The sequence below is a fragment of the Roseobacter sp. FCG-D35 genome, from assembly GCF_033436665.1.
Lineage (GTDB): Bacteria > Pseudomonadota > Alphaproteobacteria > Rhodobacterales > Rhodobacteraceae > JAWQFO01.
Map to the genome: position 1 here is coordinate 275,974 of NZ_JAWQFO010000004.1, position 115,343 is coordinate 391,316.

Here is a 115,343-nt window from a genome sequence, read left to right on the forward strand (position 1 = left end):
GAGGAGGTGGGCAAGCTCACGCTGGGCGAAACGATGCTGCATGTGGCGGCTTTGCGCGGACGCGGAGGCTGACGGGACATGGACGTTGGGGTGACGCCGATGAAAGTGGAGGTCCGCAGGGCGCTCGCGACGTTGCGGCGACTGTCGCTGCCCGCGCAGGACCTCTTCGGCGCGCTCGACGCCATCGAGAAACGTCTCTCCACAGACAGTCCGGCCGACGCCCTGCTCGCCCCCCCGGATGCCTCCGACACCCTGGCGCGGCTGCTCTCCTCCAAGGGCACATCGCCTGCAAAAGCGCAGAAACCGAAGGTCGTTGCGCCGGACCTGTCGCGGTTAAAGACGTCTGCCGGAGGCAATGACGGACTCGGACCGAAAAAGATCAATAGAGCAGACGCGTCCGCGACGCCGACGCAGGCGCGAGAGGACAACAAGCCTGCCGCCCGTTTGCCAAAGGCGACCGCAGACCGAACCGCAGACGAGACAGCGGAAAAGACGCGCCCGAAACCGCCCGCCCGAAAGGCGGACACGCTAAAGCCGCGTCCGAAGACGCTCAAGGACATTGCCGAGATCCGCAAGGCACAGCGACGCGACGCACGCTCGAAGCCCGCGATCTCGCAAGCCTCCAAGCAGAGCGCCGAGCGCGTCACCGCCGCGGCGGGCGACAAGCAGAAGCAGACGGCATCGGGCGAGTTGCCGGTCGGAAGCGGCAAGGAAAAACCCCACGCACTTGTACGTGTCGCGCAGGATCGCGCCAACGCCGGTCTCATCCTGCCGCTGCGGTCGTTGCCCAGCACCGAGACACCGCAGGTCCCCGCCATCGCCACCTTCGCGTCGCGGGAAGCCGCCGAACCCGGAACCTCCCCGGCGCCAGGCCGGCAGACCTTCGCATTGCCGGCCGAAGCGCCAGCCCCCGCGCGCGCCGACGCGACGCCGCGCGAAACACCAATCCGATCCGGTATCCCCGAACTTCCCCCCCGCGACACCCGGCCGAGCGAAGCATCCCTGCCTGCGGGCCGTGAAAGGCATCCCGACTCCGACGATCACGCGCGCAGCCTCGCCGATCTCGCTTGGCGCAACGGGGTAGAACCGCCATGACCGTGACGCCGATGCTCGGAGACTGGGAGATCCCGCGCATCTCGATGATGCGCACGCAGGAGCACCGCAAGCTGCAGGAGCACCGCATCCCGGGCCGCGCGGGCAGCCTGTTCCAGGATCTCGGCACGGACCCGACGGAAATCCAGATCGCGGGATCAGTGTTCCAGGAGGAAGAGCGCACCGGGTTTCTCGAGGACGCGCGCCAGCGCTTTGCAGATGCCGAGCCGATGACCTTCGTCGCCGACATCGTCGCCGCCACCGAGATCCAATACGTTCTGATCGAAAGCCTCGTGGTCGAGGAACATGCCGCGCGCCCGGAGGAACTGGCCTATCGCATGGTGCTGCGCGAAAGCCCGCCGCCGCCGCCGCCCAACGATCCGTTCGGTGCGCTCGACAGCGACCTGCTGGACCAGGCTGCGGGGTTCGTCGACGGCGTGACCGACGCGCTCGATGCCGTCGCGGCGCTTGGCGACATACCGGATTTCTCCGATCCATCCTCGCTTGTCGGTGGCGCCACCGACGAGGCGACGGCGCTGCTCGACGGCATTGGAAGCATCGGCCCCTCCGTCCAGTCCCTGTTCGGGAGCGGCTAGATGGCGAACCTGCTGCAGCGGCTCAACGACGGAATCGACGGCGCCTCCTTCGACGCCTCGCTCGGCGGCGAGATCGGCAAGCTGGTCGAGATCGCGCAACTCGCTGCCACCCTCAACGACAATCCCGACGGGCTGGCAGCCTTCATCGCGGCACTGGCCGGGTTGATCGCGCCCGCGCTGCCCGACGGCGGCGACGTGCAGGCGGGGCTCGGCGAGGCGCGCGGCGCGATCCCTGCGATCACCGGCGGCGCGGCCCCTGACGCGCTTGCGGACCTGTCGCGGTTCTCTGTGCTGGTGACCGAGGATCTGCTGCCGCTTCTGGGCCGCACGCTCGACGCCGCGCGTGCCATCGAAGGCGTCGCCAAGGCCGAGTTCCGCTGTCCCGCCGAGCCCGACTCGATGGTGCCGCCCGGCTCCGAACCGCCACCTCCCTCGGGGGCCAGCCGCGCAGCGGTCGTCGAGGCGCGCGCGCTCGACATGTCGGCCCGCGTCGACCAGCTGCCCGACCCGCTGACCCCGGAAGCGCTGATTGAGTTTCTTGTCGGCATCGCGCGCGGGCCCGAGCGCCCGTTCTTCCTGCCGGTCAGCGTCCCGCTGCTCGACGACATCCTGCTGCCGGTCCAGACCCTCGGACGCTGGTCGCTGGACAGCCCGGCGCAGGTCGGCACGGAAATCGCTTCGACGCTCACGGCTCTGCGCGACCGCCTGCTGGCGGCGACCGGCGAGATCGAGATCTCCGCGGCCCCGGCGCTGGGGCTCCAGGCGGCGCTGCGCGTCGGCGACTTGTCGACCTTCGCCGCCGATTACGACGCGGCCGCTACCGCCATGGCCGAGGCGCTCGAAACGGACGATCCGGCCGGAGCCGCAACGCAGGCCGCGACGCTCGACGGGCACATCGCGGCCTTCGAGACCGTGCGCGGATCACAGGCGGCCGACTTCACTCCTTTGGTTCCCGCTGCCGTCCTTGCCCTCTCCGAACTACCGCGGCAGGTGCATGACCGCCTCCTGCATCTTGCGACCCAGCTCGAGCCCGTCGACCCCGGCCCGTTTTTCACCGCGCTTGAAAGCGACACACCGGCCACACCCGAGGATCAGCAGGAGCTGCAGGATCACCTCGCGCCGCTGATCGACTTCATGGAGGATCTCGGCGAAAAGCTGGACCTGTCGGCCATCGAGGGCGGGGTCGGCACCGTGGCCACCGAAGCCCAGCAGATCGCCGACCAGATCAGCGGCGCACTTTCCACCGTGGCGCTCGAGACACGCTCGGCCTTCGCCGAGGTCGAGGCCGCGGTGCAGAACCTGCCGCTCGACGATCTGGCCGACGAAATCCGGGCCGTGATCACCGAGATCGGCAACACGCTCGAGCGCGAGATCACCGACGCCTTCGCCCCCCTGCGCGACGCGCTGGCCGAGGCGATCCAGGCGATCTCCGATGCCATCGACACGCTCGATCCGCAGGCGATCTCCGACGCGGTCACGCAGGCGGTGGCCGAGATCACGTCGATCCTGCAGGACCCCGCCGTGGTGTCTGCCGCCGAGGACATCCGCGCCGCCCTCGACGAGGCCGCGCAGGCCGCAAGCACGCTCTCTTTCGCGCCGGTCACCGACGAGGTCGTCAAGCTCATCGAGCAGATGGAGGCGGGGCTGCGCGCGCTCGACGATACCGAGCTCAACGACGCGCTTCTGGGCTTGCTGAACATCGCCTTGCGGGTGTTGCCGCCGGACCTGCGCCCGGTGACCCAGCCGTTGATCGACGATCTTGGGGTGAAGATCGAACAGGGGCCGGTCGAACTGCTCGAGGAAATCCGGGAGAAGCCGCAGGAGGTCGTGGACCGCATCCGTTCCTTCGACCCCGGCACGCTGGTCACCCAGACCCTCGGCGGCCCCTTCGCCGAGGCAAAGGGCGCGTTGCAGGCGGTCCAGCCCAGCGCCCTGCTCGACCCGCTCGAGGCCGCACTCGCCGCCGAGAAGGTCAGGCTCAAGCAGGTCGCGTCGCCCTCGCGTGTGCTGGCGCCGGTGTCCGAGGCTTTCGACGGGCTGCTCTCGGAGTTCGACCAACTGTCGCCGGACGCGCTGCTGGCCCCGATCGAGGCGGCGATCGAACAGGCCGTGCAGGATGTGATCGAGGCCGCCCCCATCGACGAGATCTTCGACCAGATCGACGAGGTCTTCGACACGATCCAGGCGGTGCTCGACACGGTGAACTCGGTCGAGGAAGCCTTGTCCAAGGTCGCGACGGCGCTTTCGGCGCTGGAAGACCCCGACGCGGCCATCGACGGCTGGCGCGACGCCACGCTTGCCAAGCTCGACGGCCTGCCCAACGCCGCGGCGCTCAATACGCTTTTGTCCGAGATCGCGTCGGCCATCGACGGCGCGCGCGGTCAGGACCTGCTGCCGCGCTACAACACCGCGGTCGATCCGCTGATGACGGCGCTCGACGGGCTCGACCCCGAGGCGGCCCTGTCGCGGATGGTCGCCCTGCGCCAGCGCCTTTTGCCACTGATGCGCGCCCTGCCCGCCGGGCCGGAGCGCACCGCTATCGAGGACGTGCTGGGCCGGTTCGACCCGCTCGACGCCGCGCACACCGGCGGGCTGCGCGCGGCCTCGGTCCTGCACGAGGGCCTGCGCGACGCCCGTGACGGGCTCGAGTCGATGGCCGCAGATTTCGAGGATGCGTTGCACGGACCCGACGGCATGTTGACCGACCTGCGCAACGGGGCCGCCGATGCGTCGCTCTTGCGCGGCGCGGTCGAGGCCGAGGTCGAAAAGGCGTTGGTCCCGGTGCGCTACCTGATCGCCCGGCTCGGTGGCGCGGCGGTCCCGGTCGGGGTCGTCGCCGGCGGGTTCGCCGATCTCAGTTCACGGCTGACCTCCGCCGTCGGAAACATCCTGACCGGTCCCGCCTCGCTCCAGACGATAACGGACGCCGTGCAGCAGGTCGTGGACACGGTACGCAACATCGACCTCGCCTTCCTACGCGAGTCAATCGAGGGCGTCTTCCAGTCGGTCCGCGCCGAGATCGAGGCGGCGGGACCGGGACCGCTGATAGTGACGCTCGACCGTGAGTTCGGCGAGGTGATCGATGCGCTCGATCTTTCACTGATCCTGCCGCAGCCCGAGATCGACGCGCTCGACCAGAGCGTCGCGGACGCCGTCGCCGTCTTGCAGGGGTTCGATCCGGCCACGCTGATCGGTGCGTCGGTGCGCGACAGGTACGAGGCGGACGTGCTGCCCCTGGTCGAGGCGCTCGACATCACGCCGGTCTTCGACGCGCTGATCGAGGCCCTGCGCGGGCTCGAGGTCGAACTCGAGGGCGAGATGGAGCGCATCAACACCGCCTACGGCGCATTGCTGGCGGCACGCCCCGGCGGCGCGGGCGGCGGCGCAAGCATCGGAACGGGATAGGTCGCGGATGGCACTTGGAACCGCATTGCTGCAACCTTTCGGCGTCGGTCGCGACGCCGAAGACCCGATGATGGCGCTTGCCGAGGATATCGCGCGGCTGGCGGCGATCTTCGCCGAGGACACGCTGGCCGAGGGACCGCTTGCCGCCGAGACGCAGGCGGCGGCCGAAGAGGTCGGCCAGACGGTCATCGCCTGGTTCACCGCCGAGGACGCGGGCGGCCAGACCCGGCAGGACCGCGCGCTGGCCCGGATCGAGGCCCGGCTGCCGTCGGTGCGCGGGTTCCTTGACGGACTGGTCGGCGACGCAGGGGAGATCGCGGACGATCCGTCGAAGATCATCGGGCTGATCCGGACCTTCCTCGACCTCGCCCGCAGCGCCGCCGACGCGCTGACCCTGCCGGCCATCCGCGCCGAGATGGAATTCCTCAAGTCGCTGGTCGAAGACGACCTCGGTCTCGCGCCGCACTTCCTGTCGGACCGCATCGTCGAATACACCGATGTGCTGCGGCGACGCCTGCGCGACCTGCCCGCGCCGATCGACGCCGACCAGCGCCGACGCGTCAACCTCGCGCGGGTCACGCTGGCGCGGTTCGGTCTGCGCGCGCACCTGCTGATCCCGCCCGGCATCGACACCGAGGCGCTGGCGCGGATGCTGCACGAGGCGCTGCGCGGCTCGCCGCTCGACGAAGCGCTGCGGCAGGTGAACTGCGCGCTCGACGGCATCGAGGCCTCGCTGAACGCCGCGGTCGCCGCCAGCGCGGCGGTATCCACCGATCCCCAGCCGATCAACGCCGGTGTCGCCTCGAAACCGGATCACGCAGAGTATTCGTACTTTGCCAGCTACCTGCTGCGTGAAGAGGACCTGCCGCTCGTCGGGCTCGACGATTTCGACGGGGCCGATGATTTCCTGACCACGTTCAGGGATTCCGACAACCCGGTCATCCGCGAAATCCGCGACGCGCTGACCCCGGTCGAAAGCGCTCCGCTCGACGCCTTCTCCGGCGGCGACCCGGAGCGCGAGGACCTGCTGCCGATCGTGGCCGGGCTCAACCGCATCCTGCAGTCGGGACCGGTGCTGGAGCTTGGCGACGGCGACCTGATCCCGGACGAAGACCTGACCGACGAGATCAGGAAGCTGCGTCAGAACTACCGCGACGATCAGGATCTCTTCCTGCTGAACCGCCGCGTCGTCGAACATGCCTTCGACGGCGACATCAAGAGGATCAAGATCGACTCCACGCGCGCCTTCGCGCGCTGGGTGGCCAGCACCTTCAAGTGGCCGCACCACCAGGTCTACGTGACCGGCGACCGCAAGTACGTGATGTGCGACGACATGCCGATCCACATCGGCGAGGACGTCAAGTGGAATGACGCGCCGATCTTCGCCGGCGAGATCCCGAACGCGCTGTGGTTCAAGTTTGCGCATGCGGAACCCGGAACCTGCGAGATCTATGCTCAGGTGGTCAGCCTCGCCGCCGAGGCCGCCAAGGCGATCTGGCACACGATCGAGATCCAGCCCGGGCACGAGGCGCAGAACGCCACCGTCTGCGCCTGGGAGTACGCCGACCTGATTCAGCAGGTCCTCTGGGGCCGGCCGCTGTCGGGCCACCTGCTGCAGGGCGGTCCGCACCTGCGGCGGTTCGGCAAATACCTCGAAAGCTTTGTCGGGGTGAAAGGTATCTTCACCTTCGGATCGAGCTTCCAGAACCTCCAGTCCGACGCCCCGACCGAGAAATTCCTGCATTGGCTGACTGTGCAAGCGGGTGACATTTTCAGGACACTGACGCCGATCTTCCTCTGCAACCTCGCCCGCGACGGGCTGATCAGCTTCGTGGCCCTGCTCAACTTCGGCGGTCATCGGGACGGCGAACGCGGTCTGGGGTCCAACCCCGCGGCCAACCACCGCAAGCAGAAATCCTTCGTCATTGCCACCGAGGTCGGGCTGGCGGCAGCGCTGATCGCCGCCTTCCCGCGCGACAACTACTCGATCATGCTGTTCAACGCCGGCCGCAACGACCTCAGGCCGCAGCGCACCAACGCGATGGCGGTGATGTGGCTGGCCGGAGGGCTCGGCATGGGCCTCGGCGCGGGGCTGGTCGGCTCGTTCCTCGCGCAGGTGATCTCGGCCGGCTGGGACTACAAGCGCCTTCTGACCACCGCGGGGATCACCGCGGGCCGGATGTTCGGCCTCTTCTGGTTCTACCTCTACATCTTCCGCGAGAACGCGACGGCGCGCGGCACCTACCGCGTCGGCGGCGGCAGCTTCCGCGGCTATCCCGACCGCGCCACCTCGCCCTACCTGCTGCCCTACCCGGCGGGCGTCGAGCGCTACTGCGGCCAGGCCAACCTGGGGCTTTTCAGCCACAACCGGATCACCAACTCGAACTTTGCCAACCCGGCCCTGAACGCCGTCCAGCAGGCCTATGCCTACGATTTCGATCACGATTTCGGCGAACCCATCGCCTGCTGCCGCGGCGGCGTGGTCTGGGCCTTCACCGAGAACATCGCCGACAGCGTCGACAACATGGGCTGGAACTTCATCACCATACGGCACGGCGGCACACCGGATGCCGAGCATGACGATTTCGACGGCACGGGCGCAGTGCAGACCTATTCGGTCTACGGTCACCTCGCCACCAACGGGGTCACCAACGCGCCGCTCTTCGGCGGCGTGACGCCAACTGCCGAAAGCGTGACGCCAGGCTCCGGCACGCCGGTGTCGCAAGGTGACCTGATCGCCCTGGCCGGCGATACAGGGGTGAGTTTCCACAATCACCTGCACATGCACGTGCTGCCCGACGACGGCACCGGCAACCCGTCCACGGTGATCACCATTCCCTTCGTCTTCCGTGACATGCGGGTCGGGCAACTGCCCGAGAACAGCCCGCTCAACAACGGCATCCTGAAAAGCCTGACCTGGTACAGATCGAGGAACGGCGCATGACCTTCGGATTACTCGACCGCGACACCGAGACGACCCCCGGCGTCACCGCGCCGCGGGTCACGCTGTCCTTCGGCGGCGGGGGCGGCGGCGCGCTGGGCGGGCTGGCCCCGGACATCGGACCCTTCGGCGCCTCCGCCGGGCTCGAGACCGGTGTGCTGTCGCTCGGAATCGCGCGCGGCTTCGCGCCCTTCGTGGACTGGGCCGAGGTCCATCTCAGGCCGCCAGAAGGTGCCGGCCCCCTGCCGACGCTCGGCGAGGCGGGAACCGTGGGCATCTCCCTCGGTGACCGGGCCACGAGTTTTGCCGGCACCCTCGACAGTCTCGAACATCTGTCCGACGGCAGCGTCCGCTTGGGCATCGGCAACGGCGCGCGCGCGCTGGCACAAGCCCGGACCAGCACGGCCTTCGCCGAGATGAGCACAGGCGACATCATCGCCGAGCTTTGTTCCGAGGCCGGGGTCGATGCCGACGCCTCGGGCGGTCCGTCGCTGCCGCGCTACTTCGCCGATGGCGGCGCATCGGTGCTCGATCACGTCGCGCGGCTCGCCGCCTCCATGGGGCGGCTCGCACGGTTCGCCGACGACGGTAAACTGGAGCTTGTCGACGACGCCGGATCGGGCGAGGAAATCCCCGTCGCCGCCGGCGACGCGATACTGTCCGCCCGTCTCGGCGAACGCGTCGCGGCCGGCAAGGTCCGCGTCACCGGCGCCGGCGGGCAGGACTGGGCCTGGCTCAGCAAGGACGCGGCCCCGCTGCAGGCCGAGGGCGGAAGCGGGCCGACGATCCGGGATGTCTCTGCCCCCTGGCTGCGCGGCCCCGACGGCATTGAGGGCCTGGCCGCCGCGCGCGGACGCGCGCTGGCCCGCGACGCGGCCCCGGGCGAGCTGCACCTCGCCGCCTATCCGGACGCCCAGCCGGGCATGATCCTCGCCCTCAGCGGCACCGCGCTCGACGGACCCTGGCGGGTGATGACCTCGACCCTGCGGCTCGACACGGGCCGCGGCTTTTCCAACCACGTCACCCTGGCCCGCGCGGATGCTGACGCCGGCGCCCTGGGCCTGCTGGGAGGACTGCTATGAACCTCGATGCCTACCAGGATCTGCGCCGGATCATCCGCGAGGAATTGCGCGGGCTGCGCCTGCCCGAGCTCGCCGTGGTGCAGGAGCTTCACCCGCACGAAAGCGCCTCGGACAGCGACAATTACGCCTGCACCGTGCGCCTGCGCGACAGCGAGACGGTGCTCGAACGCGTGCCGGTGATGACCCCGCGCAAGGGGCTGGTGTCGATCCCGGACGTGGGCGACCTGGTCCTCGTGCAGTTCCTCGGCGGCTCCGCCAACGCCCCGGTGATCCTCGGCAGCCTCTACAACGCAGAGGACCGCCCACCCGAGAACGCCGAGGGCGAGGCGCGCCTGCGCCTGCCGGCCGACGGCGGTGACGGCGAGGGCGTCGACCTGCACGTCTCCTCGGCGGACACGGCCTCGGCCACGGTCAAGCTCGGATCCTCGCTCGAGTTGGTGCTGAAGGACGACGACCCCGTCGTGTCCATCGACGTCGGCGGCGGGCAGGCCCAGCTCAGCATCGACAGCGACGGGACGCTGACGCTCAAGTCGAACAAGGCGGTGGTGCTCGACGGCACCGAACTGACCTTCAAGGGTACCACCGTCGCCGTCGAGGCGCAGGGCGAACTGACCCTCAAGGGCGCGATCATCAACCTGAACTAGGACTTTAAGACATGGGAAATCCGGCAGCGAAACAGGGCGACATGATCGTGGCGACGGACATCCATATCGTGATGATCCCCTCGCCCGGCGGACCGATCCCGACGCCGCTGCCGCATCCCTTCACCGGCCAGCTCGACGGGCAGCTCTCGACCGACGTGATGATCGAGGGCAAGCCCGCCGCGACCCAGGGCTCGACCGCGACCAACAGCCCGGCGCATATCCCGCAGGGCGGCCCGTTCCAGAGCCCGCCCAAGAACCGGGGCGAGATCATGCTGGGCTCGGCCACGGTGATGGTCAACGGCAAGCCCCTGGCGCGGGCGGGCGACACCGCGCTGACCTGCAACGATCCGGCCGATCTGCCCTCGGGCACCGTGATCGCGGTCGGCACCGTGCTGGCGGGAGGATAGACGATGGATCCGCAAGCCAACCTCGGCCATGACATCGCGCTCGAGTTGCTCGACAACCGCCTGTTGCGCGTCTACCGGACGGGCGAGACCGCCACGCGCCGCGTCGAGGGCGGTCGCGGGATCACGATCCGCGATTTCGCGACGTTGCGCGGGCGTGACAACCTCGGGCAGGCGCTGGTGATGCGGCTGCTGACCCCGCAGGGCGAATTGGCGGCACTCGGACATCCGACCTATGGCGCGCGGCTCTACGAGATCATCGGGTCGCGCAACACCGAGACGATCCGCAACCTCGCAAAGCTGCATGTGCTGGCCGCGCTCAATGCCGAGCGGCGCATCGAAAAGGTCGTCTCGGTCGAGGTGACGCCGCACCAAGTGCTGCGCGACGTGATCCGCATCGCCGTCGAGGTCCTGCCCGTCGGGGCGGATGCGCCGCTGGCGATCTCGTTTGCACTGGAACTGGATACGGGAGGACAGGGATGAGCTTTCGCAGGCGCGACTACCCGGAAGTCCTTGAAACCATGCTCACCGGGCTGGCGGGTGGCACCTCGGCCGAGGCGCACCCGTTCCCGCCGCCGGGCGACGGCACGCGCACGATGCTCGACGCACCGCCCGCGCGACGCCTCGTCTCGGTCCACGGGGCGCGCAACGGGCTGTCGCACCGCTTCCGCGCCGGCACCGACGTCGAGCTTTCGGGCGACGGCACGGCGCTGATCTGGAAGGAGGCCGGGAACCAACCCGACGCCGGAACACTCTTCGAGGTCAACTATCTGCGCCGCGACGGCGCCACGCAGCTCACCGATTTCGAGGTTGGCAGCGTCACCCGGACACTGGTCGAATCCATCGCGCGCGAGACCGCGCGGGTTCATGCCGAGCTCGAAGGCGTCTACCGTGCCGGCTTCCTCGACACCGCGACGGGCCGGGCACTCGACAACGTGGTGGCGCTGCTCGGGGTCACGCGGGTTCCGGGCGGTCGCGCGGTCACCGAAGTCCGGTTCCAGCGCGACGACGCCGCGACCGGAGCGATCACCATCCCGCAAGGCACGCGGATCATCGACGCCGAGGTCACGGTCGAATACGAAACCGTCGAACCGGTGACGATGACCCCGGCGCAGAAACGCATCTCGGTCGAGGCGCGCGACGTCGAACCCGGCAACTCGCCGGTCGGCGCGGAAGTGCTGACCCTGCTGCCGATCCCCATCGCCGGAATCGTGTCGGTGACCAACCCCGCCCCCGCCGCGCGCGGCGCCGAGGCCGAAAGAGATGCGGAACTGCGCGACCGCGCCCGTGCTTTCCTGCAAGGCTCCGAACGTGGGACGCTGGGCGCACTGCGTGCGGCGCTGGCACGGCAGGGGCTTCAGGGCGAGATCGAGGAGCCCTCCGACCGGCCCGGCGTCGTCGTGGTGCGCCCGGTCGCCGAGGCGCTGTCGCCCGAGCGCCACGCCCAGCTGCTGCGTGCGCTCGACGAGGCGCGGCCCGCCGGAGTCCGGCTCGAGCTTGCCGGGGTGGAGGTTCCCGTGGGCGTCGATCTGTCGGTCCGCGTGACCACCCGCACGGGTCTGGCCGAGCCGGACCGGCGCGCCGCCCACGAGGCGGTGCGCGCGGCGGTCACCGGCTACTTCGGCACCCTGCCGGTCAAGGACAACGCCAGCATCAACCGCATCGTCGGCGACGTGCTGGCCGTGCCCGGGGTCGAGGACGTCACCCTGCTGTCCGCCGACCTCTTGCTGGGGTCCGGGCCGGAGAACCGGCTCGACGCCGCGGGCGGGGTCATCGACCTTGCCGGCGTGGCCACGGCACTTTCGGACGTGTCGATCTCGGACCCGCTGCTGCCGACGCGCAGCGATCTGGCCGTCTCCTTCCCCGCCGCCGAAGCCGTGCCGGACGTCAACGCCGTCACCGCGGCGCTCGACGCCGCATTTTCGCATCTGTCGGACCGCGCCGCGGACGGCGGCAGCGAGGCCGAGCGCACGCTGAGTTTCGGCAAGCTGCTGCACGTCCTGCCCGCGCCCGTTGGCGACGGCGCGACCCTTGCCGCCTTCGACGCCGCCAGCCCGCAACCGGCGCTGCCCGTCGATGCCGGGGTCTATTCCGTCAGCCTCTTCCTCGAACAGGCCAACGGTCTGACCCGGGTGCTTTCGGCGGACGGCGATGCCTATGTGCTGAGCGAGGGCGAGCGCCTGTCGCTCGGCGCCGTGTCCATCGAGGCGGAGGGCTGACGCGATGGCCGCACGCGACGCCATCCGCGAATTGCTGCCGTCGCTCTGGCGGCCCGAGCCGGATGCGACGGGCCTGCTGCCGGATCTCATCACGGCGACGGGCGGCGGTCTGAGCCGGGCGCGGATCGATGCCGGCAACACCATGCAGGCGCATTGGTCGCAGTTCGCCGACTACGCCCCGATTTCGCCCTTCGTCGGGGCCTTCCGGCGCGAGGCGGGCCTGCCGGTGCTGCTGCCGCAGGACCCGGAGGTCGAGGAGCACCCGTATCTCGACGATCTCGCGCGGCTGGCCGGGCTTTTGGGGCTGGCGCCCTACACGGATCCCGCCTCCTCGCGCGAGACGGTCGAGGATTTCCGGCGTCGCGTACTCGGGACCGTGGCACTGTGGCGCAACGGGGTCTCGACCCGTGCCGCGATCCTGCAGGCGGCGCGCCTCGCGCTATCGGGGACCGCCGAACGCGCCGTGGCGGTCGAGGAATTCGCCCCGGCCGCGCCCCGCAACCTGCCTGTCAGTGCGCGCGGCGCGCCGAAAGGGCTGGTCGGGCCGCTGATGCGCTGGCAGATCGCCGCACATTCGCTGACGCCGGCGCCGCCGGAGATCCTTATCGAGGGCGCAACCCCCGAGCCGGGACGGATCGACGCCGCCGACCATCCGCTCATCGAGCGGTTCTCGCCCAAGACCGGGACCGGCATCGGCATCCTTTACGACGGCAGCCTCGATCCGGGCCAGGTCCTGTCCCTGCGGCCGACCTTCTCAAGCTGGCTCGGCGGCGAAAGCGGCGTGCGCGTCGCCACCGCCCTGCCGGGCGAGGATACTCCCGCCAATCCCACGGCACCCGGTCCCTGGGCGGCAGCACCGGCGGCACCCGGCGGCCGGATCACGGCGCTGACCACGGGTGCCGACGGCGCGCTCTGGGCCGCGACCGACGATGCCGGCGACGGGCAACTCTGGCGTCTGGACGGCACGGGCTGGAGCCAGGTCTTCGCCGGCCTGCCGGTGCCGCGCTGTCTGCTCGTGGATGGCACCGACATGCTCGTCGGCCACGACGCGGGCCTCGCCCGGCTCGATCCCTTCGCCGCGCCGCCGACGCTTCTGCCCGACCCCGCCGGGGCCAGCGACCCGGCGGTCAACGCGATGGCCCGCGCCGCGGACGGCAGCATCTGGGCCGCCACCGCCACCGGGGCCGCCACGCTCGGCGGCGGGGACGTGCTGGCACCCACAGGACCCGGGTCGCGCACGGAGACCGAGACCACGCTGGCGGCGCTCATCGCCGAACCCGACGGTCTGGTGACACTGGGCGGCGCTGCGGGCCTCTTCCGGCACGACCTGAAATCGGGGCTCTGGCACGTCTACTCCGGCGACAGCATCGACGAGACCGTGCCCGACTGGCTGTCCTGGGATCCCGACACCGACGACCTGCCTGGCGACGACGCGGTGTTCCTGCCGCCGGTCACCGCGCTGATGCGCGGGCCGGACACCCTGCTCTGGATCGGCACGGAAAGTGGGCTTGCGTCCTGGGGGGCGCACCGCGTGCGCAACACCTACGCCACGCGCCTGCGCGCCTTCCCCGCGCTTGGCACCGAGCCGATCCACGCGCTTGCGCGCGATGAACGCGGTCGGATCTGGACCGGGACCGGGCGCGGGCTTCTGGTGCATGACGGCTTCGACTGGTCCGAGCAGAACGACGGGCTGGCCCGGCTGCCCCGGCTCGATCCCGAGGACCCGGCCAGCGGCTGGCGCTTCGACAGAGGCGCGGGCGCCTGGCAGTTCACCGATGCCAGCGGCACGGGCTTTGCCGCCCAAAGTCCCGCGGTCATCTCTGCCGACACCGATGCGGTGACGGCCATTCACTGGACCGACGGGGCCGAGGCCCGGCTCGGCAGCCTGGCCGACGGCGTCTTCACCGAAGACGGCGGCGCAACGCCCGCCGCCCTGCGCCTGCGCGTGAAACCGACGCCCGACCGCATCGTCGAGGGCGGTCTGCCGGCGATCCCCCGGCTCGAGCCTGGAACGACGCACTGGCGCTACCTGCAGGAAGAAGAGCCCAGCCCGCCCGGTCCCACCGACTTCCCGGCCTGGACCCGCGAAGGCCGGTTGCTGACACCGCCCGGAGAACGCGCCGCGCCCTGGGAAGGGCGGTACCTCTCCAAGGGCGAACGCGCGGCACTCGACCAGGTCTTCGCTTTCAACCCGGCCGCGCGCGTGACCTTCCGCTGGCACCCCAGCGCGCCATTCTCGATCACCGTCCGGCTCGACCGGCCGGACCCCGACGAAACCCTGCCCGGCGCGGTGCTCGACCGCGTCCACGGCGCCGCCGAACGCGTGCGCCCTGCCGCCGCGCGCCTGCGCGTGGCCTTCGGCGAAACCATCGTGAGAGGAGACCAGGATGCCTGAACTTGCTGAGAATTTCGGGGGAAAAGTCGACGGCGAACTGATCCGCGCCAGCGACTGGAACGGTCTCATCGACGCCATCGAGGCGCGGTTCGGCGACCTGCAGGTCGAGCTCGCCGCCGCCGAGGCCCGCATCGACGCCAACGAGGCCGCGCTCGAGACGGCCGAAGGCCAGATCGCCGATCTCGAGGCGCTCGCGACCCTCGTGCGCTCGCGCTACCGGCAATTGCAGCTGTCCACGCCGCGCAGCAGCTTCGCCATCGGCGAACGCGCCGAGATCGTGGCACGGGTGACGGACTTCGACGGCAACCCGCTGGATCTGTCGAACCCCTCTTCGCGCCCTTGGGTCGATTTCGTGACCGTCTGGGGCAGCCTCAAGGCCGCGCCCGGCTTCACCTCGCGCGCGGGCACCGGCGGCAAGACCGTGACGGTGCGCGTCGATGCCAACGGCGAGGCCCGCGCCCTTCTGCGCGAGGAAACCGGTCTCGCGCTTGCCGAGGAAGAGGAACTGGAGGTCGCGGCGGTGCTTGGAACGAGCGTCGGCAGCCAGACCGTCGCCGAGATGTTCATGGGCGCGACAACGCCCGCCGCCACCCAGATCGCGCAGGCCTACTCGGTCGTGACCGACGCCTACGAGCGCACCGACACGTTCGTGATGCGCGACTATCTCGACGGCATCTACCTCAACAACCCGACCCGGACCTACGTGCCGCTGGCACCGGCCTTCACGCTGAACTGGCACGACGAATTCGCCACCGTCATGGCCTTCGTTAAACCCGACGACAGCCCCGGGACCGCCGACAGTGCCATGGCGGCCGGCTCGATCCGGGTCACCTTCCGCGACTGGGTCTACCCTTGGATCGTCACGCAATACCTGCCGCCGCCGCCGCCGCTGATCGACGTCTATGTCACCAATTTCACGCCGCTGCTGCTGCAGGGGTTCGAGTTTGCCTTCGACGGCATCTTCGATGCCATCCAGGCCGAGGTGCAGCCGCTGGGAATCCTCGGGCAGCAGCGCCAGTACGCCGCGGCACAGGAGGCGATCACGACCCTGCCCGCGACCGGCCAGCCTGACTATTTCCAGCCCCTGATCGAGAACGTCCGCGGCGGGCTCGCCGTGCAGCAGAGCATGGTCTACTCGGCAGCACTCACCCCCGGGGCGCGCGAGGCCACCGCACCGGCGCGTGCGGTCGGCGGCGCGGGCGTGCGCGGCGCGGTCGCGGCGCAGGCCGCGGCGAGCCAGGTGCTGGCCGAGACCGCCACCAACGCCCAGGCCTCCGAAACCCGCATCCTCGACCAGGTGCGGGCGGAGAACGCCAAGCTCTCGAACGACCTGCTGGGCGACACCGGGCCGGTGCGCCGCGCCGAGTCGCTGGCGCTCGACGCCGCCAACAAGGTCGAGTTGGTCAACGTGGAACTGGGCCGCAAGGCGGGCGTCGATCTCGTCAGCCAGCTGCTGGCCGCGCGGGACCTCGGCTGAGCCATGGCCGCGAGCCTCCTGCGTCCGGGCGATATCGCCCCCGTCGATGCCCGCCGCATCCTCGGCTTTCTGAACGCGGTGGCCGATGCCGATGCGCTGGCGGAAACCGTGGGCCTCTCCGACGGTCTTGCGGTCGGACGGCGGGTCGGTGCGGAACTGATCGCGGCGCGACCGTTCCGAACGCTCGACGCGGTGCTTGCGGTCACCGGTGTCACCCTGCCGCGCTTCACCGAAATCGCCGCCGCCCTGTCGGGCGCGCAACCGCCGCTGCGCCCCGATGTGCTACGGTTCCTGCCGGTGGATGCCACCCCGTGGATCGGGCGGCAAGTGCAGATCGCCGCCCAGCTCACCGACGCCGAAGGCCGCGGCGTCGGCGGCCGGATGGTGACCTGCGTTGCCAGCGATGGCGTCGTCTCGGCGCGCTCCGGGTTGCAGGTCCAGACCGGCTCGGCCATCCGTCTGACCCCCGAACCCGGCGGGGTGATCCGGTTCTCCTACGGACCGCGCCTCTGGCCGGCACTCGACGAGGCCAGCCGCGCCGCACTTTCCGCCGAACTCTCGCGGCTCGGCGACACGCCGCAGACCCCTGACGAGGCCGCCGACCGGATCGACGCGCTGGCCGCGCGCTACCGCGCCCAGGGCGCGAGCGCTTTGCGCACCGCGATCGACCGGCTGTTCGAGACCTACGACGCGCAAGTGACCTCGTCCGTCGCCCCCTGGCCGGTGCAGCCTGTCACCCTGTTGGCCCTGACCCACGACGCCGGCGGCACGATCCTGCAGGCGGCCTCGGTCACGCTTTCGCTGCGCAACTGGCTCGGCGCCTTCTACGCGGCCCTGCGACGCCAGATCGAGGGGGACAGCCTGCTGCCGGACGCGCTGAAGATCCTGCAGCGCGACGCCGAGCGCGGCCGTGACCTGTCGCGCCAGCTGATCCAGGCCACGCAAGGGTATTCGGCGCTCGAACGCGGCGTTCTGGGCCGGCGCCTGCGGGATGCCGCCACCGGGCGCACCGTGACCGGTTTCCTGAACGACGCGGCGCAGACCTTGCAGGGCAATGCCATCGTCAACACCGTGCGCGCGGCCGGCGCATCGGACGCCGCCATCGCCGCCGGCGGGTTCGCGGTCTTCGAGGCGATCCGGACCGTGCAGGAGGTCGAGGACACGATCAAGCTGCCATCCAAGACCGACGGCCTCTCGCGCGACGACCTGTTCGGCTTCGACCAGCGCCTCGCGACGCTGGAAGGCAGCGCCGTGACGCGGACCGACCTCGACCGGTTCCGAACAACGCTTGATGCCGACGTCGACCAGCGCCTCGATGCCTTCCGAAACGACGCCGTGACCACGGCTGACCTCGACAGCCTGCGCAGCGGGATAACGGCGGATTTTGACGCCAAGCTCGCAGGCTTCGATGATCGCGTCACGACCGATACCCGGTTCGACGGGCTCGATGCCCGGGTGAGCGGGCTGGCGGAAGACATGCTGGTGCAGACGGATCTCGACACGATGCGCGACTCGATCACCGCCACCGTCGACACGCGCCTGCAGCAGACCGAGAGACAGGCCGCCAGCGCGGACGACCTCGCCGCGATCACCGACCGGGTCGCGGGGCTCGAGGACGGTCGCCTCACCCAACGCGATCTCGACGCAGTCCGAGACGCGATGACCGAGGATCTCGACTCCCGCTTTGCGGCGGCACAGGCCCGGTTCGCCAGCGCCGACGGGTTGGCGGCGATGCAGGACCGCCTTGCCGGGATCGAGGAAGGTTCGGTCACGCGCGCCGATCTCGGCGGGCTGCAAAGTACCATGACCCGCGATTTCGACGCCAAGCTCGCCGCCGCCGACGACAGCGCGGCGACCGCCGATCGCTTCCGCACGCTCGAGGCGCGGCTGAGAGGGGTCGAGAGCGGTGCAATCGGCCGCGACGATCTCGACGCGTTGCGCCGGGACATCACCTCGGATTTCGATGCCAAGCTCGCCGCGGTCGACGACCGCGACAACGTCGCGGGACGTTTCGCAAGCATCGACGCGCGCCTTGCGGGGATCGAGGAAACCGCTGTGACACAGAACGATCTGGGCAAGCTGACCGCGGATATGACGGCAAGTTTCGACGACCGGCTGACAACGCTCGAAAAGTCCTCGGTCACCAATGACGACCTTGTGGCCGTCCGGCAGGACATCGCGGAAAGCGTCGCGGCGCAGACCGGAGACTTCGTTCTGAAATCCGACGTCGACGCGCAATTCGCCACGATCGAATCCGATTTCGAGAGCAGGCTGCGCACCAAGGCCAATGCCAGCACGGTCGGCCAGATCCAGACCTCGCTCGGCAAGGTGACCGAGGAGCAGACCGCGCTGCGCACCGACCTCACCAAGATCGACACCACCCGCACCGGAGGGGTGCGGTTCGATCCCACGCGCCGATGAGCCGGGTCACCAAATCAGACCTCGGGTCCGCCGCGAACCCCGCGCCGCTCGACACTGCGGTCGCCGGGCGGTTCAGCCGCAGCATCCGGCTCACGCTCGCCACCGGCGGCGTCGCCGACAGCGCAGAGGTCGCTCCGGGCACCGTACTCGAGACACGGTTTCAGAACCGCGACGCGGACGCGCTCGCCCCCGGCGCCGTGGAGGAAGCCGACCTTTCGACCTCGGGTGGCCAGCTTGTCCTGTCGCTGCCCGTGGCGCGGCGGGTGCGCCGCGTCCGGCTTGCCGCGCCGGTAGATGGCGACCGGATCGCGGCCTTTCGTTTCGACGGTTCGGCGGTCTCGGAAGATGCGGTGAAATCGGCGTCGCACGGTGGCAGCGGGGCTTTGCTGAACGTCACCGACTCGGCGCTGATCCTCAAGCGCCGCAACGGCGGAGACAGCGCACTGACCCCCGGTGCGATCGAGGCCGTGACCCTGCGCTATGCGCCGCTGAACCCGCGCCTTGCCCTGCGCCTGGCGGGCGAGACCGGACCCGGCATTCCCTTCCCGGTCCAGACCGACGCCGAGGGCACGCCGGTCTTTCCCGCCGATGGCAGCCACGGCGCTGACCTCGCCGCAGCGATGCGCGCCCTTTTGGCCAGCCTGCCGCCCCCCCTGCCCGATCCGCTCGAGATCGACCTCGTGCTGTCGGCGGACGAGCCCTGCCAGGCCCGCATCGACGCGCTGGACCTGACGCTGGTGCTGCAAAGCCGCGCCTTTCCCGAGAAAGAAGTGCTGCGCTTTCCCGGCGGCCGGCGCGTGACCCAAAGCCTCGAGATCACGCTACCGATCGGCGCGGTGATCTCTGGCGGCGCGCTGGGTGTCACGGTATCCGGCACGCCGCCCGCTGCGGCCAAAGGCGGTGCGCCAAGTGCGGCCCTGCCGCCGTCGAGCGGCGACGGCCTGCGCGTTTCGGGCGAGCGTCGCGTGGCCACCCGGCTTCAGCAAGACGCAGCACTGGTGATCGTCGGGGCCGCAGTGCTGCTGGCGGCGCCCGACGGGCCGACCGAACTGCGCGCGACGCTTCATGCCGACGCAAACGGGCTGCCCGGCCCGTCTCTTGCCGAATCCGCACCCGCCGGACTTGCCCGCGCCGGGCCGACCGAGGTCGCATTCACCTTTTCTCCCACGGCACTGCCTGCCGGGCCGGTCTGGCTCGGCCTCGTCGCGTTGTCGGGCACAGCGATCGCCCTTCTCGGCGGCACCGGCAGCTTCGCGCATACCGAAGAACCGGGGTTCGTGCTGATAGAGGACGACCTGTCGCGCGGTCTCGTGGCGTCTCTGGTCCCGATTGCCGCGGCCGTGGCTGCGACCCCCTCCGGCGGACCGGTGATCGCACTTGGAGAGACCGTGCTCCAGGGGACGCCGGCGCAAGGCGCGGTCAGCCTCGACCTTGCCGCGGCGCTGTCCGCAGGCCCCGCGCCGGCCGCGCTGCATGTCTCGAGCAGCGCGCGCAGTGTGGTCACGCTCGACCCGCCGCTGCTGCGCTACGAACTTCCCTGAAGCGTCAGGTCGGGTCGACCACGCCCATCGCCAGCTGGCGCAGCGCGCTGAGCGAGGGCAGGAAGAAGTAATCCCCGCCCCGGCATTCCACGAAGGTCTTGAGTCCGCTCATCACGTAGGGCGCCTTGCCGCTTTTCGGATCGGACTGGATCGTGAAGCGCTTGTGAACCTCGTGGTTGCCGAGCATCGGGCAGGTGTCGTTGCCCTGGTTGAAATCCAGCCCGTACTGGATCCACTGCTGCTGCACGAACTCGAACTGGCGGAAAAGGCTGGCCGCCACGACCATCATCGCCACGCCCTGTTCGGTGTCGTCGGTCTTCTCCACCCCGTGCGGCGGCCCGTAAGGCAGACCGCGCCGCAGGATGCGCCGGCGCTTGTTGAGCTGCGTCGTGGCCTTTTCGTTGCGGTGCGGGATGCCATCCGCGTCGACGCCATGCGTGTTGAGCGGATCGAGGTAGTCGCGCGTGTTCACCCGCCGCAGGTGCGCGCCCGACGGCGTCTTGTAGCCCGGCATGTCATCGGCATAGCGAAAATCCGACGAGGCTGGCGACTTGAGATAATCGATCTGGTTCTTGAAGGCTTGCAACGGATCCTCAACGTCGAAGCCCAGTTCGCCGCGCAGCTTCGTCCAGCTTTCGAAGTCCGGGGCGACCGCCAGAGGGATGCCGTCGACCCAGCGCCCACAGAGCTTGGCGCAAAGCGTCGCCTCGGCCTCTCCCTGCGAGACGCCGCGCACCCGGGCGAACCGCTCGCCCTCGGTGCGTATCACTTCGGAGAAGGAGCCGACCTTCTCGTGCAGCTTGCGGTAGGCCATGAAGCTGCCGTTTCGCATGAACTTCGCCGGGGCGGCGGTCGGCGGCAATTCCTGGCTCTCGTCGGGATGGCCGAGCACGAATTCGCCCGTGGCAAGCGGCACCCAGCCGTGGCCCAGCCGCTTGCCACGGCCGATCACGGCGGTCTTTTCCTCTTCGGGCGGATACTGCCCAGCAAAGACCGGATCGCCGATCCCGTCGGCAAAACCGAAATGCTCGGTCGGGGTCGGCACCATGACGCCGCCAATCTCGTTGAAGACCGCCGAGGCAGGCTGGTGATCCATGCTGCCGTCGCGCCCGTGTCCGCCGAGGATCTTCACGCCGCCGCCGCTTTCGTCGCAAAGCCGCTTGAGCCACTCGGCGGTCTCTTCCAGCGCCGCCACCGGCTCGGCCACGCCCGGCTCTTTCTGCTGGGCGTTCATCGAGATCCAGATGTGCACGTTGTCGTCGTCGTAGCCGTCGCCGCGCCGGTTGCCCTGCCAGATCGGATCCCAGTGCGCATCCCAGGCCGCGGCCTCGGCCTCGGTCTTGGTCTGGTCGCGGTCGCCGAGCAGGAAAGCCCGGTCCTTCATCCCGGCGATGAATTCCTCGGGCATGCTGCGCAACGTGCGCTGCGAGAGATTCAGCCGGTAGAGACCGAAGAAGGTGAAGCCGATGTTGACCGTGCATTGCGGGCGCGCGGCCTCGTTCGGCCAGCGCACCGCGGTCGTGACGCGTTCGGCTACCTGGCCCACGAAGGCGCGGCCCTTGGCCGGGTCGGAAATGTTCAGGAAGTAGTAGCGCGCGAAGGGATAGGAATAGCGTCCATAGGCGCGAATGATGTTGCCCTGGATATCGTCGAGGTCGAGCCGGTAGGTCATTGGATTGGTGCCGTGCTTGAGATTACGCCCGGAGGCTGGGTCGGCGCGCCGCGGTCGGCGGGCCGGTGCTGTTCGAGAAATTCCCCGAAAGCCTTGTGGATCGCCGCCGGAGGCTCGCCCTGCATGTCGATGGCAAGCTGCGAAAATTTCTGCTGAACGTAGAGGGCCTTCAGCACCGAGGGCAGGTCGTCGTATTTCGCCGGGGCGAGCGGCTTGTTTCCGTTGGCATAGGCGTACTGGATCGCGCCATAGGCGGCGGCCAGCGTCAGGATCAGCCCGATGACGAAGACCCACATCGGGTTGCCGCCGATCAGCGGCATCTCGGTCGCACCAAATAGCCGCAGCACAAGCGCCAGCAGCGCTACCACCAGGGGCAGCGCAACCGCGGCGATCAGCGGCTTGACCGGCAGATCGTTGAATTTCGGCAGGTCGAGGTAATAGTCGTGGAACGGCATCGTCGTCTCGACGTGGCACTTCTCGAGGTAGTCGGCAAACCCGTCCGCCGTGCTCACCCCGTCAAAGCCGACGCAGTTGCCGTAGATATCGGCCAATTCCTCGCCCATCGTTTCCCAGAGCTTCTTTGCATAGGCGCGGCGGACGCGCTTCTGCTGCTCGGCCGAGAGGTTGGCAGGCAGCGGGTCGCCGTCCTCTTCGACGGCGTCGATGTCGGCGCAGAACACCAGGTAGGCCGAATTCAGTCGGTCCAGTTCCTGCGGGTTGATCGGGTCGCGCCCGCGCAGTCCCGCGATCAGCGTGTTCTCCGGCACGCGCCCGTTGAAGATCACGTCGTCGAGCAGGAACATCCGCGCCAGATGCGTGCGCGTGTTGCGCGCGAAGGGGCTGTTCATGCCGGTTTTCTGCGTCGCGGGCGATTGCTGGGCGGTCGGCAGTTCCGACAGCGCACGGCTGAGGCGCTGGCGATGCGAGATGCCGGTGCCGCCCTCGACGGTGCCGCCTTTGACCGGGGCCAGCGTGGTCAGGAAGATGTGACCGGAATCGAGATCGGGCATCTTACTTGGCCTCCCGTTCGTGTTCGAAACCGGCCTGGGCCTGGCGAACGTACTCGAACCGATTGAGATCCGCCCGCTCGGTGTCGAGGCTGGCCACCGGGCCGAAGCCGGGCTCGCCCAGATCATTCTGGACCCTCAGCATCGCCTCCTGCCATTTCTCGTCGAAGGCGTCGGGATCGCTTTCGCCATGCGCCTTTTCCAGCGCCAGCACCGTGTCATAGACCCGCAAGGCCCCCTTGACGTCGCGCTGCGCCGAGCCGGGCGTGGCGTTGTAATAGTAATCCGTCGGGACCTGGTTATGGGTGATGTAGGTCTTGAACTCGGTGATCGGGATCGATTGCGGATACTTCGTGGCCGAATACCAGAAGGCGTCGAGCCCCGAGGGAATGCCGTCGGAAAAGGCGTCGATGTACTGGTCCCAGGTGCCGTTGAAATTGGAACAGAACAGCACGTAGTCGTTCTTGAGCGCGTCCTGCTTGCCCTGCCCGAGGTCCGGCCAGTCCTTGGGACGGATGATGACCCAGCGGGCGAAATGGATGATCGAAAGCCCGAGAAGGCCGCCAAGCCGCACGGGCAATCCGCGCGCGGCGAGAAACAAGAGCCGGTTGATCCAGGTCACCCGTGGGTTACTCGGCGTGACCACGTTCATCGCATAAGCTTTTCCTGCAATGTTCGACATGAGCCGGCCTTTCAAATCTTTCCAAATGCGGTCAGGCTACCACGGAACTGGCGCATTCCCAGAAAAGTTTTCACCCCAAAGTTGCAGATACAAGCACCTGCTTTCCCTGGGGTTTTCGATGCGTCCGCATGGGGGAACCTGACCTTAACATCCGCGCGCCGCGGTCAGGCTCGCGCCAGCGGCAAATGCGCCGGATAGGGTCCATCGAACTGCAGGTTCTCGCCGGGAATGCGGCGATAGCCCGCGTGCAAAAGCTCTGACAGCAGGATGAAGACGTTCGAGTCGTTGATATAGCGCCCGAAGCAGGCATGCAGGCCGAGCCCGTTGTTGAGGTAGACCGAGCCGGGCCGGTCGGTGCGGATCTCCTCGGGGTCTTCGACGTAATCCGGATCTCGCATCGCCGCCGAGGTCGCCACGAAGACGATCATGCCGCCATCGATCTCTTCGCGCGCATGGCCCGGAACGGTCACGGTCCGGTTGGCCTTTCGCAGCAGACCGGGGTTGATCGGGTTGAGACGCATGCCCTCGCGGATCACCGCCAGCAGCCGGTCTGGATCGTCCAGCGCCCCGTGCAGGATGTCGGCGCGCTCGTCTCGGACGGTCAGGTAGTCATAGCCCATCGCCGCCGCCTTGGGCGTCGTCGGCACCAGCCCGATCAGCAGTCCCAGCAGGTTGTTGCGCAGTGACACGGGGTCGAGCGGCACCCGCCCGTCCTCGATCAGCGCCAGTCCGCGCGAGATCACGGTATCCTCGCCGGCGCGGTCGGTATCGGCGATCTCGCGGTCGAGCAACTCGCGCAGCCGCGCACCGGCGGCATCCGCGCGGGTGGCGATGTCGGGCGTGTTCTCGAGGTCGATGAAGAGGTACTCGAAGAGGATCTCGGTGATCGCGTAGAGGTCGTCGGGCGTCGTGGTCCTGAGCCCGAAATACTCCATCGCGAAGCGCGCGGCGACCGGGCGCAGATAGTCCTGCACGGCGTCGATCTTCGGCCCCGCTTCGTTCAGCGCCTCCTGCGCGAGACGCCGGACCGTCTTCGGGATCCGGTCGGAGGCATCGGTGCGCCGGAACACCAGTGTCGTCACCGCGCGGTTGTCGAAAGCGGCGACCGAGTCGTCGTCCTCTCCGAGAAAGAAGTTCGCGCCCTCGGTCAGTTTCTTCATCTTTTCGCCGTAGGTCACGGCGAAATCGCGGTGATTGGCGAGGATGCCGGTGACACCCTCGAAGGACCCCACGATGGCGAGGTTCTTCTTCTTGACCGTCAGCACCGGGTTGAGCTTACGCAGCACGTTGAGGATCGGGCCGGGGTGTTCCTTGGCCCAGACGCCGACGCGACTCACGAAGCTTTCCACCCCGTCGGGGTCTTCCTCGGCACCGCGCACGACTTCATGACCCAGACGCAGCGTCTCGTCGTCATCCTCCTCGCCGGTCAGGTGGTCCGCGATGCGCCGCAGCACTCCGTCGAAATTCATATCACGCGTCCTCCTCGGGTCAGGAAACCATGCCGTCGCAAGGCGCGGCGTTCACCAGCGCTTGGCGATCTGGATCATGAAGATGTCGGCATCGACGTCGATGTCGCCCTTCAGCGTGTTCCCGTTGCCGTTGTCCAGATCGATTTTCGCGGTGTCGAAGAAGGTGTGCGCCCAGGAAAAGTCGATCTGCAGGTCTTCGCGGGCCTGCCACGAGACGCCCGCACCGATATAGAGCCGGTCGGCGTTGGGCGCGCGCGGGTTGCGCACGTCGTCCGGCGTCGGTGTCGGGTCGTAGGCGAAACCGCCGCGGAATTTAATATCGCTGTTGTACTGGTAGCCGAGACCCAGCGCGACGTAGGTCTTGTCGTCCCAGCCGTTGCGCACCGTCGTGGTCGGCAGGCCGTTGTCGTAGGATACTACCGTGTCGCCGAAGGCGCTCCAGCCCACCAGCATGGCAGAGCCGTAAAGCTCGAGCTTGGGCGTCGCCTGGTGCGCGATACCCAGCGTTGCGATCCAGGGCGTGGCGATGGTGAAATCCGCCGAGCCGTTGCGCACCACCGCATTGCCGAGGATGCCCTCGAGCCCGGAGACGTCGCCGCCGCTCATCTCGATATCACCGTCGAAATCATGCTCGATCTTCGAGCGGTACGAGAGGCCGATCCGGGTCGGCCCGCGCTCCCACTCGACGCCCAGCGTGTAACCCAGCGCGAAATCGGTGCCGGTGACCTCGCTGAGAATGTCGCCGCCGGTGCCGCCGCTGGGGACGTTGCTGTCGGTCATGACCGAGAAATCGGCGCTGTAGTGCTGGATGTTGAGCGCCGCGGCGACCGACAGTTCTGGCGTCGCCTGCCAGGATACCATCGGCGCGATGTTCAGTGCACGCAGGTCGGTGTCGGTGGCGATGTAGCGCGAGGCGGCGGTGTTGGGATAGTCCGAGACCGTGGCCCAGGGCGCGGTGAAGGCGACGCCGAAGGTCAGCTGGTCGTTGACCTGCCAGCCGAGATAGGTGGCGGCGCTGAAGCTTGTGTCGAGCACCTGCTCGGGCGTGTCCGGCGCGCCGTCGACGGCCGTGCCATAAGACAGCGCCTCGATATCCGACATCTCCGAGCGCGGCGCGATCACGGTCGCGTTGAACGCGGCGTTGATGCCGGGAAAGCGCGACAGCGACGCCGGATTCGAGAAGATCGCGGAGATATCGTCGCCGCCCGCGCCGTTGGTGGCATAGGCGGTGGCCATGCCGTCGGCGCTCTGGTGCAGGTTCTGGTAACCGTTGGCGGAGGCGGTTTGCGGCAGCGCCACCGTGATCGCAAGCAGGGTTGTCCAACGAAGTTGGCTGGAATCGAACATGAGTGGCCCCCGTCGCAGTAGACCGCAGACAATCTGCGATTTGTATTTTGTGATTTTATTCTACCGACACTTGAAATGACCGATCAAGCTTTTTGCTTGACGTTGCGGCATCCGCGTTTCGGGCGATGCGAAAAAGGCGCAGGCTTTGAGATCCCTTCAGGTCTCGCGCAGCGCGTCCTGCTCGGCCCGCAGCGCGAAGATGTCGAGATCGTCGCGGACGTCGACATCGTCGAGCGTGATCACCTGGTCGCGCCGTACCGCGCGCTTGAGCCTGATGTCATGGGCCAGCCCGATCGGCAGCGCCTGGGCCGGCGCGGCGATCCGCGCCGGGATCGCCTTGGCCCAGACCTTGTAACCGCCCTCTCCGTCGAGCCTGTCTCCGGCCCCGAAATCACCTTTCGCCGTGGCCACGGCATCCGCCCGGTAGCGTGTGGAGGATCCCGTGGGCTCGCCGCGCAGGACCGCCGAAAGCACCGAGACGCTGGTCTCGAGCCCGATCAGGTGGAACGGCCGCCACATCGACGCGTACCAGCCGGAGCTGTCGGTCTGCAGCCCGTACTGGGCGAAGCAGTCGCGGGTATAGCGGTCGGGGGCGCGGAAGGTGACGAACATCCCGTACTGGATGTTGTTGAGCACCACGCGCCCGTCCGGTTCGCGGCTGGCCGCGATGTCGACCAGACCGGCACACGCCAGACGGCCCCCGTCCGCCTCGGGTTTGAAGACGCCTGCAAGATCCTGCAGCCCGGCGGGGTGAAAGCCCAGCCCGTCCTCGGGGCAATCGAGGCCGGTGGCATTGGCGACCGCGGCCATTTCGATCGCGGCCTTGGTGCCGTCGGTGAAGGAATTGTACATCTTCGGGTTGAAATCCCCCGCCGCGACCTCTTCGTCGCTCCAGCCGAAGAAGTCCCAGACCGTGTCGGGGGTCGAGTAGCGGTAAGGTGGCGCGAAATTCATCCCCTTGCCGGCCGCCACGAGCTCGAATCCACAGCTGCGGACCCAGTCGACCAGCTCGCAGATCGCCGCCGGCTGATCGCCGTAGGCCATCGAGTAGACGACGCCCTGCTTGGCGGCCCGGTGTGCCAGCAGGGGGCCGCAGAGCACGTCGGCCTCGACATTGACCATGACCACGTGCTTGCCGGCCTCGATCGCCGCCAGCGCATGGCGCGTTCCGGCCAGCGGATGCCCGGTCGCCTCGATGATGCAGTCGATGCCCTCGAAGGCGAAAAGATCGGCGGCGTCTTCGGTCAGGCAGGTGGTGCCGTCGCTCGACGCCTGTGACAGCGACGAAGCGGCGAACCGCTCCGGTTCCCAGTGCACGCGTTCGAGCGCCGCGCGGGCCCCGGCGATATTCAGGTCGGCGATCCCGACGACGTGCAGCCCCGCGATGTGCCTGGCCTGCGCGAGGATCATCGAGCCGAACTTGCCGGCCCCGATCAGCCCGACCCGGACCGGCCTGCCCTCGGCGGCGCGCCGCGCCAGCATGGATGACAGGTTCATCTCAGGACTCCCGCCCGTTGCGGCCGTTGACGCCGCCGGAGTGCGTCTCGCGCTCGATCACGCGCCTGATGTCGGCGGCGAGATCGCGCAGATGGATCTCGATGGCGCCGCGCACCGCCTCGGGATCGCGACGCCGCAGCGCCTCGACGATGTCGCGGTGCTGTGACACGAGCCGTTCGCGGTTGCGCCGCTGGACCGCGGCGAGGTAGCGCGCGCGCCACAGCCGCTCGAGGAAACTGCGATGCGTCTCGGCCAGAGAGGCGTTGTGCGAAGCGGCCGCGATGGCGGTGTGAAAACCCATGTCGATCTCGAAGATGTCGACCGGATCGGCGCGGTCGAAGCGTCGCGCCATCTCGTCGACCATCGCCTGAAGCCCGTCGATATCCGCGTCCGTCGCATGCTCGCAGGCAAGTTCGGCGGAAAGTTTCTCGAGCGCGATCAGCACCGCCGTCTGGTCCGCGGCTTCGCGCGCGTCGAGTTGCGTGACCACCGGGCTGCGGGAGGCGCGCAGTTGCAGCAGGCCTTCCTTGGCAAGGATCCGAATCGCCTCGCGCATCGGTGTGCGGCTGACGCCGAGCTCGGCGGCATTGTCCCGTTCCTTGACGAAGGTGCCCGGCGGGAGTTTCCCGCGCAGGATATCGCGGCGCAGTTCGTTGGCGATCTGATCGGCCAGAATCTTCTGCGGCATGGCGCCCTTTCCCACCATTTTTCGGTTGGCGCGCAGAAGTTTGGGACGTGGCGCCTCAACAATCTCCGAAATCATCGATTTGGTATACCAAAATCTGTTGCGAGTCGAGCCGCCAGTCAGTAGCCTTCCGCTGATGGTATACCATCTAAGGGCGCGCTGAGGAGACGCGCGCGGAACCAAACGGCGGGGAAGACACCGCCCAGGGAGGAGAAAATGACGATGAAATCCGTTCTGACGGGTGCCGCGGGCGCAGCGCTCTTGGCCACCACGGCACTGGCCGAGCCGGTCACACTGCGCGTGCAGACCCACTATGCCACCGAGCACCCCACCGGGCAGATGCTGGCGCAATGGTCCGATGACGTGAGCGTCATGTCCGGCGGCGACATTACGGTCGAGATGTTCTACTCGTCGTCCGTCGTGGCGACCACCGAGACCTTCGACGCCGCGATCAACGGCATCGTCGATTGCGACGCCACCGGCGGCGCCTACCAGACCGGCAAGAACCCCGCGTTCCAGTTCGTCGGCGACATCATGGGCGGTTACGACACGCCCTGGCAGCAGTATTCCTGGCTCTACTACGGCGGCGGTTACGACGCGGCCCAGGAACTCTACAACGCCCAGAACATGCAGCTGATCGGCTGGTCTATCTACGGGCAGGAATCGCTGTCCTCCTCGAAGCCGATCGCGGGCTTCGAAGATCTCAAGGGCTGGAAGTTCCGTTCGCCCCCGGGCATGGAAACCGAGATCTTCGAAAAGCTCGGCGCCTCGCCGATCGTGATGGACTTCACCGAGATCTTCACCGCGCTTGAGACCGGCATCATCGACGGCGCGGACGCCTCGGGCCTCTACAACAACGTGGGTCTGGGTCTCTACGACATTGTCAAGCACGCCACCTACCCCGGCTTCCACTCGATGCCGTCGGACCACCTGGCGTGCAATCTCGACGTCTGGAACGGTCTGACCGACCAGCAGCGCCGGATCATCGACACGGCCTGGCAGAAGGTCTCGTTCCAGATCGCGCTGTCGAACGAGCTCAACAACGCGCAGGCGGCCGCCGAACTGACCGAGCAGGGCGTGACGCTTTACGACTGGTCGTCCGAGGACCGCGCCGAATTCCGCAAGGCCGCGCAGGCCGCCTGGGATGACTGGGGCACCCGCTCGCCCGAGGCCGGCAAGATCCTCGAAAGCCACAAGGTCTACCTGCGACAGCTGGGCCTGATCGAGTAAGACCCGGCCGGCATCTGACCGGTTGACACCATCGCCGCGGGACCCTCACCGGACCCGCGGCCACGGCGCGGAAAACGCCAAGAAAATCGGGGGAGGACGGGCATGGAATCCGATAGCCTGTGGCTGGGAGCGCTGCGCAAGCCGGTGAAACTGCTGATGTTCGGCTTCATCGGGCTGACGACGCTGATCTACATGTGGCTGGTCTTCAACCGCATCCTGTCCGCCGACGCCATCGGCATGCACGAGATGATCCGGCCCGAAGGGCGCCCGCTGGTCACCGTCATGCTCTTGTCCTTCTCCGCCGCAGTCCTCTTCGCGGGGCTCTACTTTTCCGATTTCCAGGGCGCGATCGAGCCTGCGCCCACCGGGCCGATGGACATCTTCTCGCTGGTGATCGCGCGCATCGCGATGATCATGGTGGCCTTCATCGTGCTGGTGATGTTCTACGAGGTCGTCTCGCGCTACGTCTTCTCGAGGCCGACGCTCTGGGCCAATGAACTGTCGCTGTGGATCGCCGCCTTCGTGTTCCTGATGGCCGGGCAGTATGCCATGCAGCAGCGCAGCCATATCCGGATCTACGTGATCTACGACATGATGCCGCGCTGGCTGCAGAAGACATCGGACGTGCTGTCGCTGGCGCTGCTGCTGTTCTTCACCTTCGCGCTGGTCTGGGGCGGCTACGGCGATGCCGAGACCCGTTTTTTGCGGATGGAGACCTTCGGCACCGCCTGGGACCCGCCGATCCCCGGCATCGTGAAGCCCGCGATCCTGATCCTCATCGTCCTCGTGGCGATCCAGGCGATATCCAACCTGATCGCCGACTGGCACAAGCTGCCCGAGCATCACGGCCCCGACGAGATCGACGAGGTCGAGATCGAAAACATCCGCAAGACGCTGGAGAAGTAACGTGGAATTTCTCGAATACTTCGCCTGGATGAAGGTGTCCGACGTCGGCACGCTCAGCGTCTACCTGCTGATCGGCATGTTCATCCTGCTCGCCATCGGGATGCCGCTCGGCTTCGCTTCGGCCTTCCTGGCGGTGGCGGTGCTGATCATGAAGTTCGGGCCCGAGCTTCTGTTCGGCAACTTCGGCAAGGGACCAATGTCCGTCTTGGCGCAGGCCGTTTACCGGCAGATGACGAACTACGTGCTTATATCGGTGCCGCTCTTCATCTTCATGGCGGCGCTGCTGGAGCGGTCGGGCATCGCGCGCGACATGTACAGCTCGCTCAACCTGTGGCTCAGCCGGGCGCGCGGCGGCATCGCCATCGTGACCTCGATCATGGCCGTCATCATGGCCGCGATGTCCGGTATCATCGGCGGCGAGGTGGTGCTTCTGGGCCTGATCGCCCTGCCCCAGATGCTGCGGTTGGGATACAACCAGAACCTCGCCATCGGCACGATCTGCGCCAGCGGCAGCCTCGGGACGATGATCCCGCCCTCGATCGTGCTGATCTTCTACGGGCTGGTCACCGAGACCTCGATCAAGGCGTTGTTCACCGCGTCCTTCCTGCCCGGCTTCATGCTGGCCACGTTCTTCATCATCTACATCATCATCCGCACGCGAGTTAACCCGTCGCTGGCCCCGCTGCCGCCCGAGAACCCGGGCGACCCCAAGGGCCGGGAAAAGTGGCTGATGTTCCTCGGCTTCATCTGCAAGTTCGGGCTCTGGATTACCGGCGTGCTGATCCTGCGCGCGGTCTTTTTCACCGTGACCGGCGAGAACCAGGTCATCGAGGGTGTCGACCCGATCGCACTCGGCATGGTGTCGGACATTCCCTGGCTGGTCGGCTTCTTCGTCGTCGCACTGTTGCTGATGCTTTTCGTCGCCGGGCGCGAGCGCACCGCGAAAGGCTGGGAGATGGGCAAGGGCCTGATCGCGCCGACCATCGTGATCGGTGTCGTGCTGGGCTCGATCTACATGGGCATCACCGGCATCACCGAGGCCGCGGGGATGGGTGTCATGGCCGTCTTCACCATCGGCCTCGTCCGGCGCGAGATGACCTTCGAGATCGTCTGGGACAGCCTGATGCGCACGCTCAAGTCCACGGGAACGATCATCTGGGTGACCATCGGCGCGGCCTCTCTCGCGGCGGCCTACACGCTGGCCGGCGGGCCGACCTACGTTGCCAACATGATCGTCTCGGCGGATCTGCCGACGATGGGGATCATCCTGGTGATGATGTTCATCTTCCTGATCATGGGCATGTTCATGGACTGGGTCGGCATCGTGCTGCTGATCATGCCGGTGTTCCTGCCCATCGTGCTGAAGCTGCCGGTCGAGGAACTGGGGTTCCTCGGCGACCTCGATCCGCGCCATGTCGCGGTCTGGTTCGGCGTGGTCTTCTGTATGAACATGCAGGTCAGCTTCCTGTCGCCGCCCTTCGGTCCGGCCGCCTTCTATCTCAAGTCCGTGGCGCCGCCGCATATCTCGCTGACGGCGATCTTCCGGGGCTTCCTGCCGTTCATCTGCCTGCAGCTGCTGGCCCTGTCGGTGCTTCTGATCTGGCCCAATATCGTCACGGTCTTCCTCTAGGGCGGGGCTTGGCCGCGGCCCGGTTGCAATTCCGGGCCGCCGCGCCACGTGGTGTGCGGGAGGCGGAAGATGAATGACGAAACCACCACGCCTGCGGTCGAGGAGGTCCCGAAGCTGATGATCGCGCTGGGGGTCTATGCGATCACCGGCTGCATACTGTTCATCTGCTCGATCCTGATCGCCGATTTCGTCGTCCCCGACCACGACTGGGTCGCCGACACGATCAGCGACCTCGGAGCCGGACGCTACGAGTTCATCGTCGATACCGGCATCTACGCGTTTTCCGCCTCGCTGATCGCGATCGCCCTGCTGGCCGCCCATGTGCATCTGGGCGGCTTGGGCTGGAGCCTCGGCACGGTCGGGTTCGCGCTGGCGGGCCTGATCGTGTTCCTGGTCGGGGCCCGCAACGAATACGGCGACAACGACAGCGAAGGCGTCGTCATCCACGTCTACCTCGTCTACGCCCTCGGGGTTCTGTTCGCCGCCGCACCTGCGCTGATGTCGCGTGGAGCCGGCCGTGCCGGTCCCGGGTACCGTCGCGCTCTGATCGGGCTCGCGGTGCTCTGGACGGTGTCTGCTCCCATCTTCTTCGTGCTGCCGACGGAAATCGACGGGATCTACGAGCGCTACCTCGGCCTTGTCGCCATGGCCGTCGTCGTGACCTTCGCCCGGCTCTTCATCGCCCGGGGACGCAAGCTCGGATAGCCGGGTCCGGCGCGGAGTCTTTTTGCGATTGCGGTTCCCCCCCGGGTCATGGGTAAATGCACCTGCCCCGACGGCACGCCAGAGGCGCGCCGGCAAGGCGATCCGGACACGGGTCGCGTGCGGCAGCATTTGAACACACGGCAGGAACGGCAGGCGCGCGTGCCCATCGAAACGAGGACGATCCGGGACACGCAGGAGGACGCGCGCACCCGAGTTGCGAACACCGGCGGAGCGTCATGCGCGGCGTGATCCCGCGCCAGGAGCGCACGGCCTCGGGCGTCTTCACGATGCTCTTGGCGGTCGTCTTTTTCACCTGCATCGACACGTCGGCGAAATGGCTCAATATCGCCGGCATCCCGGTGATGCAGATCGTCTTTGCCCGCTATGCCGGACACCTCGTCTATGCCGGGCTCTTCTACCTGCCGCAGGAGCGGCTTGCCGCGTTCCGGTCCAACGCCCCGGCCAAGCAGGTGCTGCGCTCGTTCTTCCTGTTCGGCAGCACGATCCTGAACTTCTGGGCTTTGAAATTCCTGCCGATCACCGTCACCACCACGATCGCGTTCGCCCAGCCCATCGCGATCACCGTGCTGGCCATCCCGATCCTCGGAGAGCAGGTCGGCCTGCGCCGCTTTCTTGCGGTCTGCGTGGGGTTCATCGGCGTGCTGGTCGTCGTCCAGCCGTGGAGCGCCGCCTTCCACCCGGCGATGTTCCTCAGCCTCACGACGCTCGGCCTTGCGGCGATGTATTTCGTGATGACGCGCATGCTGGCGGGCGTCGAGACCGACGCCACCCAGCAGATGTGGCCCAGCCTGCTGGCCACGCTGGTGCTTGCCCCCTTCGCCTGGCAGGTCTGGACCTGGCCCGAAACCGCGACGCAGTGGGCGGTCCTGTTCGCCATCGGCGGCTTCGGCGCGATCGGCCACATCCTGACCAACGTCGCGCACCGCTGGGCCGATGCCTCGATCCTCGCGCCGATGATCTACAGCCAGCTGTTTCTGGCCGCCGTCGCCGGCATCCTCGTCTTCGATACCTGGCCCACGGTCTGGACGCTCGGCGGCGGGCTGATCATCATCGGCTCAGGCCTCTACATCTGGCAGCGCGAGAAGGCGAAGGCTGGCAGCCCCGACTAACCGCGACCGATGTAGGGCATCGCCGAGGCCATCACGGTCATGAACTGCACGTTGGCCTCGAGCGGCAGCGAGGCCATGTGCAGCACCGAATCCGACACGTTGCTCACGTCCATCACCGGCTCGACCGCGATCGACCCGTCGGCCTGCGGCACGCCGGCGGTCATCTTCGAGGCCATGTCGGTCAGCGCATTGCCGATGTCGATCTGACCGCAGGCGATGTTGAAGGGACGGCCGTCGAGGCTGATGGTCTTGGTGAGGCCGGTGATCGCGTGCTTGGAGGCGGTGTAGGCCACCGAGCCCCAACGCGGAACGTAGGCCGAGACCGAACCGTTGTTGATGATACGCCCGCCCTGCGGATCCTGGTGGCGCATGATGCGGAACGCCGCGCGCGCCGCGATGAAGCTGCCGGTGAGGTTGATCTCGATCAGCTTGCGCCAGTCGCCGACGTCGATCTCGTCGATCGGCGCGCCGCCGAGGCTGACGCCCGCGTTGTTGAACAGCGCGTCGAGATGGCCCCATTCGCCCGTCGCCTTGTCGAAGGCGGCATCGACCTCCGCCTCGTCGGTCACATCGCAGGGCAGCACCAGCGCGTGTTCGTTGCCTGCCGCCGTTTCCTGCAGCGGGCCTTCGCGGCGTCCGACGAGGCCGACGCGCCAGCCCGCGTCCAGGAAGGCGTTCGCGGTGGCGCGCCCCACGCCGCTGCCGGCACCGGTGATCAGGATCGATTTCATGAGTGTCTCCTTGGATGTCTCGCGACGTGGGGCCCTGGGCCTCAGGTCGCCTTCGCGAAGGCGCTCTTCGCCCCCGCAGATTCCTGTGTCTTGAAGATGGAACTGCTGTCCGGCGCCGGCGGCAGCGGCATGACGACGGGCACCTGTTCGACCCGGGGCGTCAGGCAGGGTTTGCCGGTGATCGTGCGGTCCTGCAGATCCTCCCAGAACCTGCGCTGGCCCAGCGCGTGGAAATAGCTGTTCGAGCCGAGGATCGGCCAGGCGTCAGCCCTGGCGATCTCGTAGAACAGGATGCGCCGCGCGCGGTCGCTGACGTTCGGGGCCGAGCCGTGCAGGATGCGGGTGTGATGCACGGTCATGCTGCCGGCCTTGCCGGTCAGGGTGACGATCCTGTCCTTCTTGAACTGCGGATCGTCGGGGTCGATGGCCCCGGCGAACACGCCGTTGACATGATGGCTGAGGATCGGCCCGCGATGGCTGCCCGGCACCACCATCAGCGGGCCGTTGTCGGCGTCGACATCCTCGAGCATCAGGCCGAAAGCCAGCAGATCGTCGTTGGTGTGCGGGTAGAAATGCCAGTCCTGGTGCCATTCCACGGCCGCCCCGCCGCCGGGTGCCTTGGTGTTGAGCTTCGAGGTCAGCAGCGTCGTGTCCGGCCCGAGCAGGTCATGCAGCACCTCGGTCATGCGCAAGTTGCGCAGAACCTCCCAGTAGAACGGATCGCGCTTGTGCGGCAGCTTGATGCGCGTGAGGCGCGGAGTGTCCGGCCCGTGGCCCGCGTCGAGATCGTAGACCTCGTTGCTTTCGCGCACGTCCCGCGAGGCGTCGATCAACCCGTTGGTGATCTCGCGCAGCCGCGCAAGCTCGTCCGGCGTCACCACGTCCTCGACCAGCAGGTAGCCGTTCTCGGCGTAAAACTCCTTGTCGGCCTCGCTCAGCATGTCCGGTCCTCCCTCCCTAGCGGCCCTTCTTCGCCTCTTCCTCCATGTCGACCCCGCACAGCCGCGCGACGTGATCCGAGATCATCGGCACGTAATCCTGGCCCTTCCCGATCGCCTCGACATGGGCAAAATACTGCAACGCGGCCGAGGACATGACGTTGACCATGCCCGCCTCCATCGCCATCGCGTTGACATAGCGCAGGTCCTTGGCGGCATTGGCGACCGCGAACTTGTGCGCGTCGCGGTCCCGGTCGACGGTATAGCGCATGAACGTGTCGAAAAACCCGTTTGCCAGACGGCTCGACCCGATCACGTCGCGGAACTGTGCCGGCGCGATACCCGCCTTGGCGCCAAGCACCGTCGCCTCGGCGTAAAGCGAAGCATATCCCATCGAGACAAAGTTCATCAGAAGCTTCATCTTGTGGCCGTTCCCGGTGGGGCCCATGTGATTGACGTTGCCGCCCCAGCAGTCGATCACGGGGCGGATCTTGTCGAAGGTCGCCGGGTCGCAGCCCACCATGACGTCGAGCGTGCCTTCCTCGGCTTCCTTGGGCGTGCGGCCCAGCGGCGCGTCGACCATCGTGGCACCCTTGCCTGCCAGTTCCTCGGCCAGTGCCAGCGTCGAGTTCGGATCCGCGGTCGAGGCGTCGATCACGATCAGCCCCTCGCGCGCGCCGGCGAGAATGCCGTCGGGGCCGCGGATGACGCCTTCGACCTGCGGGCTGTTCGACAGGCAGATGTGGATGATGTCGCATTGCTGCGCCATTTCCTTCGGCGACGTGGCCTCGGTCGCGCCCATGCCCACGAGGTCGTCGACCGGCGCGCGGTTGCGGTTGCCCTTGACCACCAGCGGATAGCCCGCCTGCAGGAGGTTCTTCGCCATGCCGTGGCCCATGAGGCCCACGCCGATGAAGCCGATGACCGGTTTGTCGCTCATGTCTTTTCCTTTCAGATGCTTGCCGTGATCCCGCCGTCGACGAAGATCGTCTGGCCGTTCACGAAACTGGAGGCCGCCGAGGCCAGGAAAACGCAGGCGCCGACCAGCTCCTCGACACGGCCCCAGCGCCCGGCGGGCGTGCGCTTTTCCAGCCAGGCGCTGAACTCGGGGTCCGCGACCAGAGCGGCGTTGAGCGGCGTATCGAAATAGCCCGGCGCGATGGCGTTGCAGTTGAGCCCGTGCTTCGCCCAGTCGGTCGCCATGCCCTTGGTCAGGTTGGCGACCGCCCCTTTCGACGCCGTGTAGGGCGCGATGCCGGGTCGGGCAAGTGCCGTCTGAACGCTGGCGATATTGATGATCCGCCCAGCCCCGCGCGGGATCATGTGTCGCGCGACGGCCTGGCCGACATAGAAGGCCGAGTTGAGATTGGTGCGCATCAGCCGGTCGAAGGCCTCGACCGGGAACTCTTCGAGCGGCGTGCGATGCTGCATCCCGGCGTTGTTGACAAGGATGTCGATGGGTCCGGTGCCGGCCTCGAACGCGTCGATCTGTGCACGTACGGCCTCGGCGTCCGTGACGTCGAAAACCAGCGTGTCCACCTCTGCGCCCGCGTCGCGCAGGCCTTGTGCCGCCTGTTCCAGCCGCTCGGCGTCGCGCGCGTTCAGGACCACCCGTGCGCCCGCCTCGGACAGGCCGCGCGCCAGTGCGAGGCCAATTCCCATGGAGGAACCGGTTACCAGCGCGCGCCGGCCGGTCAGGTCGAAGAGTTGCATGCATCCTCCCTGCGGGCGGCGCGGTGTTGACAACATCCGGCAAACCCACTTTGGTCAAAATGGTATACCATTCAAGGGCCGATGCAAGCACTCCGGCGGAGGAATTCCCCATGAAAGCACTCTTTGCCCACGCGGCGCATGACCTGCGCCTGGCCGACCTGCCGCGCGAGGAACCAGGCCCGGGCGAAGTCGTCGTCCGGATGCTGCGCGGCGGGATCTGCGGTTCCGACCTGCACTATTTTCACAACGGCGGCTTCGGCAGCGTCCGGCTGCGCGAGCCGATGATCCTCGGCCATGAGGTCGCCGGCGAGATCTCCGCCGTTGGGCCGGAACTCAGCGGGCTTTCGGCAGGCGATCTCGTCGCGGTTTCTCCGTCCCGGCCCTGCGGCGCCTGCATCGAATGCCTGCGCGGATTGCCGAACCAGTGCCTCGACATGCGCTTTTACGGCTCGGCCATGCCGTTCCCGCACATCCAGGGCGCCTTTCGCGAAGAAATCGTCGCGCAGGCGGCGCAATGCGTGAAGGCGGATGGGCTGAGCCCGGCAGAGGCGGCAATGGCCGAACCGCTCTCGGTCTGCCTGCACGGCGTCGGGCAGGCCGGAAAGACCCTGGGCAAGCGCGTCCTCGTCACCGGCTGCGGCCCCATCGGCGTGTTGGTGATCCTCGTCGCGCGCCGCGCCGGTGCGTCCGAGATCGTCGCCACCGACATCGCCGACAACGTGCTCGACTTCGCCCGCGCGGCCGGGGCGGACGTGGTGCTGAACACCGCGCGCGACCCCGAGGCGCTCGAGCCCTACCGGCAGGGCAAGGGCACGCTCGACATCCATTTCGAATGCTCGGGCGCCGAGGCGGCCCTGGCCGCGGGCCTCGCCTGCCTGCGCCCGCGCGGCACCTGCGTGCAACTGGGCCTGTCGGGCGACATGAGCGTGCCGATGATGATGCTGACGGCCAAGGAAATCGACCTAGTCGGCTCATTCCGCTTCCACGAAGAATTCGCGGTCGCGGTCCGGATGATGCAGACCGGGCTGATCGACGTGAAACCGCTGTTGACCCACACCTACCCGCTGGCCGAGTTCGAAACCGCTTTCGCCACCGCATCGGACCGCAGCAAGGCGATGAAGGTGCAACTGGACTTTGCCGCGTGCTGACCTTCGCCGCGGCGGTCTTCCTGCTGCTCGTCACCCCCGGACCCGGCGTGCTGACCACCGCGGGCTTCGGCGCAGCCTACGGGTTCCGCCCGTCGCTGGGCTATGTTCTCGGCCTCTTTCTGGGCACCAACATGGTGATGCTGGCGGTGATCAGCGGCCTTGCGGCGGTGGTGCTGTCGATCCCCTGGCTGCGCACCGTGCTGATGGCGGTCTCGGTCGCCTACCTGCTCTATCTCGCCGCGCGCATCGCCTTCGCCGGCTCGCGCATCGCCTTCGTCGAGGCCAAGACGCCGCCCGGCCTCGTCGGCGGGCTGGCGCTGCAGGCGATCAATCCCAAGGCCTACGCGGTGAACACCTCGCTGTTCACCGGCTTCGGCTTCGCGCCCGGCAACCTCGGTTTCGAGATCGCCGCCAAGGTGGTGATCCTCAACGGCATCTGGATCCCGATCCACCTCGCCTGGCTCTGGGCCGGGGTCACGCTGCACCGGCTCGACCTGCCGGACCGGACCCAGCGCGCCATCAATGTCGGGATGGCGCTGGCAATGCTGGCGGTGGTCTTCCTTGCGATCTGGTCCGCGGCCTGACGCTCGGTCAGTTGACCGGTGTCAGCAGGTCCTTGCCGGCGAGGAAGGCCGTCACGTTGTCGCGCTGCAATTGGCCCATCGCGGCGCGGGTCTCGACCGTGCCCGAGCCCTGGTGCGGCTGGATCACCACGTTGTCGAGGTCGTAGAACCGCGCGTCGATGTCGGGTTCGTTCAGGAACACGTCAAGCGCCGCACCGGCGATCTTGCCCTGTTCCAGAGCGTCAAGCATCGCCGCCTCGTCGATGGTCGTCCCGCGCGAGATGTTGACGATAATCCCGCGCGGCCCCAGCGCCTCGATCACCTCCTTCGAGACGAATTTCTCGGTGTCCGGGCCGCCGACAAGGGCCACGACGAGGTAATCGACCGCCTTGGCCAGCGACACCGGGTCGGCATGGTAGGTCCAGCCCGGCGTCTCCTTTTCGGAGCGCGCGAAGTAGTGGATTTCCATCTTGAAGGCCGCGAGCCTGTCGGCGATGTCCCGGCCGATCCGGCCGAGCCCCACGATGCCCGCCACGCCGCCGCTGACCTTGCGGTTGAGACGGTACTCGCCCTTGTCCTTCCACTGGCCGGAGCGCGCCCATTCCGAGGCCTGACGCATCTCGCGGCCCTGCATGATCAGCATGGCGACGGCAAGATCGGCGACATCGTCGTTCAGAACGTCCGGCGTGTTCGTGACCTTGACGCCGCGCGCGCTGGCCGCGTCTATGTCGATGGCGTCATAGCCGACTCCGTAATTCGCGATCAGCCCGAGATTGGGCAGCAGGTCCATCTGCGCCGGGCCGAAAGGCTTGTGGCCCTTGAAGGCCACCGCCCGGATCGCCTCGCGCTGCCCCGGTTCGAGACCGTCGAGATCGTCCGTGGAGCCGATGAAGACCGCGCTCTTCTCTTGCAGCGCCTTTTGGTCTTCGTCGCTGTAATTGCCGATGGCGAGTGTGTCGGCCATGTGCTGCTCCTGCCCTGGTGTTCGTGTCGGCGGCACGATCAGGCGCATCGCGCCGCGTGTCAACCAAGCGGCGCGCGCAGATCGTCCAGCCAGCCCAGGCTGGCGTCGGTGTCGCCGCCGGGCTTGTACTCGGCGCCGATCGGCGCATCCCATCCCAGATCGTGCAGAACGCCGAGGATGTGGCGGTAATCGAGCTCGCCGTGATCCGGCGCGCCGCGGTCGGGCACGGCTGCGATCTGGATGTGCCCGATCTGCGGCATCAGCCGTTCCAGCCGGTGGCTCACGTCGCCTTCCATCAGCTGCACATGGTAGCAGTCGAACATCAGCTTGAGGTTCCCGGCACCCACGGTCTTGATGATGTCCGCCGCCTGCGTCGTGGTGGTCAGGAAGTATCCCGGCGCGTCGTAGCGGTTGAGAGGCTCGATCAGGATCGTGACCCCGTGCGCCGCGGCGGCATCGCAGGCATATTCAATGTTCGCAATGTACGTGTCGCGGGCCTCCCGGCCTTCCGAGAACCCTGCCATGACGTGAATATTGCGCGTACCCGTGGCTGCGGCATAGACGATGGCCGCGTCGACGGCCGCGCGCGCCTCTGTCCCGCGCCCGGGCAGCGCCGCAAGGCCGTTCTCGCCCGCCGCGACATCGCCGCGCGAGGTGTTGAGGCCGAGCATGGTGAGGCCGGTCTCTTCCAGGGCAGCGACGGTTTCGGACGTCGGCACGACATAGGGCCAGTGGCATTCCACGGCATCGAACCCCGCCGTCTTTGCAGCGCGGATGGCATCGGGCAGGCTGCGGTCGGTCCAGAGCAAGCCGAGGTTGGCCGAGAACTTCATGCCTCCCACTCCACGTCGAAGGCCGTGACCACGTCCCTGACCTGCGCCTCGGTCAGCTGCCGTGCCGGGATCCCGCGCAAGAGCATGGCAAGTCGCGCGGTCTCTTCCAGCTCCTCGATGGCGTTGCAGGCGGCCTCCACGTCCTTGCCGGCCACGACGGGACCGTGGTTGGCCAGCATCACGGCGCTGCGCTTGCCGGCTAGCCCGCGCACCGCCTCGCCCATCGCCGGATCGCCCGGCACGAAGAACGGCAGCAGCTTGACCCGGCCCAGCTTCATCACCGCGTAGGGCGTCAGCGGCGGCAGGAAATCGTCCGCGTCCGCGTTTGGCATCAGCGACCACGCCACCGCGTGAGACGAATGCAGATGCACCACCGCTCCGGCGCTGGAGCGCGTGTCGTAAAAGGCCGTGTGCAGCGGCATCTCCTTGGTCGGCGGGTCGCCCTCGACCAACTGGCCGGCCGCATCGAAGCGCGACAGGCGCCCCGGGTCGAGCCGTCCGAAGGAAGTGCCGGTGGGCGAGACCAGAAGCCCTCCGTCGGGCAGTCGCGCCGAGATGTTGCCGGTCGACCCGAAGGTCAGACCACGGTCGAACATCGATTTTGCCAGCAGGCAGATCGTCTCGCGCAGGCGGGTTTCTTCGGTCATCGCTCGTCCAGTTTCTCCAGCGCGCCTTGGAAGAAGTCCTCGGTGCCGAAATTGCCGGATTTCAGCGCCAGGGCGATCTCCGCACCCGCCGAATTGCAGTAACACCACGGCACGCCGGGGGCGATCTCGGCGCCAATGTCAAGCCGCGCGACGCCAAGCGCACCCGTCACCGCGCCCGAGGTTTCTCCGCCCGCCACCACGAAGCGGCGCGCGCCGAGATCGCGTGCCAGAACGGCAAGTTCGGCCAGCGCGTCCTCGACAAGCGTCCCGGCGCGCGCCACGCCGAGCGCGTCCTGTGCCGCCCGGACGTCGTCGGGATCGGCGCTGGCATAGACCAGCGGTGCCTGCGTCAGGTCCTGCGCCTGCAGCCAGTCCCGGGCCGGCCCGATCCCGTCGCGGTCCAAGTCCTCGGGGCGCAGTCGAAAGCCGGGCCGGCCCGCGTCTAGAAAGCTGCGCACCTGCGCCCGGGTCATCGCCGAACAGCTGCCCGACGCCACGAAGGCCTCGGGCGCGAGTCGCGGCTGTTCGGGACGCGACGCGCCTTCCCGGAGCTTGCCGGTCTCAGCCAGAAGGTCGGGCAGCGGCATCGCCACGGCCGACCCCCCGGTCATCAGCGCCATGTCACGGCAGGCACGTGCAATGGCGTCGAGGTCGGCATCCGCCACAGCGTCGACGACCACGTGTGCGATATCCTGTCCTGCCAGCCGGTCGAGTTCGGCCCGGATCGCCTCCGCGCCCTGCGCGACGCAAAGCCGGTCCACCAGCCCGACCTTGCCGGTCACTTGCGGCTCCAGAAGGCGCATCAGGTTGCTGTCGCGCATCGGCGTCAGCGGATGGTCCTTCATCGGGCTTTCGGCCAATGGTTGGCGTCCGACGAAGAGGTTGCCCATGAAGATCGACCGGCCATTCTCAGGGAAGGCCGGGCAGTAGATCGTCTGGCGCGCGCCGAGGCGGTCCATCAGCGCTTCGCTCACGGGGCCGATGTTGCCCTCCGGCGTGGAATCGAAGGTCGAGCAGTATTTCCAGAAGAACCGCTCGGCCCCTGCCGCGCGCAACCAGTCGAGCGCAGCACAGGCCTCGGCCACGGCCGTGTCGACCGGCGCGGTCCGGATCTTGAGGGCGATCACCTCGAACGGCGCCGGGTCGTCCGACGGCCCTTCGGGCAGGCCGATCCGAAGCGATACCTTCCGCCCGCTGCGCGCCAGCAAACCGGCAAGGTCCGTGGCCCCGGTGAAGTCGTCGGCTATGCAGCCCAGCAGAGTACTCATGCCGTGCTGTCCGCCTCGCCGGGCAGCGTCAGCCCGGCGTTGCGGGCGTAGACCTTGGCGACGGCGGCGTCGTCCTCGTGCCCCAGCCCCATGTCGGCGGCGGCGACGAACTGCTGAAGGGCAGCGGCCGCGACGGGCGCGTCGAACTGCGCGTCGCGCGCGATGTCGAGCACTATGCCGAGATCCTTGGGCCAGATGTTGACCGAGCTCAACGGCGTGTAGTCACCGGCGACGATATGCGGCGTGCGGTTCTCCAGCATCCAGCTTGTGCCCGCGCTCTTCGAAATCACCTCGAGGAAAGTTTGGGGGGCGATACCCTGCGACAGGCCGAAGGTCAGCGCCTCTGCCATGCTGGCCAGATGCACTCCGGCCAGCAGCTGGTTGGTAGCCTTCATCGCCGAGCCGGGGCCGGCGGCATCACCCAGTTCGAACACGGTGGTCGAGACCGCGTCGAGCACCGGGCGGGCCGCAGCAAAGGCCTTGGACGTGCCCGAGGCCATCACGGTCAGCTCGCCACTCGCCGCCTTGCCGGCGCCACCGGAAATCGGGGCATCGAGATAGAGTACGCCATGTTCGGCACAGCGCCTCTCCATCGTCCGCGCGAAATCCGGCGCGACGGTGGCGCAGGACAGCACGACCGCGCCGGGGCTGAGCGCCGGTACCACGCCGTCGGTTCCGAAAAGGATCGTTTCGGTCTGCGCGGCGTTCAGCACGACGCTGACCACCGCGTCGAGCTCGGAGGCCATCTCGGCAAGTGTCGCCTCCGCGCCGCCTTCCGCGCGGAACCGCGCGACCTTTTCGGCGTCGACATCGCATCCGACAACGGTGTGACCCGCCTTCAGCGCATTGGCCGCAAGGCCATATCCCATCGACCCCAACCCGATGACCGCGATGTTTGGCATGTCCGTTTCTCCCCCGTCTTTCCAGCGCCTTCCGGTCGGGCGCGCGCCGCCCTACACTGCCGGTCCACGGCGTTGAATCAACAGAAAAAAGACTTGGGCATCAGTCGTCCTGCTCTTGCGACTCCACGCGGCGCAGCATGAACCCGCGGTTGCGGATGGTCTGGATCTCGACGCCGAAATCCGACAGCGGCGCCAGTTTCTTGCGCAGATACCCGATGTAGACATCCACCACGTTTTCCGACGACGTCCCCTCCTGCGCCCAGAGCGCATCGAAGATCGCGCCGCGAGACAGGACATCGCCACGGTGCCGATCGAGCATCTCTATCAAGGCAAACTCTCGCTCGGTCAGGTGTTCGGTCCGGTCCTGCCCTTGCACCGCCCGGGCCGCACGTTCGAGCCTGAACGCAGGGCGCGGCTGCGCGCTGGCGCGGCGCTCCTGCACCTGCAGGCGTGCCACCAGCTCGTCGAAGGCGAAGGGTTTCACGATGTAGTCGTCCGCACCAGCCTGGAGGCCGGCCGCCCGGTCCTCGACTTCGGCAAGCGCCGAGAGCATCAGGATCGGCTTTTCGTTGCCGGATCGACGCAGGCGTTCGACGAGGTCGATCCCGCTGAGCGGGCCGAGCATCACGTCGACGATCGCGGCGGACACCTCGGGCGCCGCGAACCGCGTCTCGGCGCCTTCGATGGTGGTCTCGGTCAAGGTGGCGTAACCGTGCATCCGCAGCCCCCGCGACAGGGCATCGGTGATCTCGGGGTCGTCGTCGACGATCAGGATGGTGGGCTGCGTCATGCGGCCGAGACTATGCGCTGTGAAGCGGTAGAAAAACCGTTACCAAAGTCCCGGGCGCGTCTCCCAGCCGGAGTTCCGCGGGCACGGGGCTGTCGATCTCTAGCCGCCCCCCCTGTTGCTCGATGATCCATGTCGCGAAAGCCAGCCCGATGCCGAAGCCGCCGGGCTTCGGCGCGCCGGGCGCCTGCACGAACCGGCGCGTGACGGCGCTCAGCTCGCCGGGCGGGATCCCGCGGCCGTTGTCGATCACCCGCAAGGCGGCCGTGTCGCCCGTGCGCTCGGCCGACAGCCTGATTCGGCGGCCCTCGCGGGCGTGGCGCACGGCATTCTCGATCAACCCGGTTGCCACCTGGCGCACCCAGTTCGGATCGCCGGTCACGGGCAGGTCCGCCCCGGGATCGAGTACGGCCTCCATTCCGTTTGCGGCGACGATGCTGCGCATATCGTCGAGCGCGGCCGCCGCCGCGTCGCGCAGATCGAAGCGTTCGGCCTCCATGTTCAAAAGCCCCGACTCGGACCGCGCGATGCGCAGCAGATCGTCGATGCGCCTGTTGAGCCGGCGCGCCCGGTTCCGGATCGTGCCATAGGGACCGTCGGCCGGGGCCCCGGCTTTCAGGGCAAGATCGGCCTCCATCAGGATAACCGTCAAAGGGGTGCGCAACTCATGGCTGACGTCGGCGAAAAAGCGGCGGCGGTCCTCGTCGATCTTCTCAAGTGCAGCGTTGGCGCGGCGCAGCTCGTCGGTGCGCATGTCGATGGTCTGATTGAGCCGCCCCCATTCGGCGTCGACCTCGGAGCGGCGCTGCGCCAGCGCCGCGGCCATGGCATTCGTCGCCTTGAAAATCCCGCCGATCTCGTCGTTCTCATGCGACGGCAGATCTACGGCGAAGTCTCCCGCCCCGATCCGCTGCGCGGCCTGCCGAAGCCGGTCGAGCCGCGACAGCTGCGGCCGGACGAGCGCGAGGTAGAAGGCGCTGACCAGCAGTAGCGCAAGCAGCCCGACGGCAACCGCGACCCGGGTCAGGCGACTGCGCAGCGCGCCGATCTCGGCGATGGCCGCATCCCGCACCCTGCGTTCCTCGGTGATGGCGGCGTTGAGCAGCGGGTCGAAGCCGATCGAAAAGGCGTTGATCTGCCCTTGCAGCCTTGCCGCATGAAGTTCCGAGTCAAGCGTCGGATCGACCGAGCGGAACCGGTCGAGCGTCGTCTCGACCAGCGCCTCCATGCGCGCGATCCCGATGCTTTGCGTGGCGCGGCGCGACTGCGCGTCGAGCCCTTCGCCGGCCGCTTCGCCGACCTCGGCCTCGAGATCGCTCCGAATCGCGTCGAAGCTGCGCCCGATGCCCTCGGCAAGCCCCGAGACGCGGCCCTGCCGGGTTTCGGCATCGATACCGGACTGCGCGATCTCGTATAGCACCACGATCAGCGATCCGACCTGGTTCGCGAGATCGGAGAAGCGTTGAATATGACGCTCGGCCTCGACCGCCGTCTCGACCTGCCGCGACAGGCGTCCCATCCCGTAGATGGTCAGGCCGCTGGCCAGAACCGCGATCAGGCCGATCAGCCCGGCACCGACGGCCAGCCGTGCGCGCAGCGAACCGCGCAGGCCGCGGCCGTCATCGCGTTGCGCGCCTCCGTTCGCTTCATCTTGCTGTCGCGGCATCGCGCAAGCATAGGCCGCGCGACGGAAGGCTGCCAATACGGACCGTGGTATCGCCGGCGGACACGCAGGGTTCAGAGCGTGTCGAGAAAGCCCCGGATGGCGTCACAGGCGAAATCGAGGATCGCATCGTCCCTGAGCAGACCGTCCTCGACCTTCTTTCTGGCGCTGGTCACGACGACCTCCTTGACCGGGTAGACCTTCGACAACATCCCGCTCAGGATGTATTTCAGATGCGCCTGCGCCCGAACCCCGCCCAGCGCGCCGCCGGAGATCGAGATCACGAAACAGTTCTTGCCGGTGAAGGGCGCATCGAAGGCCGGGCGCGAACCCCAGTCGATGGCATTCTTCAGCACACCGGGGATCGAGTAGTTGTATTCAGGCGTCACGAAAATGACCCCGTCCGCGTCGGAAACGGCCTTCTGGAACGCGGCGACATTCGGGTCCTCGGTCAGGTCGGCGTTGTAAAGCGGCAGGGTGCCGATGTCCGCGAACTCGAACAGCGCCTCGTCCTGCATGCGCTCGCGGATCGCCTTGGCCGTGGCGCGCGAGGCCGAAGCCGCGCGAAGGCTGCCGGGGATGAGCAGAATGCGTTTCATCGAAATCCTTTCCATGTCGGTCTGATCTGAGGTGCTAGCCCGATTGCCCGGCCCGGCAACCGGCGACCGGTCCGCGCGACTGCGGCCTTGCGGCGCAGCTTTGCGGTCGCAAGCGACCTCGCGCACTCAGACACGCCCCAATTTCACCGCATTGACCGCACAACCTGAGGGAGATCAAAACATAGCGGAGACCCAATGCCCGACTCCATCGCCCTTCTCATCGACGGGGACAACATTTCAGCCAGCCACGCCGACAAGATCCACGACATCGCGGCGACGTGCGGGCGCGTGGACATCGCCCACGTTTACTTCAACGCCCAGACCAACTCGGGCTGGCATGATGTGCCGGCGTTCCGGACGTTTCATTCCGGGACCGGCAAGAATGCCACGGACGTTCTGCTGTGCGTCGACGCGATGGAGATGGCGCTCGCGGACGGGATCGGTCAGTTCGTCATCGCCACCTCGGACGGGGACTTCCGGCATATTGCCCACCGTCTGCGGCGGCTGGGCCGGGTCGTCACGGGTGTCGGGGACCATCACTGTCCGGATACGTTCAGGGAGGCCTGCACAGCGTTCGAGTGCCTCGACAAACCCAAGAAGACCGTTGAGGAACAGACGATTGAGGTTGTCGCTGCGTTGACGAAGAACTGTGTCGCGCCGGGTCTTTCCTCTGTCGCCAAGGAAATGCAGACCCGGTTCGGGATCACGAAGGCCGATCTGCCCGTTAACAACTGGCGGAAATACGTCGCCGGACAAGACCGCATCTTCAAGCTTGGCGGCGCGCCTCATCACCAGGTCGCGTTGAAACAGCCGCGCGGCAAGGTACTGCCGCTCACGTCCAAGGCATCCTAGCCCCGGTCCGCGACACTCGACTGGTAGCGGTCCATCTCGGCGATGAGCGTCCTTCCTTCCGGCACGTCCTGACGCGCGCAGAACTCGGCCCAGACCGCTCCGAAGGGCAGGTCCTTGGCCTCTTCGGTCATCGCGAGGCGCGCGGTGAAGTCGAACCGTGCCTCGGCCTCCTGCAGCGCCGCGCGCGGCAGCAGCAGCGCCCGCAGCAGCGCCTTTTGCATGTTGCGTGTCCCGATGATCCAGGCGGCGGTGCGGCTGATCGTGGCGTCGAAGAAATCGAGCCCGATCCGGGTCTTGCCGAGCAGGTCGGCAAAAACCAGTTCCTGGCCCATCGCGAGGATCGCGTCGTCGAGCAGGATCACGTGATCGCTGTCCCAGCGCATCGGCCGCGAGACATGCAGCAGGATCTCGTCGAGCGACAGGGTGACGGCGCTGAGCTTGTCGGCGATGTTCTCGGTGGGGTGGAAATGGCCCATGTCGAGGCAGAGCAGCGTGCCCTTTCGGATCGCGTAGCCGAGGTAGAATTCGTGGCTGCCGACCGTGCAGGCCTCGACCCCGATACCGAAGAGCTTGCTCTCGACGGCGTCCAGCATCTCGGCGGCGTCCTGCGGCGGGGCGCACATCTCGTCGAGCGCGGCCTCGAGCCGGGCGCGGGCCGCCATGCGGTCGACGGGAATGTCCTTGAACCCGTCCGGCACCCAGATGTTGTTGACGGCCGCCGAGCCGAGCGCGCGTCCGATCTGCGCCGCGATCTCCCGCGTGCGCCGGCCATGCTCGATCCAGAAATCGCGGATGCCGGCATCGGGGTGGCTGAGCGTCAGGTTGTCCGCGGCCTTCGGGTGGCCGAAGAATGTCGGGTTGAAATCGAGCCCGATGCCAAGCCCTCGCGCCCAGTCGACCCAGGGGATGAAGTGTTCGTATTCGATCTCGTCGCGGTCCGGCGCCGCCTCGGTGTCGAGGTACATCGCGTGAAGGTTCATCCGGTGCGTTCCGGGAATGTTGCCCAGCGCGAACTCGAAATCGGCCCGCAATTCGCCGGGGTTGCGCGCCCGGCCCGGATGATCCCCGGTGGACTGAATGCCGCCGCCCACCGCTGCACCGCGCTTTTCGAAGCCGGCGACGTCATCGCCCTGCCAGCAGTGGATCGAGATCGCCACTTCGGCCAGCCGCGCAATGGCCGCTTCGCTGTCCACGCTCCAATCCGCAAAGACCTGGCGCGCGCTGTCATATGCCGCAGTCATGTTCTGCCCTCCCTTGGTCCGCGCCTCAGCGCGGGAACGACTGCACGTTGCCGGCGTCGACGTTCAGAATGTTGCCGGTGGATTTCGAGGACTGCCCGGCGGCGAAGAAATACGCGGCCTCGGCGATGTCCTCGGGCAGCACCGCGCGCTTGAGCAGCGACCGCTTGCGATACATCTCCTCCAGCCCCTCCTTGTCGGTCCCGTAGGTCGCCGCGCGCTGGTCGAGCCATTCGCCTTCCCAGATCTTCGAGCCGCGCAGGACCGCGTCGGGATTGACCACGTTGACGCGGATGCCCGCCTCGGCGCCTTCCAGCGCGAGACAACGGGCAAGGTGGATCTCGGCGGCCTTGGCGGTGCAGTAGGCCGAGGCATTGGGCGAGGCCGCAAGGCCGTTCTTGGAGGCGACGAACACGACCGAGCCGCCCATGCCCTGCCGCCGCATCAGGCGGAACGCCTCGCGGCTGACCAGGAAGTATCCGGTGCTCAGGATGTCCATGTTGTGGTTCCAAAGCTCCAACGAGGTCTCCTCGACCGGTGCGGAAGAGGCAATGCCGGCGTTCGAGACCAGGATGTCGGCGCCGCCGTATTGCACCGCCATCTCGGCAAAGCCCGCAGCCACCGCCGCTTCGTCGGTCACGTTCATCAGAACCGTGCGCACGGCATCGCCCGAGTAGCGCGCCTTGAGCGTTTCGGCGGCTTTCTCCAACGCGCCTGCGTCGATGTCGGCCAGCACCACGCAGGCCCCTTCGGCGAGGTAGCGGTCGGCGGTGGCGGAGCCGATGCCACCGGCACCGCCGGTGACCAGCGCCACCCGGCCGGCAAGCGACTTGGGTTTCGGCATCCGCTGAAGCTTGGCCTCTTCGAGCAGCCAGTATTCGATGTCGAAGGCCTCCTGCTCGGAAAGGCCGACGTAGTCGCTGACCGCCGAGGCGCCGCGCATCACGTTGATCGCGTTGACGTAGAACTCGCCCGAGATACGCGCGGTCGCCTTGTCCTTGGCGAAGGTGATCATGCCGACGCCGGGCACGAGGTAGACCACCGCGTTGGGGTCGCGCATCGGCGGGCTGTCGTCGTGCTTGCAACGGTCGTAGTAGGCGGCGTAGTCCTCGCGGTAGGCCGCGACCTGTCCGGCAAGGCCCTCGAGAACCCCGTCGACGTTGCCTTCCGCCGGGTCGAAATCGACGACAAGTGGCCGGATCTTGGTGCGGAGGAAGTGATCGGGGCAGGAGGTGCCGAGGGCCGCCAGCGCGGGCATGTCCCGTGCGTTGACGAACTCGAGAACCGTGTCGCTGTCCTCGAAATGCCCGACCATCGGCTGTTGTCCCGACACCATGCCCCGAATTGCCGGCATCAGCCGCGCGGCGACGGCGCGGCGCTCGGCCTCGGGCAGGCTGTCGTGACGTGGCCCGCCGAAGGCGTCGACGCCGTCGGTCCGGTCCGCGAACCAGTCCATCGCGCTCTGGATGACGTCGAGCGTCAACTCGTAGCAGATCCTGGCATCATCGTCCCAGGTGAAGAGCCCGTGGCTTTCGAGAATCACGCCCTTGGCGTCCGGATTCTCGCGGCAGAAGGTCTCGAGCCAGAGGCCAAGTTCGTAGCCCGGGCGTTTCCAGGGCAGCCAGCCGATCTCGTCCCCGAAGATCTCGGCGGTCAGATCTTTCGAATTTTTTGAGGCCGCGATGGCGATGATCGCGTCGGGATGCATGTGGTCGACGTGGCGCTTGGGGACATAGGCGTGCAAGGGCGTGTCGATCGAGGCCGCGCGCGGGTTCAGGTTGAAGGTGCAATGCGGCAGGTAGCCGACCATCTCGTCCTCGAACTCGACACCGCGGTAGAGACCTTTCAGCGCCTCGAGCTTTTCCATGTAGAGCGTCGCGAAACCGTCCATGCCCATGGTGCCGACATCGCCGCCCGATCCCTTGACCCAAAGCACCTCGACCGTCTCGCCGGTCAGCGGATCGGTTTCGCCCACCTTCGCCGAGGTGTTTCCGCCGCCGTAATTGGTGATACGCTTGTCCGAGCCGAGCAGGTTCGAGCGATAAAGCAGCTTCTCGGATTCGCTCATCGACCCGGCCTTGGCCTCGTCCCAGCGGTTTTCGAGGCGCTGTTTGTCAGCGGTTTTCAGCATGCCATCCTCCCTCAGGCTGCGCGGCGCGCGACGCCCCAACGCTGCGTCAGGCTGGAAGGCCTGCGGCAGATTGTCAATCAAAAATGCGCACGTTCAATCATCTACCAATCTTCACTGATCGAAAATGACAATAAATGATTGACAGGTGCAGGTTTGGCCCGCAACGTGCTTGCTCAGGGAGGAATCGATGCACGAGGCGGAACGACACAGGGTCATATTATCGGCGGTCCAGGACCGGCCCATGGTCTCCGTTCCGGACCTGTGCCAGTTGACCGGAGTCTCCGAGGCGACGATCCGCCGCGACATTGCGCAGCTTCACATGCAAAAGCGCCTGCGCCGCGTGCGTGGCGGCGCCGAGGCGCTGAATCCGCCCCAGTTCGTGGGGCTTGCCGGGCGCACCTTCGCGGTCAACGAAACCATCCGGATCCGCGAGAAGCAGGCCATCGCAAACGCAGCGGCCGAACTGTGCGCGGACGGCGAGCCAATCATCATCAACGGCGGCACCACGACCTTCCAGATGGTGCATCCGCTTGCGACGCGCCGCCTGCAGGTCTTCACCAACTCGTTTCCGATCGCGGAACACCTGCTGAAGAATTCGCGCAACACCATCATGCTCTCCGGCGGCGCGATCTACCGCGAACAGAAGATCATCCTGTCGCCGTTCGAGAACGACGTGACCCGAAATTTTTACGCCCGCCGCATGTTCATGGGCGCGCAGGGCCTCGGCCCGCTGGGGCTGATGGAGGCCGATCCGCTGCTGATCCAGGCCGAGCAGAAGCTGATCGGGCAGGCCGACGAACTGGTGGTGCTGGTCGACAGCACCAAGTTCGAGGCCCGGTCGAGCCTCGTGCTCTGCCCGCTGAACCGGATCGACGTCGTGATTACCGACGACGGCGTCAGCGACCGCGCGGCGGCGATGCTGGAAGCGGCCGAAATCAAGCTGATCGTGGCGCCCCGAAGCGCCGCGTCGGAAACCGGGTCGGGCTGACCGGCCCCGCTCACCAAGCTCGTTAAGGGAGGACACGATGAGCATCACCAGAAGACTATTCGGAGGAAGCGCGCTGGCCGCGATGATACTGGCGTCGAGCGCCGCGCAGGCTCAGGACAACGTGCGCATTGCGCTCGTGGTCAAGGCGCTCGGGATCGGCTTTTTCGAGGCCGCGGCCAAGGGCGCCGAGGAAGCGGCTGCCGAACTCGGCAATGTCGAGATCATCTACACCGGCCCGACCGACACCACCGCCGAAGGCCAGATCGAGGTCATTAACTCGCTGATCGCCCAGCAGGTCGATGCCATTGCGGTTTCGGCCAACGATACCGACGCGCTGGTGCCGGCGCTAAAAAAGGCGATGGATCGTGGCATCACGGTGATCAGCTGGGATTCCGGCGTCGCCGCGGAGGGGCGTGAACTGCACCTCAACCCGTCGTCCAACCCGCTGATCGGCAACATGATCATCAAGCTCGCCGCCGATCACCTGCCCGAGGGCGGGGACGTGGCGGTGCTGTCGGCCTCTGCGACCGCCACGAACCAGAACACCTGGATCGAGGAGATGAACAAGGTCAAGGACGACTACCCCGGCATCAACGTGGTGGCGACCGTCTACGGCGACGACCTGGCCGACAAGTCCTACCGCGAAGCGCAAGGGCTGATGCAGACCTACCCCGACCTCAAGGCGATCATCGCGCCGACCTCGGTAGGCATCGTGGCTGCGGCCAAGGCGGTCGAGGATGCGGGCAAGGCCGGCGAGATCAACGTGACGGGCCTCGGCCTGCCGTCGGAGATGGCCGGTGCCGTCGAGTCCGGCGCCTCCAAGTCCTTCGCGATCTGGAACCCGATCGACCTCGGCTATTCCGCCGCCTACCTCGCCTACCAGCTTGCGACGGACGCGGCCGAGGCGGCACCGGGTGCGGAAATTCCGATGGGCCGCATGGGGTCACTGACACTCGACGACAATACCGAGGGCGCGATGGCCGATCCCTTCGTCTACGACGCGTCCAACATCGACGAGTTCAAGGACATCTTCTGATCCTTCCCCCGGCGCGGACACAGTTCCGCGCCGGACCTTTCCGCGCCCGCCCGGAGCCTTCATGCAGTTGCGCGCCCAATCCCCCGTGCCCGATGCCCGCGCCGCCGCCCAGCCGGTTCTGAGGCTCGAAGGCATCACCAAGACATTTCCGGGCGTGAAGGCGCTGTCGGAGGTGTCGCTCGAGCTTTATCCCGGCGAGGTCACGGCGCTGGTGGGCGAGAACGGCGCCGGCAAGTCCACAATCGTCAAGGTGCTGACCGGCATCTACCAGCCCGACGGCGGGGCAATCCGACTCGACGGGCAGAGCGTCACCTTCGCCAGCGCCCGCGATGCCACCGCGGCCGGCATCACCGCCATCCACCAGGAAACCGTCCTTTTCGACGAGTTGAGCGTGGCCGAGAACATCTTCATCGGTCACGCCCCCCGCGGCCGGTTCGGCCTGATCGACTGGCCCGAGATGCGCCGGAAGGCCCGGGAAATTCTCAAGCGGATCGACGCCGATCTCGACCCCGACATGCCGCTGCGTGAGCTTGGCATCGCCAGCAAGCACCTCGTGGCCATCGCACGGGCGCTGTCCGTCGATGCCCGTGTCGTGATCATGGACGAGCCGACCGCGGCCCTGTCGCAAAAGGAAATCGGCGAGCTTTATGAGCTTGTCGAGCGCCTGAAGGCCGAAGGTCGCGCGATCCTTTTCATCAGCCACAAGTTCGACGAGATCTTCCATATCGCCGACCGCTACACCGTCTTCCGTGATGGCGAACACGTCGGGTCCGGCTTGATGTCCGACGTGGACGAAAGCACGCTGGTCCAGCTCATGGTCGGGCGCTCGGTCGACCAGATCTTTCCCGAGCGCGACCGCACACTCGGAGACGAGATCCTGCGCGTCGAGGGTTTCGCCCATCCGACCGAGTTCGACGGCGTCGACTTCTCGTTGCGGCAGGGCGAGATCCTGGGGTTCTACGGACTTGTCGGCGCGGGCCGTTCCGAGCTCATGCAGGCGCTGTTCGGCATCACCCGGCGGTCCGCTGGCGCGGTCCGTATCGACGGCGCGGCCATCGACATCGGCTCGCCCGCGGATGCGATCGCCTCGGGCATCGTCTACGTGCCCGAAGATCGTGGCAAGCAAGGTGCCGTCATCGGCCTGCCGATCTTCCAGAACGTCACACTGCCGTCGCTTGCAAAGACCTCGCGGTCGGGGTTTCTCGACCTCGCGCACGAATTCGCCCTCGCGCGGGAATACACCGAGCGGCTCGACCTGCGCGCCGCCGCGCTCGACCAGGATGTGGGCAACCTTTCGGGTGGTAATCAGCAGAAGGTGGTCATCGCCAAGTGGCTGGCGACCCGTCCGCGCGTCATCATCCTCGACGAGCCGACCAAGGGGATCGACATCGGCTCCAAGGCCGCCGTGCATGCCTTCATGGCGGAACTGGCCGCGCAAGGGCTCGCGGTGATCATGGTCAGCTCCGAGATCCCCGAGATCCTCGGCATATCCGACCGCGCCATCGTGATGCGCGAGGGGTTGATCGCGGCTGAACTTGCCGGCGCGGATCTCACGCCGGAGGCTTTGATCCGCCACGCCGCCGGCATCGGAGACGGGCCATGACCGGGTTTCTCAAGTCCCGCGAGGCCCTGCTGGTTGCGGTGATCCTGGCCCTGCTCGCGCTGATCGCAACGCGGTTTCCCGGCTTCGTGGACCCGGCCAACCTCGCGCGGGTCTTCAACGACACCGCGCCGCTGATCCTTCTCGCGCTGGGACAGACCATCGTGATCCTCACGCGCTGCATCGACCTTTCGGTCGCGGCGAACCTCGCGCTGACGGGCATGGTGGTGGCGATGCTCAACGCCGCGATCCCGGGCGTGCCCGTTCCGGCCATCATTGCCGTAGCACTTTGTCTCGGCGCGGTGATGGGGGCGATCAACGGGCTGATCGTCTGGAAGCTTTCGATCCCGCCCATCGTCGTCACTTTGGGCACCATGACCATCTACCGCGGCATCATCTTCGTGATCTCGGGCGGAGAATGGGTCAATTCGCACGAGATGAGCGCCGCCTTCACCGGCTTTCCCCGCGCCGAGATCCTCGGCCTGCCGGTGCTGGGCTGGATCGCGGTGCTGGCCTCGGCCTTCTTCATCGTCGTGATCAACCGCACCGCACTGGGCCGTGCCTTCTATGCCGTGGGCGGCAACCCCAATGCGGCCGTCTACACGGGCCTCGACGTCGGCCGCACGCAATTCCTCGCCTTCGTCATCTCGGGGACCCTGGCGGGCCTGACCGGCTACCTCTGGGTCGCGCGCTATTCGGTCGCCTATGTCGACATCGCCGGCGGGTTCGAGCTCGAGGTCGTGGCCGCCTGCGTGATCGGCGGCATCGCCATCGCCGGCGGCGCCGGCACGCTGGTCGGAGCCTTCCTGGGCGCGATCTTCCTCGGGATCATCAAGAACGCCCTGCCGGTGATCGGGGTCTCGCCGTTCTGGCAACTGGCGATCTCGGGCAGCGCCATCGTGATTGCCGTGGCCTTCAACGCCCGCGCCAACCGGCAGAAGGGCCGCATCATTCTCAAACGCGCGGAGGGCCACGCATGACCGAAACCGCCCGGCACATTCCCGACCGGCTGGAAAGCCCCGCCGCGCGGCTGCTGAAAAGCTGGGAAACGCTGCTGCTGGCCGTGGCCGTTGCCATCTTCGTCGCCAACAGCTTCGCCTCGCCCTATTTCCTGAACGCCTGGAACCTCAGCGACGCGACCTTCAACTTTACCGAAAAGGCGATGATCGCCTTCGCGATGGCGCTGCTGATCATCTCGGGCGAGATCGACCTCTCGGTCGCGTCGATCATCGCGCTGGCCTCGACGGCGATGGGGGCTGCCGCTCAGCTTGATGCCAGCGTGCCGATGCTGGTGCTGATCGGCCTCGGCACCGGGCTTTTGTGCGGGGCAATCAACGGGGCGCTGGTGACCGGGCTCGGCCTGCCCTCGATCGTCGTCACCATCGGCACGATGAGTCTGTTCCGCGGCATCTCCTACATCGTGCTCGGCGACCAGGCCTATCGCGGCTATCCCGACGGTTTCTCCTATTTCGGCCAAGGTTATGTCTTCTGGGTGATCTCCTTCGAATTCGTGCTTTTCGCCCTGCTCGCCGTGATCTTCGGCATCCTGCTGCACAAGACCAGCTTCGGACGCGCCGTCTATGCCATCGGCAACAATCCGACCGGCGCGCTGTTCTCCGGCATCCGGGTACAGCGGGTGAAGTTCATCCTGTTCCTGCTGACCGGCCTGATGGCGGGCATCGCCGCCATCTGCCTGACCTCGCGGCTGGGCTCGACCCGGCCTTCCATCGCCGTGGGCTGGGAACTCGAGGTCGTGACCATGGTCGTGCTCGGCGGGGTCAACATCCTCGGCGGGTCGGGCACGATCCCCGGTGTGGTGATCGCGGCCTTCGTCATGGGACTGGTCACCTTCGGCCTAGGGCTCCTGAACGTGCCGGGTATCGTCATGTCGATTTTTATCGGTCTGCTGCTCATCGGCGTGATCGCCCTGCCCCGGCTCTGGACGATGTGGCGGCGCTGATGGAGCGGTACGCCTTCCGCATGAAGTTGAATCCCGGGTGCGCGACCGCCTACCGCGAACGCCACGACGAGATCTGGCCGGATCTGGTGGCACTGCTGAAAGAGGCCGGGATCTCGGACTACTCGATCCACCTCGACGAGGAGACCGGGCTGCTGTTCGGCATGCTCACTCGGGCGGACGATCACGGCATGGGGGCGCTGCCGGACCACCCGGTCATGCGCCGCTGGTGGGCACATATGGCCGACCTGATGGAGACGCACCCGGACGATGAGCCGGTCGCGGTCCCGCTCGTGCCGATGTTCTACATGCCATGAGCCGCGTCGCGGTCATCGACATCGGCAAGACCAATGCCAAGCTGGCGCTGGTCGATCTCGACGACATGTCCGAGATCGCGGTGGTGACGCGGCCCAACACCGTCCGGCCCGGACCGCCCTGGCCGCATTTCGACCTCGAAGGGCATTGGGAGTTCCTGCTCGACGGTCTGGCCGCATTTCACCGCGCGCATGGCATCGATGCGATCTCGGTGACGACCCACGGGGCCAGCATCGTGCTGCTCGACAAGACCGGCAGGCTCGCGGCGCCGATGCTCGATTACGAACACGACGGCCCCGATGAGGTGCGCGAGAGCTATGACGCGCTGCGACCCGATTTCGCGGAAACCGGATCGCCGCGCTTGCCCGCCGGGCTCAACGTCGGGGCGCAGCTGCACTGGATGCTGAAGCAGGACCCCGGGCTGCGCGACCGGATCGCCACGGTTGTCACCTATCCGCAGTACTGGGGCTTTCGTCTGACCGGAGTGGCGGCGACGGACTGTACCTCGCTGGGATGTCACACCGACCTGTGGGTCCCGTCCGAGGCGCGCCTGTCCGCCCTGCCCGAACGGCTCGGCCTCGGCGCCCGCTTCGCGCCGACGCGGGCGCCGTCCGAGGTGCTCGGCCCCCTTTTGCCGCAGGTCGCCGCCCGTACCGGACTGCCTGCGGCGACGCCGGTGCATTGCGGCATCCACGATTCCAATGCCTCGCTGCTGCCGCACGTGTTGGGGCGCAAACCGCCGTTTTCCGTCGTCTCGACCGGGACCTGGGTTGTCTGCATGGGCATGGGCGGCACCCCCGTCACTCTGGATCCGAAGCGGGACACGCTCATCAACGTCAACGCGCTCGGCGATCCGGTGCCCTCGGCGCGTTTCATGGGCGGGCGCGCGTTCGACCTGCTGTGCGGTGCCGCGGCAGTACAGCCATCCACGGACGACCTGGACAGCATTCTGGCCCCACCGGTCCTGCTGCTGCCCGCCGTCGTGCCGGGGTCAGGCCCTTACCCGGACCGCAGCGCGGAATGGATCGGCCCCGAACCGCCCACCGGCTCGGGCGCGCGTACTGCCGCGGCAAGCCTCTACCTCGCCCTGATGACCGCCGAGTGCCTCGACCTGATCGGACACAACGGAACGGTGGTCGTGGCAGGCCCCTTCGCTCGCAACGACGCCTTTTGCAAGTTGCTGTCGGTCGCTACCGAAAGCCCCGTGGCCCGGTCCGTCGGGGCGACCGGCACCAGCCAGGGCGCGGCCCTGCTGGCGACAGGCGCGCGCGCCGCGCCGCGCATGGTCAAAGCCGAACGGCACTCCTGTGACAGGATGCAGAGCTACGCGCGTGCCTGGCGCGATGCCGTCGCGGCTCAGAGCGTCCGCACCAGCCGGAGTGCGTCGTAAATCGCCGCGTGGGTGTTGCGGGACGACACCGCGTCGCCGATCCGGAACAGCTGGTAGCCTGCCTCGGGATTGCGGGTGATTTCCTGCGGCCCTCCCGCGATCAGCGCCTCGTAGTCGACCTCGCCGCCGTTGCGCGAGCCTTCGCGCATTTCGAAATAGAGATCGTCGAGCGGTCGCGTCCCGTGGTTCACCACCACCTGGTCGACCCGGCGCTCGCGTTTGAAGTCCGTGTAATCGCTGCCCAGTCGCGCCAGCAGTCCGTTGCCGTCGCGCGCCACTGCCTCGAGCTTCCAGGTCACGGTAAAGGTCACGTCCGCGGCCTGCAGCGCCCGCACTGCCGGGGTCAGCGACATTCCCATGACCTCGGGCGCGAAGGTGCGGTCGCGCGTGACGATCTCGACCCGCGCCCCGGTCGCCGCGATCCTTTCCGCCGCCTGCAACGCGGCGTAGTCGCCCGCGTCATCATAGATCAGCACGTCCGATCCGGGCTGCGCATCGCCGGTCAGGATGTCCCAGGCCGAGACCACGAGCGCGTTGCCCTCTTCCAGCACCTCGGTGAAAGGCAATCCGCCGGTCGCGACGATCACCACCTCCGGCGCGTCCTCGAGAACCGCCTCGGCATCGGCGAAACTGTTGAACCGGAACCGCACCCCGAGGCGCGCGCACTCGGCCATGCGCCAGTCGATCAGCGACAGCATCTCGGCCCGGCGCGGGGTTTGCGCGGCGAGCCGCACCTGCCCGCCGGGATCGGGCGCTGCCTCGTGGACCGTGACCGCGTGGCCCCGTTCCCCCGCGACCCGGGCCGCTTCGAGCCCCGCCGGCCCGGCTCCGACAATGACCACGCCGCGCTGCGTCTCGGCGCGCGCGATCGCGTGCGGCTGCTCGATCTCGCGGCCCGTCGAGGGATTGTGCAGGCAGAGCGCCGCGCCGCCCTGGTAAATCCGGTCGAGGCAGTAGTTGGCCCCGACGCAGGGGCGGATGCGCTCTTCCTCGCCCCGCAGGATCTTGGCGACGATATGCGGGTCGGCAATATGAGCGCGGGTCATGCCGACCATGTCGAGCTTGCCGGCCGCCACCGCGTGCCGCGCTGTTGCCACGTCCTGGATCTTCGCCGCGTGAAAGGTCGGAAACTGGGTTTCCGCCCGGATGTCACCCGCGAAATCGAGATGCGGCGCGCTTTTCATGCCCTGCACCGGGATCACCCCGGTCAGCGCCGCATCGGTCTCGATGTGTCCTCTCGTGACATTCAAGAAATCCACCAGCCCGCTCGCCTTGAGGCGGCGCGAGATCTCCATGCCCTCGTCGCGGGTGATGCCGCCCGCCATCATTTCGTCGCCAGCGTAGCGGATGCCGACGATGAAGTCCGGCCCGACCCGGTCCCGTATGGCCTGTAGAACCTCGAAAGAGAACCGCATCCGGTTGTCGAGATCGCCACCGTAGGGCCCGTCGAGATCGTTAGTGGGCGGCGACCAGAACGCATCCATCAGGTGCCCGTAGGATTCAAGCTCGATTCCGTCGAGGCCCGCGGCCTGCATCCGTTCCGCGGCATCGGCGTAATCCGCGACGATCCGGGCAATGTCCCAATCCTCGATCAGCTTCGGGAATGCCCTGTGCGCCGGTTCGCGCAGGTAGCCCGGAGAGACCACGGGCAGCCAGTCTCCGACGTCCCAGCGCGTGCGACGACCAAGGTGCGTAAGCTGGATCATCACCGCCGCACCATGCTCATGGCATTCGTCAGCCAGCTGCCGCATTCAATCCACAACCTCGTCCTTCCAGGCGAGGATGTTGTTGAAGGCCGGCGGGCTGTCGCGCGCGACCGAGGCCGACCCCGCGGTCATCGTCAGCGCCACCCCGGCGCGCGCCCGTTCGACGTGGTAGGCGCGGTAGCGCGCCTTGGGCATCCCGTCCTCCGGATAGGCGGGCTCGTGGCTGGTGATCATCAGCCGGTTCTTCAGGGTCAGGTGCTTGAGCTGAAAGGGCTGGAGCAGAGGATCGCTGGTCATCGGGTCACCCTGGCGTTGACCAGACGCAGTTTGCAGCCCGGATCGTCGGTGTCAATTTTCCAGACAGGTCCAACCGGGCGGTCCCGCAGACGACCGCCGCCATCCGGCGGGTTTCACGCGGCCAGCGGCGATCCCGCAGGCCGCGTGGCTTTTCAGCCGCAGACGATGCGCACCGCCTTTGCCACGGCGTCGGCGATGATGTCGGCCTCGTCCCGCGTAAGACACAGCGGCGGCGCGATCCCCACGATGTCGCCCTGCGGCATCGCCCGGGCGATCACGCCGAGTTTCAGCATCTCGGTCACGACCTTGGCCCCGGTAGTGGCCGCGGGGTCGAACCATGTCCTCGGCTCGCGGTCCTGCACCAGGTCGACGGCCAGCATCAGCCCCTCGCCACGCACCTCGCCGACGTTGGGGTGATCGCCCAGCGCATCGGTCAGTGCCTGCTTGAGGTAGGCGCCGGTCTCTCCGGCGTTGGCAACCAGGTTCATCTCGTCGACCAGCGCGAGGTTGGCGACGCCGGCGGCCGCCCCGATCGGATGGGCCGAGTAGGTCCAGCCGTGGCCCATGATACCGTGCGCGTCCGTGCCCTGCTCGAGCACCTTCCAGACCTTGTCCGAGACGATCGATCCCGAAAGCGGTGCGTAGGCCGAGGTCAGCCCCTTGGCGATGGTGATGATATCGGCCTCGAGCCCGTAGTGATCCGAACCGAACATGCTGCCCAGCCGTCCGAAGCCGGTCACGACCTCGTCCGCGATCAGCAGGATGTCGTGGCGTTTCAGCACCGCTTGGACCTTCTCCCAGTAACCGGCGGGCGGCGGCACGAGGCCGCCGGTGCCGAGGGCGGGTTCGCCGATGAAGGCGGCAATCGTATCCGCGCCCTCGCGCTCGATCAGTTTTTCCAGCTCGGCCGCGCAGTGGTCCGAGAACGCCTCTTCGGACAGCGACAGGTCCTCGCGCCGGTAATAACAGGGCGCCTCGGTGTGCAGCACGTTCTGCAAGGGCAGGTCGAACTTGGCGTGGAACAGCTGCAACCCGGTCAGCGAACCGCTCATCAGGCCCGAGCCGTGGTAGCCGCGCCAGCGCGAGATGATCTTCTTCTTCTGCGGCAGGCCGCGGATGTTGTTGTAATACCAGACCATCTTGATGTTGGTCTCGTTCGCGTCCGAGCCGCCGAGGCCGAAATAGACTTTGGACATGTTGTCGGGCGCCCGGTCGAGGATCATCTTCGACAGCGTGATCGACGCCTCGGTGCCGTGGCCGACATAGGCGTGGTAGTAGGCCAATTCTTGCGCCTGTTTTGCGATAGCGTCGGTCACCTGCCTGCGCCCGTATCCCACGTTGACGCAATAAAGCCCCGCGAAGGCGTCGAGCAGGCGGGTGCCATCGCGGTCGGTGATGTAGACGCCCTCGCCCCCGGTCACGATCCGCTGCGGCGCATCGCCCCGGGCGAACTGCGCGAGATGGGTCGAGGGGTGAAAGAAATTCTCGCGGTCCCAGGCGGCGAGTTGGTCGTTGGTCAGCATGTTTTTCGCACTCCTCCGGTGGACTGGATCGAACGGTGTCCGGGCCTTCCTATCGAATGCGCGACGGAAGGTCAGCCCCTTGTCCGGCGACCGTCATTGCGCGCAGAGTGGCGGCGAGCCGGCCCGCCATCGACGCGGGCCGCGCCCGAGACCAGACCGACGGGGCCGTGCCGCAAGCGCGGCCCGCAAAATGAAGGACCGACCGATGAGCACGCCGCCGCCCGCCTCTCCCCGCTTCGAGCGCTCCGAATACAAGGCGCGGCTGGCGCGCACCCGGGCCGAGATGGCCCAGCGCGGAATCGAGACGCTGATCGTGCACGACCCGTCGAACATGGCCTGGCTGACGGGTTATGACGGCTGGTCCTTCTACGTCATGCAATGTGTGATCGTCCCGCCCGAGGGCGAGCCGATCTGGTACGGGCGCGGGCAGGACGCCAACGGTGCGCTGCGCACCTGCTGGATCTCGGAAGACAACATCATCGGCTACCCCGACCACTATGTGCAATCGACCGAACGGCACCCGGTAGATTACCTCGTCGCCAAGCTTGCCGAGCGCGGGCTCGATGCGGGCATCGTCGGCGTGGAGATGGACAACTACTGGTACACCGCGCGCGGCCACGCGATCCTCGCGCAGATGCTCATCCACCCGCCAGTGGACGCCACCGGCCTCGTCAACTGGCAGCGCGCGATCAAGTCCCCGCGCGAGCTCGACTACATGCGCCGGGCCGGCAAGATCGTCGAGCGCATGCACGCGCGCATCTTCGAGAAATGCGAACCCGGCGTGCGCAAGTGCGATCTTGTGGCCGAGATCTACGACGCCTCCCTGCGCTATGACGCGGACCTCGGCTTTGGCGGCGACTATGCCGCCATCGTGCCGTTGCTGCCCTCGGGGCCCGATGCCTCGGCGCCGCACCTGACCTGGGACGACCAGGTAATGAAGACCGGCGAAGGCACCTTCTTCGAGATCGCCGGCTGCTATCACCGCTACCACTGCCCGCTGTCGCGCACGATCTACCTCGGCAAGCCGTCGCAGACCTTTCTCGACGCCGAGAAGGCGGTGCTCGAAGGGCTCGACGCGGGGCTCGAGATCGCGCGTCCCGGCAGCACCTGCGAGGATATTGCCAACGCCTTCCACGCGGTGCTGGCACGCTATGACATCGTCAAGGACAACCGCTGCGGCTACCCGATCGGCCTCTCCTACCCACCGGACTGGGGCGAGCGCACCATGAGCCTGCGTCCGGGCGACCGGACGGTGCTGGAGCCGGGCATGACTTTCCACTTCATGACTGGCCTCTGGATGGACGACTGGGGGTTCGAAATCACCGAAAGCATCGTGATCACCGACAGCGGCGCACCGGAATGCCTGGCCGACGTGCCGCGCAAGCTGATGGTGAAGACCTGATGGCGGCGAACCCGATCACCCCGACCGTACCGCTCGATACCGACGGCAAGTTCCACGGCTTCCTGCGCCTGCCGCATTCGCGCAACGAAAGCGCCTGGGGTGCCGTGATGATCCCGATCTGCGTGATCCGCAACGGCGACGGGCCGACGGCGCTGCTGACCGGGGCCAATCACGGCGACGAGTATGAGGGGCCGGTGGCGTTGCAGTCGCTGGCCTGGGAGATCGCGCCAGAGGATGTCACCGGCCGCATCATCGTCGTGCCCTTCATGAACTACCCCGCCTTTCGCGCCGCGACGCGGGTGTCACCCATCGACAACGTGAACCTCAACCGCGCCTTTCCCGGCCGCCCGGACGGCACGGCGACCCAGAAGATCGCGAACTATTTCAACGACGTACTTATGCCGATGGCCGACGTGGTGCTCGACTTCCATTCGGGCGGCAAGACGCTCGACTTCCTGCCTTATGCCGCGGCGCATTACCTCGAGGACGAAGACCAGCAGGCCGCCTGCGAAGCGGCCGTCGCCGCCTTCAACGCGCCCTACACGATGATGATGCGCGAGATCGACAACGTCGGCATGTACGACACCGCGGTCGAGGCCGCCGGCAAGGTCTTCGTGACCACCGAAATCGGCGGCGGCGGCACCGCCACGGCGGCCTCGTCGCGCATCGCGATCCGCGGGGCGCGCAACGTTCTGATACATGCGGGAATCCTGCGCGGAGAGCTGTCGAGCGGGCCGTCGCGCAAGCTCGACATGCCCGACGACGACTGCTTCCATTTTGCAACCACCGAGGGCCTGGTGGAACCGCTCGCCGATCTTGGCGAACCGCTGGCCAAGGGTCAGGTGCTGGCGCGGGTCTGGCCGGTGGATCGCACCGGCCTCATGCCACTGGAAGTCTTCGCCCAGCGCGACGGCGTGCTGGCAGCGCGGCATTTCCCGGGGCTGGTCCAGACCGGCGACTGCCTCGCGGTCCTTGCCGACGTCGCGGGCTGAGGGTCAGCCCGACAGTCGTTCGGGCATCCCCGTCTGACCTGCGTCCACGCGGCCAGACATGGCGTCGGCGCCCGGTCCGAGATCCGGCAGAAGGTCGGGATGCAGCCCGCCGCTTGCATCCGTGACCAGCGTCGGCTCGAAATGCCCGCGCAGGTGGCCCGGCAGGTCGATGAGCGGTGCGTAGAGCCGGCCCAGCGGCTGGGTGCGCGTGTCGAAGGTGCGCGGCTCGGCCTGCGCCCGACCGGGCAGCCACGTGAGGTTGTTGCGCCCGAACCCCGGCAGCGCCAGCCGCAGACCGTTGAACAGCAGGTTCGCCATCTGCGCATGCGACAGCGGTCGCCTGTAGCGCCGCCAGAACCGCGCCGAACGATGAAGAACACGGCCCCGCGCCCAGGACAGGTCGTTGATGCGCGCGATGAACTCGGTGACCTGCGGCATCGGGTCGAGCGGACGGGTGACCATTGTCACGCCGTCCATGTCGCGCAGCCGCGCCCCCGGAAGCATCTGCCCGGCCTCGAGCGTGCGCCGGAACTCGGGCGTGCCCAGCAGCGGAATCGTCAGGCTCATGAAGGCGGGCATCGGCACGCGGTCATGACCGATGATGAAATCGAGCTGGTCCTGCATCTTCTCCAGAGGCTCGCTCGCGGGGTCGAACATCAGCCCGTAATGGTAGACGAGGCCCGCGTTCAGGCAGTCCTCGATCGCCGAGAGCTGTGGCACCGCGAGGTTCTGGCGCTTTCCGTACTTCGCCAGTTGCCCGGCGTCGAGGCTTTCCACGCCGCTGAACAGACCGACACAGCCCGCGGCCCGCGCCTCGGCGAGGTTGCGGCCCTTGGCGTAGAAGTCGTTGGTGACCAGCGCGATCCAACCCTTGAAGAGCCCCTCCTTCCAAAGTCTGCGCAGCAGGTCCAGACGGGCACGGTAATGCGGGCGGGCGCAGCCGTAGAAGTTGTTGTCGATGAACAGCACATAGCGCCCGCGCGGCTGCGCCCGGATCTGGTACTCGACATAGTCCAGAGAATAGCTTTGAAAGGGCCGCCCTTCCCCGGTCAGGGCACAGAACGAACAGCGGAAGTTGCAGTAGCGGCTGGTCTCGACGTAGTTGACCGGGCTCTTCCAGCCCAGAAGGTCGAAGCGCGGCAGCATCTCCGGCGCTTGCGCCCTGGTTCCGAACATATCGCCGGCAACCTCGCGCAACTCCTCGATGTCGCCGAGGCAGCAGATGTCGAAGATCTCGGCGCTCAGGCGCGGCAGGTTGCGCACGGCAGGCCCTCCGGCAACCACGGTCGCACGGGGATTGAGCACGCGGACGTGGGCGGTGATGTGGCGCATCCGGTCGAAGGCGGCGGTGACGCCGGTCAGCACCACCATGTCCGGCCAGGCCAGCTGGTCCAGCGCCTCGATCGGTCCCGAGTGAACCTCGGAGTAAAGCCGGATATCCACACGGTCACGATGAAAGGCCCCGGCAAGGAAGGCATGGCCCATGGCCTGCGGGAAGAAATTCGGGCGGCCGCCGTATTGCCGCATCTCGTCGAAATGGGCGACGACCACAAGCACGCGCGGCTTGCGAAAAGCTGATTTCATGAAAATTCCTCAACGAATACTTGCGAAAAATCCTCCCCTGCCTGTCTGCGACGCGCGCAACGGCGCAAGATCCTGTGGCCTCGAAAGATAGCCGTCCAGGATCGCGCCGATCTCTTCCGAACCGGCATCGAGTCGTTCCTTGAGACCATCCTGCGCGGGAGAGGCGCGCGCGCCAGAGGACGAGAGCCGGTGCGCTGCGCATGCCGCTGCAATGCGCGACTTGAGGCGGGCACCGGCGTCGAGGCTTTCGCGCCAGTGCCGCTGTGACTTGGCAGACTGTCCGGCCACGGCGGCAAGATCGCCCTGGCAGCGCAGCAGGTGCGGCCGGCCGATGGGGTAGATGCGCGCGAAGGTGCTGAACTTGCGCATCAGCGGCCGCAGGATGTCGCGTGGCGGCTTCCCGTCCGATGCAGCGATCAGACGTGGATGCAGGCAGGCGTCGAACAGCGCCACGAGGGCAGGCAAGGTTCGCGATTTCATGCCGGGATGCAGATCGGGCAGGTGTTGGCGGGCGAGATCGAGCCAGCCCGCGCCGTCCTCCATCTTGTTCGCGCTGAACGCGGCGCGGGCCAGAAGCCCGGCCCCTTCGACGTAGTGGATCACCTCCAGCTTGGAAGGGTCGAGCCCCATCAGCGACCGCAGGCTTTCGAGCGTCGGATCGTCGGCATCCTGCGGCCCGAGGATCGCCTGGCCGCGCATCCGTCCCAGCACCGCGCAGGCCAGAACCTGCATGTCGTCCCGGTCGCGGGCGATCTCCTCGAGCCGTGCGATGGTCGAAGCCCAGTAGGCAGTATCGCGGAAGGCCGGCGTCAGGCTCCAGGGCGAGCAGATCAGCTCGTAGCTCGCGGCATGTTCGCACCAGAGCCTGCGGTCGTTGAGCGCCTCGGCGGTGGCGAAGCCGCTTTCGAAATTCGCCTGCGCGGCCTGCCAGTCGCCGATGGCGACCTGGTAGAGACCCGCGAACAGGCAGACCCGGCTGCTCGCGGTGGGATCGTCGACGACTTCGGCAATCGCGGCAGCGCGCCCGAGCAGGTGTTGTGCCGAGCGGCGCAGCGGTATGACACCGCAGATCGCCCCCAGCCCTGCGGTGTTGATCGCCAGCGACGGCGTCGAGACCCCGAGATCGCTGGCGAAATTCGAAGCGCAGAGCGCCGAATGCAGCAGCCGCCCCTTCTCGCCATTGAAGTAGTAGATCTGCATGAGCACTTCGTGAGCCTGCGCCGCCAGTTCGGCGCGGACCTCGTCCTTGCCGAAGGTGCGCTCTCCGCGCCGTGCCGGAGGCGGGATCGGCCCGCTGTGCCGCCGGCCGCCGAGGTGGCGCACCATTTCGCGCCCGAGCGCGCCCAGCACCGCCGCGCGACTGCGGGGCAGCGGCAACCCGAGACGCGCGAGGCCGGCGCGGTAGGCGGTCTCGGCTTCGCTCATCTGCGCATGTCCCGAGTGCGCCCGTCCCAGCATCAGGTGGCAGCGTGCGTCCCGGATCGCGTCATCGTCCGTTCCTGCGCGCTCGCGGGTCTCGAAATACTCGTGCAGCAGCGCAATGGCCGCCGGGTTGTCGAACTGGCGCAGCCGCAGGGTCGCCACCCGCTCGAGATAGGTAAGCACCTTTCCGCTATCTCCCGCGGCGCGCCAGTGGCTCAGAAGCTGCGGCAGCGCCTCGACATCCTCTGCCGTGGTCTCGGCCTCCAGTCCGCGCGCGACGGCGGCGTGGGTTTCGGCCTTCTGGTCCGAGAGCATGCCGTCGTAGACGAGGTCGCGGATGATCTGGTGCCGGAAGGACATCTCGGCCGAACCGCCGCCGCGACCGGGCTTGAAGAGGCGCACGGCCACGATCCTGTCGATCGCCGCCGCAACGTCGATGCCGGCGGTCCTCAGCGGGCCGAGCCGGGCGAGACGGTCGCGCCGGAACCGCAGGCCGAACACGCTTGCCGTCTTGAGCACCCGCTGGTCGTCGGGCGTCAGCGCATCGACGCGCCCGAGGATCGTGGCCTCGAGTAGGTGCGGCAGCTCGACCGGCTTGTCTTCACCGGACGGGTCGAGCGCGCCCTTCCCGGGACGGCTTGTCACCAGATGGCACAATTCCTCGACGAAAAGCGGCACCCCGTCGCTGGTCTGGACAATGAAGCTGGCCAGCCGGTCCGGGATCTCGGCCTCGCCCAGCTGGCGCTGCGCCAGCGTCACGACATCAGCCTCCTCCAGGCGCCGCAGCGGCATGTCGCGCAGGTCGGACGCCTCGGCCAGCGCATCGGCCACGGCGGCGCGGGTACGCGAGGTCAGCAGCACCATCGCCGGGGGGGCCGCGCGCAGCACATCGCCCAGCAGGGCGCGCGAGTTTTCGTCGAGCCAATGCGTATCCTCGATCACGATCACCTTCAGATCGCGCCCGAGGTGGAACAGCAGGATCTCGGCCAGCATGCGGCGCAGGTTCTCGGCGCGCACGTTGCTCGCCATGCTCGCGGTGACACGGGTTTCCGGCAGGCCGACATCGATAACGTCGTTGAGCAGCGGCGCGTAGGTGGTGTCGCCGAGCGCGGTCTGGAGCCTCTGCATGAGTGCGGGCAGCGCCTCGCCGGCGCGCAGGTCGCTTTCGGAAAGGCCGAGACAGCGCCGAAGGATCCTGCGCCATGCGAGATACGGCGTCTGGCGGTCGAGCGCATCGGTGTGCCCGGTCGCGGCGCCGTCGCCGACGGCGTCCAGCGCCCCGAGAAAACTGCCAACCAGAGTGGACTTGCCGATGCCCGCCTCGCCATGCACGAGGACAACCTCGAGCCGGTCGCGGCTGCGCCTTGCGCAGGCCGCAAGCGCGCTCAGTTCCGCGTCGCGCCCGACGATCAGGCTTTGTACAGGATCGAGCTCGGCCGGTGTGCCTTCGGCAGGCGAATAGGCCTTCACGCTGCGGCGGATTCCCGACAGCTGCAACGACCACGGACCGTCGAACCGGATCAGGCGCTGGCTGACCTGCCGGGTCGTGTCGTCCAGCAGGATCCGTCCGGCCGCCACCTCGCGCAGACGCGCCGCGAGGTTCACCGCAGAGCCGATGACCGTGTAATCGCGGCAATGCGGCGCACCGAACGGTCCGCAGAACACCTTGCCAGTCGCGATGCCCGCCGAACAGTCAAAGTCGTTCCGGCGTGCCATCTTCTGCATTTCCATCGCGGCGGCGATGGCGCGCCAGTCGTCGTCCGAGGTGGCTTCACTTGGCAGGCCGAAGGCGCCATTGATGACCACCAGACCGTTGCGCAAGGCGACATGCAGCACGTCGCCGCCAAGCTTCTCGACGGCGGCTTCGGCATCCAGAACCGCCTGGTTCGCCGCGTCCAGCCGCCCGGCCCCTTTGCGCAGCGCGATCTCGAGAAACAGCACCGTGACCTGGCGCAACTCGGCCATCCAGTCGGCCAGTGCCGAGTTCAGCCGCGCCAGCACGATCGGCGGCAGGTATTCCAGCAACACCGCGTCCGCCGGCCTGTCGCGAAACCGCGCGGGCGCCTCGGACAGCGATCCGGGCATGTCCTGGAACCTCACAAGCCGGTAGGTCTCGTCGCCTTGAGATACCGTATCGGCGCGATCGCCAAGCCGCGTCGCGAGGTCGTCCGAGATCCGCACATCACCCGGCCCCGCGTGAGCAGCCAGCCATGCCGCCTCGTCGATGGCATCCCCCGACGGCACGAGAAAGCGCCGCGCGCCCGGTTGCCCGAAATGATTGAGCTCGATCCGCCCGACACCTGCGGCGATGCGCACGTCAAGTTCCTGCCCTTCGACCTTGCGCGGGCTGAACTGGGCGCGCACCGCCATCGCGCAGGCGCAGCAGGCGTGGATGGCCTCCTGCGGATCTTCACCCTCCTCGGCACGCCATCCGGCAAGGACGGAGTCGCCCTCGTACCCCAGGACGGTTCCGCCGAAACCTTCGATCAGCGCCACCAGATCCGAGAAAAACCGCGTCAGGACCCTGTTGATCTGTTCGACTCCCCGGGTGCCTTCGCGTGACAGCCGCAGGGTCAGGGCGGTCGATCCGGATATATCGACAAGCATGACCGCACCGTCGAACCGTTCGGACTGCGGGTAGTCCGCTCCGGTCGACGGCGCACGACACCACTCCAGCAACGCTGGCGAGAGGTAGTCTGCGGCCGCCAATAGTACCCCCGTCTTCGTCTTCCGCCCGGTTTCGGGGCGATCCCTTGAGCCCAGAATACCACCGCGGGCCCATCCGACAAAATGCAATGTGGCCGCGCCCCCGAGGGCGATTGCGAGCCCGGCAATTGACGGAATCGGGTTCAACCCGGATCATGTCGCCATTGTTAAGATGCCGATTTGTCCGTTCTCACTTGAGACAAAAGGAATTTCGCCATGCCTGCTTCGACTGCCTACCTCGACGCCGTCGGCGTCGAGACCATGCAATTCCTCGACAACGCCATCGACGCGTTCTTCCAGACCTACGACCCCGACAGACCGACGATCATCCTGTTGCCGGGCGGGCTCGGGTCGCGCCTGCGTCAAGCCTGGATCCCGTTCAGCGGGATCGCACAGCCGCCAAGCGCGTTCCGCAGCACGATCTGGGTCGATTGGGGGCTGTTTTTCGGCGAGGCGTTGAGGCTGCCGATCGACGTCGACCTCTTCGACACCGGGCACCGGATCGTCGTCCCGGTCGGCGACATCGACTATTGTCAGGTGCATCCCTATCGCGACGCGGTGCAGTACTTCCGCAACGACATCGCGGCCAATGTGCTGCTTCTTGGCTGGGACTGGCGCCGCGCAACCACGCGCTCGGTCGCCCATTTGGCCCAGGTCCTCGAGGAAATGTCGGACCGGGCGCTGAACCAGACCGGCCAGGGTCTTCTGCACAACACCTGGCTGGTCGGGCACAGCATGGGCGGGATGGTCGCCAAGCTGCTGATGACATCCGACCACCAGATGGCCGATGCGCTGGCCGGGGTGATCACCGTCGGCACGCCCTTCTACGGCTACTTCGGGCAACTCGACCGGATCTTCAACGGCGACAATCTCTTTAACTACCTCTACGGCGATGCGACCGTGGCCGAGATCACCTCGTCCTGGCCGGGCATGTACAGCCTGCTGCCGATCGACATGTCGAGCTACACGCAATGGCACACCGAACTTGGCCTTGCCGCCTACCCGGTGACCGATGCCGTCAGCGGGGCGCCCGTCGATTGCTACGATCCCGCAACGCTGCTGCGCTACCCGTCCTGGGTCCGGACCGGGCAAATCCCGCGCGGTCTCAGCGTGAGACATCAGCTTGCGCTGCCCCTGCCCGTGCAATCCGCCGACAAGCTGCATCACCTGCGAGTCACCGAGGCGAACACGACGCTCGACAGCGCCACGTGGGAGCCTGTTCTGCCGCCGGGCTATACGCCCGGAGTGAACACCTCGCCGGTGCAGTTCGGCAAGGGGCCGGGCGACGACACGATTCCGGCCTGGTCGGCCGCCCTCGCCACCACACCGGATGCGAATGTGCACGATTTCGACACCGGGTCGCATGCCTTCCTGATGGAAGACCGCGACATCCTCGCCAAGATCCACGAGATCATCCTCGGTGAAAAAGTATCCGAGGAAGCGGTGATGGCGGCGCTTGGCGCGCAGGCACCGATCGCGTCGGCAGAGGAAACAGAGCGTTTCGTGCGCGCGATCCGCGCCGGCGAAATCACCCGGTTGCGGCCCTATGACCGGGAGCTCGGCGAAGGCGTCTCACCGGCCTTGCTGCGCGGCGCGATGGCGGCCTGGGGCCTCTAGACGGCCCGGCCGAGGGACGACATCAGAACGTGGCCAGAACCTCGTTGGCCAGCGCACGCACCTCGTTGGCCGCGGGACTGCCGCGACGGAGCTCGATGACGCCAAGCCCCTTGCCGAGAGCCTCGGCATAGGCAACGCGATTGCCGAGGCTCGTTGCGAACTGCGTCGCGTCGATCTGTGCCGCCGCGTCGGCCACCTCGGCGTTCAGCCGGGTTCCCGACCGGGTCCGGTTCATCACGATGGCGGCACGCTTGTATTCGCGCGCGGCAAGATCCAGCACCTCCTGCGTGGCCCAGAGATCGACATGGCTGGCCGAGACCGGTACCAGGATCGTGTCCGCCTCGCGCAGCGCCGGGCGCAGATCGCTGTCGGCCTTCGGCGGCGTGTCCACGATCACGATATCGGCGGTCTTGGTGAGCGACCGCAACTCGTAGGAAATGCCCCAGGCGCTTGCGGTCGAAAAACGCAGGCCATCGTCCTCGCCCAGCTGATCGAGGCGCTTCATGAACCATTTGCCAAGGCTGCCCTGCGGGTCGGTGTCGACGATCGCGACGCTGTGTCCGACCTGCAGGAAGGCCGTTGCGAGGTTCGCGGCAACGGTGGTCTTTCCCGACCCGCCCTTCTGCTGCGCAACGGTGATGATATGTCCTGCCATCGCCTCGACCCCGACCGATGTTTCTCTGCGGTGCAGCATAGCGCATGCGGCACGGCATGGCGAGACCCGACGTAACCGGTCACGCGCGGGCCTGAAACGCCATCGCCGTGCCCAGGTCGTCGATGCCGCGGGCCTGCATCAGGGCGACGAGTTTGAGAAACACCTCTGCCGTGGCCCGGGCATCACCGATGGCCGTATGCCGGTCCTCTTCCGCAATCGATACTCCAAGCCTGGCCGCGAGCGCGTCGAGCGTGTGGTCCGAGCTGTGCGGGAACAGCGACAGCGACAGCCGCGCCGTGCAGAGCACCGGTTGGTCGAACCCGAGCTCGGATGCCGCGTCGCGTCGGTCGAGAAACGACATGTCGAAGGCCGCGTGATGCGCGACAAGAACCGCCCCGTCGGCAAAGCCCTGAAACTGTGCCGCTACTGTCTCGAAGCGCCTTGCGCCGGCGACCATGTCATCGGTCAGGCCGTGGATCGCCGAGGACGACTCCGGAATTGGCCGGCCAGGGTCGACAAGCGCGTCGAAAATCTCGCCCGGAACCAGCTTGCGCCCGACGATCCTGACACCGGCCAGCTGGATCACGGCGTCGCGGTCGGGGTCGAGGCCCGTGGTTTCGGTATCGAAGACCACGAAGGTCAGGTCCGACAGGCGGCGCTGCGCCCAGACGCCATCGGCCTCTGCGGGCAGTTCGAAGTCGTACGAGTGGCGCAGCCGGTTGAGGTGCGCAGTCGTAGTCCGTGTCGCTTCGGGCAGGATCAGCACGACGGCCATCCCCGCGTCCGCAGCCTCGACCCACATATCGGTACGATGCACGCGGAGCGCATCATGGCCCGAATAGGCTCCGTAAGCGGGCGAGAACGGGGCCGAAAGCCAGGTCTCGAGATCCCCTTGCGCCACGTGGCCCTGGCCTGCACGGGTCAGCACGCGGACACCGTCGGGTGCGGCTTCGGCGCACAGATTGACACGGGCGGATCCGGAGACCAGCACGCCCGAGACGACCTGCGCCAGGACTTCGGTTATCGCATACCCGTCGCACCGCAGGATCAGATCGCTGTCCTGCGAGGAGACCTGCCCAGCAAAGCGGGCGTCCAGCGCGGCGAAGAGATCGCGCACCGCAACTTCGCGGATCGGCCAGCGCGCCGCATTGAAAACCTGCTCGGCCTCGGCCGCCTCGGCGAGCACGCGCCACAGATTGTCAATTTCGTCGCGCAGCGCCGCGTCGAAGCGCGCGCGCTTAGCGGCGTCGAGGTCGGGCACGGACTGCAGCACGTCGAGCACGGCGCCCATGGCCGCCGCGGGGCGGCGCCCGCCCTCGATGGTGGTCCTCAGCAGCCGCTCAAGCTCTCCATGAATGCGCAGATCTTCGGTCGTGTCGCGAAAGAGAAGCACGTTGCCGACGGCCTCGTCACCCGTGGAAACCTCGGAGACAGCACCGGTCACGACCCGGACACCGTCCGCCGTCGTAGCGAGGAAGCTCTCCGGGCCGCTTCCGGTTTCAGCCAGACGCGCGATCGCGCTCTCGACCGGGCCCGGCCGGATGTAGCGCTCAAGACTGCGCCCAAGCGCGAGATCGCCGAGGACGGCAACCGCCGTCCGGTTGTAGAGCATGATGCGCTGGTCAGGCGACAGGACGACGACGCCCTCGGCCAGATCGCCGACCAGCGTTTCAAACAGCGCCCGATCGCGCGCGACGCGCGCCGTGCGTTCAGCGATGGCGCGCTCCTGGCTGGCCCGCGCCTCTTCGAGCGCCGCGTGGATCGCCTGCGCGGACGGCGCCAGCGCCCCGAGATAGCGCGCCTGGCCGGCGTCGATCTCGGTTGCCACACCGGATCGGGCGCGGGTCTCAAGGTCGGCGGCGACCGACAGGATCGGGCGCGCGACGTTCTCGTCGAAGAGCAGACCGACCAGCGCGCAGGCCCCGGCGAGGCCGAACCCGCCAACGATGCCCGCCGTGAGATAGCCCGTGACCGGACCGCCGGCGTGGCGATGGCCCAGCCAGAGACCGAGCGCGAGACAGACCATCCCGACGCCCGCCAACGCCGCGAAGAACAGGGCAAAGCGCAGCCGGAGCCCGAGCGCTTCAGCCATGGGCGCCCTCATCGAGCAGATCGCAGATCGTGTCGGTCAGCTGCCGCGTGTCGAAGGGCTTGGTGAAAAACGCATCAGCCCCCAGCGCCATGCCCTTGCGCCGCTCCACCTCGCCGCCCGAGGCGGTGATCATCAGCACCTTGGTCTCGCGCAGCGCATCGCTTTCCCGGATGATCTGGCAGATCTCGTAGCCGGACCGGCCGGGCAGCATCACGTCGAGGACGACGAGATCCGGCCGCTCTTCGTCGAGCGCGGCCAGCGCCGCGGTGCCGGTCGCCACGCGCCGCAGACCGAAGCCGCGGCGGCCGATCAGGAACTCCAGCGCCAGGGCGATGTTGTCCTCGTCCTCGACCAGAAGAACCTTTTTCGGAGCCTCGCTCATCCGCCCGCCTCCGCGCAGGCCGGCGTCGCCAGCGCAGCGTCTGCCGGACGCCAGTCTGCCAAAGCGGGGTTCTCGAGCACCGCCTCGGTGACTTCGGCGCGTGCGGGATCGGCGCCGCAGCGCAGGATCTGGGGGACCCGGGCCGACGGCTGCCAGCGTTCGAAGAGATAGAGATCGACAAGCCGCAGGTCCGGCGCGTTTGGATGGGTCCGGACACCGGCCGTGTCGAGCGCCATCAGGCGCACCACCTGCGGGTGGGCGTAGGTCCAGGGGCGCCACCACGTGGTCTGGCGCACCTCGTCGACGACCACGAACCCCTCGGGCAGGTTATCGGCGGTGCGCGCCCCCCATGTCGCCTCGGACCCGATGGCAACGGCAATCATGGCGAGCCCCGCGGCGACCGGGGCGAGCCAGCGCGGCAGGCGTGGGCCCGCGACGCGCCCGGCCAGCAGCACCACTCCGGCAGCCCCGATACCCGCGATGATCGCAGCGACGAGTTCGAAAAACATGCGCCTACCCCTGTCCCAGCGCCGACTGCATGGTCTTAACCACCATGAATGCGTCGCGCAGATGATTGCGGTCCAGTTCCGACAGCGCGCCCGGCGCCAGGAAATTGTCCGGTGCGCGGCCCTCGGCGATCTGCCGGGCCTGGTGCTCGAGCCGGGTCTCGGCAATGAGGTCGTAGGCATCCAGCAGGTCACGCGCGCCGACCGAGGACACAACCCCCTCCGCGCCAGCCTGCTCGATCCGGGCACGCGTGTTGACCGCCTCGATCGCCCCGCGCAGCGCGTAGACCCGGCCGAGATCGACCACCGGGACCACGCCTGCGTGTTTCAGATCGAGTGTGTTCTTGTGCTCTCCGGATCGGATCAGCGCAAAACCCCGGAAAAGGCTGAGCGGCGGGGTGTGCTTCAGGGCGTTCGACACCATGTGGCGCACGAAGATCGAGTTGCGCTTGGCAGACGCGAGGGTTTCGGCCTGCATCTCGTCGAGAAGGTGCGCCGCGCCCGAGACCGGGCGCAGGTCGAACATGACCGAGGCCAGCATCTGCGCCTCGGTGTCGGGTTCGGCGATCCAGCGCGCGAAATAGCTGCGCCAGACCCGGCGCGGCTGCCGCCAGCGCGGATTCGTGGCCATCATGTCGCCGGGGCAGTAGACGAAACCGATCTCGTTGAGCCCGTCACAGACGAAGACCGCCAAAGCCGCGAAATAGTCGTCGTCGGCCTGTGTCGCGGCATCGTCGAGGATCAGGCAGTTGTCCTGGTCCGACACGCCGGTCTGTTCGCGTCGGCCCTGACTGCCGCAGGCGGCCCAGAGATAAGGCACCGGCGGCGGACCGAAGCGGTGCTCTGCCAGACGCAGTAGGCGGCGGGTCGCGGCATCGGTCAGGTCCGTGATCCGGCGCGAGATGGCTTCGGGCCGCGTGCGCGCGGCGACGAGATGGCTCAGAAGCTGCGGCAGGCGCGCGATGACGCCGGCCATCTCGGCGGGACTTTCGGCCGCCAGGATGTCGACGGCTATTCGGCTCGCCGTCGCCGCCTGCTGGCGGAAGAGGTCGGTCTTGCCGATCATCCCGACCACCTTGCCGCCCGCGTCCTGCACCGGAAGGTGGTTGATGCGGTTCTCGGTCATCGTGATCATGGCGTCGAGCCCCGTCGCCCCGGGCGCGATGACGAGCGGCTTGTCGGTCATGATCTCGCGCACCGGAACACCGCCGTCGCGCCCCTCGGCCAGCACCTTGTTGGCCAGGTCGTGCACCGTGACGATGCCGACAAGATGCCCGCTGTCGACCACGAGTGTGGAGCTGATCACGCGGTCCCGCATCAGACGGGCGACCTCGGTCGCGGTTGCGACCGGCGAACAGCTGACCGGGTCGCGGGACATGAGGTCGGAGACCTGAAGCGCGGTCAGACCCGTGGCGAACGCACCGCCCGGCGCGGGTTCTGCGAACGGCTGGGCGCGGGCGAACCAGCGCGCGAATTCCGGCACCGCGTCCAGCAGATGGCGGAACCGCGCGGCGGGCAGCAGCAACAGGCGCGCGGGCTCGGAGATTCGGGCAGTCAGCATGGCGCGCCCTTCGCGCAGCAGACCGCGTTCGCCCATGCAGTCGCCCGGGCCGCGCCGCGACACCAGATCGTTGCCCTGCGACCAGATATCGACCGCACCGCTTTCGATGACGTAGAGGCCGCGCAGCACCGCGCCTTCCTCGAACAGCAGGGTTCCGGCCTCGGCGGCGATCTCGGAAAGCTCGTCGGCCATCGCCGCGCGCTCGGCATCGGGAAGCAGGTCGAACGGGGCGAAGCGGGTGAGCCGGTCGATGAGAGAGACCATCTGGTCAGGCATGGGTGCGGCCTTCTGGATCGCTGGCGTCACACTAAGGGCAGATAACGCCCGGGGCAAAGCCCGGGCCGTGTCAGGGTCCCGCTCGGGACCGCGCCGGGGGCGCCAAAGCGCCCCCGGGGCATCGTCTCAGTGTCCGGCGGCCGCGGCACCTGCGCCGCGCGGGACACGGACGCTTTCGACCAGATCGCGGATTTCCTGCGGCGTCTCCTTGGTCATCCCGGCGACGATGTAGGCGACGGCAAAGTTGATCGCCGCGCCCACGGCGCCGAACGAGGTCGACTTGATCGTGCCGAGCAGCGGGTCCGCATCCGTGAAGCTGTTGGTGTCGGGGATGAAGAACCAGCCCTTGTGCAGGAAGATGTAGACCAGCGTCACCACGAGCCCGGCAAGCATGCCCGCCACGGCACCGTGATTGTTGATCCGCTTGGAGAAGATCCCCATCATCAGCGCCGGGAAGATCGTCGCCGCTGCAAGGCCGAAGGCCAGCGCCACGGTCTGCGCCGCGAAGCCCGGCGGGTTGAGCCCGAGGTAGGTCGCCACCACGATGGCCACCGCCATCGCGATCCGCGCCGACAGAAGCTCGCCCTTCTCCGAGATCTGTGGCGTCAGCTGGCCCTTCATGAGGTCATGGCTGACCGCCGAGGAAATCGCCAGCAGAAGACCCGCCGCGGTCGACAGCGCCGCGGCCAGACCGCCGGCAGCCACAAGGCCGATCACCCAACCGGGCAGGTTGGCGATCTCTGGGTTGGCGAGCACAAGGATGTCACGGTTGAAGTTGGTGAGTTCGTTGCCCTGCCAACCGTTTGCCTCGGCGCGCTCGGCCATCGTGTCGCTGGCGTCGTTGTAGTACTGGATCTTTCCGTCGCCGTTCTTGTCTTCCCAGCCCAGCAGACCGGTCTTCTGCCAGGTCAGCATCCAGTCATAGTCGGGATCGCTCTCGATGGTCTCGACCGACACCGCCTCGCCGTCCGTGCCGTTGGGCCAGAACATCTCGGTGATGTTGAGCCGCGCCATCGCGCCCACGGCCGGGGCCGTCAGGTAAAGCAGCGCGATGAAGACCAGCGCCCAGCCCGCCGACCAGCGTGCATCCGACACCTTGGGAACGGTGAAGAAGCGCATGATCACGTGCGGCAGGCCCGCGGTGCCGATCATCAGCGACAGGGTGAAGAGCACCATGTTGAACGTGTCGCCGTTGTGAGTGGTGTATTCTGCGAAGCCGAGCTCGCGCAGGATCTGGTCGAGCTTGGCCAGGAGCGGCTCGCCGCTGGCCTGGTGATCGCCGAAAAGGCCGAGGCCCGGGATCGGGTTGCCGGTCAGTTGCAGCGAGATGAAGATCGCCGGGATGGTGTAGGCGAGGATCAGCACCACGTATTGCGCCACCTGCGTGTAGGTCACGCCTTTCATGCCGCCGAAGACTGCGTAGGCAAAGACCACCGTCGCACCGATCAGCAGGCCGGTGGTGTTGGAGACTTCGAGGAAGCGTCCGAAGGCCACGCCGACGCCGGTCATCTGGCCGATCACGTAGGTCACCGAGGCGACGATCAGGCAGATCACGGCGACAAGCCGCGCGGTGCTGGAATAGAACCTGTCGCCGATGAACTCGGAGACGGTGAACTTGCCGAACTTGCGCAGGTAGGGCGCCAGCAGAAGCGCCAGCAGCACGTAGCCGCCGGTCCAGCCCATCAGGAAGGTCGAGTTGTCATAGCCGGTGAAGGCGATAAGCCCCGCCATCGAGATGAACGAGGCTGCCGACATCCAGTCGGCCGCGGTGGCCATGCCGTTGGTGACCGGGTGAACGCCGCGCCCGGCGGCATAGAATTCCGAGGTGGACCCGGCGCGGGCCCAGATCGCGATGCCGATGTAGAGCGCGAAGGACGCGCCCACGAACAGCAGGTTCAGGGTGAACTGATCCATCTTTCCCCTCCTTTCAGATTTCGTCGACGCCGTGGTCGCGGTCGAGCTTGTTCATGCGCCAGGCGTAGAAGAAGATCAGGATCAGGAAGACAAGGATCGACCCCTGCTGGGCAAACCAGAACCCCAGATCGCTGCCGCCGACGGTGATCCCCGACAGAAGCGGCCGCAACAGGATCGCGAAGCCGAATGACACGAGGGCCCAGATGACCAGGCTCCACGTGATGAGACGCAGATTGGCGGACCAGTATGCGTTGTCCTTGGATGGTTCAGACATGGGAAATTCCTCCTCCCGTCCGGTTGAGATGCGGCGCGGCTGCGCCGGTTCGGTGATCCGGCGCGCGTCGCGGCGCGCCGGGGATCCTCACGCCAGCGTCCGTGCGACGACGGCGGTCAGGGTTTCGGAAACGGTTGTGATCGGCGCCATCGCGTCCACGCACTCAAGAGTGCCGCGCCGCGCGTAATAGGCGATCAATGGTGCCGTTTCGGCATGATAGGCGGCGAGGCGCGCGGTTACCGTCTTTGGCGTGTCATCGGCGCGGCGCGCGAACTCGGCGCCGCCGCAGACATCGCACCTGCCGGGGGTCCCGGGCCGCTTGAAGCTGTCGTGGTAGCCCTCGCCGCAGGCTGTGCAGGTGAACCGGCCCGACACCCGTGCCACCATCGCCGCATCGTCGACCTCGAGGCTGACGGCGGCGGTGATCTGCCGGCCCTGTCCGGCCATCATAGCATCGAGCGCCTCTGCCTGGGCGATGGTGCGCGGGAAGCCGTCGAAGATCACGCCGGCAGCGCAATCGTCCGCGGCCAGCCGGTCGCGCAGGATCGCGATCACGACCGCGTCCGGCACGAGCCCGCCGCTCTCCATGACCGACTTGGCCGCTTGTCCCGCCGGCGTCCCCGCGGCGACGGCGGACCTTAGAAGGTCGCCGGTGGACAGCTGCATAAGGCCGAACCGCTCTTGCAGTAGGCGGGCCTGCGTGCCCTTCCCCGCGCCCGGCGGTCCCAGCAGGACAAGGTTCACGCAGCGCGAAAGGGTGGGTGTCGTGCCGTCCATCCCGGCCGCCCTCACAACGCGATCCGGTTGGCGATCAGTTCGTCGACCACTGACGGGTCCGCCAGCGTCGAGGTGTCGCCAAGACTGCCGGTCTCGTTCTCGGCGATCTTGCGCAGGATGCGGCGCATAATCTTGCCCGACCGGGTCTTGGGCAAGCCCGGCGCCCATTGGATCGCGTCCGGCTTGGCGATCGGCCCGATCTCCGTCCGCACCCAGTTTGCAAGCTCGGTGCGCAGATCGTCGGTCGGCGAGACACCATCCATCAGCGTCACGTAGCAGTAGATGCCCTGGCCCTTGACGTCGTGCGGGCAGCCGACCACGGCGGCCTCGCTGACCGCGGCGTGGGCGACCAGCGCGCTTTCGACCTCCGCCGTGCCCATCCGGTGGCCGGACACGTTGATCACGTCGTCGACGCGCCCGGTGATCCAGTAATAGCCGTCGGCATCGCGGCGGCAGCCGTCGCCGGAAAAATAGTAACCCTTGAACATCTCGAAATAGGTCTGCACGAACCGCTCGTGATCGCCCCAGACGGTCCGCATCTGCCCCGGCCAGCTGTCCTTGATCGCCAGCACGCCCTCGCACGGTCCCTCAAGCTCTCGCCCCTGGTCGTCGAGAACCACCGGCTGCACCCCGAAGAAAGGCAGCGTGGCCGAACCGGGCTTGGTCGGCGTCGCCCCGGGCAGGGGCGCGATTAGGATGCCCCCGGTCTCGGTCTGCCACCAGGTGTCGACGATCGGGCATTTCCCCTTGCCCACGACCTCGTTGTACCAGTTCCAGGCCTCGGGGTTGATCGGTTCGCCGACCGAGCCGAGGATGCGCAGGGAGCTGAGATCGCATCGCTCGACCGGGTCGGCGCCCTTGCCCATCAGCGCACGGATCGCTGTGGGCGCGGTATAGAACTGTGTGACCTTGTGCTTCTCGCAGACCTGCCAGAAGCGGCTGGCGTCAGGCCAGGTCGGGACGCCCTCGAACATCAGCGTGGTCGCGCCGTTCGCAAGCGGTCCGTAGACGATGTAACTGTGCCCGGTGACCCAGCCGACATCCGCCGTGCACCAGTAGACGTCGCCGTCCCGGTAGTCGAAGACGTATTCGTGGGTCATCGAAGCATAAGCGAGATAACCGCCGGTGGTGTGCACGACCCCCTTGGGCTTGCCCGTGGACCCCGAGGTGTAAAGGATGAAGAGCGGATCCTCGGCCCCCATCTCCTCGGGCGGACAATCGGTCGGAACACGCGCCGCCACCTCTGCATAATGGATGTCGCGATCGGCATCCCAGGTCGTCTGGCCGCCGGTGCGCTCGACCACCAGCAGCTTGACGTGATCGTCGCAGCGGCGCAGCGCCTGGTCGCAGTTGGTCTTGAGCGGGGTCACGCGGCCACCGCGCGGAGCCTGGTCGGCGGTGATCACCAGCTTCGCTTCGCAGCCGTTGATCCGGTCGGCCAGCGCATCCGGCGAAAAGCCCGCGAAAACTATGGAATGGATCGCCCCGATCCGCGCACAGGCCAGCATCGCATAGGCGGCGGCCGGGATCATCGGCAGATAGATGACGACCCGGTCGCCCCTGCCGACCCCGAGATCCTTGAGCACATTGGCGAAGATCGAAACCTCGCGGTGCAGGTCCGCATAGCTGATGTACTGCGCCTCCTCGTCCGGGCTGTCGGGTTCCCAGATGATCGCCGTCGTTTCGCCGCGCGTCGCGAGATGGCGGTCGATGCAGTTTGCCGAGACGTTGAGCGTGCCGTCCGAAAACCACCGGATCGACACGTCGTCATAGGCAAAGGACGTTTCCTTGACCTTGGAATACGGTTTCATCCAGTCCAGTCGGCGCCCGTGCTCGCGCCAGAATCCTTCGGGGTCCGCGACAGATCCGGCATAGAGCCGCCGATAGGTGTCGGCGTCCGCGCGCGCCGATGCCGCAAGTGCATCGGACGGGGCGTGGACGTTCGCGTCACGGTCGTCGAGTGTGGCGTGCAAGGTCATCTGTGTCTCCTCCTGGAAGCGGCTGTCGGCAACGCCCCAAACACTGCGCGCCGCACATCGGCTGCAAAGATGTCCTACACTAGATCAGTAAATCGCAGAATTTTTTGTTCTAGATCAATAAGTAGATTGTAAACTGTTTTTCGGATAATTAGGACTCTCGTCAATAACTTTGCCAAACCCCCGATTCCGGCAATGTTTTCAACGATCCTGTTCTGCGGCCTGCGATACCGCCGGCGTCTCAACCTGAGGATGTGTGCGCTAACAGAAAATGCGAAACTGCGGCGGCATGCCGCAGCGCAGCGTCATTGGGAGCATCGATGTCGGGAATCAGGCGCCGAATCATGTCGACGCGACGCAGGCGGAGAAAGCAGGCCCGCCCCGGAAGACCGGGGTGGGCCGTCGTCGGCTCAGCCGACCAGTGCGTTGTCGTCGCGCTTTATCACGATGATCGACGAGCGTGGCAGGCTGCCGTCGCCGTCCGGGAACGGCGCGGCGGGGTGCTGGATCCCGACGAACATCGACCGGCGATCGGACGACCATGTCAGACCGGTGACCTCGGAGCCATTCGGACCCGTCATGAAGCGGCGGATCTCGCCGGTCACCGGATCGCCCGCAAGCATCTGGTTGTTGCCCATGCCCACGAAGTCGCCCTCGTTCGAATCGTCGCCGTCGGTCTGGATCCAGATCACACCGGTGGTATCGATCATCATACCGTCGGGCGAGTTGAAGAGATTGCCCGCGTTGACGTTCTCGGACCCGGCGTTGGGCGTGCCTTCGTGCACCTCCGGGTTTCCGGCCATGACGTAGAGATCCCAGTCGAACGTCGCGACCGTGTGATCGTCCTCATGCGGGCGCCAGCGCACGATCTGCCCGTATTCGTTGGTCTCGCGCGGGTTGGGCGCGTTCACGCTCATCTCGTCGCCGCCGGCGTTGGTCTTGATCGACCCGTCGTCGTTTGTGGTCCCCCGACGCGAGTTGTTGGTCAGGCAGCAATAGGCCTCGACCGCCTGCGGGTTGACCGCCACCCATTCGGGCCGGTCCATCGTCGTCGCACCGACTGCAGAGGCCGCGGTCCGGGTGAAGATCGCGATTTCGGCCGCGTCCATGCCGGTCGCCTCGGGCGTCAGAGCCACCCATTCGCCGGTCATGTCGTCGTTGAACTTCGCGGCGAAAAGCTGACCCTCGCTCAGCAGCGTCGAGGTGTCAGCGCCCGGCATGTAGCTGTCGCGGCTGACCCACTTGTACATGAACTCGCCACGCTCGTCGTCGCCCATGTAGACCACGACACGTCCGTCCGGCGCCACGACGGCCGCCGCGTTCTCGTGCTTGATCCGCCCCAGCGCCGTGTGCTTGACCGGCGTCGAGTCGGGGTTCGCGGGATCGATCTCGACGATGTAGCCCACGCGATGCGGTTCGTTCGGGGTCTTCGAGACGTCGAACCGCGGATCGTGAACGTGGTAATTGTAGCCCCACCCGTCCGCTCCGACGCCGTAGCGTTCGTATCCGGCAACAAGCTTTTCGTCTGTCGGCATCTCACCGGTGGCGCCGAAGTAGCCGTTGAAGTTCTCTTCACAGGTCAGGTAGGTGCCCCAGGGCGTCCGGCCCGAGCCGCAATTGTTGAAGGTCCCGAGCGACTCGGTGCCGGTCGGATCGGCCTCGGTCTTGAGCAGGTCGTGCCCGGCCGCAGGGCCGACGATCTTCATCGGCGAGTTGTGGTGGATCCGACGGTTGAACGGGCTGTCGACGACCACGGACCAGCCATCGTCGCCCTCTTCGATCTCCATGACCGAAACACCCTGCAACTGCTGCAGAAGCAGAACGTCATCCGCCGACGCCGGGTCGCCCTCTTCGGTATGCGGCAGGTTGATGTCGTTGTTCGTGTACTCGCTGTTGACGACCAGGATCTCGCGTCCGCCGACGTTGAACAACTCCATGCCATCGGTGTTCTCGCCGAAGACACGATCGGATCCCTGGACCGGCACGCCGGTCTCGGCGTTGAATTCCGGCGCGTCCGAGAACAGCGGATCGCCCCAGCGCACCAGCACGTCCCAGCTGTAGCCGTCAGGCACGTGGACGGTGCCGTCGGTCTGTGCCGCGATCTGTTCGAAGGCAAAGCGCGTGCTTTCCTGCGCCATCGCCGTGCTGCCCTTGAGGAAGGCAGTGCCCATCACCGCCGCGCCGGACCCGAAGGCCAATGCGCCGCCAAGAAAACCGCGGCGCGAGATCGCGCGTTCGACCACACGGTCGAATTCCTGCACTTTCGAACGCGGGAAATTTACCTCGTCCCACTCGTCTGGCGAAAACTTGTGCTGGCTGTCATTCATCAGCTTGCTCCCATATGACTGTCGGAAAGCGCCCCCCAGCGGCGCGCTCGACGGACCCTAGGGTACGCGAAGCAACAGATTCGTGACATACGCGAATAGCTGCGACGGCATGCCGCTTCCAGGGCTGGCCGGTCAGGATCGAAGATCGACTTACCGGCTTTCCTGCGGCCTCTGCCTCGCCAGTTTCGGGCGGTGCAGCATTTCGGCCTTCGCCTCCGGCATGGCCGTCGCGACGCGGCGCAGGCGCAGCGCGTTGGTGACGACGAAGACGCTCGAGAGCGACATCGCGCCTGCCGCGAGAACCGGCGACAGAAGAATGCCCCACGCCGGATACAGCGCACCGGCGGCCACCGGAATCAATGCGATGTTGTAGGCAAACGCCCAGAACAGGTTCTGGCGGATGTTGCGCATCGTCCGGCGGCTGACCTCGAAGGCGTCGACCACGCCGGCAAGGTCGCCTGAGACCAGCACCACGTCGGCGGCCTCGATCGCCACGTCGGTGCCTCTTCCGATCGCAAGGCCGACGTCGGCGGCAGCCAGCGCCGGCGCATCGTTGATGCCGTCCCCGACGAAGGCGAGGCGTCCGTTTTCCCCGCGCATCCGCTCGAGCGCGGCGACCTTGCCGTCCGGCAGGACTTCGGCCGCGACTTCGTCGATCCCCAGTCGGTCGGCAACGGCCCGCGCCGTTCCCGCGCTGTCACCGGTGATCATCGCCACCCTGAGGCCCTGCGCGTGCAGCGCCGCGATGGCAGCCGCGCTCGACGGTTTCACGGGATCGGAGACACCCAGTGCCGCCACCGCGATGCCGTCCACGGCGACGAAGACCGGGCTTTGCCCGCGCGCCGCTATCGCCTCACCGGAAGCGGCGATCGGCGACAGGTCGAACCCCTCTTGTCGCAGCAACCGGTCGGTGCCGACCAGCACGCGCCGGCCCTCGACGTTGCCCTCTGCCCCCAGCCCGGCGTACGCCCGGAAATCCTCGACATCCGGATGGTTCAGGCCCCGCTGCGCGGCACCGCGCAGGATCGCATGAGCGACGGGATGCTCCGAGACCGCCTCGACCGCCGCCGCAAGGCGCAGCGCGTCCGTTTCAGACTGCCCGGGCGCGACGTGCAGCGCGGTGAGTTCCGGACGCCCTTCGGTCAGCGTCCCCGTCTTGTCGAAGGCCACCACGTCGACCGACTGCAGCGCCTGCAGTGCATCGCCCCTGCGGAACAGTACGCCCAGCCGCGCCGCGCGCCCCGTGCCGACCATGATCGAGGTCGGTGTCGCGAGACCCATTGCACAGGGGCAGGCGACGATAAGCACCGCGACACCGGCAACCAAGGCGTAGGGCAGCCTCGGCTCGGGGCCGAGGGCGAGCCACATTCCGATGCTGAGAAGGGCCACCGCGATGACCGCCGGGACGAAATAGAGCGTGATGCGGTCGACCAGCGCCTGGATCGGCAGGCGGGCGCCCTGGGCGTCCTCGACCATGCGGATGATCCGCGCAAGTGCGGTGTCGCGCCCCACGGCAGTCGCGCGAAAGCGTAGCGATCCAGAGCCGTTGACCGTGCCACCGGTCACCATGTCCCCTGCCGTCTTCTCGACCGGAAGCGCTTCGCCGGTCAGCATGCTCTCGTCGACCCAGGAGCGGCCCGAGACGACTGCGCCGTCCGTGGCGACCCGGTCTCCGGGGCGCAGCAGCACGATGTCGCCCAGCCGAAGGTCCTGCACAGCGACCTCCTCGACCGTGCCGTCGCGGTCGACGCGCGCAGTTTCGGGGCGCAGCGCCACGAGTTCGCGGATCGCCGCTCCGGTCCGGCCCCGGGCGCGCGCCTCGAGCCAGCGCCCGAGCAGGATCAGTGTCACGATCACGGCCGCGGCCTCGAAGTAAACTTGCGCCGTTCCCGCCGGGAACAGACCGGGCGCGAAGGTCGCCAGCGTCGAATAGGTCCAGGCGGCACCAGCTCCGAGGGCGACCAGCGCGTTCATGTCCGGAGCGCCCTTCAGCAGGGCCGGTACACCGAGACGGAAGAACCGCGCGCCGGGCCAGGCGAGAACGGCAGAGGTCAGGACGAACTGGATCACGCGCGCTGTCTGCATCCCGATGGATTGTGCGATCAGGTGGTGCAGCGCCGGAAAGGCGTGTGCCCCCATCTCCATCACGAAGACCGGCAGGGTCAAGATGAAGGCGATCAGCGTCATGCGCCGCAGGTCCTCGGCCTCCGCCGCCTTTCGGTCCTGTTGGTCGTCCGCCACGCCGATCCGGCGCACCGTGTAACCCGCGGCCTCGACGGCACGCGCCAGGTCTTCGGCGGCGACCGCGCCTGCAAGGACTCGGACGCGCGCACGGTCCGTGGCAAGGTTGACCTGCGCCTCGATGACGCCGGGCACGTCCGAAAACGCGCGCTGCACGCGCCCCACGCAGGAGGCACAGCTCATGCCCTGGATGCGGAAGTCTATCTGCTCGGTGCGGGCGGGGTATCCGGCATCGGCCAGCGCCGCGGCGACTTCGGGCGCGGCCACGCCGGCCACACGGGCGGTGCCGGTGGCGAGGTTGACATGGGCGTCCTGCGCACCCGGCAGCCCGGTGAGTGCCCGTTCCACCCGCCCCACGCAGGAAGCGCAGGACATGTTGTCGATTGTCGCAGATAGTGCCAAAGCGGCCGACCTTCACCAGCGGATTTCCTGAACGTCCACATAGGCGTTCCAGTAACTGGAAGGTCAAGAGGTGCCGCGCAGGTGGCGGCGTCAGCGATAAAGCAGCGACTGTTCGTTGTTGAACAGGTGGACCTTGGCCGGATCGGCGGTCATGTGCATTTCCTGCCCACGCAACCCGGTGTGGATCCCGGCGAGCTTGGCGATGACCGGTGCTTTCGATTCGTCGTCAGCATGGAAATAGAGCTGCGTGACCTCGCCCAGCGCCTCGACGATCTCGACCTCGCCCGAGAAGGCATAATTCTCGCCGTCCGCAGCGATCATGTCCTCGGGGCGGATCCCGACGTTCACCTTCATCCCCATGTCCTGCTCTTTGGTCGGAATGTTGGCCCGGATCCTGCCGCCGCCCCCGGTGACCGCGATCTCGGTCACGTCGCCGGTCCCGACGATTTCGCCCGGCAGCAGATTCATCGCCGGCGAGCCGATGAACTGCGCCACGAATTCGTTTTCGGGCCTCTCGTAAAGCTCGAGCGGTGTGCCGACCTGCGCAATGCCCTTGTTGGCCAACACCACGATGCGGCTGGCCAGCGTCATTGCCTCGACCTGATCATGGGTCACGTAGATCATCGTCGAGTTCGGCATCGACTCCTTGAGTTGCGCAATCTCGATGCGCGTGGCGACTCGCAGCGAGGCATCGAGGTTCGACAGCGGTTCGTCGAAAAGGTAGACCTTGGGATCGCGCACGATCGCGCGGCCGATGGCGACACGCTGACGCTGTCCGCCCGAAAGCGCCTTGGGAAGGCGATCGAGGTACTGGTCGAGTTGCAGCACCTTGGCCGCGCGGGCCACCGCGGCATCGATCTCGGACTGGCTTTTCTTGGCGAGCTTCAGAGCGAAAGCCATGTTGTCGCGCACCGTCATGTGCGGATAAAGCGCGTAGGACTGGAACACCATCGCGATGCCACGTTGCGCGGGCGGCACGTCGTTCATGCGCACGCCGTCGATGGTCAGTTCGCCTGAGGTGATTTTTTCCAGACCGGCGATCATCCGCAAGAGCGTGGACTTGCCGCAGCCCGAGGGTCCGACGAAAACGATGAGTTCGCCCGTCGTGATGTCGAGGTCGATGTGCTTGAGCACCTCCACCGTGCCGCCATAGGCCTTTCCTACATCGGTCAGCTTCAGATTGGCCATGGTTTCGTCCCTCCCGAAGACGTCGGTTCAGTCCAGTTTCTTTGCGATGCACACCTGCCAGGGGCCGAGATGCAGCTTGAAATCGGCCGACGGGGTCGCCCCGCCGAGTTCCTGTGCGATGGTCATCCAGTTGCCCGGCGGCATGCCGTGCAGCGACGGCATGTCACTAAGGTTGAAGGCGCAGAAGATCGTCTCGTCTTCGTGGACGCGCGTGAAATGCAGCACGTTGCCGAAGGCGAAGACGCCGTTGTGATCGCCCTTGATCAGCGCCGGATGATCGCGGCGAAAGGCGATCGCGCGCCGGTAATGATGCAGGATCGCGCCAGGTTCGGCTTCTTGATGCGCAACCGAGCGGTTGAGGTGATCGTGGCTGACCGGCAGCCAGGGAAACCCTTCGGAAAATCCGCCGTTCTGATTGTTCGATTCCCACACCATCGGCGTGCGGCAGCCGTCGCGGCCCTTGAACTCGGGCCAGAAGCGGATGCCATAGGGATCCTGCAGATCCTCGAAGGCCACGTCCGCCTCGGGCAGGCCAAGCTCTTCTCCCTGGTAGATGCATACCGACCCGCGCAGGCAGCAAATCATCGTGGCAAACAGGCGCTGAGCCGCCGGGCTCAGATCCCAGCGGCTGGAATGGCGCACGACATCGTGGTTCGAGAACGCCCAGCAGGGCCAGCCAAAGCGCGCCACGCGGTCGAGTTCGTCGAAGACCTGCGCCACGCGCGTCGCGTCGAGCTTGGTCTTGCCCAAGAACTCGAAGGCATAGCACATGTGCACCATCTCGGGTCCGCTGGTGTATTCGCCCATCAGCTTCAGCCCGTTCTGCGCGTCGCCCACCTCGCCCACGCAGGCGGCGGCGGGATACTCGTCGAGCAGCGCCCGGAACCGCTTGAGAAACGCGATGTTCTCGGGCTGGTTCTTGGAATGCACATGGTCCTGGTAGTTGTAGGGATTGACCCGCGGCGCGATGTTGTCGTTTCGCTTCTCCAGGGGCAGCGGAGGGTTATCGCGCAGCTGCGCGTCGGCGAAGTAGAAGTTGATGGTATCGAGCCGGAACCCGTCGACGCCCCGGTCGAGCCAGAACCGCGTGACCCCCAGAACCGCGTTCTGGACGTCCGGGTTGTGGAAGTTGAGATCCGGCTGCTCGGTCAGGAAGTTGTGCAGGTAATACTGTTCGCGGCCCGTGTGCCATTCCCAGGCCGGTCCACCGAAGATCGACAGCCAGTTGTTCGGCGCCGTGCCGTCGGGCTTGGGGTCGGACCAGACGAACCAGTCCGCTTTCGGATTGTCGCGGCTCGCCTCGCTTTCGATGAACCACGGGTGCTGGTCGGATGTATGGCTCAGCACCAGGTCGATCATCACCTTGATGCCCTGCTGGTGCGCAGCCTCGACCACCACGTCGAAGTCGGCCAGCGTGCCAAACATCGGATCGACGTCGCAGTAGTCGCTGACGTCGTAGCCGAAATCCTTCATCGGCGAGGTGAAGAACGGCGAGATCCAGATCGCGTCGACGCCGAGGGAAGCGATGTAGCTCATCCGCGCGGCAATGCCGAGCAGGTCGCCGATTCCATCGTTGTTGGTGTCCTGGAAGCTGCGCGGGTAGATCTGGTAGATCACCGCCCCGCGCCACCAGTCCCGGTCCACGGCCGCCGCCTGCGGGGCGTCGATCTTTTCGCTTATCGTCATGCGTCCGTCGTTCCCTATTTCACCGAGCCTGCCAGCAGCCCGCGGACAAGATACCGTTGCATCGTAAAGAACACGATGAGCGGCACTGCGATCGAGATGAAGGCCGCCGAGGCGAGGATGCCCCAGTCGCCCCCGCGCGAGCCCAGAAGATCGTCGGCGATCTTGACCGTCATCACCCAGCTTTCCGAGTTCGAGGGCAGGAACACCTTGGCCACCAGCAGGTCGTTCCAAGTCCAAAGGAACTGGAAGATCGCGAAGGAGGCGAGCGCCGGGAAGCTCAGCGGCAGCACGATCTTGGTGAAAACCTGGAAGTCTGTCGCGCCGTCGACCTTGGCGCTTTCGATGATGTCGCGCGGCAGGCCGACCATGTAGTTGCGCAAGAGATATATCGCCAGCGGCAAGCCGAAGCCGGTATGCGCCATCCAGATACCCAGGAAACTCTGCCCGACGCCGATGCTGTTGTGGAACTGCAAGAGCGGCACAAGCGCCAATTGCAGCGGCACGACAAGCAAGCCGACCACCATCGCGATCAGCAGCCCGCGTCCCGGGAAATCCATCCAGGCCAGCGCGTAGGCCGCGAAGGCCGCGATCAGGATCGGGATCACGGTAGCGGGGATCGTCACCGTCAACGTGTTGATGAACGCCCGGTCCATGTTGTCCGAGGCCATGATCGTGTTGTAATTGTCCATCGAGAATTCGGGCGGCGTGGCGGACGAGAAGTAGATGCTCGGGTCGCGGTCGATCTCCTCTGGCGACGTGTAGACGAAACTGCCGTCCGCCTGCACCGTCAGGCTGCGGTCGCGCGACAGTTCGGCGGTCTCGCCCGGCGCCATCGCGGTTGGCGCGCTGCGCGTGCCCCCGAAGTTGACAACCGTGCCGCCCTCTTCACCAAAAACGTTGCCCTCGATGATCCAGACACCGTTTTCCTCGCGCGCGGTGTCCGATGCCGCCCTGGCCTGGAAATTCTGCTCGACCGGGAATGGCGCCAGCCACCAGCCAGAGGCGGAAATCTGGTCGCGGTCCCGGAAGGACGAGACCAGCAGGCCGATGGTCGGCACCAGCCAAAGCACGACCAGAAGGATGACCGAGATGTTCACGGCCCAGCTGAGCGACGACTTGGTTCCTGCGATATTGTCCATGATCCCGCCTCCTCAGCGCATCTCTGCCCGGGCCTGCCGGATGTTCCAGATCATCACCGGCAGCACGATGATCATGATCACGAAGGCGACCGCCGTGGCGCGCCCGTCATCGCGGAACATGTAGGACATCATGTAGCTGGGCAGGATGTCCGTGCCGAAATTGCCGCCCGTCATCGTGTAGACGATGTCGAAGACCTTGAGCACGAGGATCGTGATCGTGGTCCAGACGACGACGATGGTGCCCATGATCTGCGGCACCTTGATCTTGAAGAAGACCTGGAACGGGTTCGCCCCGTCGATGATCGCCGCCTCCACGGTTTCTTCCGGGATGCCGCGCAGCGCCGCCGAGAGGATCACCATGGCAAAACCGGTCTGGATCCAGACCAGGATCACCATCAGGAAGAAATTGTTCCAGAAACGGACCTGCAGCACGTCGAGCGGCTGCTCGGCCCCGAAGAAATCGCGCACAGCGTTGATCAGGCCGATGTCGGCATTGTTGGCGTAGACGAATTTCCAGATCAGCGAGGCGCCGACAAAAGAGATCGCCATCGGCATGAAGATCAGCGACTTGGCGATGTTGCCCCATTTCAGCCGGTCGGTGAGCTGCGCCACCAGCAGCCCGAGGAAGGTCGCGGCCGCCGGCACCACGAGCACCCAGAGGAAGTTGTTGAAAAGCGCCGTGCGAAAGCCGTCGTCGCCGAACATGGTCGTGTAGTTGCCCAAGCCGATGAACTCGTCGCCGGACCGGTTGAAAAGCGAGCGCCAGAACGATCCCACCACCGGGTAGACGAGGTAAAGTCCCAGCGCGGCCATCGCCGGGAAGAGGAACAGCCAGGGCCGGACCATGTTGGCGCGGTTGATGTTCACGCCCGGGTTCGGCCCGCGCGCCGGAAAGATCACCTTGTCGAGGACGAGGTTGGACAGGAAGAAGTAGCCGACGCACCCTCCGACCCCGATGACGATGGTAAGTATCCCCTGAATCAGCGGCGACATGGCGGCTTTCTCCCCCGGTTCGCGTGCGCGGGTTGTCCCGCGAGGCTCCGGCGGTGCGCCGCCGGAGACGGTGTTGTGTCAGCGCGGCGTCCGCGTCATCGGATGCTGTCCCAGCGCTCCTGAATGCCCGCGGCCACGTCCGCTGCGTCCTCGCCGGTGGTGTAGTCCACCATGCCGGTCCAGAACGCGCCGGCACCGATCTCGCCTGGCATCAGGTCGGACGCGTCGAAGCGGAAGGTGGTGGCGTTCAGCAGAACGTCGCCCAGCGCCTTCGCGGTCTCGTTGGCGTAAAGGTCGCTGTTTGCTTCCGAATAAGGCGTCAGGAAGCCCGACAGCGACATCCAGGTCTCATGCGCGATCGGGGTCTGCAGGAACTCGATCAGCGCGTTGGCCCCGTCCGACGGGCTTGTGATCGCCCAGAGTGTTCCGGCCCCCAGCACCGGCTTGCCCAGATCCTTCTCGGCATAGGCCGGGAAGTAGAAGAAATCGCTTTCCGAGTCTTCCGGGAAGAAGGTCGGGATGAACGACGCCTGACGGTGCATGTAGCATTTGGGCGGGATCGAGAAGAGCCCGGCCGGGCTGTCGCGGAAGTCGGTGTTGGCGACTGCCGAGGATCCGCCGTCGACATAGTCGTCATTGCGCGCGAACCAGCCGAATTCCTCGATCGCCGCGACCACGGCGGGATCGTCGAATTTAATCTCGTTCGAGACCCACTGGTCGTAGACCTCCGGTGCTTGCGTCCGCAGCATCATGTCCTCGACCCAGTCGGTCGCCGGCCATCCCGTTGCCGCGCCCGAACCAAGCCCGATGCACCACGGCGTGCCGCCATCCTCGACGATCTGCTCGGTGAGCGCCTTCAGATCCTCCATCGTCTCGGGCACGTCATAGCCAGCCTCGTCGAAGGAGATCGGCGAGTACCAGACCAGCGACTTGACGTCGACCTTGTAGAAAAATCCGAAAAGCTGGTCGTTGCCGTCCGCATCGGCGTAGGTGCCCAGATCGACCCACGACTGCCCCGCGGCGTAATTGTCGCGGATCCAGTCCGCTGTGCCTTCCGGCAGCGCGGTCAGCAGGCCCTGCCCTGCGAGATCCGCCGCAAGGCCCGGTTGCGGGAAGACCGCGACGTTGGGCGCGGATCCGGCCCGGGCCGAGATAACGATGTCCTGCTCGAAGCTGTCCGAGCCCGAATAGTTCACCGTCGCCCCGGTTGCTTCGGCGAAATAGGCCAGAACCTTCTCGACGTTCTCGGCGTCGAGGCCGGTCCACGGGCCCGTCAGCGTCAGCGTCTCGCCCGACAGGTCATGGCTGTCGGCGAAGGCCTGATAGCTGTCCCAGTTGAAGTCGCCCTCGCCGATCGGAAAAGCGAGATCCTGCGCGTGCGCCACCCCGGCCAGCAAGGCCGCGGACGCCACGCCGGCGAAAAATCCTGTTCTCATGGTATCCTCCCGTTTCATGCCGTTCCGGCACTTTCTGCATCTCTACCGCGCGCGGGCGTGTTGCGCCCAAAGCGCTTTGGATGCCGTCACCCTTGCGCATGGCCCGAAGCCTGTCAACCGGCGACGCACCCGGAAAAATCGCTGCGCTGCAGCGACTTGCGGGCGGCACGCGCGCTTTGACCATGTACGGATCAGACCCTAGGGTGGATCAGAACCTATGATCGTCCATGAACCGCCGCGATGAACCTGCGCCAGCTTGCCGAAAAGCTAAACCTGTCCCAGACTACGGTCAGCCGTGCGCTGAACGGCTACCCGGAAGTCAACGAGACGACGCGCAAGCGCGTGCTCGACGCCGCCGCGCGTTACCACTATAGGCCCAACTACCGGGCGCGCGGACTCGCCACCGGCCGCGCGATGTCGATCGGGCACGTGATCCCGGCGTCGAACCAGCCCCAGATGGTCAACATGATCTTCGCCGACTTCATCGCCGGCGCGGGTGAGGTCTATGCCCGGCACGGCTATGACATGGTAATCTCGATGGTGCGCGACGAGGACGAGCTGCGTGCTTATCGCGGCGTCGCCGAAAAGGGCGCGGTCGACGGCATTCTCGTGCATTCCCCGACTTGCGACGATCCGCGGATCGCCCTGCTGTCGCAACTCGAGATTCCGTTCCTCGTGCATGGTCGCTCGTCGCGGGTGCGTTCGGACTACAGCTGGCTCGATGTCAACAACGCGCGCGCCTTCGAGCGCGCGACGCGGCACCTGATCGGGCTGGGTCACCGGCGGATCGCGCTGGTCAACGGCCAGGAACAGCTCGACTTCGCGCTGCGGCGGCGTGCCGGTTACCTCAAGGCCTTGCGCGACAGCGCCATCGCGCCCGACTCGATCCTGATGCGGACCGACGAGATGAGCGAGCCCTACGGTCATGTCACGGCGAGCGAACTGCTCGACCTGCCGGATCCGCCGACCGCCTTTCTCGCCTCCTCGGTGGTTCCGGCGCTCGGCATCCGGCGCGCCATCGAGGAGCGCGGGCTGGTCATGGGCCGCGATGTCTCGATCATCTGCTTCGACGACCGGATCTCCTACCTGCCCAACGGTTTGGAGGCGCCGATCTTTACCGCCATGCGCTCGTCGATCCGCGCGGCCGGGCGGCGGTGCGCGGAATTGCTGATCGACCGGATCGCGCGGCCGGACTCGACAACCGTCACCGAATTGTGGGAAGCCGAGTTCGTCCAGGGACAGTCCACAGGGCCGGCCCCGGGCTGATCGTTTCATTCCCGAAGGCCACCAGATGAAGTTCAGCCGTTCCGACTTTCCGACCGGGTTCCAGTTCGCGGCGGCGACGTCGAGTTACCAGATCGAGGGGCACAGGTTCGGCGGCGCCGGTGCGACGCACTGGGACAGCTTCGCGGCGACGCCGGGCAACGTGGTGCGGGCCGAGAACGGCGCCGTGGCCTGCGATCACTACCATCGCTGGGAAGAGGACCTCGACCTGATGCAGGCGCTCGGCCTCGACGCCTACCGCTTCTCGACAAGCTGGGCGCGGGTGCTGCCCGAGGGGCGTGGCACGCCCAATGCCGAAGGACTCGATTTCTACGACCGGCTGGTCGACGGCATGCTGGCGCGAGGCCTGAACCCGATGGCGACGCTCTATCACTGGGAGCTTCCGGCACCGCTTGCGGACCTCGGAGGCTGGCGCAACCCCGACATCGCGCACTGGTTCGCCGATTTCGCGACCGTGATCATGAAGCGCATCGGCGACCGGGTCTACAGTGCGGCGCCGATCAACGAGCCCTGGTGCGTGGGCTGGCTGTCGCATTTCATGGGGCTACACGCGCCGGGTCTGCGCGACATCCGCGCCACGGCGCATGCCATGCATCACGTGCTGACCGGCCACGGTCGCGCGATCCAGGCGATGCGGGCGCTGGGCATGAAGAACCTCGGCGCGGTCTGCAATTTCGAATACGCCCATCCGGCCGATGACAGCGAGACCGCCGTTGAAGCGGCGGCGCTTTACGACGGATACTACAACCGCTTCTTCGTCGGCGGCCTGTTCCGGGGCGCCTATCCCGAAAACGTCATGGAAGGTCTGGCGCCGCACATGCCCAAGGGATGGGAAGATGATTTCCCGCTCATCCGCGAACCCATCGACTGGTTCGGGATCAACTACTACACCTGCAAGCGTATTGCGCCCAAAGACGGAGCCTGGCCTGCGCACGAGGAAATTCCGGGGCCGCTTCCCAAGACGCAGATGGGATGGGAGGTCTATCCCGAGGGGCTTTACCGGATCCTTAAGTGGCTGACGGAGGAATACACCGGCGATCTTCCGATCTGGGTCACCGAATCCGGGATGGCCAATCCGGACGTGCCTGGAACACCCGATACCGAACGCATTGCCTATCTCGATGCGCATGTCGCGGCGGCGCGGCGCGCAATGGACGAGGGCGTCCCGCTCAAGGGCTACACGTTCTGGTCCCTGCTCGACAATTACGAGTGGTCGTTGGGCTACGAGAAGCGGTTCGGCCTCGTGCATGTCGATTTCGAGACGCTCGTCCGCACGCCGAAAGCATCCTACGACCAGCTGAAAGACGCGCTGGCGCGCTGATCAGGCCCGCAGACATCGCGTAGCGACGGTAGGACGTGCGACCGCGCAGGGCGCCGGGTCAGAAGTCCTCCCAGCCGTCCGGCGCGTCAGCCTCCTTTACAGCTGCGTTGCCCTGCGTGGCGGCGGGACGCCGCGCCGGCGCCGGCGCTGCCGCGGGTTGACTGGCCGTTGCGGCCATCCGTTGCCCGGCATCGCCCCGGGTCTGGAAATGCGTCACCCTTGTGTCGAGGCTGCCCACGTCCTGGGTCATCGACTGGGTGGCGGCGGTGGTTTCCTCGAAAGCCGCCGCGAAGGTCTGGTTTGCCGATCCGAGCTGGTTGACCGCCTGGTTGATCTCGTTGAGGCCGACCGATTGCTCGACGCTCGATTGCGCCATGTCCCCGACCTTGGCGTCGACATCGGCCATCGCCTCGATGATCTTCTCGAGTGCCTCGCCGGCCTTGGTGACCAGTGCCGAGCCGCGCTCCACGCTTTCGGAGCTTTCGTTGATAAGCTGACGGATTTCAGTGGCGCTTTCGGCCGAGCGCTGGGCCAGTGCGCGCACTTCCGACGCCACGACCGAGAAGCCGCGGCCGGCATCGCCCGCGCGCGCGGCCTCGACCCCGGCGTTAAGCGCCAGCAGGTTGGTCTGGAAGGAGATGCTGTCGATCACCTCGGTGATCTTGGCGATCTTCTCGGCCGACTCCTCGATCGATTTCATGGCCTGGATCGCGTCGTTGACGACCTCGCCGCTGGCGATGGCGGACTTGCGGGTCCGTTCCACGTGCGCCTTGGCATCCTCGGCGCTGGACGAGGCCGACTTGACCGACGCGGTCATCTCGTCGAGCGCCGCGGCGGTCTCTTCGAGCGAGGCCGCCTGTTGCTCGGTCGTCCGCGACAGCGAAAGTGCGCTTTCGGAAATCGAGCCCGCGTTCTCGCGCAGCAGGCCGATGGTTCCGACCACCGCCTCGATCGCGCTGCTGAGATCGGTGACCGCGGCATTGAAGCTGACGCGGATCGGCTCGTAGGCTTCGGCGAAGGGCACCCCGAGGTCTGCGGTCAGGTCGCCTGCCGAAAGGGCCCGCAGAGCCTCGCCGAGGCTGTCCACCACGGTCTGGACCTCGGCCTGGGCCTCGGCACGCTCGGCCTCCGTACGCATGCGCAGTTCGGCGGCCGCCGTCATGTCCTTCGCGATCAGCAGCACCGACATGACCGTGCCGGACTGGTCACGCACGGCGGTGAAGCCGCCGTCGAGGTAGCGTGGCTCTCCCGAGGCGGCCTTGACCACGATCCGCCCGATCGAGCTGTCGCCGCGGCAGATGTTCTGCCAGTCGGTACGCTCGCCCTCGTTGGTCCGGGAGACGAAGGTATCGTACGTCACATCGCACAGCCGATCGCGGGAATGTCCGGTGACGGAGAAGAAATTGTCATTGGCCTGCACGAAGCTGCCGTCGGGCGCGATCTCGCACAGGATCTGCCCGTCTTCCAGCGCCTCGCGGATCACCCGGTTGCGCCGCAGCTCCGTCACCTCGGCCCATTCGACGACAAAGCCGTTGTGCTTGCCTTGTGCATCGCGCGCCGATGCGATGATCAGCGAGAACCACAGCGGCCCGACCTTGATGTCGGACTTGAACGGCAGGTTCGCCGGATTGCTGAGGTGGACCCGCGCCTTGTTGCCCCCGGAATGGAAGATATCCATGCGCTGCCCGATGATGTTGTCGGTATCAAATTTGGGAACGACCTTGCGAATGTCCTCCTCGTTCTCCTTGAGCAGCTGCAGGGTCGAGGCGTTGGCATAGGTGATGCGGAATTCCTTGTCCGCCAGCATCATCGCCGCCGAGGTGTCCGACAGCGCGGAGGCCTTGAGGTCGCGCAGCACCGCCTCTTCATCCGGCGCCGCGTCCTCGGCCGCTTCGTCAGCGATCAGGTCGACCGGAACCCAGCCGCCGGTTTCGCGAATGTATTCGGCGCGCACCTGTGTCTCCATCGCCGTGAGCCGGCGCAGGCGCGTCCCGCGCCGTGCCATAAGCCCTGCGCCGGCCAGCAAAGCACCGGCCGCGCCATGCGCGAAGGGCGCGGCCGCGGCGGGCAACAGCCCGGCGATCGACAGTCCAGTCAGCAGCGCAGCCAAGAGGGCGGCGGCTGCGGCAAGGGCGGAGTACGGGGGATGCTTGGACGTCGTGGACATGGCGGACCTCAGAAAGTTTCCGGGATACTCCCCGAGAAATCTTTCCAATTCATTTCCGCCCGAGTGCCCGCGGACCCCGACCGCCTGCTCCTTTCATCAGCTGCCGGATGTCTTGGCGAAGTCGCGCTTTATCTTGCGCGCAAGAGACCATTTGTGCACCTCGGTCGGCCCGTCGTAGATCCGGAAGGCGCGGATTTCGCGGAAGAACTGTTCGACGATGGTGTCGCCGGTCACACCGGTGCCGCCCATGATCTGGACACAGCGGTCCGCGACGCGAAACAGCGCCTCCGATACCGCGACCTTGGCCATGCTGCTTTCGACGTTCGCCGTCTCGCCCCGGTCGAGCGCTTGTGCGCACCAGTCGATCATCAGGCGACACTGCCGCAGGTCGATCTGATTCTCGGCCAACATGAAACCGACCCCCTCGTGATCGACCAGCGTCTTAGCGAAAGCTTCGCGTCGGCAGGCATAGGCGGTGGCGATCTCCTGAGCGCGCAGTCCGAGACCGGTCCAGCGCATGCAATGCGAGAGCCGCGCGGGCGCAAGCCGCACCTGCGCAAGACGGAACCCGTCGCCCGGTTGGCCGAGGATCTGGTCCGCGTCGAGACGTAGCCCTTCGATAGCGACGACCGCGTGCCCGCCCGGCATCGCGCTGTCGATCGTGTCGAGAATCCGCTCGATCCGAACGACAGGGTCGGGGAGCTCGACCAGAAACAGCGTCGCACCTTCTTCGGCGCGGGCCATGATGATCCCGGTCCCGGCACCGTCGGCCCCGGTGATGAAGGCCTTGCGCCCGTCGATGACCCAGTGGTTGCCGTCCCGCCGCGCACATGTCGACAGCATCGACGGGTCCGATCCGGCACCGCCCTGGGCCGCCGGTTCGGTCATGAAAAAGGCAGAACGCGCCCTGCCCGACACCAGCGGCTCGAGAAAGCGCTGCTTCTGCGCAGGCGTGGCCATCCGCCCGAGCAGGAACATGTTGCCTTCGTCGGGTGCGGCAGTGTTGCAGGCCAGCGGTCCCAGCGGAGACAGGCCGGACGCGATCAGCAACCGCGCCGTGCCGACCTGGCTGAAATGGCTTCCGTCCGGGTGGATGTGCGGCGTCAGAACGCCGGCCGCTTTCGCGAGGCCGCGCAATTCCTGCACCAAGGCATCCTGTGGCCCGTGCGCCGTGCGACGCGGATCGGCCTCGAAGGGAACCACCGTCTCGCGGACGAACTCCTCGACCCGCAGCGCAAGCTCCTCCGCGGCCTCTATGTCAGTCGTCATTCAGGATCTCCGGTCCAGTGTCGTTGCGGTGCAGCATGGACCGAACCGGGCTGCGAAGACCAGAGCGGTCCAGATGCCTGACCGGTTCGCGTCGGCCCCGCGCCGGGACGTTCGGGCGGCCACCTGAAAGCGCAGCCGGGGCCTTCGCGTAAATTTGCTTGGCTGCCGCAGGGCGACCCTGAATCCAGCCCGTCGCAGGCGATCTTCGCGCTCGCCGTCTCTTCACAGCGTATTGGGACAAAAAAAAGCACCAGCCTGCCCCATGCATGGTCCAGCCCAACTTCGGTTTTCAAATATTCTCGGAGGAGCGCGAGGGGGCAGACAGCCCCCTCGCTCCGTCACAAACACCCATGCAATCAATCTGGCCGCCAGGCAGACCTGCGCCTCTGGACTTGCCCGCCAAACTCCTTATTGCTAGCCGCAGCCAGAGAGGGAGAAACCGTCATGTCACTGCCCCGCTTTTCCGCCGCCGTCGCGGCTCTGACCGTTGCTGCAGTCCCGGCATTGGCGCAGAACGATTGCGCCGCCGGAAAGACGCTTGACGAAGGTACGCTGACCGTCGCGACTGGAAACCCGGCCTATTACCCCTGGGTCATCGATGATGTGCCCGAGAAAGGCGAAGGCTTCGAAGCCGCGATGGCCTACGCGCTTGCGGACAGGATGGGGTTTTCCCCTGACGCCGTGACCTGGGTCCGCACCTCCTTCGACGAGGCGATTCAGCCGGGCGAGAAGAGCTTCGACATCAATCTTCAGCAGTATTCGATCACCGAGGATCGGGACAAGGTCGTGGATTTCTCCACCCCCTACTATACCGCGCCGATGGCCGTGGTGGTTCCGCAAGCCGCCGTCGACGCCGGGCTCGGTGCCGATCTGTCTGCGCTCAAGGATCTCAAGTGGGGCATCGTCGCCTCGACGACCGCCCTGCCGGTCGTCATGGAGATGATCGCGCCGGCCTCGGATCCGCTGATCTACGACGACAACGCCAACGTCGTCGAGGCGATGAAGGCCAACCAGATCGACGCCGCACTCTTCGATCTGCCGACGGCGCTCTACGTTGCGGCCGTGATGCTCGAGGACGGTGCGGTCCTCGGCCAGTTCGCGCCCGAGCAATCCGAGAACCCGGACCGCTTCGGCATGCTGATGGAAGAGGGCAATGCTCTCAAGGACTGTGTCGACGCCGCCCTGGCCGAGATGGAGGCCGACGGCACGCTGAAGTCCATCGAGCAGACCTGGTTGCAGGAAGCCACGGGCGTTCCGCTCATCCAGTGACCGCGTGAACCGGCGTGAACGATACGAAGCCCGCGAACGCCGGCGCGCGACCCTTGTCGCCGGCGCGAGCATGCTGGCCGTGCTCGGCGCGCTCGTGGCCCTGGTGCCGCTGGCACCGGGCTGGGAGCGCGTCCAAGCGTCGTTCTTTAACGGCGAGGTCTTCGCGCGCACCTTTCCGGGGCTGGCAAAGGCGTTCCTGATCGATATCGCGATCTTCGCATGGTCGGTGCCGCTGATCTGCATCCTGTCGCTGGCCATCGCGCTCTGCCGCGGCGCGCGCAGCCCGGCGCTGTTTCCGCTGCGGGTCTTCGGCGCCGTATACGTCGATCTCTTCCGGGGCGTGCCGGTGGTGCTGGTGATCTACCTCGTGGGCTTCGGCATTCCCGGCCTCGGCCTGCCGCGCCCCTGGAACAGCCCCTACATCTGGGGCACCGTGGCGCTGGTACTGACCTACAGCGCCTATGTCGCCGAGATCCTGCGCGGCGGGATCGAGAGCATCCATTCCAGCCAGCGCGCCGCCGCGATCTGCCTCGGGCTCAGCGAACGCGACGCCATGCGCTACGTGATCCTGCCGCAGGCGATCCGGCGCGTGGTCCCGGCCAACATGAACATGCTCGTCGCCCTGCAGAAGGACGTGGCCCTGCTCAGCTTCATCGGTCCCGTCGAGATCCTGCGCCAGGCCGGCATCTACAAGAGCCTGCTGGCCAATTTCACGCCCTACGTCGCCGCCGCGGTGATCTTCCTGCTCGTGACCGTCCCTGCGACGCGTTACGCCGACTACCTGATGAACCGGGCGCAGAATGCCCGCAGCTAGGCTGAAGCTCGAAGGCGTGGTCAAGTCCTACGGCGAGAACACGGTTCTCGACGGCATAGACATCGACCTCGCGGCGGGCGAGATGATCTGCCTGATCGGCGCCTCCGGCTCGGGCAAGTCGACGCTGCTGCGCTGTATGAACGGGCTCGACCCGATCGACGACGGGCGCATCCTGCTCGACGGCGTGGATATCGCCGAACCCGGATTCGATCTTGCGCCGGTCCGACGCCGCATCGGCATCGTGTTCCAGTCCTACAACCTCTTCCCGCACATGACCGCGCTCGAGAACGTCATGCTGGCCCCGCGCCGCGTGCTGCGCGAGGCGGACGCTCCGCTGCAGACCCGTGTGAAAGAACTGTTCGAGCGTTTCGGCCTTGGCGCGCATCTCGCCAAGTATCCCGACCAGCTTTCCGGCGGGCAACAGCAGCGCGTGGCGATCATCCGCGCTCTGGCGATGCGCCCCGAGATCATGCTTTTTGACGAGATCACCTCGGCGCTCGATCCCGAACTGGTGGGCGAGGTGCTCGACGTGCTGCGGAAACTGCACGCCGACGGCATGACAATGGTCTTGGCGACCCACGAGATGGGGTTCGCCCGCGAACTCGCGGATCGGGTGATCTTCATGGACGGTGGGCGCGTGGCAGAATCCGGCCCGCCGGAACAGATCTTCCGGAACCCCAAGGGCGAACGGACCCGCGCCTTCCTGCGCAGCGTCCTGAAGTAAGCCGCCCCGCGCCGGCGCCGCCGCGGGGCGGCTCGGGTCAGGCGGTTTTGGCGGCGCCTTCCTGTGCGTCCGCGATCGTATGCATATGCACGTCCTGCTGCGGATAGGGGATCGAGATGCCGGCGGCGTCGAAATTCTGCTTCATCTGCTGCATCAGGTCCCAGTAGACAGTCCAGTAGTCTCCGGTCTGCACCCAGGGCCGGCAGATGAAGTTGACCGAGCTATCCGCCAATTCGTGCACCCGGATCGCCGGTGCCGGCTCTTCGAGCACCAGCGGGTGCGCTTTCACGGTCTCCTCGATCACGCGCAGCGCGTCGGGGATTGAATCGTCGTAGCCGATCCCGAACACCAGATCGACGCGGCGCGTCGCGCTGGCGGTGACGTTGGTGATCGTGTCGCCCCAGACGTTCTTGTTGGGGATCACGATCACCTGGTTGTCGGGCGTGACGATGGTGGTCGCCACGATGCTGACCGACCGCACCGTACCGCCAACCCCGCCGACGTCGACGTAATCTCCTTCGTCGAAAGGACGGTTGATCATGATCATCAGTCCGCTCGCCAGATTGCCGAGCGTATCCTGGAAAGCGAAGGCCATGATGAATGAGGCGCCGCCGATCAGCGCGAAGACCGGGGAGATGTCGATTCCCAGCATCGACAGGACCACCATCAGCCCGATGGCCAGAACGATCCAGTAGATGATCGTCACGAGAAAGGCCTGCAACAACTTGGACAGGTTGGGCACGCGCCCGATCCAGCGCGAGGCGCCGCGCCGCACGAGCCGTGCGACGAACAGCAAGACGAAGAGTGCTGCAAGAACGATACCGATGTTCTTCGCCCATTCCAGCCCGCCTGCCGGAGACGTCGCCCAGCGGGTCAGTTCAGCCAGCAAGGTTTCGATGTTCGCGGTGCGTGTCCCTTCCGTGACCACCGCGGTGCGGTAGGCGCGGTACTCGGCGATGGTGTCGGCGTTGCCGCCTTTCTTGTCCCAAGCGGTCAGCACCATCGTGTAGTTGTCGAAGAGGCGCCGGCGCTCCTCGGTCATGGCGGCCAGCTCGTCTCCGGTAGTTCCGGCGATCTGCGCGTCCACCACGGCCTGCGTCTGCTCTCTGGCAATGCCGCGCCAGGTGTCGGCAGCCGCCTCGAGTTCGGCCGCGGTCAGCGGGATCAGCCGCAGTTCGAGTTCTTCGGGCGAGATCTCGGGGTTGATCACGTTTGCCGGCAGGTCGGGCCCCTCCTCCGCGGCGGGCTCTTCCGCGGCAGCTTCCTCGGTGCTCGCCGCTCCGTCTCCGCTGTCGTCCGACTGTGCCGTGGCAAGGACCGGAACAAGGCCCAGCATCGCAAGCAGAAGAAGCAGGCGCAGCAGCCTCTCCGGCCTGAGGAAGTTGAAACGTTCAGGCATGAGGGTCCTCCGAAAGTTGCTGTGTCGCTTTGGCCCGGACCGGCCGGGCAAGCCCGCGGCGGAGTAAAACACGAAACCTGCGGTGCTTGCCACCGGCAGGCTGCGCGATTTCACATCGCACTTCGACCACCCTGCAATCATTTCCGGCACAGGGCTGAAATCCTGTGCGGTCGTGGCTTGACTTGCCCACGACTTCACGACCTATTTCAACCTGGACGGACGGCCCGCCGCGGGCGGCCGCGATCCGACAACCAACAAAAAACCGACAGGGAGTTCTTCATGAGACATGTGCCACGATTCATTGCGGCGGCGGCCATCGCGGCCGTTGTCGGCCTGCCCTTCAGTGCGGCACAGGCCGAAACGCCGGCCGACACGCTGATCCAGGCCTGGGCCATCGACGACGTCATCTCGCTTGACCCCGCGGAGGTGTTCGAGTTCACCGCCTCGGAAATTCTCGGCAACAGCTACCAGCCGCTGGTGGGCTACGACGTGAACAACGTCTCCGACATCTTCGGCGTTATCGCAGAGAAGTGGGAGGTCTCGGAAGACGGCAAGACCTTTACCTTCACCATCCGCGACGGCATGCAGTTTGCCTCCGGCAACCCGATCACCGCCGAGGACGCGGTGTTCTCGTTGACCCGCGCGATCAAGCTCGACAAGTCGCCGGCCTTCATCCTGACCCAGTTCGGCTTTACCGCCGACAACGTCGACGACATGATCCGCCAGACCGGCGACATGACCTTCGAGTTCGAGATGGACAACGCCTATGCGCCGACCCTCGTGCTCTACTGCCTGACCGCGACGATCGGTTTCGTGGTCGACAAGCAGCTGGTCATGGAGAACGAGCAGGACGGCGATTTCGGCTACAATTGGCTCAAGACCAACTACGCGGGTTCGGGCGCCTTCACGATCCGTGAATGGCGCGCCAACGAGGTCGTCGTGCTGGAACGCAACGACAACTATTCGGGTGATGCGCCCGCGATGGTGCGTTCGATCTACCGTCACATCCCCGAAGGCGCGACCCAGCGCCTGCTGCTCGAGCAGGGCGATATCGACATCGCGCGCAACCTCGGCGCAGAAGAGATCGTGGCGCTTCAGGACAACCCGGACGTCAAAGTGCTCGATGGCGTGAAAGGCTCGATCTACTACATGGGCCTGAGCCAGAAGAACGAGAACCTCGCCAAGCCGGAAGTCCGGCAGGCGATGAAGTACCTCGTCGACTATGCCACGATCGCGGACACGATCATGAAGGGCAAGGTGCAGGTCCACCAGGCCTTCCTGCCCAAGGGTTTCCTCGGTGCGCTGGAAGAGACCCCGTTCGCGCTCAACGTCGAAAAGGCCAAGGAACTGCTGGCCGAGGCCGGGCTGCCCGACGGCTTCTCGGTGACGATGGACGTGCGCAACACGCCCGAGATCACCGCCATGTCCGAGGCGATCCAGGCCACGATGGCGCAGGCCGGCATCCAGATGGAACTGATCCCGGGCGACGGCCAGCAGACGCTGACCAAGTACCGCGCACGCAACCACGATATCTATATCGGCCGCTGGGGACCGGACTACCAGGATCCGCACACCAACGCCGATACCTTTGCGCGCAACCCCGACAACTCGGATGATGCCGCCTCCAAGCCGCTGGCCTGGCGCAACAGTTGGGACATCCCGGACATGACGGCGGCCGCCGATGCCGCCGTTCTGGAAGCGGATGCCGACAAGCGCGCGCAGATGTATCTCGACATCCAGACCGAGCATCAGCAGGTGTCGCCCTTCGTCATAATGTTCCAGGAGATCGAGGTCTTCGGGATGCGCAATGACGTGAACGGCTACATCATCGGGCCGTCCTTCAACGACAACTCGTTCCGCGAAGTCACCAAGGACAGATGAGCGACAGCACCATCGCACCACCGGGAGGGCGCAGCGGCGCCCTCCCTCTTTTCGCCCGCAAGGCCGGACGGCTGATCGCCTCGGTCCTCGTCACCTTCGTCGGGCTCTTGTTCGTGACCTTCCTGATCGGGCGCGTCGTGCCGGTCGACCCGGTTCTGGCCGTCGTCGGGGATCGCGCCTCGCAATCGACCTATGACGCCGCCTATATCGAGCTCGGCCTCGACAAGCCGCTTTATCAGCAGTTCTGGATCTACCTGTCGAATGCGCTGACCGGCGATCTGGGCACCTCGATGCTGACCAAGAAGAACATCACCGAGGATATCGCCCGCGTCTTCCCCGCCACGCTGGAACTCGCCACCGCCGGGATCATCCTCGGCACGCTTTTCGGCATTCCGCTCGGCGTACTCTCCGCCGTCCACCAGGCCCGCCTGCTCGACCAGATCGTGCGCGTCGTCGGCCTCGTCGGCTATTCCGCCCCGATCTTCTGGCTCGGCCTTCTGGGACTGCTGGTCTTCTACGCCAAGCTCGGCATCGTCGCGGGCCCGGGCCGCATCGACATCGCCTACGAATACTCCGTGACCCAGAAGACCGGCCTTCTGCTCGTCGACACCGCCATGCAGGGCCAGTGGGACGCCTTCCGCAACGTGCTGGCGCATCTCGCCCTGCCCGCGAGCCTTCTGGGCTATTTCTCGATGGCCTACATCAGCCGCATGACGCGCAGCTTCATGCTGGCGGAACTCGCACAGGAATATGTCACGACAGCCCGCGTCAAGGGCGTCGCCGAATGGCGGATCATCTGGATTCACGCGCTCAGGAACGCTGCCGTGCCGCTGGTCACCGTCGTGGCCCTGTCCTATGCCAACCTGCTCGAGGGCTCCGTTCTGACCGAAACCGTGTTCGCCTGGCCCGGGCTGGGTCAATACCTCACGAACTCGCTGCAAAACGCCGACATGAATGCCGTACTTGGCGGCACGCTGGTGATCGGCGTGATCTTCGTCGGGCTCAACCTGCTGTCGGACCTGCTATACACACTGCTCGATCCGCGCGTGAGGAGACGCGCATGACCAGCATGACACGCCGCGAGTGGTTGCTGGACGAACAGCCCTCCTCCCGCCGGCAGGCCCGGTTCGGGCAGTATTACCGGACCTGGCTGCAGCTCAAGCGCAACCGCCTGGCGATGGTCGGCCTCGGGATCGTGCTGTTGCTGATCCTGATGGCGGTCTTCGCAGACGTGATCGCGCCCTATGACCCGATCGTCGGAGGAGACTTGCGCACCGAGCGGCTGCTGCCGCCCTCCTGGGCGCATCTGATGGGCACCGACGACCTCGGTCGAGACATCTTCAGCCGCATCGTGCACGGCTCGCGCGTCACGCTTCTGGTCGTGGCCATGGTCGCCATCATCGCCACGCCCATCGGGCTGCTGGTCGGCACAAGCGCGGGCTACTTCGGCGGTTGGGTCGACACCGTGCTGATGCGCGTCACCGACATCTTCCTCGCCTTCCCGCGCCTGATCCTGGCGCTCGCTTTCGTCGCGGCGCTCGGACCCGGCATCGAGAACGCGGTCATCGCAATCGCCATCACCTCCTGGCCGCCCTACGCGCGGCTTGCGCGGGCCGAGACGCTGACGATCCGCAACACCGAGTACATCTCGGCCATCAAGCTTCAGGGTGCGGGACCGGTCCGCATCATCTGGGGCCACGTCGTGCCCTTGTGCATGTCCTCGGTGATCATCCGCGTGACGCTCGACATGGCCGGCATCATCCTGACCGCCGCGGGGCTGGGGTTCCTTGGCCTCGGCGCGCAGCCGCCGCAGCCCGAATGGGGCGCGATGATCGCCAGCGGACGGCGCTTCCTGATCGACTTCTGGTGGGTCGCCACCATGCCGGGGATCGCGATCTTCGTGGTCTCGCTCGGCTTCAACCTGCTGGGCGACGGGTTGCGCGACGTGCTGGACCCGAAAGGCGAGAAATGACCGATATCCTCAACGTCCGCGACCTGCGCGTCGCCTTTCCGTCGCGCAGCGGCCCGGTCGAGGTTGTGCGCGGCGTCAGCTTCGATCTCGGCCGCGAGCGGCTGGGCATCGTCGGCGAAAGCGGCTCGGGCAAGTCGCAGACCGGCCGCGCCATCCTCGGGCTTACCCCCCCCTCGGGCACCGTGACCGCGGACCGGCTCGAGTTCGAGGGCATCGACCTGCGCGGAGCCGGGCCAAAGCTCTGGCGGTCGTTGCGCGGACGCCGCATGAGTATGGTGATGCAGGATCCGAAGTTCTCGCTCAACCCGGTGATGACCGTGGGCCGGCAGATCATGGAAGCCTGCCGCCGCCAGGAAGGCGTGACCAAGGCCGAAGCGCGCGAGCGCGCCGCTGCCATGCTGGAGGCGGTGCAGATCCGTGACCCGGAGCGCGTTTTCAATGCCTACCCGCACGAGCTTTCGGGCGGCATGGGCCAGCGCGCGATGATCGCGATGATGCTGATCACCGAACCCGACCTGCTGATCGCGGACGAACCGACCTCGGCTCTCGACGTAACGGTACAGCTCGACGTGCTGCGCATCCTCGACGATCTCGTGGCCGACCGCGGCATGGGCCTGATCTTCATCAGCCACGACCTGCGGCTGGTCTCGTCCTTCTGCGACCGCGTGCTTGTCATGTACGCAGGCCGGATGGTCGAGCAGCTCAAGGCCAGCGAGTTGCATCAGGCACAGCATCCCTACACCCAAGGGCTGCTCAACTGCCTGCCGCGGATCGACGGCGACCAGCATCCGCTGCCGACGTTGAAGCGCGATCCGGCGTGGCTGGCATGAGCCTCGTTGCCGCAGACGAACTGGAGGTCACCTTCGGTCATGGCCCCGACACCGTGCGGGCGGTGCGCGGGGTCAGCTTCGACGTGACCCGTGGCGAAAGCTTCGGCATCGTCGGCGAAAGCGGCTCGGGCAAGTCCACGGTCCTGCGCGCGATCTGCGGCCTTGCCCCGATCTCGGGCGGCGTCGTGCGGATCGACGGAAAACCCGTCGCGACACCGCGCGCCGCGAGCTTTTACCGCAACGTTCAAATGGTGTTCCAGGATCCCTACGCCTCGCTGCATCCGCGGCACACGATCGACCGGGTGCTGTCCGAACCGTTGTCGATCCACGGCTTTTCCGATGTCGAGGACCGGATCGAGCAGGCGCTGAAGGACGTGGGCCTCGGTCATGGCTTCCGCTTTCGCTTTCCGCACCAGCTTTCGGGCGGGCAGCGCCAGCGCGTCGCCATCGCCCGCGCGCTGATCCTCGAACCGCAGGTGCTGCTGCTCGACGAACCGACCTCGGCGCTCGATGCCTCGATCCAGGCCGAGGTGCTGAACCTGCTCGACGACCTACGCGCGCGCCACGGGCTGACCTACTTGCTGGTAAGCCACGACCTCGCCGTGGTGGCGCACATGTGCGAACGGCTGATCGTGATGCAGCACGGGCGCATCGTCGAAGAGCTGACCCGCGACGCCCTGCGGGCCCGTGAGGCGGAACAGGATTACACGCGGACCCTGCTGCGCGCGAGCGCAGGGTTCAAGGCGCCCGAACGGGCTTGAACGGAGTTTGAGATGAGCGTGCGCTTCCCGGTCTTCGACGGCCACAACGACTTTCTGCTGCGCCTGCTCCGCGATCCCGAGCGCCGCGAAGAGATCTGGCTGAAGGGCGAGAACAAGGGACATCTCGACCTGCCGCGCATGACCTCGGGCGGTTTCGCCGGCGGCTTTTTCGCAATCTACGTGCCGTCCGAAGGCGATTTCGGCGATATCGACGCGATCATGGACAATCCGCCCTTCGCCATCGACCTTCCGGAACCCGAGCCGCTGGACCGCGCGCAGGGCGTGGCGCTGGCGATGGCGGGGCACCTGCTGTGGATGGAGCGGGCCTCGGACGGGGCCTTCCGCATCTGCCGGAGCGCCGCCGAGATCCGCGAGTGCCTGTCGCGCGGGGTCATTGCCGCGATCATGCATATCGAGGGCGCCGAGGCGATCGGGTCGGATCTCGATGCGCTCCACGCTTTTCACGCCATGGGTCTGCGCTCGATCGGCCCGGTCTGGAGCCGTCCGACGGTCTTCGGACACGGCGTTCCCTTCGCCTTCCCCTCGAGCCCGGACACCGGCGACGGGCTGACCGCCGCCGGCAAGGACCTGGTGCGGCTCTGCAACGAGTTGCGGATCCTCGTCGATCTGTCCCATCTCAACGAAAAGGGATTCGACGACGTCGCAGCGCTTTCGGATGCGCCGCTTGTCGCAACTCATTCCAATGCGCACGCCATCACGCCCTCGTCGCGCAACCTGACCGACCGGCAGCTGGCCGTGATCCGCGAAAGCGGAGGCATGGTCGGTTTGAACTTCGCCACCAGCTTTCTGCGGCCCGACGGGCGGCGCGGCAACGACACCTCGTTCGAGCCGATCTTGCGCCACCTCGATCACCTGATCGAACATCTCGGCGAGGACCATGTCGGCTTCGGCTCGGATTTCGATGGTGCGACGGTGCCCGGAGACCTCGGGGACGTGGCCGGACTGCCGGCACTGACCGCCGCCTTGCAGACGCACGGATACGATGACGCGCTGCTGCTCAAGCTCAGCCATCTGAACTGGCTTTCGGTGCTCGACCGGACGCTTTGAACGCCGGGGCTATCGGACCGTCGCCGGCGTCCGCGCCTCAAGCGCGACGCGCACCGCGCGCGCCTCGGTGTCGGAGATATCGAGATAGCCGACGATCCAGTCGATGGCCTCGTCGATGTCCTCGGTGATCAGGGTCATTTCCTCGCGCCGCAGCCCCTCGAGTTCGGCGTATATGCCGTACATGCGCATGATGCCGAATGATCCCACGGACCCGACGACATAGGCGCAGGGGTTGTTGCCGGTGTTCTCCTTCAGCGACTTGCGCAGACGGATCGCCTTCTTGATGTCGTGCGAGCTGTCATCGCCCAGTTCGATGGCCCTGAGGTCGAACAGGGCCGGCAGATCGAGGTTGGCCTCGGGCCCGGAGGATTGCCCCAGTTCCATGCCATACTCCACCAGCGCCAGCAGCGTGCACCGATCCTCGGCACGGACGTGATGGAGGTTCCATTCCGGAAAGAACCTGTAGTCGATCATCCTGCGTTTCCGACTTTGCGGTCGCCATTGCCGCAACCGGTCCGGATCGGTGTCACTCACCGACGGAGGTGCCGCTCTTCAAGCTACCACATAACCGCAGGCGAGGTTTTCGCAAACGCCGCGTTCATTCCGGGTCGGAGCACATGGATCACTTCAGCGTGACCAATTCGTCCTACCGGACCGTCGCCGACCCCGGCACGAAAAAAGCGCAGTAGGCCCGTAATCTCCGCAGTCGGCCCACGAGCACACGCTGCAGACCCTGCGCGACGCGGCGCTCTGTTGACCTTTCTCGCTCCGATGGCATTAGATCGTCGCATACTCGACCAGAGACCCTGACATACGGAGATCGCCGTGCCCTATCGCGCAGTTTGGATGTTTGTTGCAGCAAGCGTCGTCTTCGCCACCACCGCGTTACCGGCCCTTGCGCACAGTGCGGACGGCTATGGGGGAGGTCTGGTCGCCGGCTTCACCCATCCGATCCTCGGCTGGGATCACGTCGCCGCAATGGTCGCGGTCGGCCTCTGGGGCGCGTTCCTCGGCGCGCCGGCGATCTGGATCCTGCCGGTCGTGTTCCCGCTGGTCATGGCGCTCGGCGCCGCTGCCGGCATCCTCGGCATCCCGGTCCCGGCGATCGAGGTCGGGATCGCGCTTTCGGCCGTCGTTCTCGGGCTGATGATCCTGTTCACGGTCCGCGCACCGATCTGGATCGCGGCGATGATCACCGGGGTCTTCGCAATCTTCCACGGCTATGCGCATGGGACCGAGCTGCCCGCGACGGCGAATGCCCTTGCCTTTGCCGTCGGGTTCGTGATCGCGACCGGCCTTTTGCACCTTATCGGCATCGCCTTCGGGCTGCTGGTGCAATGGCCCGCCGGGCGGGTTGCAGTCCGGGGCGCTGGTGGGCTTATCTCGCTGGCCGGTCTCGCTTTCTTGACCGGGGTTGCCTGACACGTGATCCGCGCGAAGTGGTTCGTGCGGCTGGCCGCGGTCGCCGGACCGGCCCCGGCCTGCGCCCACAGCGCACCCCCGGGGCTTGAAGGCTTCTACGTCGGGCTGGTGCATCCCCTCTCGACGCCCGCGCAGGCGCTTCTGATGCTCGGCCTGGGGTTTCTGGTCGGCGGGTTCCCGGCCTCGAAAGCGCGCGCGCATCTCGGAGTCTTTTCTCTCGCCCTGCTGGTCGGGGTTTTCGCTGGCGGTTTGCTGGACCGGCTGGAGCTTGCGACCTACGGTGCTGCTGTCGCCGCCTGCAGCCTCGCGGCGCTTTGGCCGGGCCGCGCAATGGCGCCCGCGGTCGCGTTGGCCGCCGCGGGCGGACTGCTGATCGGGATGGCGTCCATCCCCGACGCCGGGGCGCGGATGGACCGGGTGCTGTCGATGACAGGCTCGGTGATCGGCGCCAGCCTTGGCCTGCTGTGCCTGCTGGGATCCGTTCGTTTCGTCAGGGACCGCTACACGCAAAGCTGGGTCGACATCGCGTTCCGGATCGCCGCCGCTTGGCTCGGCGCGATTTCCTTGGTCATGCTGGCGCTGCGAGCCTCGCTGGACGGTTAGCCGAGACGCTTAGAAGCTCAACTTCGACCCGCGTCGGGCATAGCCGCCCCGGGCTCAGGCGGAACTGTTGCCCGGCCGCAGCAATCGTGTTGCTAGAAACGCCAGAGAGGCGACGCAGACGATCGACGGGCCCGCGGGGGTGTCGAGTACGTAGGCCGCCCACAGTCCAGCCACGGCAGACATGCCGCCGATGACCGCCGCGGCGATGGCCATCTGCTCGGGCGTCCGGGACAACGGGCGCGCCGCGGCCGCCGGGATGATCAGCATGGCCGCGATCAGCAACGCGCCTACGACCTTGATCGCGACCGCCACGGTGATCGCCAGCGCCAGCGTGAGGACAAGCTGCTCGCGCCGGGGGTCGATGCCGCTGGCATAGGCGAGTTCCTCGCTGAGCGTGCTGGTCAGCAAGGCCGACCAGCGCCACGCGATGAGCCCCACGACGGCCAGCACGCCGCCCCAGATGACGATCAGGTCACCGACCGAGACCGCCAGGATGTCTCCGAAGAGATAGGACATCAGGTCGATGCGGACGCCCGACAGGAAGGAGACGGCAACGAGGCCGAAGGCGAGTGCCGAATGCGCGAGCACGCCGAGAAGCGTGTCCATCGCATAGCCGCGCCCTGTCAGGGTCGTCACGGTCAGCGCCATCGCGAGCGCCACCGCCAGAGCCCCGGCGAAGACTGACACCTGCAGGGCCAGCGACAGGGCCACCCCGAGAATCGCCGCATGCGCGGTGGCATCGCCGAAGTAGGCCATGCGCCGCCAGACGACGAAACTGCCCAAGGGGGCCGCAGCGCACGCAACCCCGATGCCCGCCAGCGTGGCCCGGGTCATGAAATCGTCCAGGATCACAGCGCGGCCTCTGTTTCTTTGTCTGCAGGACCGTGATCATGTTCGTGACCGCAGGCCTCGTCATGCGCATGATCGTGTTCGTGCCGGTAGAGCGCCAGCGCACCACCGGTCCCGGTTCCGAAGAGGGCCCGGTATTCCGGCGCGGCGGAAACGATGTCGGGCGTTCCCTCGCAGCAGACATGGCCGTTGAGACAGATCACGCGGTCCGACGCGCTCATGACCACGTGCAGTTCGTGGCTGATCATCAGGATCGCGCAGCCGGTCTGGTTCCGCACGTCCTCGATCTGGCGATAGAAGGCGGCCGAGCCAGGCTGGTCGAGGCCTTGTGTCGCTTCGTCCAGCAGCAGCAGCGCAGGGTCGCCGATGAGCGCGCGCGCCAGCAACACGCGTTGCATCTGCCCTCCGGACAGCGAGGACATCTGACGCTCGGAAAGGTTCGACACGCCGGCGCGGTCGAGGGCGCGCAGGCAGGCGTCATGCGACGCCGCGCCCGGCAATCGCAGGAAGCGCGAGACCGTCATCGGCAGGGTCGGGTCGATGTGAAGCTTCTGCGGAACGTAGCCGATGCGCAGACCGGGTTTTTGGGTGATGCGACCGGACGCTGGCGACACGGCCCCGATCAGGGCACGCAACAAGGTCGTCTTGCCGGATCCGTTGGGTCCGACCACGGTGACGATCTCGCCCGGTGCGACGGTAAGGGAGACGTTGCGCAGAACGGTGTGACCGCCGTAGCCGACGCTCAGGTTCGCGACCGACACGAGGCTCATGCGTCGGCCCCTTCCGCGCAGGCCGGGCAGACGCCGACCGCCTCGATCGTCGTCCGTTCGATCCGGAAGCCGGCGGCACGCGCGGCCTCTCCAAGGCCGCCCTTCGCCCGCGTCGAGCAGGCCTCGGCCACCGACTGGCACAACCGGCAGATCATGAAGGCGGGTGCGTGGTCCGAACCGAGGTGACTGCAGGCAACGAAGGCGTTGAGCCGTTCGATCTTGTGCGCGAACCCGTTGGCCACGAGGAATTCGAGCGCACGGTAGGCGACGGGCGGCTGCGACCCGAACCCGGCATCCCGCAACCGGTCGAGCATCTCGTAGGCGCCCAGCGCACGATGCTCCTGCAGCAGGATGTCGAGCGCCTCGCGCCGGACCGGCGTGAAGCGCAGGCCGTTTTCGTTGCAGCGTGCCTCCGCCGCGGCGAGCGCGGCGTCGATGCAGCCTGCATGGTCGTGCTTCTCGAATCCCACCGGATCGGGCGGTGTCGCGTCCCCTGCCCGGGTGCCACTTGTCATCGTTTTCGGTTTCCTGTATTCGGCATGTAATGTTATAAAATCACAAGGAAGTGCGCGTGTCCAGAAGTCTCCTGTCCCTGTCGTTCGTGGTGTCACTGGCCGCCACTACCGCGTCCGCCGAAGTGCCGAAAGTGGTCGTGGACATCGCGCCGGTGCATTCGCTCGTGGCACGTGTGATGGAGGGCGTCGGGACGCCATCCCTGATCGTCGCGCCCGGCGCAAGCCCGCACGAATACAGCCTGCGACCTTCCGAGGCAAAGGCCTTGCAGGACGCGGACCTGGTGTTCTGGGTAAGCCCCGAACTGACCCCGTGGCTCGCGGACACGATCGGCACCCTGGCGGGCGAGGCCGGAGAGGTCGTGTTCATGGACGTCGACGGCACGCAAAAACTGCCGTTCCGCGAAGGCACGCTGTTCGAGGCGCATGCCCACGGACACGCGGAAGGCGATGACGCGCACCATGACGATGCGGATCACGCTAATCACGACGACCATGACGACCACGATGAGCATGAAGACGAGCACGGCCACGAAGAGCATGCCGGGCACGACGGCCATGACCACGGCGAAGAGGACCCGCATGCCTGGCTTTCGCCCGCCAACGGGGCAGTCTGGCTGAACGAGATTGCCGCCGCCCTGTCCGCCGCGGATCCCGAGAACGCCAACGCGTACTTCGGAAACGCCGCGAAGGGGCGCGAGGAACTGGCGGCGCTCGAGACCGAGATCGACGGAGTTCTCGATCCTGTGCGTGGCGGGGGCTTCATCGTCTTCCATGACGCCTACCAGTATTTCGAGGACGCCTTCGACCTTTCGGCGGCGGGCGCGATCTCTCTGTCGGACGCGACCGATCCCAGCCCGTCCCGAATTGCCGAGATCCAGGCACGCGTGGCCGAGCAAGGGGTGAGCTGCGTA

Annotated in this window: 93 protein-coding genes and 1 pseudogene (2 of these 94 only partly in view); 46 read left to right on the plus strand and 48 right to left on the minus strand. The window is 66.9% G+C overall.

The window, feature by feature from the left end:
- The 14 genes in view from R5H30_RS12265 to R5H30_RS12330 are tightly spaced (at most 27 nt apart) and all read left to right on the plus strand, a layout consistent with a single transcriptional unit that may run on beyond the window.
- Positions 1 to 72: the 3' portion of a hypothetical protein gene (locus tag R5H30_RS12265; protein WP_318328675.1), read on the plus strand. Its footprint begins 378 nt before the window's first position; only the last 72 of its 450 coding nucleotides appear in the window; its start codon lies beyond the left edge, outside the window; it ends in the stop codon at positions 70 to 72.
- 27 nt (positions 73 to 99) lie between these two features.
- On the plus strand, positions 100 to 1,095 hold the full coding sequence (locus R5H30_RS12270; RefSeq protein ID WP_318328676.1) for a hypothetical protein: 996 nt from the start codon (positions 100 to 102) through the stop codon (positions 1,093 to 1,095).
- A complete protein-coding gene (locus R5H30_RS12275; protein WP_318328677.1) occupies positions 1,092 to 1,688 on the plus strand; it encodes a hypothetical protein in 597 nt (198 codons plus the stop codon). The genes R5H30_RS12270 and R5H30_RS12275 overlap by 4 nt, the downstream gene beginning before the upstream one ends.
- On the plus strand, positions 1,689 to 5,093 hold the full coding sequence (locus R5H30_RS12280; RefSeq protein ID WP_318328678.1) for a hypothetical protein: 3,405 nt from the start codon (positions 1,689 to 1,691) through the stop codon (positions 5,091 to 5,093).
- Positions 5,094 to 5,100: 7 nt separating this feature from the next.
- Complete coding sequence (locus tag R5H30_RS12285; protein ID WP_318328679.1) at positions 5,101 to 8,037, plus strand: M23 family metallopeptidase; 2,937 nt, start codon at positions 5,101 to 5,103, stop codon at positions 8,035 to 8,037.
- Complete coding sequence (locus R5H30_RS12290) at positions 8,034 to 9,116, plus strand: hypothetical protein (RefSeq protein ID WP_318328680.1); 1,083 nt, start codon at positions 8,034 to 8,036, stop codon at positions 9,114 to 9,116. The genes R5H30_RS12285 and R5H30_RS12290 overlap by 4 nt, the downstream gene beginning before the upstream one ends.
- Entirely contained in the window at positions 9,113 to 9,760 is a 648-nt protein-coding gene (locus R5H30_RS12295) for a phage baseplate assembly protein V (protein ID WP_318328681.1), read from the plus strand. The genes R5H30_RS12290 and R5H30_RS12295 overlap by 4 nt, the downstream gene beginning before the upstream one ends.
- An 11-nt stretch (positions 9,761 to 9,771) precedes the next feature.
- On the plus strand, positions 9,772 to 10,167 hold the full coding sequence (locus R5H30_RS12300) for a PAAR domain-containing protein (RefSeq protein WP_318328682.1): 396 nt from the start codon (positions 9,772 to 9,774) through the stop codon (positions 10,165 to 10,167).
- 3 nt (positions 10,168 to 10,170) lie between these two features.
- Positions 10,171 to 10,647 carry a hypothetical protein gene (locus R5H30_RS12305; protein WP_318328683.1) on the plus strand — a complete coding sequence of 159 codons (477 nt, stop codon included), beginning with the start codon at positions 10,171 to 10,173 and terminating at the stop codon, positions 10,645 to 10,647.
- A complete protein-coding gene (locus R5H30_RS12310) occupies positions 10,644 to 12,383 on the plus strand; it encodes a baseplate J/gp47 family protein (protein ID WP_318328684.1) in 1,740 nt (579 codons plus the stop codon). Before R5H30_RS12305 ends, R5H30_RS12310 begins: the two co-directional genes overlap by 4 nt.
- A 4-nt stretch (positions 12,384 to 12,387) precedes the next feature.
- On the plus strand, positions 12,388 to 14,778 hold the full coding sequence (locus R5H30_RS12315; protein WP_318328685.1) for a ligand-binding sensor domain-containing protein: 2,391 nt from the start codon (positions 12,388 to 12,390) through the stop codon (positions 14,776 to 14,778).
- Complete coding sequence (locus R5H30_RS12320; protein WP_318328686.1) at positions 14,771 to 16,255, plus strand: hypothetical protein; 1,485 nt, start codon at positions 14,771 to 14,773, stop codon at positions 16,253 to 16,255. The genes R5H30_RS12315 and R5H30_RS12320 overlap by 8 nt, the downstream gene beginning before the upstream one ends.
- Before the next feature lie 3 nt (positions 16,256 to 16,258).
- On the plus strand, positions 16,259 to 18,676 hold the full coding sequence (locus R5H30_RS12325) for a hypothetical protein (RefSeq protein ID WP_318328687.1): 2,418 nt from the start codon (positions 16,259 to 16,261) through the stop codon (positions 18,674 to 18,676).
- Positions 18,673 to 20,217 carry a hypothetical protein gene (locus R5H30_RS12330; RefSeq protein WP_318328688.1) on the plus strand — a complete coding sequence of 515 codons (1,545 nt, stop codon included), beginning with the start codon at positions 18,673 to 18,675 and terminating at the stop codon, positions 20,215 to 20,217. The genes R5H30_RS12325 and R5H30_RS12330 overlap by 4 nt, the downstream gene beginning before the upstream one ends.
- Before the next feature lie 4 nt (positions 20,218 to 20,221).
- Here R5H30_RS12330 and R5H30_RS12335 read toward each other — a convergent pair whose 3' ends face one another.
- From R5H30_RS12335 to R5H30_RS12365, 7 genes are all read right to left on the minus strand, one after another.
- On the minus strand, positions 20,222 to 21,889 hold the full coding sequence (locus R5H30_RS12335; RefSeq protein WP_318328690.1) for a Dyp-type peroxidase: 1,668 nt from the start codon (positions 21,887 to 21,889) through the stop codon (positions 20,222 to 20,224).
- Entirely contained in the window at positions 21,886 to 22,899 is a 1,014-nt protein-coding gene (locus R5H30_RS12340) for a hypothetical protein (RefSeq protein WP_318328691.1), read from the minus strand. The genes R5H30_RS12335 and R5H30_RS12340 overlap by 4 nt, the downstream gene beginning before the upstream one ends.
- A gap of 1 nt (position 22,900) precedes the next feature.
- Complete coding sequence (locus R5H30_RS12345; protein ID WP_318328692.1) at positions 22,901 to 23,578, minus strand: hypothetical protein; 678 nt, start codon at positions 23,576 to 23,578, stop codon at positions 22,901 to 22,903.
- 164 nt (positions 23,579 to 23,742) lie between these two features.
- Positions 23,743 to 25,047 carry a cytochrome P450 gene (locus R5H30_RS12350; protein ID WP_318328693.1) on the minus strand — a complete coding sequence of 435 codons (1,305 nt, stop codon included), beginning with the start codon at positions 25,045 to 25,047 and terminating at the stop codon, positions 23,743 to 23,745.
- Between the two features lie 51 nt (positions 25,048 to 25,098).
- A complete protein-coding gene (locus R5H30_RS12355; RefSeq protein ID WP_318328695.1) occupies positions 25,099 to 26,394 on the minus strand; it encodes an OmpP1/FadL family transporter in 1,296 nt (431 codons plus the stop codon).
- A gap of 156 nt (positions 26,395 to 26,550) precedes the next feature.
- Positions 26,551 to 27,891: an NAD(P)H-dependent oxidoreductase gene (locus tag R5H30_RS12360; protein WP_318328696.1), complete on the minus strand. Its 1,341-nt coding sequence runs from the start codon at positions 27,889 to 27,891 to the stop codon at positions 26,551 to 26,553.
- 1 nt (position 27,892) lies between these two features.
- A complete protein-coding gene (locus tag R5H30_RS12365) occupies positions 27,893 to 28,579 on the minus strand; it encodes a GntR family transcriptional regulator (RefSeq protein ID WP_318328698.1) in 687 nt (228 codons plus the stop codon).
- Between the two features lie 219 nt (positions 28,580 to 28,798).
- Here R5H30_RS12365 and R5H30_RS12370 point away from each other — a divergent pair, with 219 nt between their 5' ends.
- The 5 genes from R5H30_RS12370 to R5H30_RS12390 all read left to right on the plus strand — a co-directional run bounded on the left by R5H30_RS12370 (position 28,799) and on the right by R5H30_RS12390 (position 34,177).
- Entirely contained in the window at positions 28,799 to 29,806 is a 1,008-nt protein-coding gene (locus R5H30_RS12370) for a TRAP transporter substrate-binding protein (protein WP_412105137.1), read from the plus strand.
- A gap of 102 nt (positions 29,807 to 29,908) precedes the next feature.
- Positions 29,909 to 30,712, plus strand: a complete 804-nt coding sequence (locus R5H30_RS12375) for a TRAP transporter small permease subunit (RefSeq protein ID WP_318328700.1) — start codon at positions 29,909 to 29,911, stop codon at positions 30,710 to 30,712.
- A gap of 28 nt (positions 30,713 to 30,740) precedes the next feature.
- A complete protein-coding gene (locus R5H30_RS12380; protein WP_318328790.1) occupies positions 30,741 to 32,342 on the plus strand; it encodes a TRAP transporter large permease in 1,602 nt (533 codons plus the stop codon).
- A 69-nt stretch (positions 32,343 to 32,411) separates the two neighbouring features.
- A complete protein-coding gene (locus tag R5H30_RS12385) occupies positions 32,412 to 33,047 on the plus strand; it encodes a DUF998 domain-containing protein (protein WP_318328701.1) in 636 nt (211 codons plus the stop codon).
- A 236-nt stretch (positions 33,048 to 33,283) separates the two neighbouring features.
- The gene (locus R5H30_RS12390) at positions 33,284 to 34,177 is read left to right on the plus strand and encodes a DMT family transporter (protein WP_318328702.1); all 894 of its coding nucleotides are present in this window, start codon (positions 33,284 to 33,286) and stop codon (positions 34,175 to 34,177) included.
- On the opposite strand, the gene R5H30_RS12395 is transcribed toward R5H30_RS12390, so the two are convergent.
- Genes R5H30_RS12395 through R5H30_RS12410 form a run of 4 tightly spaced genes read right to left on the minus strand, consistent with a single transcriptional unit; the run spans position 34,174 to position 37,559 of the window.
- On the minus strand, positions 34,174 to 34,908 hold the full coding sequence (locus R5H30_RS12395) for an SDR family oxidoreductase (protein WP_318328703.1): 735 nt from the start codon (positions 34,906 to 34,908) through the stop codon (positions 34,174 to 34,176). The two genes, R5H30_RS12390 and R5H30_RS12395, sit on opposite strands and share 4 nt — an antisense overlap.
- 41 nt (positions 34,909 to 34,949) lie before the next feature.
- A complete protein-coding gene (locus tag R5H30_RS12400) occupies positions 34,950 to 35,849 on the minus strand; it encodes a phytanoyl-CoA dioxygenase family protein (protein ID WP_318328704.1) in 900 nt (299 codons plus the stop codon).
- Positions 35,850 to 35,865: 16 nt separating this feature from the next.
- Complete coding sequence (locus tag R5H30_RS12405; RefSeq protein WP_318328705.1) at positions 35,866 to 36,786, minus strand: NAD(P)-dependent oxidoreductase; 921 nt, start codon at positions 36,784 to 36,786, stop codon at positions 35,866 to 35,868.
- 11 nt (positions 36,787 to 36,797) lie between these two features.
- Complete coding sequence (locus R5H30_RS12410) at positions 36,798 to 37,559, minus strand: SDR family oxidoreductase (protein WP_318328706.1); 762 nt, start codon at positions 37,557 to 37,559, stop codon at positions 36,798 to 36,800.
- A gap of 110 nt (positions 37,560 to 37,669) precedes the next feature.
- On the opposite strand from R5H30_RS12410, the gene R5H30_RS12415 reads away from it, so the two are divergent.
- Complete coding sequence (locus tag R5H30_RS12415; protein WP_318328707.1) at positions 37,670 to 38,707, plus strand: L-idonate 5-dehydrogenase; 1,038 nt, start codon at positions 37,670 to 37,672, stop codon at positions 38,705 to 38,707.
- Complete coding sequence (locus tag R5H30_RS12420; RefSeq protein WP_318328708.1) at positions 38,701 to 39,291, plus strand: LysE family translocator; 591 nt, start codon at positions 38,701 to 38,703, stop codon at positions 39,289 to 39,291. Before R5H30_RS12415 ends, R5H30_RS12420 begins: the two co-directional genes overlap by 7 nt.
- A 7-nt stretch (positions 39,292 to 39,298) precedes the next feature.
- Here R5H30_RS12420 and R5H30_RS12425 read toward each other — a convergent pair whose 3' ends face one another.
- The 8 genes from R5H30_RS12425 to R5H30_RS12460 all read right to left on the minus strand — a co-directional run bounded on the left by R5H30_RS12425 (position 39,299) and on the right by R5H30_RS12460 (position 46,933).
- A complete protein-coding gene (locus R5H30_RS12425) occupies positions 39,299 to 40,234 on the minus strand; it encodes a 2-hydroxyacid dehydrogenase (RefSeq protein WP_318328709.1) in 936 nt (311 codons plus the stop codon).
- 59 nt (positions 40,235 to 40,293) lie between these two features.
- A complete protein-coding gene (locus R5H30_RS12430) occupies positions 40,294 to 41,067 on the minus strand; it encodes a hydroxypyruvate isomerase family protein (RefSeq protein ID WP_318328711.1) in 774 nt (257 codons plus the stop codon).
- On the minus strand, positions 41,064 to 41,714 hold the full coding sequence (otnC, locus tag R5H30_RS12435) for a 3-oxo-tetronate 4-phosphate decarboxylase (RefSeq protein WP_318328712.1): 651 nt from the start codon (positions 41,712 to 41,714) through the stop codon (positions 41,064 to 41,066). Before otnC ends, R5H30_RS12430 begins: the two co-directional genes overlap by 4 nt.
- Positions 41,711 to 42,982: a 3-oxo-tetronate kinase gene (gene otnK, locus R5H30_RS12440; protein ID WP_318328713.1), complete on the minus strand. Its 1,272-nt coding sequence runs from the start codon at positions 42,980 to 42,982 to the stop codon at positions 41,711 to 41,713. The genes otnC and otnK overlap by 4 nt, the downstream gene beginning before the upstream one ends.
- Entirely contained in the window at positions 42,979 to 43,884 is a 906-nt protein-coding gene (gene ltnD / locus R5H30_RS12445; RefSeq protein ID WP_318328714.1) for an L-threonate dehydrogenase, read from the minus strand. Before ltnD ends, otnK begins: the two co-directional genes overlap by 4 nt.
- Before the next feature lie 100 nt (positions 43,885 to 43,984).
- Positions 43,985 to 44,674, minus strand: a complete 690-nt coding sequence (locus R5H30_RS12450) for a response regulator transcription factor (protein ID WP_318328715.1) — start codon at positions 44,672 to 44,674, stop codon at positions 43,985 to 43,987.
- Positions 44,675 to 44,684: 10 nt separating this feature from the next.
- Entirely contained in the window at positions 44,685 to 46,337 is a 1,653-nt protein-coding gene (locus R5H30_RS12455; protein WP_318328716.1) for a sensor histidine kinase, read from the minus strand.
- Between the two features lie 71 nt (positions 46,338 to 46,408).
- Positions 46,409 to 46,933, minus strand: a complete 525-nt coding sequence (locus tag R5H30_RS12460; RefSeq protein ID WP_318328717.1) for an NADPH-dependent FMN reductase — start codon at positions 46,931 to 46,933, stop codon at positions 46,409 to 46,411.
- Between the two features lie 195 nt (positions 46,934 to 47,128).
- Here R5H30_RS12460 and R5H30_RS12465 point away from each other — a divergent pair, with 195 nt between their 5' ends.
- A complete protein-coding gene (locus R5H30_RS12465) occupies positions 47,129 to 47,785 on the plus strand; it encodes an NYN domain-containing protein (RefSeq protein WP_318328718.1) in 657 nt (218 codons plus the stop codon).
- On the opposite strand, the gene R5H30_RS12470 is transcribed toward R5H30_RS12465, so the two are convergent.
- The gene (locus R5H30_RS12470) at positions 47,782 to 49,026 is read right to left on the minus strand and encodes an L-rhamnose isomerase (RefSeq protein WP_318328719.1); all 1,245 of its coding nucleotides are present in this window, start codon (positions 49,024 to 49,026) and stop codon (positions 47,782 to 47,784) included. The genes R5H30_RS12465 and R5H30_RS12470 overlap by 4 nt on opposite strands.
- A 25-nt stretch (positions 49,027 to 49,051) precedes the next feature.
- On the minus strand, positions 49,052 to 51,154 hold the full coding sequence (locus R5H30_RS12475) for a bifunctional rhamnulose-1-phosphate aldolase/short-chain dehydrogenase (RefSeq protein WP_318328720.1): 2,103 nt from the start codon (positions 51,152 to 51,154) through the stop codon (positions 49,052 to 49,054).
- Between the two features lie 187 nt (positions 51,155 to 51,341).
- On the opposite strand from R5H30_RS12475, the gene R5H30_RS12480 reads away from it, so the two are divergent.
- From R5H30_RS12480 to R5H30_RS12510, 7 genes are all read left to right on the plus strand, one after another.
- Positions 51,342 to 52,142, plus strand: coding sequence for a DeoR/GlpR family DNA-binding transcription regulator (locus R5H30_RS12480; protein WP_318328721.1), 801 nt, complete (start codon positions 51,342 to 51,344; stop codon positions 52,140 to 52,142).
- Between the two features lie 37 nt (positions 52,143 to 52,179).
- Positions 52,180 to 53,178 (plus strand): rhamnose ABC transporter substrate-binding protein, encoded by a 999-nt coding sequence (gene rhaS, locus R5H30_RS12485; protein WP_318328722.1) that lies wholly within the window; start codon positions 52,180 to 52,182, stop codon positions 53,176 to 53,178.
- Between the two features lie 61 nt (positions 53,179 to 53,239).
- Complete coding sequence (locus R5H30_RS12490) at positions 53,240 to 54,781, plus strand: sugar ABC transporter ATP-binding protein (protein ID WP_318328723.1); 1,542 nt, start codon at positions 53,240 to 53,242, stop codon at positions 54,779 to 54,781.
- Positions 54,778 to 55,758 carry an ABC transporter permease gene (locus R5H30_RS12495; protein WP_318328724.1) on the plus strand — a complete coding sequence of 327 codons (981 nt, stop codon included), beginning with the start codon at positions 54,778 to 54,780 and terminating at the stop codon, positions 55,756 to 55,758. The genes R5H30_RS12490 and R5H30_RS12495 overlap by 4 nt, the downstream gene beginning before the upstream one ends.
- Complete coding sequence (locus R5H30_RS12500; RefSeq protein WP_318328725.1) at positions 55,755 to 56,738, plus strand: ABC transporter permease; 984 nt, start codon at positions 55,755 to 55,757, stop codon at positions 56,736 to 56,738. The genes R5H30_RS12495 and R5H30_RS12500 overlap by 4 nt, the downstream gene beginning before the upstream one ends.
- A complete protein-coding gene (locus R5H30_RS12505; protein ID WP_318328726.1) occupies positions 56,738 to 57,052 on the plus strand; it encodes an L-rhamnose mutarotase in 315 nt (104 codons plus the stop codon). Before R5H30_RS12500 ends, R5H30_RS12505 begins: the two co-directional genes overlap by 1 nt.
- On the plus strand, positions 57,049 to 58,440 hold the full coding sequence (locus R5H30_RS12510; protein ID WP_318328727.1) for an FGGY-family carbohydrate kinase: 1,392 nt from the start codon (positions 57,049 to 57,051) through the stop codon (positions 58,438 to 58,440). Before R5H30_RS12505 ends, R5H30_RS12510 begins: the two co-directional genes overlap by 4 nt.
- Here R5H30_RS12510 and R5H30_RS12515 read toward each other — a convergent pair.
- Positions 58,407 to 60,443, minus strand: a pseudogene (locus tag R5H30_RS12515) (oxidoreductase). The gene R5H30_RS12510 and the pseudogene R5H30_RS12515 sit on opposite strands and share 34 nt — an antisense overlap.
- Positions 60,444 to 60,595: 152 nt before the next feature.
- Positions 60,596 to 61,966, minus strand: coding sequence for an aspartate aminotransferase family protein (locus R5H30_RS12520; RefSeq protein WP_318328728.1), 1,371 nt, complete (start codon positions 61,964 to 61,966; stop codon positions 60,596 to 60,598).
- A gap of 205 nt (positions 61,967 to 62,171) precedes the next feature.
- Here R5H30_RS12520 and doeA point away from each other — a divergent pair, with 205 nt between their 5' ends.
- Positions 62,172 to 63,368: an ectoine hydrolase DoeA gene (gene doeA, locus R5H30_RS12525; RefSeq protein ID WP_318328729.1), complete on the plus strand. Its 1,197-nt coding sequence runs from the start codon at positions 62,172 to 62,174 to the stop codon at positions 63,366 to 63,368.
- On the plus strand, positions 63,368 to 64,360 hold the full coding sequence (gene doeB / locus R5H30_RS12530; RefSeq protein ID WP_318328730.1) for a N(2)-acetyl-L-2,4-diaminobutanoate deacetylase DoeB: 993 nt from the start codon (positions 63,368 to 63,370) through the stop codon (positions 64,358 to 64,360). Before doeA ends, doeB begins: the two co-directional genes overlap by 1 nt.
- Before the next feature lie 3 nt (positions 64,361 to 64,363).
- Here doeB and R5H30_RS12535 read toward each other — a convergent pair whose 3' ends face one another.
- Entirely contained in the window at positions 64,364 to 65,944 is a 1,581-nt protein-coding gene (locus tag R5H30_RS12535; protein ID WP_318328731.1) for a B12-binding domain-containing radical SAM protein, read from the minus strand.
- Positions 65,945 to 65,953: 9 nt separating this feature from the next.
- Positions 65,954 to 70,075, minus strand: coding sequence for an AAA family ATPase (locus tag R5H30_RS12540; RefSeq protein WP_318328732.1), 4,122 nt, complete (start codon positions 70,073 to 70,075; stop codon positions 65,954 to 65,956).
- Positions 70,076 to 70,288: 213 nt separating this feature from the next.
- On the opposite strand from R5H30_RS12540, the gene R5H30_RS12545 reads away from it, so the two are divergent.
- On the plus strand, positions 70,289 to 71,689 hold the full coding sequence (locus R5H30_RS12545) for an alpha/beta hydrolase (protein WP_318328734.1): 1,401 nt from the start codon (positions 70,289 to 70,291) through the stop codon (positions 71,687 to 71,689).
- Between the two features lie 22 nt (positions 71,690 to 71,711).
- Here R5H30_RS12545 and parA read toward each other — a convergent pair whose 3' ends face one another.
- The 16 genes from parA to R5H30_RS12625 all read right to left on the minus strand — a co-directional run bounded on the left by parA (position 71,712) and on the right by R5H30_RS12625 (position 93,514).
- A complete protein-coding gene (parA, locus tag R5H30_RS12550) occupies positions 71,712 to 72,344 on the minus strand; it encodes a ParA family partition ATPase (protein WP_318328791.1) in 633 nt (210 codons plus the stop codon).
- Positions 72,345 to 72,423: 79 nt separating this feature from the next.
- Positions 72,424 to 74,436: a 3'-5' exonuclease gene (locus R5H30_RS12555; RefSeq protein WP_318328735.1), complete on the minus strand. Its 2,013-nt coding sequence runs from the start codon at positions 74,434 to 74,436 to the stop codon at positions 72,424 to 72,426.
- Positions 74,429 to 74,818, minus strand: coding sequence for a response regulator transcription factor (locus R5H30_RS12560; RefSeq protein WP_318328736.1), 390 nt, complete (start codon positions 74,816 to 74,818; stop codon positions 74,429 to 74,431). The genes R5H30_RS12555 and R5H30_RS12560 overlap by 8 nt, the downstream gene beginning before the upstream one ends.
- Complete coding sequence (locus R5H30_RS12565) at positions 74,815 to 75,327, minus strand: hypothetical protein (protein ID WP_318328737.1); 513 nt, start codon at positions 75,325 to 75,327, stop codon at positions 74,815 to 74,817. The genes R5H30_RS12560 and R5H30_RS12565 overlap by 4 nt, the downstream gene beginning before the upstream one ends.
- A 4-nt stretch (positions 75,328 to 75,331) precedes the next feature.
- A complete protein-coding gene (locus R5H30_RS12570; RefSeq protein WP_318328738.1) occupies positions 75,332 to 77,161 on the minus strand; it encodes a DUF294 nucleotidyltransferase-like domain-containing protein in 1,830 nt (609 codons plus the stop codon).
- Between the two features lie 126 nt (positions 77,162 to 77,287).
- Positions 77,288 to 79,075: a sodium:solute symporter family protein gene (locus tag R5H30_RS12575; RefSeq protein ID WP_318328739.1), complete on the minus strand. Its 1,788-nt coding sequence runs from the start codon at positions 79,073 to 79,075 to the stop codon at positions 77,288 to 77,290.
- 13 nt (positions 79,076 to 79,088) lie between these two features.
- A complete protein-coding gene (locus R5H30_RS12580; protein WP_318328741.1) occupies positions 79,089 to 79,349 on the minus strand; it encodes a DUF4212 domain-containing protein in 261 nt (86 codons plus the stop codon).
- Between the two features lie 87 nt (positions 79,350 to 79,436).
- On the minus strand, positions 79,437 to 80,126 hold the full coding sequence (locus tag R5H30_RS12585; RefSeq protein ID WP_318328742.1) for an adenylate kinase: 690 nt from the start codon (positions 80,124 to 80,126) through the stop codon (positions 79,437 to 79,439).
- An 11-nt stretch (positions 80,127 to 80,137) separates the two neighbouring features.
- Complete coding sequence (gene acs, locus R5H30_RS12590) at positions 80,138 to 82,105, minus strand: acetate--CoA ligase (RefSeq protein ID WP_318328743.1); 1,968 nt, start codon at positions 82,103 to 82,105, stop codon at positions 80,138 to 80,140.
- Between the two features lie 407 nt (positions 82,106 to 82,512).
- Positions 82,513 to 84,429 carry a PhoX family protein gene (locus R5H30_RS12595; protein ID WP_318328744.1) on the minus strand — a complete coding sequence of 639 codons (1,917 nt, stop codon included), beginning with the start codon at positions 84,427 to 84,429 and terminating at the stop codon, positions 82,513 to 82,515.
- A 150-nt stretch (positions 84,430 to 84,579) separates the two neighbouring features.
- A complete protein-coding gene (locus R5H30_RS12600) occupies positions 84,580 to 87,045 on the minus strand; it encodes a heavy metal translocating P-type ATPase (protein WP_318328746.1) in 2,466 nt (821 codons plus the stop codon).
- Between the two features lie 117 nt (positions 87,046 to 87,162).
- Positions 87,163 to 88,260: an ABC transporter ATP-binding protein gene (locus R5H30_RS12605; RefSeq protein WP_318328747.1), complete on the minus strand. Its 1,098-nt coding sequence runs from the start codon at positions 88,258 to 88,260 to the stop codon at positions 87,163 to 87,165.
- 27 nt (positions 88,261 to 88,287) lie between these two features.
- Positions 88,288 to 89,946: an alpha-glucosidase gene (locus R5H30_RS12610; RefSeq protein WP_318328748.1), complete on the minus strand. Its 1,659-nt coding sequence runs from the start codon at positions 89,944 to 89,946 to the stop codon at positions 88,288 to 88,290.
- A gap of 14 nt (positions 89,947 to 89,960) precedes the next feature.
- Positions 89,961 to 91,085, minus strand: a complete 1,125-nt coding sequence (locus R5H30_RS12615) for a carbohydrate ABC transporter permease (protein ID WP_318328749.1) — start codon at positions 91,083 to 91,085, stop codon at positions 89,961 to 89,963.
- Between the two features lie 12 nt (positions 91,086 to 91,097).
- On the minus strand, positions 91,098 to 92,078 hold the full coding sequence (locus tag R5H30_RS12620; protein WP_318328750.1) for a carbohydrate ABC transporter permease: 981 nt from the start codon (positions 92,076 to 92,078) through the stop codon (positions 91,098 to 91,100).
- A 95-nt stretch (positions 92,079 to 92,173) separates the two neighbouring features.
- Positions 92,174 to 93,514, minus strand: a complete 1,341-nt coding sequence (locus R5H30_RS12625) for an ABC transporter substrate-binding protein (protein ID WP_318328752.1) — start codon at positions 93,512 to 93,514, stop codon at positions 92,174 to 92,176.
- A gap of 240 nt (positions 93,515 to 93,754) precedes the next feature.
- Here R5H30_RS12625 and R5H30_RS12630 point away from each other — a divergent pair, with 240 nt between their 5' ends.
- Together R5H30_RS12630 and R5H30_RS12635 are read left to right on the plus strand one after the other, a co-directional pair.
- A complete protein-coding gene (locus R5H30_RS12630; RefSeq protein ID WP_318328753.1) occupies positions 93,755 to 94,780 on the plus strand; it encodes a substrate-binding domain-containing protein in 1,026 nt (341 codons plus the stop codon).
- Between the two features lie 25 nt (positions 94,781 to 94,805).
- Positions 94,806 to 96,119 (plus strand): GH1 family beta-glucosidase, encoded by a 1,314-nt coding sequence (locus R5H30_RS12635; protein WP_318328755.1) that lies wholly within the window; start codon positions 94,806 to 94,808, stop codon positions 96,117 to 96,119.
- Between the two features lie 58 nt (positions 96,120 to 96,177).
- Here the strand turns inward: R5H30_RS12635 and R5H30_RS12640 are convergent, their stop codons facing one another.
- Entirely contained in the window at positions 96,178 to 98,286 is a 2,109-nt protein-coding gene (locus tag R5H30_RS12640; RefSeq protein WP_318328756.1) for a methyl-accepting chemotaxis protein, read from the minus strand.
- A 96-nt stretch (positions 98,287 to 98,382) separates the two neighbouring features.
- Positions 98,383 to 99,555 carry an acyl-CoA dehydrogenase family protein gene (locus tag R5H30_RS12645; RefSeq protein WP_318328757.1) on the minus strand — a complete coding sequence of 391 codons (1,173 nt, stop codon included), beginning with the start codon at positions 99,553 to 99,555 and terminating at the stop codon, positions 98,383 to 98,385.
- Positions 99,556 to 99,999: 444 nt separating this feature from the next.
- On the opposite strand from R5H30_RS12645, the gene R5H30_RS12650 reads away from it, so the two are divergent.
- Genes R5H30_RS12650 through R5H30_RS12660 form a run of 3 tightly spaced genes read left to right on the plus strand, consistent with a single transcriptional unit; the run spans position 100,000 to position 102,362 of the window.
- Positions 100,000 to 100,824: an ABC transporter substrate-binding protein gene (locus tag R5H30_RS12650; protein ID WP_318328758.1), complete on the plus strand. Its 825-nt coding sequence runs from the start codon at positions 100,000 to 100,002 to the stop codon at positions 100,822 to 100,824.
- Positions 100,825 to 100,828: 4 nt separating this feature from the next.
- On the plus strand, positions 100,829 to 101,638 hold the full coding sequence (locus tag R5H30_RS12655) for an amino acid ABC transporter permease (RefSeq protein ID WP_318328760.1): 810 nt from the start codon (positions 100,829 to 100,831) through the stop codon (positions 101,636 to 101,638).
- Entirely contained in the window at positions 101,625 to 102,362 is a 738-nt protein-coding gene (locus tag R5H30_RS12660) for an amino acid ABC transporter ATP-binding protein (RefSeq protein ID WP_318328761.1), read from the plus strand. Before R5H30_RS12655 ends, R5H30_RS12660 begins: the two co-directional genes overlap by 14 nt.
- Before the next feature lie 37 nt (positions 102,363 to 102,399).
- Here the strand turns inward: R5H30_RS12660 and R5H30_RS12665 are convergent, their stop codons facing one another.
- The gene (locus R5H30_RS12665) at positions 102,400 to 103,761 is read right to left on the minus strand and encodes a mechanosensitive ion channel family protein (RefSeq protein WP_318328762.1); all 1,362 of its coding nucleotides are present in this window, start codon (positions 103,759 to 103,761) and stop codon (positions 102,400 to 102,402) included.
- A gap of 279 nt (positions 103,762 to 104,040) precedes the next feature.
- On the opposite strand from R5H30_RS12665, the gene R5H30_RS12670 reads away from it, so the two are divergent.
- Genes R5H30_RS12670 through R5H30_RS12695 form a run of 6 tightly spaced genes read left to right on the plus strand, consistent with a single transcriptional unit; the run spans position 104,041 to position 110,273 of the window.
- Positions 104,041 to 105,642: an ABC transporter substrate-binding protein gene (locus tag R5H30_RS12670; protein WP_318328763.1), complete on the plus strand. Its 1,602-nt coding sequence runs from the start codon at positions 104,041 to 104,043 to the stop codon at positions 105,640 to 105,642.
- Positions 105,639 to 106,706, plus strand: a complete 1,068-nt coding sequence (locus tag R5H30_RS12675; RefSeq protein WP_318328764.1) for an ABC transporter permease — start codon at positions 105,639 to 105,641, stop codon at positions 106,704 to 106,706. The genes R5H30_RS12670 and R5H30_RS12675 overlap by 4 nt, the downstream gene beginning before the upstream one ends.
- 5 nt (positions 106,707 to 106,711) lie before the next feature.
- Positions 106,712 to 107,614, plus strand: a complete 903-nt coding sequence (locus R5H30_RS12680; protein WP_318328792.1) for an ABC transporter permease — start codon at positions 106,712 to 106,714, stop codon at positions 107,612 to 107,614.
- A complete protein-coding gene (locus tag R5H30_RS12685) occupies positions 107,611 to 108,444 on the plus strand; it encodes an ABC transporter ATP-binding protein (protein ID WP_318328765.1) in 834 nt (277 codons plus the stop codon). Before R5H30_RS12680 ends, R5H30_RS12685 begins: the two co-directional genes overlap by 4 nt.
- Positions 108,441 to 109,205 (plus strand): ABC transporter ATP-binding protein, encoded by a 765-nt coding sequence (locus R5H30_RS12690; RefSeq protein ID WP_318328766.1) that lies wholly within the window; start codon positions 108,441 to 108,443, stop codon positions 109,203 to 109,205. The genes R5H30_RS12685 and R5H30_RS12690 overlap by 4 nt, the downstream gene beginning before the upstream one ends.
- A gap of 12 nt (positions 109,206 to 109,217) precedes the next feature.
- Complete coding sequence (locus R5H30_RS12695; RefSeq protein WP_318328767.1) at positions 109,218 to 110,273, plus strand: dipeptidase; 1,056 nt, start codon at positions 109,218 to 109,220, stop codon at positions 110,271 to 110,273.
- A gap of 9 nt (positions 110,274 to 110,282) precedes the next feature.
- Here the strand turns inward: R5H30_RS12695 and R5H30_RS12700 are convergent, their stop codons facing one another.
- Complete coding sequence (locus R5H30_RS12700) at positions 110,283 to 110,747, minus strand: hypothetical protein (RefSeq protein ID WP_318328768.1); 465 nt, start codon at positions 110,745 to 110,747, stop codon at positions 110,283 to 110,285.
- Between the two features lie 372 nt (positions 110,748 to 111,119).
- On the opposite strand from R5H30_RS12700, the gene R5H30_RS12705 reads away from it, so the two are divergent.
- Both R5H30_RS12705 and R5H30_RS12710 read left to right on the plus strand, forming a co-directional pair.
- Positions 111,120 to 111,695, plus strand: coding sequence for a HupE/UreJ family protein (locus R5H30_RS12705; RefSeq protein WP_318328769.1), 576 nt, complete (start codon positions 111,120 to 111,122; stop codon positions 111,693 to 111,695).
- 3 nt (positions 111,696 to 111,698) lie between these two features.
- A complete protein-coding gene (locus tag R5H30_RS12710) occupies positions 111,699 to 112,298 on the plus strand; it encodes a hypothetical protein (RefSeq protein WP_318328770.1) in 600 nt (199 codons plus the stop codon).
- A gap of 54 nt (positions 112,299 to 112,352) precedes the next feature.
- On the opposite strand, the gene R5H30_RS12715 is transcribed toward R5H30_RS12710, so the two are convergent.
- The 3 genes from R5H30_RS12715 to R5H30_RS12725 are packed head-to-tail and all read right to left on the minus strand — an operon-like array spanning position 112,353 to position 114,432.
- Entirely contained in the window at positions 112,353 to 113,147 is a 795-nt protein-coding gene (locus R5H30_RS12715) for an iron chelate uptake ABC transporter family permease subunit (RefSeq protein WP_318328793.1), read from the minus strand.
- Complete coding sequence (locus R5H30_RS12720; protein WP_318328771.1) at positions 113,147 to 113,917, minus strand: ATP-binding cassette domain-containing protein; 771 nt, start codon at positions 113,915 to 113,917, stop codon at positions 113,147 to 113,149. Before R5H30_RS12720 ends, R5H30_RS12715 begins: the two co-directional genes overlap by 1 nt.
- Positions 113,914 to 114,432 carry a transcriptional repressor gene (locus R5H30_RS12725; RefSeq protein ID WP_318328772.1) on the minus strand — a complete coding sequence of 173 codons (519 nt, stop codon included), beginning with the start codon at positions 114,430 to 114,432 and terminating at the stop codon, positions 113,914 to 113,916. The genes R5H30_RS12720 and R5H30_RS12725 overlap by 4 nt, the downstream gene beginning before the upstream one ends.
- A gap of 56 nt (positions 114,433 to 114,488) precedes the next feature.
- Between R5H30_RS12725 and R5H30_RS12730 the strand changes: the two genes are divergently transcribed.
- Positions 114,489 to 115,343, plus strand: partial view of a zinc ABC transporter substrate-binding protein gene (locus tag R5H30_RS12730; protein WP_318328773.1) — the 5' portion only. The gene runs 165 nt beyond the window's last position; 855 of the gene's 1,020 nt are visible here — the first part of the coding sequence; the start codon lies at positions 114,489 to 114,491; the stop codon falls past the right edge of the window.

Bases quoted from the DNA above. Each gene is read 5' to 3' on its own strand.
- R5H30_RS12360 (WP_318328696.1), bottom strand. From the start codon at position 27,891: ATGAACCTGTCATCCATGCTGGCGCGGCGCGCCGCCGAGGGCAGGCCG.
- R5H30_RS12400 (WP_318328704.1), bottom strand. From the start codon at position 35,849: ATGCTGAGCGAGGCCGACAAGGAGTTTTACGCCGAGAACGGCTACCTG.
- R5H30_RS12520 (WP_318328728.1), bottom strand. From the start codon at position 61,966: ATGCTGACCAACGACCAACTCGCCGCCTGGGACCGCGAGAATTTCTTT.
- R5H30_RS12545 (WP_318328734.1), top strand. From the start codon at position 70,289: ATGCCTGCTTCGACTGCCTACCTCGACGCCGTCGGCGTCGAGACCATG.
- R5H30_RS12460 (WP_318328717.1), bottom strand. From the start codon at position 46,933: ATGAAACGCATTCTGCTCATCCCCGGCAGCCTTCGCGCGGCTTCGGCC.
- R5H30_RS12575 (WP_318328739.1), bottom strand. From the start codon at position 79,075: ATGGATCAGTTCACCCTGAACCTGCTGTTCGTGGGCGCGTCCTTCGCG.
- R5H30_RS12395 (WP_318328703.1), bottom strand. From the start codon at position 34,908: ATGAAATCGATCCTGATCACCGGTGCCGGCAGCGGCGTGGGGCGCGCC.
- R5H30_RS12300 (WP_318328682.1), top strand. From the start codon at position 9,772: ATGGGAAATCCGGCAGCGAAACAGGGCGACATGATCGTGGCGACGGAC.
- R5H30_RS12310 (WP_318328684.1), top strand. From the start codon at position 10,644: ATGAGCTTTCGCAGGCGCGACTACCCGGAAGTCCTTGAAACCATGCTC.
- R5H30_RS12705 (WP_318328769.1), top strand. From the start codon at position 111,120: ATGTTTGTTGCAGCAAGCGTCGTCTTCGCCACCACCGCGTTACCGGCC.
- R5H30_RS12490 (WP_318328723.1), top strand. From the start codon at position 53,240: ATGCAGTTGCGCGCCCAATCCCCCGTGCCCGATGCCCGCGCCGCCGCC.
- R5H30_RS12370 (WP_412105137.1), top strand. From the start codon at position 28,799: ATGAAATCCGTTCTGACGGGTGCCGCGGGCGCAGCGCTCTTGGCCACC.
- R5H30_RS12295 (WP_318328681.1), top strand. From the start codon at position 9,113: ATGAACCTCGATGCCTACCAGGATCTGCGCCGGATCATCCGCGAGGAA.
- R5H30_RS12660 (WP_318328761.1), top strand. From the start codon at position 101,625: ATGCCCGCAGCTAGGCTGAAGCTCGAAGGCGTGGTCAAGTCCTACGGC.
- R5H30_RS12390 (WP_318328702.1), top strand. From the start codon at position 33,284: ATGCGCGGCGTGATCCCGCGCCAGGAGCGCACGGCCTCGGGCGTCTTC.
- R5H30_RS12535 (WP_318328731.1), bottom strand. From the start codon at position 65,944: ATGAAATCAGCTTTTCGCAAGCCGCGCGTGCTTGTGGTCGTCGCCCAT.
- R5H30_RS12480 (WP_318328721.1), top strand. From the start codon at position 51,342: ATGCACGAGGCGGAACGACACAGGGTCATATTATCGGCGGTCCAGGAC.
- R5H30_RS12640 (WP_318328756.1), bottom strand. From the start codon at position 98,286: ATGTCCACGACGTCCAAGCATCCCCCGTACTCCGCCCTTGCCGCAGCC.
- R5H30_RS12700 (WP_318328768.1), bottom strand. From the start codon at position 110,747: ATGATCGACTACAGGTTCTTTCCGGAATGGAACCTCCATCACGTCCGT.
- parA (WP_318328791.1), bottom strand. From the start codon at position 72,344: ATGGCAGGACATATCATCACCGTTGCGCAGCAGAAGGGCGGGTCGGGA.
- R5H30_RS12270 (WP_318328676.1), top strand. From the start codon at position 100: ATGAAAGTGGAGGTCCGCAGGGCGCTCGCGACGTTGCGGCGACTGTCG.
- R5H30_RS12720 (WP_318328771.1), bottom strand. From the start codon at position 113,917: ATGAGCCTCGTGTCGGTCGCGAACCTGAGCGTCGGCTACGGCGGTCAC.
- R5H30_RS12620 (WP_318328750.1), bottom strand. From the start codon at position 92,078: ATGTCGCCGCTGATTCAGGGGATACTTACCATCGTCATCGGGGTCGGA.
- R5H30_RS12685 (WP_318328765.1), top strand. From the start codon at position 107,611: ATGACCGATATCCTCAACGTCCGCGACCTGCGCGTCGCCTTTCCGTCG.
- R5H30_RS12350 (WP_318328693.1), bottom strand. From the start codon at position 25,047: ATGAATTTCGACGGAGTGCTGCGGCGCATCGCGGACCACCTGACCGGC.
- R5H30_RS12560 (WP_318328736.1), bottom strand. From the start codon at position 74,818: ATGAGCGAGGCTCCGAAAAAGGTTCTTCTGGTCGAGGACGAGGACAAC.
- R5H30_RS12645 (WP_318328757.1), bottom strand. From the start codon at position 99,555: ATGACGACTGACATAGAGGCCGCGGAGGAGCTTGCGCTGCGGGTCGAG.
- R5H30_RS12650 (WP_318328758.1), top strand. From the start codon at position 100,000: ATGTCACTGCCCCGCTTTTCCGCCGCCGTCGCGGCTCTGACCGTTGCT.
- R5H30_RS12475 (WP_318328720.1), bottom strand. From the start codon at position 51,154: ATGCTGAAAACCGCTGACAAACAGCGCCTCGAAAACCGCTGGGACGAG.
- R5H30_RS12275 (WP_318328677.1), top strand. From the start codon at position 1,092: ATGACCGTGACGCCGATGCTCGGAGACTGGGAGATCCCGCGCATCTCG.
- R5H30_RS12345 (WP_318328692.1), bottom strand. From the start codon at position 23,578: ATGTCGAACATTGCAGGAAAAGCTTATGCGATGAACGTGGTCACGCCG.
- rhaS (WP_318328722.1), top strand. From the start codon at position 52,180: ATGAGCATCACCAGAAGACTATTCGGAGGAAGCGCGCTGGCCGCGATG.
- R5H30_RS12430 (WP_318328711.1), bottom strand. From the start codon at position 41,067: ATGAAGTTCTCGGCCAACCTCGGCTTGCTCTGGACCGACCGCAGCCTG.
- R5H30_RS12405 (WP_318328705.1), bottom strand. From the start codon at position 36,786: ATGAGCGACAAACCGGTCATCGGCTTCATCGGCGTGGGCCTCATGGGC.
- R5H30_RS12355 (WP_318328695.1), bottom strand. From the start codon at position 26,394: ATGTTCGATTCCAGCCAACTTCGTTGGACAACCCTGCTTGCGATCACG.
- R5H30_RS12630 (WP_318328753.1), top strand. From the start codon at position 93,755: ATGAACCTGCGCCAGCTTGCCGAAAAGCTAAACCTGTCCCAGACTACG.
- R5H30_RS12365 (WP_318328698.1), bottom strand. From the start codon at position 28,579: ATGCCGCAGAAGATTCTGGCCGATCAGATCGCCAACGAACTGCGCCGC.
- R5H30_RS12280 (WP_318328678.1), top strand. From the start codon at position 1,689: ATGGCGAACCTGCTGCAGCGGCTCAACGACGGAATCGACGGCGCCTCC.
- R5H30_RS12665 (WP_318328762.1), bottom strand. From the start codon at position 103,761: ATGCCTGAACGTTTCAACTTCCTCAGGCCGGAGAGGCTGCTGCGCCTG.
- R5H30_RS12635 (WP_318328755.1), top strand. From the start codon at position 94,806: ATGAAGTTCAGCCGTTCCGACTTTCCGACCGGGTTCCAGTTCGCGGCG.
- R5H30_RS12330 (WP_318328688.1), top strand. From the start codon at position 18,673: ATGAGCCGGGTCACCAAATCAGACCTCGGGTCCGCCGCGAACCCCGCG.
- R5H30_RS12465 (WP_318328718.1), top strand. From the start codon at position 47,129: ATGCCCGACTCCATCGCCCTTCTCATCGACGGGGACAACATTTCAGCC.
- R5H30_RS12555 (WP_318328735.1), bottom strand. From the start codon at position 74,436: ATGGCTGAAGCGCTCGGGCTCCGGCTGCGCTTTGCCCTGTTCTTCGCG.
- R5H30_RS12565 (WP_318328737.1), bottom strand. From the start codon at position 75,327: ATGTTTTTCGAACTCGTCGCTGCGATCATCGCGGGTATCGGGGCTGCC.
- doeA (WP_318328729.1), top strand. From the start codon at position 62,172: ATGAGCACGCCGCCGCCCGCCTCTCCCCGCTTCGAGCGCTCCGAATAC.
- R5H30_RS12600 (WP_318328746.1), bottom strand. From the start codon at position 87,045: ATGTCCTGCGCTTCCTGCGTGGGGCGGGTGGAACGGGCACTCACCGGG.
- R5H30_RS12380 (WP_318328790.1), top strand. From the start codon at position 30,741: ATGAAGGTGTCCGACGTCGGCACGCTCAGCGTCTACCTGCTGATCGGC.
- R5H30_RS12580 (WP_318328741.1), bottom strand. From the start codon at position 79,349: ATGTCTGAACCATCCAAGGACAACGCATACTGGTCCGCCAATCTGCGT.
- R5H30_RS12610 (WP_318328748.1), bottom strand. From the start codon at position 89,946: ATGACGATAAGCGAAAAGATCGACGCCCCGCAGGCGGCGGCCGTGGAC.
- R5H30_RS12410 (WP_318328706.1), bottom strand. From the start codon at position 37,559: ATGCAACTCTTCGACCTGACCGGCCGGCGCGCGCTGGTAACCGGTTCC.
- R5H30_RS12340 (WP_318328691.1), bottom strand. From the start codon at position 22,899: ATGCCCGATCTCGATTCCGGTCACATCTTCCTGACCACGCTGGCCCCG.
- R5H30_RS12325 (WP_318328687.1), top strand. From the start codon at position 16,259: ATGGCCGCGAGCCTCCTGCGTCCGGGCGATATCGCCCCCGTCGATGCC.
- R5H30_RS12605 (WP_318328747.1), bottom strand. From the start codon at position 88,260: ATGGCCAATCTGAAGCTGACCGATGTAGGAAAGGCCTATGGCGGCACG.
- R5H30_RS12450 (WP_318328715.1), bottom strand. From the start codon at position 44,674: ATGACGCAGCCCACCATCCTGATCGTCGACGACGACCCCGAGATCACC.
- otnK (WP_318328713.1), bottom strand. From the start codon at position 42,982: ATGAGTACTCTGCTGGGCTGCATAGCCGACGACTTCACCGGGGCCACG.
- R5H30_RS12670 (WP_318328763.1), top strand. From the start codon at position 104,041: ATGAGACATGTGCCACGATTCATTGCGGCGGCGGCCATCGCGGCCGTT.
- R5H30_RS12510 (WP_318328727.1), top strand. From the start codon at position 57,049: ATGAGCCGCGTCGCGGTCATCGACATCGGCAAGACCAATGCCAAGCTG.
- R5H30_RS12335 (WP_318328690.1), bottom strand. From the start codon at position 21,889: ATGACCTACCGGCTCGACCTCGACGATATCCAGGGCAACATCATTCGC.
- doeB (WP_318328730.1), top strand. From the start codon at position 63,368: ATGGCGGCGAACCCGATCACCCCGACCGTACCGCTCGATACCGACGGC.
- R5H30_RS12585 (WP_318328742.1), bottom strand. From the start codon at position 80,126: ATGGACGGCACGACACCCACCCTTTCGCGCTGCGTGAACCTTGTCCTG.
- R5H30_RS12315 (WP_318328685.1), top strand. From the start codon at position 12,388: ATGGCCGCACGCGACGCCATCCGCGAATTGCTGCCGTCGCTCTGGCGG.
- R5H30_RS12375 (WP_318328700.1), top strand. From the start codon at position 29,909: ATGGAATCCGATAGCCTGTGGCTGGGAGCGCTGCGCAAGCCGGTGAAA.
- R5H30_RS12690 (WP_318328766.1), top strand. From the start codon at position 108,441: ATGAGCCTCGTTGCCGCAGACGAACTGGAGGTCACCTTCGGTCATGGC.
- R5H30_RS12285 (WP_318328679.1), top strand. From the start codon at position 5,101: ATGGCACTTGGAACCGCATTGCTGCAACCTTTCGGCGTCGGTCGCGAC.
- R5H30_RS12305 (WP_318328683.1), top strand. From the start codon at position 10,171: ATGGATCCGCAAGCCAACCTCGGCCATGACATCGCGCTCGAGTTGCTC.
- R5H30_RS12385 (WP_318328701.1), top strand. From the start codon at position 32,412: ATGAATGACGAAACCACCACGCCTGCGGTCGAGGAGGTCCCGAAGCTG.
- R5H30_RS12425 (WP_318328709.1), bottom strand. From the start codon at position 40,234: ATGGCCGACACACTCGCCATCGGCAATTACAGCGACGAAGACCAAAAG.
- otnC (WP_318328712.1), bottom strand. From the start codon at position 41,714: ATGACCGAAGAAACCCGCCTGCGCGAGACGATCTGCCTGCTGGCAAAA.
- R5H30_RS12505 (WP_318328726.1), top strand. From the start codon at position 56,738: ATGGAGCGGTACGCCTTCCGCATGAAGTTGAATCCCGGGTGCGCGACC.
- R5H30_RS12500 (WP_318328725.1), top strand. From the start codon at position 55,755: ATGACCGAAACCGCCCGGCACATTCCCGACCGGCTGGAAAGCCCCGCC.
- R5H30_RS12615 (WP_318328749.1), bottom strand. From the start codon at position 91,085: ATGGACAATATCGCAGGAACCAAGTCGTCGCTCAGCTGGGCCGTGAAC.
- R5H30_RS12570 (WP_318328738.1), bottom strand. From the start codon at position 77,161: ATGCCTGACCAGATGGTCTCTCTCATCGACCGGCTCACCCGCTTCGCC.
- R5H30_RS12415 (WP_318328707.1), top strand. From the start codon at position 37,670: ATGAAAGCACTCTTTGCCCACGCGGCGCATGACCTGCGCCTGGCCGAC.
- R5H30_RS12290 (WP_318328680.1), top strand. From the start codon at position 8,034: ATGACCTTCGGATTACTCGACCGCGACACCGAGACGACCCCCGGCGTC.
- R5H30_RS12470 (WP_318328719.1), bottom strand. From the start codon at position 49,026: ATGACTGCGGCATATGACAGCGCGCGCCAGGTCTTTGCGGATTGGAGC.
- R5H30_RS12595 (WP_318328744.1), bottom strand. From the start codon at position 84,429: ATGAATGACAGCCAGCACAAGTTTTCGCCAGACGAGTGGGACGAGGTA.
- R5H30_RS12625 (WP_318328752.1), bottom strand. From the start codon at position 93,514: ATGAGAACAGGATTTTTCGCCGGCGTGGCGTCCGCGGCCTTGCTGGCC.
- R5H30_RS12675 (WP_318328764.1), top strand. From the start codon at position 105,639: ATGAGCGACAGCACCATCGCACCACCGGGAGGGCGCAGCGGCGCCCTC.
- R5H30_RS12695 (WP_318328767.1), top strand. From the start codon at position 109,218: ATGAGCGTGCGCTTCCCGGTCTTCGACGGCCACAACGACTTTCTGCTG.
- R5H30_RS12495 (WP_318328724.1), top strand. From the start codon at position 54,778: ATGACCGGGTTTCTCAAGTCCCGCGAGGCCCTGCTGGTTGCGGTGATC.
- R5H30_RS12455 (WP_318328716.1), bottom strand. From the start codon at position 46,337: ATGCCGCGACAGCAAGATGAAGCGAACGGAGGCGCGCAACGCGATGAC.
- R5H30_RS12320 (WP_318328686.1), top strand. From the start codon at position 14,771: ATGCCTGAACTTGCTGAGAATTTCGGGGGAAAAGTCGACGGCGAACTG.
- R5H30_RS12725 (WP_318328772.1), bottom strand. From the start codon at position 114,432: ATGACAAGTGGCACCCGGGCAGGGGACGCGACACCGCCCGATCCGGTG.
- R5H30_RS12680 (WP_318328792.1), top strand. From the start codon at position 106,712: ATGACACGCCGCGAGTGGTTGCTGGACGAACAGCCCTCCTCCCGCCGG.
- ltnD (WP_318328714.1), bottom strand. From the start codon at position 43,884: ATGCCAAACATCGCGGTCATCGGGTTGGGGTCGATGGGATATGGCCTT.
- acs (WP_318328743.1), bottom strand. From the start codon at position 82,105: ATGACCTTGCACGCCACACTCGACGACCGTGACGCGAACGTCCACGCC.